The following is a 110,635-nucleotide window of genomic DNA, read 5'->3' as shown; positions in this document are numbered from 1 at the left end:
CCAGCCGCGCCAGCAGGCTCTCGAAATCGCGCGCATGACGCTCGGCCATGCCGGCCATGCGCCCGAACATCGGATTGCCGCCCATCGTCTGCGAGCGCAGCAGCATCCGCGTCAGGCTCTCGTCATAGCGGCGGTAGGAGCCGACCTGCTCGCCCCTGTAGAACACCGGCCGCTCGACCCCGTTCAAGGCGCGTTCGAGCGCGGCATGGGCGAGCACATCGAAGGAGTGGTGAAACGCCACCTCCCACGCGAGGTCAAACGGCTGGCCCTTCAACCGCGAGCGCAACCGATAGGCCGCCTGCCGCGACCGCCCCACCGACTGCGCGGCCTCGGCCACCGAATGCGTCGCCGAGAGCGCGCGCAGAAAGGCGACCTGCATATCGAGCGACCACCCATCGGCGCGCGGGCGGCGTTCGCGCGGGGCGGTGTCGGCGGGGGCGTCGGGGACAGCGCGGAGTTTCGCGCGGGTTGCGGAACGGGGCGAGCGGGGGGTTGGGGCGCGGGTCATCGCGGGAGGATGACTTAGGCGTGGGGGTGTAGGAAAGGGGGTTAGTCTTCAGTCACGCATTTGGGAGTGATGCCTATCGCGAGAACAGGACAGCCACCATTGCGCCCGGCATCCAAACGATACAGCAATTTTCCCATCCAAGTGGTAGAGGCGCCATATTTCTTGAAGACGTCCTGTGTTCCTTCGCTCCCATCCTTCGTTAGAACCTTACCAAGACTTTTAAAGAATTCATTATTCATCGATGAGCCTCTAGTGATCAACACACCCACGTCAATCGCTCCAGCATCGTAGAATGCCGAGAAGGCGTAAAGATCACGGTCGTAGGTCTGATCTTTGCTGTTCCACTCGAGGTCAAGTGCCACGCGACCATTCAAAAAGTCGATGCGATGGCCGTCAAGAAAGCCTTCACGCACATACTGGCCGACGACTTGATGGGTTTTTTGGGCGTCAAGTAGCTTCACGTGGAGGTCAGCAGAGATCCGTGTCTCTCGCCAACCATCAGCTTCGGCAAAGAGTGTATCGACATACTTGGCGATCAGCCCCTTGCTCCCACCCGGCGTGCGGATCATCGTCTGCGAGATACTGAACCGACTCAAGGCGCTTAGAATTTGGTCAAACTGAGCGGGAAAACTAGTCGCAAGAATCGACGCCGCATTACGATAACTAAATACTTCAAACTTGCTCAGCAGCTCGTTCGGAAAATGCGGCTCGACTATAGCGCGGTTATCGGCCCCACGACCGTTAGAAACGTCGTCAAACCTCTCAGGGAGGCTCGAGTCCTCGTCTTCCGATCCGCTCATTCAGCCGCGATACTCAAGGAGCTATTGTAGGAATATGTTTGCCAATCAGGACGATATTCATCATCGGCCTGATTACCCCAAACCGTCCACTTGGGCCGAGTGCCGCGACTGAAGAGTTCAATACGCGGGCCCCAGCTACATTCCTCTATGATCTTGTATTGTTCATCGGGCTTACGGCTATGTTCGCGCTTGCGCGACTGGATCATATTCACCTGTGTCCTGCCCGGCTTGAGGGTACGGGCATTCTTACCTCGAACACCGAAAAGAAGAATCTCAGTCACGTTGCGAAAATAAAAGCCAACGCCGCGCCCGTCAGAGCCGCCGTCCTTCCGAACCTTGTGCCAGACGATGTTGGAAATGTACCGAAAGCCCCATGCGTCCATCACTTGCAGGCCTTCCGGCAACAAAGCGTTGGGAACCCACATATACAAATGGGCCGGATCATCTGCGATACGTTCCACCGGAAGGTTGCAAATATCCTCAAGCGTCATGGTGCCATAGCGCGAGAGCCGCTTATGCTCCGGTGCAACCTTGCCTGTACGGTTCTGAAATTGCCAAGGTGGATCGGCTAGGATGGTCGCGAATTTCCGATCGCCCGCCGTAGCGAGAAGACTCTCTCCAGGGGTTTCGCCATCTTGGAACATAAGGAGACCGTGCCGGATGCACCATGAACTGTCAAGCATCTCCAACTGTCTTTCCCAAGCCGATTTGGAGCATCCTTGAGCTCCACTTCCTTGTCTCCCTCTCCCCTGCGGTCCCTGCGTGAAGCCCCTTCGGGCTTGAGGCCATCGCCCCTTCGGATCAGCCGCGCCTGCCCCTCCACCACCCTGCGGATGGCCCCTCCCCTTGCAGGGGAGAGCGCGCCCCCCTCACCCCGGCTTGCGCAGCGTCAGCCTGATCTCCGTCACCGCGGTCGGCTCGTAGAGTTCGGTCACGCCCACTGCGGTCCAGGCCGGGAACGGGGCCTTGATGTAGCGGCTCCTCACCGCCACCAGATCGTCGAGCTGCGCGCTCATTTTTCCGGCGTGGAAGGTGTCGAACACCAGCACGTCGTCCCAGCTTGCGCCCAGCCGCTTCAGCGTCGCGTCCATCCGGGCGAAGGCGCGTTCGTAGGCGGGGATGAGGCCTGTCTCGCCCGGCAGCGGCGCTGCGACCACGCCCGAGAGGTAGATGGTGTCGCCGTGCACCACCGCGTCGGAGAAGCCCACCGCCTCCTGAAAGGCGCGGGCCTCGGGGTCTTCGGGCATGATGGTCTGTTTGGGCGGCGCCTCTGCGTGGGCGGCGGTGGCGGCGAGCGACAGCGCCAGCGCGGCGGCGGCGGCGCGGGTCAGGTGTGTGCGGTGCATGGTGTCCTCCCCCTGTGAGGGGGCCATGATGCGCTCGCCCGGCAGGGGCGGTCAAGCGGGGGCACCGTGCACCGCCCCTCCCCGCCAGAAGGGCAACAAGCGCCGCGGCCTCAAGGGGCGGTGTGGCGGATCTCTTCGCGCAACACCGCCACGGTCATGCCGAGCTGGCTGACCCGCATCACATTGTCGGCGCGCGATCCGTCGGGCGACAGGGTCAGCGTCTGGTGGACCTTGAAGCCGTCCTTGATGGTGAAGATGATGGTCAGCCGGTTGCCCTCGCTTTGCGCGGTGACGGGGCTGGTCGCGTCGGACAGCGTGCCCTCGTAGCGGCCCGGGGCGATCTCGGTCAGCCGCCACTGGCGTTCGCGCGGGGGCTTGTCGCCTTCGTGCACGGTCTGGTCGAGCACCAGAACGCGCCGGGCCGGGGCGGCCCATGCGGACTGGCGGGTGACGACCGTCTCGATCCGCCCGCGGCTCTCGACCCTCACCGGCACCGGATCGGCCATCACCTTGGCGAGCGTGCCCTGGCCCTCGCTCGTGCCGAGGAAGAAGGTGAAGGGGTCGAAGCGCGGCGCCTCGGCCTGCGGCGGGATGGGCGCAGCGGCGGGGGGCGCGGCAACGCAGCCGGTCAGCAGCAGCGTGGCTGCGACGATGTAGCGCATCCTCGCCCCCGTGGCCCCGCCTCAGTCGTGCTCGCGGTCGCCCGCGCCGACGTAGAGCTGGTTGCCGACTTCGCGGAACTTCTCGCTCATTTCGGCCATGCCCTTCTCGGCTTCCTCCTCGGATGCGACGAAGGTTTCGATCCCCGCGTTCTGCTTGGCGGCGAAGTCGCGCACTTCCTGCGTGATCTTCATCGAGCAGAATTTCGGCCCGCACATCGAGCAGAAATGCGCCGACTTCGCGCCCTCGGCGGGGAGGGTCTGGTCGTGGTATTGCTCGGCGGTTTCGGGGTCCAGCGACAGGTTGAACTGGTCGCGCCAGCGGAACTCGAAGCGGGCTTTGCTCAGCGCATCATCGCGCACCTGGGCGGCCGGATGGCCCTTGGCGAGGTCGGCGGCGTGAGCGGCGAGTTTGTAGGTGACGACGCCGACCTTCACATCGTCGCGGTCGGGGAGGCCGAGGTGCTCCTTGGGGGTGACGTAGCAGAGCATCGCGGTGCCATACCAGCCGATCTGCGCCGCGCCGATGCCGCTGGTGATGTGGTCGTAGCCCGGCGCGATGTCGGTGACGAGCGGGCCCAAGGTGTAGAACGGCGCCTCGCCGCAGGCCTCGAGCTGCTTTTCCATGTTCTGCTTGATCTTGTGCATCGGCACGTGGCCGGGGCCTTCGATCATCACCTGCACGTCCTGCTCCCAGGCGCGCTTGGTGAGTTCGCCGAGGGTGTAGAGCTCGGCGAACTGCGCTTCATCGTTGGCGTCGCGGATCGATCCGGGGCGCAGGCCATCGCCCAGCGAATAGGCGATGTCATAGGCCTTCATGATCTCGGTGATCTCGTCGAAGTGCTCGTAGAGGAAGCTCTCCTTGTGGTGGGCGAGGCACCACTTGGCCATGATCGAGCCGCCGCGGCTGACGATCCCGGTGACGCGCTTGGCGGTGAGCGGGATGTAGGGCAGGCGGACCCCTGCGTGGATGGTGAAGTAGTCGACGCCCTGTTCGGCCTGTTCGATCAGCGTGTCGCGGAAGATGTCCCAGGTGAGTTCTTCCGCGATGCCGCCGACCTTCTCCAAGGCCTGATAGATGGGCACGGTGCCGATGGGGACGGGCGAGTTGCGGATGATCCATTCGCGGGTGTCGTGAATGTTGCGACCGGTGCTGAGGTCCATGATCGTGTCCGCGCCCCAGCGGGTCGCCCAGACCATCTTGTCGACCTCGCTCGCCACGTCCGAGGCGACGGCGGAGTTGCCGATATTGGCGTTGATCTTGACGAGGAAGTTGCGCCCGATCGCCATCGGCTCGGATTCAGGGTGGTTGATGTTGGAGGGGATGATGGCGCGGCCGCGCGCGACTTCGCTGCGGACGAATTCGGGGGTGATCACATCGGGGATCTCCGCGCCCCAGCTTTCGCCGTCGCGGATGAGGTCGGCAGCGATCTCGCGCCCGAGGTTCTCGCGCTCGGCGACATATTCCATCTCGGGGGTGATGATGCCGCGCCGGGCATAGTGCATCTGGCTGACGTTCATGCCCGGCTTGGCGCGCAGGGGGCGCTTTACCGTGTTGGGGAATTGCGGAACGCCGCCCGAGCGGTCGGGGCCAAGGCGGCCATTGTCCTCGGGCTTGACCTCGCGGCCCTCGTAATCCTCGACATCGCCGCGCGCCATGATCCAGTCGCGGCGCAGCGGGGCAAGCCCGGCGCTGATGTCGATGCGCGCCTCGGGGTCGGTGTAGGGGCCCGAGGTATCATAGACCCGCACGCTCGGCTCGCCGCCCTCAAGGTCGATCTCGCGCATGGCAACGCGGATGCCCGAGCCGGTGCGCGCGCCGACATAAACCTTGCGGCTGCCGCGAATGGGCCCGGTGGTGACGCCGATTTCGACGGGTGAGTTGATGTCGGCCATGATGCGCTCTCTCCTCGAAGGCGGATGGAGCGCGGGATCATGGTTCAAGCGACCAGCCCACTCCCTCCGCCTGTGTTAACAGGTTCAGGTTCGACGGGTCGGGCAGAGCTTACCTGCCCCTCTCAGCCATCAAGCAGGCTCCCCGGGGATGATTGCTGGATAGGCCGCGCAAGGTTATGAGTCCAGCGGGGACGCGACAGGGGGAGTGACATGGGAGCACGATTTTCCGCTTGGGTGGCCTGCGGCCTCGCTCTGGGGGCCGCCGCCCCGCCGCCAGCGGCCGTGATAGACGGCCGCGTCGCCGATCTCAACGCTGCGACCTACGCGGCGTTTCAGGCGATCAAGCAGCGCAATCCCAGCTCGCTCACCGAAAAGGACGCCAAGGAACTGGCCGCTGCCATCCTGTCCGATGGCAAGGTCGATGCCGCAGAGGCCGATCTGCTCACCGAAATGACCCAGAGCCAGTTCCGCAACATCCGGGTCTTCGCGGTCGGCTCGGCTCCGACCTCGGATCAGTTCGTGCAGACCTTCCCCACCGTCGGCAACGCCAAGAAGGTGCTGCTCAATGTCCTCAACCCCGCCCCCGATCTTCCCGTCGAATGGGCCAAGCCCGACCATGGCTGGAACACGCTCGTTGCGGATTACAAGAGCAGCCCGGCCCGCGAGGCGGCGGTGCTCGGCTTCGTCGCAGGCGAGATGGCGAAGAAGTGGGAGGCGAGCAACATGGGCAACGGCTACAAGCCGCTGCGCGATGAGATCGCGAATATCTACGGCCTCAGCAACCGGCCGGGCAGCGATACCGCAACCGGCAAGATGCTGCTCTACCGCGCGGTGCACAAGGTTGATGACGACGCGCAGGGACAGGTGCCGGATCTGCTGTACAACTGGATCAGGCCCGGTGGGGCACTGTAAAGGTGCCGCCGAAGAGGGGCTCAGGACGATGACGAGAAGGATTGGCGCGATCGCCTTCATGGCCGCACTGGCCGCCACGGCTGCCCCGGCTGCGGCCGCAAAGCCCATCTGGTCGTGCCAGTTCGCGAAAGACCGCGTGCTGATGGCCGCCAGTTTCGAGCCCGATCCGGCCGCACCGGCGCAGCCGCCGGGCAAGCAGCTGACGCTCAAGGGCAATCTCCAGCTGGTGCTGAGCCAGACCTTCTACGCGCCCGGCCAGCCACTCAAGGACACCCGCGACGGCACCTACAGCTTCAAGGGCTATATCGTCGACAATGGCGCTGCACTGGCGTTTGGCCCCGAGCGCGCCATTCCGAGTACCGAATGGCTGGCCGACCGGCGCGAGGCGAGCGGGCGGTGGGCGGGGATGTTCCTGAACCGCCCGGTGAGCGACGGGATCGGCCGCCCGCTGAGTACGGACTTCAGCGATCTGACCAGTGCGGCCCCGCCCGATTATCTCAATTTCCGCTTTGGCCTGCCGCCGAGCTTTTACGAGACCGCGCGCTTCTTTGGCCGGGTGCCGACCGACGGGTTCAAGGCGCTCCACGCCAAGGGTCTGGCACGGGCCGCGGCCACCCAATCGGCCGCGCTGGCGAAGTGCTGAACGCGCGCACCTGTCGTTACGCAAACCGCGCCGGGATCTCCGGATCATCCGTATCAAGCAGCGGGATGCTGCCCTCAGGCAGGCCCGCATACGCGCTTGCCCAATGCGCCACCCATGCGGGATCGCGCACCTTGAAGGGGTGATAGCCGGGCAGCAAGGATCGCAGCATCGCGGGCGAGGAATGGACGAGGAAGCGCGACACCATTGCCCATAGCTGCAAGCGGCTGGACAGGCTGCGCCACCGCCCGTCACGCTTGAGCATCGCGACATAGCCCTTGCGGCTCGCCAGCGCGACATGAACCGTTCCGCACAGCAAGCCCCATGCCCGCCCGCGCCAGTCGCCATAGAGGTGGTTGTAGAGATCCCAGGCGACGTTCTTGTGCTCGGTCTCCTCGACCATGTGCCACAGGATCAGCGAGGCAATCGCGCTGTCGGCGCCGGCGAACAACGGGGCGCGGCTGCGGATCAGCCACTCGGTGATGCCCATGGTCATCGTCTCGAACCCGGCGGTGTAGGCCAGCCGCCACTTGAGACTGCGCTTCTGGAATCGACGGTAATCGGCCTCCATCCCGGCCTCGACCTCGGCCAGTTCGGGATAGTGGCGCTTCAATATCTCGTTGTAGCGGCGGTGGCTCTGGAAGTGGATGCCCTCCTGCCCGATGAAGCCGTGGACATCGGCCTTTAGCGCCGGGTCGCTGACCTGCTTCAGCGCCTCGGTCACGGTCTTGATCAGGAAGGGTTCGAGATAGGGCATGGCGAGCGAGGCGCCGTTGACCATGTGGCTCCATTCGGGGCGCGTCGGGTGCCAGACGGGGTCGATCGCCTCGTCGAAGGCGAAGGGGATGCGGCGCACGATGATGGGGGCGTTCATTGCCCGGCTCCGTGGCGGTGATGCTGCCATGCGCCCCACAGCAGCAGGGCGACCGCGAGATGCACCCCGATCATCGCGGGCCATCCGGCAAGGAAGATGATGTTGTTGATGGTGACATCGCCCGGAAACGGCCCGCCGCCGAACTCCAGCCCGCGCGTGCCGAACAGGGCGTTGGCGATGGCGGGCAGGGTGAACAGCCAGCCGAACGCGAGCGCCGCCCAGAACAGCACCCCTTGAGCGCGCTCGCCCAGCCTCAGGTAGCCGCCCGCTGCGCCGATGGCGATCAGCATCGTGCCGTTGGTGATGCCTTCCAAATGCGCCATGTTCCACGCGCGCCGGTCGCCGGGGATATGCGCGGGCACATCGGTGACGAAGGGCCACAGGTCGATCGCCCCCAGCGTGAAGAAGAAATAGAGCCAGCCCGACAGCACGGCGCTGGCAATCAGCCCGATCCCGTTGAAGACCAGCAGGCCCCGCCTGCGCTCGGTCAGCATAAGCCCCTCTCCCCCCGGCCCGGTCGGCGCTGCGCCGGGCTCTTGGCGGGGGAGCATAGGTCAGAAGCGCCCGCTATGCCAGCGCGGGCGTATCAGGCCACCCCGCCCGATGCCTGCCACTCGGCAATCGCGTCCACCGGCATCAGCAGCATGATGACATTCAGCGTCAGATTGTCGCGCACGACATAGCCTGCCACCAGCTCGCCGATCACCGCCAGCGCCACCGTCACGCGCACCGGCAGGCGCAGGGCGAGCCAGAAGCCGAAGCTCATCCACATGATGTCCGCGCCCGAATTGAGCACGGAATCGCCCGAATAGCCGAAATTGGCGGTCACCGCGCGGAAGCGATTGATCACCATCGGGGTGTTTTCCAGCACCTCCCACGCGGCCTCCAGCAGCACCGCGAGCGGGAAGCCCCAGCGGTAGCCTTGCGCCCCGCCCCAACCGCGCTTGACGAACAGCCACCAGCCCAGCGCGTAGAAGATCATCCCGTGGATGATGTGGCTGGGGGTGTACCAGTCGGTGATGTGCTGGCTGTTGCCCGCGTCATTGATCTGCCCGTGCCACAGGCTGACATAGCCGCATTCGCAAATCGGCGTGCGGCCCATGGCGAGCAGGATCGCGATGGTGACAAGCGTGATACCGAGCGCAACGAGGATCGTTCGGCGGTCGGGGATCAGAGCGCCTGCGCTCATTCAATCACACGCCCGCGCACCATCACGAAGTCGACCTCTTCCAGCACGGTGACATCGGCGAGCGGGTTGCCGTCGACCGCGATGATGTCAGCCGAATAGCCGGGGGCGAGCTTGCCGATCTGGCTCTCCATCCCCAGCACCTTCGCCGCCACGGTGGTGGCGCTGGCGAGCACTTCGCGGTCGGTCATGCCCTGCTTCTTCATCAGCCCCAGCTCCTCGGCATTGCGGCCATGCTGGTACACGCCCGCATCGGTGCCGAAGGCGACCGTCACGCCATATTGCCGCGCGCGGCTGACGAGGCTCGCCATCAGCGGCTGGACGGCGCGGATCTTGGTTTCGACCGTGGGGGTATAGACGCCCTTGCCGAGCCCCTCGGAGACGCCCTCCAGCGCCATCAGGGTCGGCACCAGCACGGTGCCATTGGCCTTCATCGCCTTGGCCGCGGCTTCATCGAGATAGGTGCCGTGCTCGATCGAATCGATCCCCGCCTCGGCGGCCTGCTGGATGCCGCGCGCGCCGTGGGCGTGGGCCATGACCTTGAGGCCGAGCGAATGGGCGGTGTCGGCAATCGCCTTCATTTCCTCGGGCGTGAAATGCGCCTCCAGCCCCCGGCCCTGCTGGCTGAGCACGCCGCCGGTGGCGGTGATCTTGATCACGTCCGCGCCGTTCTGGCTGGCGAGCCGCACTTTGGCGGCACATTCGACCGGGCCGGTGCAGGTGAAGCCGGAATCGAGCAGCTCGTTGACCTCCGAGCGGAAGCCGTTGACGTCGCCATGCCCGCCGATGATCGACAGCGCCGGGCCGGCGGCGACAATGCGCGGCCCCGGCACCAGCCCTTCGGCGGTGCCGCGCCGGAGCGAGAAGGCGGTGTCCTTGCCGCTGCCTGCCTCGCGCACGGTGGTGAAGCCCGCGAGCGCGGTGAGGCGGGCGTTCTTGGCCCCCACGACCACGCCCCATTCGTCAGGCTCGGTCGCTTCCTTCCAGAAATCGCCGCCGGGATCGCCGGTGAGGTGGGTGTGCAAGTCGATCAGTCCGGGCAGCACGGTCTTGGCTGCAAGGTCGATCTCGCGGTCGGCGGTCACGGCACCGTGGCCGGGGGTGATGCTGACGATCCTGCCGTCCTCGACCATGATCGTCGCCGGGCCGGTGGGGTCGCTCGCCGCGTCGGTGATGACGCTGCCGGCGCGGATCGCGATGGTTTCTGCCGCGAGCGGGCCTGCCAGCGCGGTGCTTGCCAGCGCGCTGGCCGCCAGCGCGAGTGTGCGGATGGTGTGCATCATGTGTCTCCCCTCAGCCATGTGGCACGGGTGATGGCGCGGGCCGAGGATGATGGCAAGCCTTGCGCAAAAACCGTCATGCAAACAGACAATTCGCTTGGGGCCCCGCAAAGGTGCGATTATCTTGCGGAGAATCCAAGACCGTTATGGGGGCCGCCTGATGATCCGTTTTCCCGCTCTGCGCCAATCGGGGCGCCGCGCTGCGATGCTGAGCCTGCTGATGCTCGCCGCGCCTTTCGCCGCCGCGCAAGCGCAGACCCAGCCGCCCCCGATGGCGCCGCCGCCGTCGCCGGTCGCCACGGTGCGGGCACCGACCATCGCCAACCCCCAGCCCGATCACCCGGCCTATGACGATCTGATGCGCGCGATCGAAAGCACGGTCGACAACAAGGTGCTGATCGACAACGGTCTGGCTGCGATCAAGAAGATGATGGCGCAGGATGCCTCTATCGCTGCCGCCGAGGCAGCCAGCCCCGGACTGCTCGACGAGATGATGGCCGGGATGCGTCCGGTGCTGGAAAGCCAGTCGCTGCGGGTGACCGCGCTCTATCGGCCGAAGATGCTGGCGGTCATGGCCGATTATCTCACCCCCGAAGAAGCGACCCAGGTCGCCGGGTTCTACCGCTCCGATGTCGGGCGCCGGATGATGGGCAGCGTGGTCGCCAATTACAGCTTCGACAAAACGCTCGCCACGGTCGCCGCCGAAAAGGATGTGAGCGCGGCGGAAGTGAAGTCCGACATCGACAATGCGGTGGCGGCAGGCATGGCGGCGATGGACGAGAAAGACCTCATCGAGGCCGGACGCCAGGCGCTTTCCAATCCGGCGCTGCTCAAGATGCAGAGAGCCAACCCGGCGATCCAGCAAGTGCGCGCGCAGATGGAGAACGAGCCGCTGACCGCAGAAGAGGAAGCCACCATGGCCGCCGCGTTCGAAGCGGTGTTCAAGCGGCGCTTCCCGGAATAGCCGGGCCAGCGCCGCCCGCGCCCATCAGCATCAGAAGGTGTAGGCCACCCCGAGCCCGGTGATGAACTGGTTCGCATCGCCCCGCACAGCGGTGTAGGGCGTATCGGCACTGTCACCGATCAGGCGCGAATAGCCGCCGATCCCGGTGAGGCTCCACCCGCCGTTCAGCGGATTGCGATCAAGGTCGTAGCTCAGCAGCGCAATCGTGCCGATCCGGTTCAGCCCGCCATCGGCGCGGAACGGCGCCAGACCCGTCGCGGCTGCCTGCGTGGGCGACACCGTGAAATAGTAATCCGCGAAATTGTCGTCGATGAACTCGGCGCTGGCCTGCACCTGCAACACAAAGGCGCGGCCCATCGGCGCGCGGTAGGTGATCTGCGGCTCGACGATCATCCCCTCATGCGCGCCCAGCACATCCCAGCGCGCCTGCACGCCGACATTGAGCTGGTCGAACGGCTTGAATACGCCGGGGAAGCTGACCGCGACATTGCCGCCCACTTCGAGCGCCGCATCGAGCTTTCCCGCGCGCGCCACGACCGCGTCGGAAATGCGGTTGTTGCGATCATTGCGGAACCGGAACGCCGGGCCAAAGGCGATGCGCGCGCCCTTGCGCGGGGCAAGGCCGGGCTTGGGCGGGTTGAAATCGAGCACGAAACCCGGCCCGTTGGGGCTGATCCCCACCCCGCCCACCCGGCCCACGATCAGCGGCAAGGGGAAGGCGATGTAATCATCCGAGCCAGCATAGCTTGGCACCATGCCGAGGCCGAGACCGATAGTCGCCCAGGTCTCGTCGAACACCGGCTTGGCAAAGGCAAAGGCGGGCGGCGCAGCCGGGGTCTGCGCATCAGCCGGGGCGGGAGCGGGTGCGGGTGTGGTGGCCGCAGGCGGCGGGGCGGCTTGGGGCCCGGCCTCGGCGGCACTTTCGCTCGTCTCGGCGGTGCCTTCGCTCTCGGCAGCATGGGCCGGACTGGCCGCCAGCGCGCCAAGCACGGCAGCGCCAGTCAGGCGGGCAAGAGGTCTGCGGGCGAGAGACAGGCGGAGAGACATGGTGCGATCCTTTGGCGGTTATCCTTGGCCGGCCCGGCGCTGCGCGCGAGGCCGCGCTGCCACAAACGGCGCGGGGCGCTTAGGTTCCCGCAGGTGATGTTGCAACATCGTGTTTTTGCGAGCGCGATTGCCCATCGCGCGAGGCTGGCCTAGGGCAGTGGCTCGATGGTCGAATCCGCACAGAACCCGGTGCCTGCAACGGTGCCCCCCCGCGTTGCCGCGCACCCTTACGATGTGGTGATCGTTGGCGGCGGGCTGGCAGGCGGGCTGATCGCGCTCGCGCTCCATCGCCATGCGCCGGGATGCCGTTTTGTCGTGGTCGAGGCCGGGCGCACCTTCGGCGGGCACCATCGCTGGAGCTGGTTCGAAACCGACATCCCCGAACGCGAGCGCGCGCTGATGGCGGGCTTCCAGCTCAATGGCTGGGACGAGGGCTATGACATCACCTTCCCCGCCTATGGCCGCACCCTGCCCACCGCCTATCGCTCGCTCGCCAGTGCCGAATTCCACCGCGCGCTGATGGCGGAACTGCCTGCCGAGCGCATGATGTTGCAGACCAAAGCCGCCAGCCTTGATGCAGGCGGCGTGACGCTGGCCGATGGCACCCGGCTGACGGCCAAGCGCGTGATCGATTGCCGCCCGTTCAAATCCTCACCGGCGCTCAGCGGCGGATGGCAGGTGTTCCTCGGCCAGCACTTCAAGTGCGATCGTCCCCACGGCCTCACCCGCCCCGTCATCATGGATGCGAGCGTCGATCAGGTCGCACCCCACGGCAATGGCGAGGCCTACCGCTTCGTCTATGTCCTCCCCCTGTCGCCCGACGAGGTGTTCATCGAGGACACCTATTATGCCGACCAGCCGAAGATGGACGCCGAGGTGCTCAAGGGCCGGGTCGCCGAATATGCCCATCGCCACGGCTGGAAGGGCGAGGTGATCGATCAGGAAGCGGGCATCCTGCCGGTGGTCTCGGGCGGGAGTTTCGCAGCCGCCACCGCCGAAGTCACGATCCCCGGCGTCGCGCTGGCAGGTGCAAGGGGCGGGTTCTCGCACCCCTTGACCAGCTACACGATCCCCTTCGCAGCCAGCAACGCGCTCGCCATTGCGCAGCTCATCGCGCGCCGCCCCGACCTGTCGGGCGCAGAGCTCGCCGCCTTCTGCCGCCGCCGGGCCAAGCGTCACTGGCGCGCGACCGCCTATTACCGGATGCTCAGCCGGATGCTGTTCGAGGCCGCCGATCCCGGCAAGCGGGTGGTGGTGTTCGAGCATTTCTACGCGCTCAAGGGCAATCTGGTGGAGCGGTTCTACGCGGGCCGTTCGACCTGGCCTGATCGGCTGCGCATCCTGACGGGCAAGCCGCCCGTAGCTATTCCGCGCGCGATCCGGGCGCTGTTTTCGTCCGGAACGCCGTTAGACACCAAGCCTCACACCATGGAGAACCCGGCATGAACGCCGATGCGAAGCTCAACCTGTCTGGTGCCAAGGGCGTGAACCCCGCGCTCGCCCAGCGCTATGAAGGCCGCACGGCCTGCGTGATCGGATCGGGCTTTGGCGGCCTGGCACTCGCAATCCGGCTGCAATCGGCAGGTATCGCCACCACCGTGATCGAAAGCCGCGACAAGCCGGGCGGGCGCGCCTATTTCTGGGAGAAGGACGGCTTCACCTTCGATGCCGGGCCGACTGTCATCACCGATCCCGATTGCCTCAAGGAGCTGTGGGGTCTCACGGGCCACGACCTCGCCGATGATGTCGAGCTGATGAAGGTCATGCCCTTCTACCGCCTCAACTGGCCCGACGGCACCAATTTCGACTATTCGAACGACGAGGCCCACCTCAACGCCGAGATCGCCAAGCTGAACCCGGCCGATGTCGCAGGCTATGCGCGCTTCCTCGAATATTCCGAGCGCGTGTACAAGGAAGGCTACCTGAAGCTTGGTACCGTGCCGTTCCTCGACTTCAAGTCGATGCTGAAGGCCGCCCCGGCGCTCATCAAGGAACAGGCGTGGCGCTCGGTCTACGGGATGGTGTCGAGCTACGTCCAGAACGAGAAGCTGCGCGAGGCGCTGTCGTTCCACACGCTGCTGGTCGGCGGCAATCCGATGAACACTTCGTCGATCTACGCCCTGATCCACAAGCTGGAAAAGGACGGCGGCGTGTGGTGGGCGCGCGGCGGCACCAACCGGCTGATTGCGGGGATGGTGCGCCATTTCGAGCGGCTGGGCGGCACGATGCGGGTCGGCGATCCGGTGGTGCAGGTGCATACGCTGGGCACCAAGGCCACCGAGGTGGAAAGCAAGTCCGGCTTCCGCCAGCGCTTCGATGCGGTCGCCAGCAATGCCGACATCATGCATTCCTACAAGGATCTGCTCTCGGGCAGCGAACGCGGGCGCAAGATGGCCAAGTCCTTGGGCCGCAAGAGCTACAGCCCCTCGCTGTTCGTGGTGCATTTCGGGCTGGAGGGCACCTGGCCCGGCATCCCGCACCACATGATCCTGTTCGCCAAGCGCTACAAAGGCCTGCTCGACGATATCTACAAGAACGGCGTGGTGCCGGAGGATTTCGCGATCTACCTCCACCACCCGACCGTCAGCGACCCATCAATGGCCCCGGCGGGCAAGAGCACTTTCTATGCGCTCGTCCCCGTCAGCCACATGGGCAAGATGCCATTGGATTGGGATGCGGTCGGGCCGCGGCTGGAAAAGATGATCCTTGATGAATTGGGCCGCCGGTTGATCCCTGACATCCATTCGCGGATCGTCACCAAGTTCAGCTATGCCCCCAAGGACTTCAAGGCCGATCTCAACGCTCACATGGGCAGTGCCTTCAGCCTTGAACCGGTGTTGTGGCAGAGCGCCTGGCTGCGCGGCCACAACCGCGATGATGTGATCGACAATTACTACCTCGTCGGCGCGGGCACGCACCCGGGCGCGGGGATCCCCGGCGTGGTCGGCAGTGCCAAGGCGACCGCTGGGCTCATGCTCGAAGACTTGGCCAGGGTGAACGCCTGATGATTGCATCGCTGCTTCTGCTCGCCGCCTCGGCGCTCGACCTCGGCACCTCGCCGCTGGCGGCCCCCGGCCATGCCCACAACTGGACCGAATTCGAAAACAACGAAGAAGGCATCGGCTGGGTCGATGAGGCGTGGCGTTCGGAGACGGTGGTCGATGGCCGCCGGCTCAAGCTGGTCTTGCTGCGCGCCGACATTCGCGGCGAGGATGCGATGGTGGTCGACATGATCATGGCGGTCGATTGCGAGCGCAACCTGCTGGGGGTGAAGGAAGGCTGGATCCACACCTCGGAATTCGCCGAGAATATGCGCCTGCCCATGGAGGGGCTGACGATGGATTTCGCCGACTCCCCTCCGAGCGAGGACGACCGCGAAATGATCGATTTTGCGTGCAAGGCGGATCGCTGAGGCATTGATGAAACGTCTGGCTGTCTATTGCGGTTCGGCCTCGCCCGAGGATCCGCGTTACCTCCAACTCGCCCATGATGTCGGTGCCGAACTCGCCCGTCGCGGGATCGGCCTCGTCTATGGCGGGGGCAAGCTCGGCCTGATGGGCGCGGTCGCCAAGGGCGCGAAGGACGCGGGCGGCGAGGTCATCGGGATCATCCCGGAGCATCTGGTGAAGGCCGAAGTCGCCAACCACGATTGCGACGAACTTGTCACCGTCGGCGGGATGCATGAGAGGAAGCAGCGCTTCACCGACCTGTCGGATGGCTTCGTCACCATCCCCGGCGGGGTCGGCACGATGGACGAGCTGTGGGAGGCGATGAGCTGGTCGCAGCTCGGCTATCATTCCAAGCCCGTCGGCCTGCTCAATGCTTTCGGCTTCTACGACCACCTGCTCGCCTTCAACGCCAGGATGGCCGAAGTCGGCTTCGTCCGGCCCGCGCATCAGAACATCCTGATCGCCGCCGACACGATTGCCGAACTGCTCGCCAAGATGGAGGCCTATCAGCCCCACACCCCGATCTTCCGGATGAAGGCCGAGGAACTGTAGGCTCGCGCGATGGCCGTCGATGCCACCACCCGCGCGGCGCTGGTCGAACACGCCCGGCTGTCGATCAAGAAGGGCTCGCAGAGCTTTTCCGCCGCCTCGCAGCTGTTCGACAACCAGACCCGCGAGCGCGCCTGGCTGCTCTACGCCTGGTGCCGCCGGGCGGACGACATTGCCGACAATCAGGACATGGGCGGCGTGCTGGGCGACCAGAGCGATTTGGCAGACCGCCTCGCCCATATCCGCCGCCTGACCGCGCTGGCGTTCGAGGGCAAGCCGACCGGCGATCCGGCCTTCGACGCGCTGGGCGTGGTTGCCGCTGAAGTCGGCCTCACCGAGCAGATGGCCGAGGACGTGATCGCAGGCTTCCAATTGGACGCCGAGGACTGGCGCCCGCGCACCGAGGCCGACATGATGCGCTATTGCTATCATGTCGCGGGCGCGGTGGGTGTGATGATGGCGGTGGTGATGGGGGTATCGCCGGACGATCAGGAAACGCTCGACCGGGCGAATGATCTGGGCCTCGCCTTCCAGCTTTCCAACATCGCCCGCGACATCGTCGAGGATGATGCCGCGGGGCGGTGTTATCTGCCGATCGAATGGCTGGTCGAACAGGACATCGAGCCCGGCCAGCACACCAAGCCGCACCACCGCAAGGAACTCGCCGAAATGGCCGCGAGGCTGGTGGCCCTGGTGGAAAAGCACGAGGCGGCAGCCCGCGTGGGCGCGGCCAAGCTCCCCTTCCGCAGCCGGTGGGCGGTGCTTTCGGCGGCGCGGATCTATGGCGCAATCGGCCGCAAGGTGCGCGCACGGGGCGCCGAGGCGTGGAACTCCCGCACCTATGTCCCGCGCGGCGAAAAGGCGCTCTACGGCGTGCGCGCGTTCCTTTCAGCGGTGCTCAACCGCGAGAAGATGCCGGCGGGCGGGATCGACTGGGGGATCGCGGATTACCGGCCCAAACAGGCCCAACCGTCTCCCCGGACTTGATCCGGGGCCCCGCTTTTCTTGCGCCGGGTGACAAGGAAGCGGGATCCCGGCTCGGAGGCCGGGAAGACGAGGGTGGGAGACAGTTTCCTTTGCAACCAAGCCGCGCTAATCCCGCTGGCATGAAAGCCCTACTCCTCGCCACCGCGCTGCTCGCCGCCGCGCCGCTCGCCGCGAATTCTCCAACCAGCGAGCAGATCGCGGTCATGGACGGCGTCAGCGATTTCTTCGATGCGCTCTCCGACGACGACAAGACCGCGCTTGCCCGCCAGATGGTGCCCGAGGGCATGATCTTCGTCCACGACCGCCGCACCCCCGATGCCCCGCGCCTCGCTATGGTGCCGGTCGCGAGGCACCTCGAAAACTGGCTCAAGTCCCCCGCCGATGTCGCCGAGATCATGCATATCGAAGCGGTGCTGGTCGATGGTGACATGGCGCAGGCCTGGGGGCCGTACTATTTCACCGTCGCGGGCGAACTCAGCCATTGCGGGGTCAATTCGCTGAGCATGGTGAAGCGCGAGGGCCGCTGGCTGGTCGCCAACACCAGCTTCACCATGGAAGCGCCCGAAGCCTGCGCGGCCAAGGTCGCCGATGTGAACAGCCATTTCGAGGTCGAGCCATGATCACCAAGCTCCTGATCGCCAACCGCGGCGAGATCGCCTGCCGGATCATGCGCACCGCGAAGGCGATGGGTGTGGCGACGGTTGCGGTCTATTCGGATGCCGATGCCAAGGCGCTCCATGTGCGGAGCGCCGACGAGGCGGTGCATATCGGCCCCTCGCCCGCGGCCGAGAGCTATCTGGTGGGCGCGAAGATCATCGCGGCAGCCAAGCAGACCGGGGCGGATGCGATCCATCCCGGCTACGGCTTCCTCTCGGAGAATGCCGACTTCGCGCAGGCGGTGCTGGATGCGGGGCTGATCTGGGTCGGCCCCAAGCCTGCCAGCATCCGCGCGATGGGCCTCAAGGACGCGGCCAAGCAGCTGATGCGCTCGGCTGGCGTGCCGGTGACGCCGGGCTATGACGGGTCCGACCAGTCGGTCGAGCGGCTGACCAAGGAGGCCGAGGCCATCGGCTACCCCGTCCTCATCAAGGCGGTCGCAGGCGGCGGCGGCAAGGGGATGCGCAAGGTCGATGCCCCCGCCGACTTCGCCGCCGCGCTGGAAAGCTGCCGCCGCGAGGCCAAGGCGAGCTTCGGCAATGACGAGGTTCTGCTCGAAAAGTGGATCACCTCGCCCCGCCATATCGAGGTGCAGGTGTTCGGCGACAGCCACGGCAACGTCGTCCACCTATTCGAGCGCGACTGCTCGCTTCAGCGCCGCCACCAGAAGGTGATCGAGGAAGCCCCCGCCCCCGGCATGGACGCGGCCACCCGCGAAGCCATCTGCGCCGCCGCCGTGCGCGCCGCCAAGGCGGTCGATTACGAGGGCGCCGGCACGATCGAATTCATCGCCGACGCCAGCGAGGGGCTCCGTGCGAACCGCATCTTCTTCATGGAGATGAACACCCGGCTACAAGTCGAACATCCGGTGACCGAGGAGATTACCGGGGTCGATCTGGTCGAATGGCAGCTGCGCGTGGCGAGCGGGGAGCCGCTGCCCAAGCGGCAGGAGGAACTCTCGATCAACGGCCATGCCATCGAGGCGCGGCTTTATGCAGAGGATCCAGCGAAGGGGTTCTTGCCTAGCACGGGGCGATTGGAGTGCTTTACCCGTCGCGCTGCTAGCGCTCGGGTAGATACAGGCGTTGCGGAAGGAGACACAGTATCTCCGTTTTATGATCCGATGATCGCGAAACTCGTTGTGCACGAAGCAGATCGCAGCGCTGCCATCGACTCACTTCTTGAAACACTCGCCGACATCAATGTGTGGCCCATCCGTTCGAACGCAGGTTTTCTGTATCGTGCTGCGAACGATGGTGACTTCCGGTCGGGTAGCATCGAAACGAGCTTCATTGAGCGCAAGGGCACAGACCTGATCCCACCTGCCATACCTTCACAAGAGGCATTGGCTGAAGCGCTCCATGTGCTCCAATGGAACAGCAACAATTGGGAAGACGAACCGTGGAACGGTGGATTGCACGGATTTAGGCCAAACGCCGATAAGCGACAAAGCGCGCATGTGATGGTCGATGGCCAGCTCACAACTGCGCCTTTGGAATATGATGTCCCGTCAGGCAGACGCACGGATGAGCCATTGCGCCAACTCGCCCTCGTCAACGAGTTTGGACAAACATACGCGGTGACTCTTCCGCGCCACGACGGCACCGGCCAAGCCTCCGCCGCAGACGGCGCGATCATCGCGCCGATGCCGGGCAAGGTCATCGCGGTCGATGTGAGCGAAGGCCAGACCGTCACCGCCGGGCAGCGGCTCATGGTGCTGGAAGCGATGAAGATGGAACACGCCCTCGCCGCGCCCTTCGACGGGGTGGTCGAGGGGCTCAGCGTCAGCGCGGGCGGGCAGGTGCAGGTCGAGGCGGTGCTCTGCCGGGTGGTGCCGGCTAGCAAAGAATAGACTTGCCCACCCCCGGCCCCTCCCGCAAGCGGGAGGGGAGAAGCGGGCGCGACCAATCCCCCTCCCGCTTGCGGGAGGGGTTAGGGGTGGGCCTCCCTCGTCACCCACTTTTCGTCATTGCGAGCGCAAGCGAAGCAATCCATCACCTGACGTCGAAACCGGCGCAAGGCCGGTCCATGGATTGCCGCGTCGGCCCGGATCAAGTCCGGGCCTCCTCGCAATGACGAGGGTTGGGGAGAGGGAATGACCTGGGCCAAGGAACTCGAAGAACTGCGCCAACGCGAGGCGCTGGCCGAGCAGATGGGCGGCGCGGACAAGGTCGCGCGGCAGCACGGGCGCGGGAAGATGGATGCCCGCGCGCGGCTCGCGGCGCTGGTGGACGAAGGTTCCTTCCGCGAGATCGGCAAGATCGCGGGCTCGGCGAAGTATGACGCCAATGGCGACCTCGCTTCGGTCACCCCCGCGCCCTTCCTGTTCGGCAAGGCGCTGATCAATGGCCGCCCGGTCGTGGCCACCGCCGACGACTTCACCATTCGCGGCGGCGCTGCGGATGCGGGGATCGCGCGCAAGATGGTGCAGGCCGAGATGATGGCGCACCAGCTCAAGATGCCCATCATCCGCATGATCGACGGCACGGGCGGCGGCGGCAGCGTCAAGACGCTCGAACAGATTGGCGCGACCTATATCCCCGCGGTGCCCGGCTGGGGCGATGTGGTGACCAATCTCGATACCGTGCCGGTGGTGGCGCTCGCGCTGGGGCCGACCGCGGGCCTTGGCGCGGCGCGGACGGTGGCGAGCCACTATTCGATCATGGTGAAGGGTCTGAGCCAAATCTTTGCCGCTGGCCCTGCCGTGGTTGACGGCTTGGGCGACGCCTACAAGGGCGGCGCGGCCAATCACGAGGAGGCCAAGGAAGCGCTCGGCGGCAGCGCGATCCACACCCGCAACGGGGTGGTGGATGACGAGGTGGCCAGCGAGGCCGAGGCCTTCGCCCGCGCGCGGCATTTCCTGTCCTTCATGCCCGAATATGTCGGCCAGCCCGCGCGCCGGGTGGAGACGGGCGACCCCGCCGACCGGCGCGAGGAGGCTCTGCTCTCCCTGGTCCCGCGCGAGGATAAGCAGGTCTATTCGATGCGCCGCTGCCTCGATCATGTCTTCGATGCTGGCACCGTGTTCGAGATCGGCCGGCACTGGGGCCGCGCGGCGATCACGGCATTGGCGCGGCTCGATGGCTGGCCGGTATGCGTCATCGCCTCCGATCCCAGTTATCTCGGCGGATCGTGGGAGGCCAAGACCAGCGAGAAGGTCGAGCGCTTTGTGCGCCTTGCCGACCAGTTCCGACTCCCCATCGTCCACCTCGTCGACAACCCCGGTTTCATGATCGGGCGCGAGGCGGAGATGGCGGGGACGATCCGTTACGGCGTCAATGCGATGAACGCGATCTACCGGGCGACGGTGCCGCTGGCTTCGGTGGTTCTCAGGCGCGCCTACGGGATTGCGGGGAGCGCGATGAGCAATGCCGAGCGGTATCAATACCGCTATTGCTGGCCGTCGGGCGACTGGGGGAGCCTCCCCATCGCGGGCGGGCTGGAGGTCGCCTACAAATCCGAGCTGGAAGCTGCGGATGACCCGGAGGCGCTGCTGGAAGAGATCCGCGCGCGGCTGGCGAAAGTCACCTCGCCCTTCCGCTCCGCCGAGCGCTTCAATGTCGAAGACATCATCGACCCGCGCGACACGCGGCCCCTGCTGTGCGAGTTTGCGGGGCTGGCGTGGAGAAGGCTCGAAAGCGAGCGCTAGGCCCAGCCCCAACCCCTCCCGCAAGCGGGAGGGGAGCGAGACTTAGCGAGCCGCAGGCGAGGTTAATCGCAGCGGGGTGGGCCTGCTCAGCCCCCCATCTCCGCGTCACTCGGCCCGAACAGCTTGCCCTTCTCGCTCAGCAGCACCAGCACCAGACAGGCAAGGCCGCTCGCCAGCAGCGCCAGCGCCAGCGGGCGGGCGGTGCCGTCGAAGGCATAGCCGATTGCCCCGCCCAGCAGCGAGGCCATCGTCATGCGCACGAAGCCGTGGGCAGAGCTTGCCGCGCCAGCCGTGTCGAAGAACGGGTTCATCGCAATCGCGCCGAAATTGCTGCCGATAAAGCCCAGGAGCGCCATGTTGATCGCCATCAGCGGCACGAACTGCCACAGGCTTTCGTCCGGCTGGAAGGCGAACATCACCTGCGCCGCACTTACCACGATGAAGGCAAACAGCGCCGTGTGGCTCACCCGGCGCGCGCCGAAGCGTTCGACGATCCGCGAGTTCGACCAGCTGGCGAGCGCCATCGACCCGGCACAGATCGCGAAGATCATCGGGAAGATGTCACCCGCGCCGAAGGTCTGGCTGATCAGCTGCTGCGAGGAATTGATGAAGCCGAACAAGGCGCCGAACACCAGCGCCGAACCGATCACATAGCCGAAGGTGCTCGGCAGGGTGAGCGCGCGGCCCATGTTTCTGGCGATGCTGCGCACCTCGATCGGCTGACGATTCGCTTCGGTCAGGCTCTCGGGCAGACGGATGAAGACCCACGTCGCCATCACCACGCCCAGCACCACCATTGCGCCAAAGATCGCGCGCCAGTTGCCGAATTGCAGGATGCCCTCGCCGATGGTCGGCGCGACCGCGGGCACCATCAGGAAGATCACGAAGATCAGGCTCATCATCCGCGCCATCTTGTCGCCGCCAACCCGGTCACGAATGATCGCGGGCGGCAGGGCGACGATCCCGGCTGCAAAGAAGCCCTGCACAGCACGGATCGCGATCAGCGCGTCATAGGACGGCGCCAGCGCGCACAGTGCCGACAGGACGATGTAGATGGCGACCGAACCCAGCAGGATCGGGCGCCGCCCGAACCGATCGGCCAGCGCGCCGGGCACCAGCGAGCCGAGCCCGCCGGTCAGTAGATAGACCCCGATCACGAATTGCCGGTCGTTCCCCGGCACGGCCAGATCGCTTGCCAGCGCATCAAGGGCCGGCAGGATCGCGTCGATCCCGAAGGCGTTCAAGGCCATCAGCATCGCCATCATCCACATCAGCTCGCGCTCGCCCAGGCTCTTGGCGGCGGGCGTGGAGGTGGGCGCAGAGGAGGCGAGCGAGGTGGCCATCGCCGGGCCTTTGCCCACGGGTTCGCCAGAAGACCACTGTTCATTTCGCATCTGCACAAAATGGCCGCTTGGGTGAATTGTTCCAGCAACAGTTCCTTCCTGCGGGCCAAGCAACTATTTAGCAGGCCATGAGCGCGCGGCCCCACCCCGATGACAGCGCCGATGCGCAGGGCCATGAGCTGGGCCTGCGCAAGATCATCCATGTCGACATGGACGCCTTCTTCGCCAGCGTCGAACAGCGCGACGACCCGGCGCTCAAGGGCAGGCCGGTCGCTGTCGGCTTTGCCGGTGGGCGCGGGGTGGTGGCAGCGGCCTCCTATGAAGCCCGCAAGTTCGGGGTCAGGAGCGCCATGCCTTCGGTCACCGCGCTGCGGCTGTGCCCCGACCTCGTCTTCGTGCGCCCGCGCTTTGATGCCTACAAGGAAGCCAGCCGCCAGATCCGCCGGGTGTTCGAGCATTACACCCCCGTGATCGAGCCATTGAGCCTTGATGAAGCTTATCTCGATGTCACCGATGACCGCCTCGGCATCGGCAGCGCCACCCGCATTGCCGAGCTGATCCGGCAGGAGATCCGCGCCAAGACCAAGCTGACGGCGAGCGCCGGCGTTTCCTACAACAAGTTCCTCGCCAAGCTGGCGAGCGATCAGAACAAGCCCGATGGCCTGTGCGTGATCCGCCCCGGCGAGGGCGCGCAGTTCGTGGCGGGCTTGCCGATCCGGCGCTTCCACGGGGTCGGCCCCAAGGCGGAAGCGAAGATGCAGAAACTCGGCATCCTGACCGGCGCCGATCTTGCGGCGAAGGACATCGCCTTCCTGCGCGCGGCGTTCGGCAGCATGGGGGATTATCTGTTCCGGGCGGCGCGCGGCATTGATCTGCGCCCCGTGGCGGCGCACCGGATCAGGAAATCGATCGGGGGCGAGCGCACTTTCTCCGAAGACATCGGCAGCGGCGCAGCGCTGCGCGACACGCTGGAGACGATCATCGACATCGTGTGGGAGCGGATCGAGGCGGCGGGCGCCAAGGGCCGCACGGTGACGCTCAAGCTCAAGTTCACCGATTTCCAGATCATGACCCGCGCGGCTTCGCGGCCCGATCCGGTCAGCGGCAAGGCCGAATTCGCCGAGACCGCCCGTGCGCTGCTGGAGGCTGAGCTGCCCCTGCGCGGGCCGATCCGCTTGATGGGGCTGACGCTCTCCGCGCTGGAGGGCGCGGCAGGCGAAGCGCAACAACCGCGTGACACGGCGCAATTGCAGCTTCTATGATGGTCTCATCACACGGGGGGACAATCGACATGAAGGCCTTTACCTGCGGCGCGGCCGCGCTTGCGCTGATCGCGGCGCCGCTTTCTGCCCAGTCCGACAAGGCCGTCGGGGAGATGGCCGAGGAGATTGACGAGGCAATCCGTTGCGCCGCGGTGCAGACTTTCGTGGCCGCCATCGTGGTGCAGGCCGAGGACGCCGATCCGGAGCTTGAGTCAAACCTCCAGAACTCCACTGTCCGCTGGCTCGAATATGCAAGCTCTCTGGCGCCCGGCGGGGACAGCGAGGTGATGGCGCGCTATTCGGCGGAATCCGATGCGCTGATGGCCCAATTGGGGGCGGAAGGCTTCGATGAAGTCGCCTTCACCGACAAGGTCACCACCGACGCGATCGCTTGCATCGAGTCCGAACGCCAGACCTTCGGCGATTCGGCTATGGGGCAGTAGTCCCCCGCGCCCGCCACGCGGCAATACGCGTGCGGGTGGTCTCGCCCAGCGGTTCGGGCAGCGAGTGCGAAGGGAAGAAGCGCGCCTCTGTCACCTCGCGCAGGTCAGGCTCGGGTCGCCGGTCGCAGACGGCGGTGTAGATATGCGCGGTATGGGGGGAGCCTGACAGCACCTCTTCCAGAATGCCGACCGGCTCGATCCGAACAAGCTCGACGCCCAGTTCCTCGCGCACTTCGCGCCGCGCCGCGTCTGCCGGGTCTTCGCCCTTGCCGAGCCCGCCGCCAGGCAGGCTCCACACCGCCGGGCCATAGGAGTGCTTGAGCAGCAGCACATCGCCGCCGAGGTTGGTGACAATCACGCTGACCCCCGCGATCGGTGTCTTGCGCCAGCGCCGCCAGCGATGCCGGACGAGATGCGCCAACGGCAGCAGCGCGCGGTGGAGCGGGGCGGGAAGCCAGTTTATCATGGGCCTAGGCAAACACCGTGACCGGGATACCGCGCGCCTGCGCCGCGCCAAGCAACCGGGCGACCGGCAGATCGTGTTCGCCGCGCACCGCCGCCTCGAACACCGCCCGCTTGTCCGCTGCCCCCCCAAGTGTGAAGACCAGTGCGTCGGTGGCCAGCAGCGCCGGAATGGTCAGCGTGATGCGGTCGAAGGGCGCGTGAGCGGGAAGCGGGTCGGGGGTCAGGCGGCGCACCATCAGCGGATCATCCGCCTTGGGATCGGTGTTGGGAAACAGCGAGGCGATGTGACCGTCCGGCCCCATGCCGAGCCAGGTGAGCGCGAAATGCGGCGGGGTGCAGTCTTCGGACAACGGCGTGATGGCGGCACCGGCCGGTTCCAGCAGCGCGCGTATCTTGCCGGTGTTCGACGCCTCGTGATCTTCGGGCACGATGCGGTCGTCATTGGGCCACACCTGCCAGCCTGCCCAGTCAACCGCGCCCTGTTCAATCAGCGCGGCAAGGATGGGGAAAGGCGTTGATCCGCCGGGAATGGTGATCGCCCCAGCCTCACCCAGCCGTGCCGCCAGCCATGCGGCAATCGCACCGGCATCGGCGCCTTCGATCATCGTGATGTTGCCCATGCCCGCCACCTTACCAAAAGGGCCGCCCCCGGCAATGGGGACGGCCCGCGATGGATAGCTATGCGCCAGAAGGCACAAGCGCCGGCGCGTGTCAGGCCAGCAGCGAGCGCAGGAACCACGCGCGCTGTTCGGCCATGTCGGTCCAGTCGTCGAGCAGACCGTCGGTCGCATTGTCGCCCGCCTGTTCGGCGAGATCCTTCATGCCCTTGAGCCGCGCGATCACGGTTTCGTTGTCGGCCAGCAGCTCGGCGATCATGTCCTCGGCGGCCAGCGTCGCGCTGTCCTGATCCTTAATCTTGGTCGCCTTGCCGACGGTGCCGAGCGAGGTCAGCGTCTCGGCATCGAGCTTGCGCACACGCTCGGCGATCAGATCGATCTGGTCACGCACTTCCAGCGCCTGCTCGTCGAACAGCAGGTGCAGGTCGCGGAAGCGCGGCCCCTTGACGTGCCAATGGAAGTTCTTGGTCTTGATGAACAGCGCGAAGTGATCGGCCAGAAGCCCGTTGAGCTCTGCGACCAGCGCGGCGGTCGAATTGGTCTTGGTGTCAGCCATGGTGTCCTCCGTTGGTTTGGGCGGTTCCCGGACGGGGTCGGCCCTCGGACAGGGCCGATGTAGTGATCATCCAACGCCCGAACAGGCATTGGGTTGCCGCAAAACCGTGGCCGCTGTGATCGCTTGCGGCGATCAGAATGCGGCGAAACGCGCGTCGAGACCGATGAAAAGAGCCGCAATTGCGCACGCGGCGGCGAGCGTCAGCCGAACTGGGCGCAGCGGCCAGCGGGCCAGGGTTTCGGCCCCAAGGCTCCACCCCATCCCCACCGCCGCCGCGCCGCCGAGCGCGCCGCCCAGCCCTGCGGCAAGGGGCAGGCTCGCCCATGCGGCCAGCGCGAAGACGGCAAATCGCGCGCCGTCTCCGATCTGCCGGGCGAGCAGCACGATCCCCACCGCCCCGAGGGATCGGGTCGGCTCAGCCGCGGGCCTGTGCCTGACCGGCAGGGCCAGTTCCAGCGCGGCAAAGCCAAAGGCGAAGGCGACGAGCATCTGCGCCGCTGCGCCCGGCAGCATGGCGGCAAAGCCCGCCCCTGCCCACGCCATCACGGCCGCTGCCAGCACCGAGGTGAGGATCGCCGTGGCCAGCAGCGCGCTGCTCTGTCCCAGCCGGTCAGCCCACGCGCCCACCATCACCTGATCGCGCCCACCCAGCGCGAGCGCAAAGACCAGCAGGCTGGCGAGGAGAAAGCCGTCCAATCGCGATCAGGCCGCCCAGGGGCCGGTGATCGCCAGCGTCGCGGTGGGATCGTAGGCGTTGACGAACAGCACCTTGCCATCGGGCGAGAAACACGCGCCGGCCAGCTCGGTCTGGGCGGTCAGACGGGCGATGTCATAGGCGCGGCCATCGGGGGTGATCCCGCGAATGTGGTTGTCGACGACGGGGGTATACTGATCCTCGCACACGATCAGATGCCCGCTGGCCGCCACGGTGAGATTGTCGCCGAAGTTGAACTGATCGGTGCTCTCGCTTTCGAAGAACAGCTCGACCATGTCCGCCTGCCCCGCCTGGCCAACCGTCAGCTTGAGGATCTGGCCGAGTTGCTTGGCCCCGCCGCTGGTGCAGCAGGCGAAAACCTCGCTGACCCCGCGCCTCACCCCCATGTGCAGCCCCTCGCCGCGTGCGACCAGCGCCGCGCCCTTGGCTGCGGCGCGCAGGCGCAGGTCATCCTTGGGGGCCTCGACCTCATCCAGATCGACCCACGACACCTTGAACGGCTTGCCCACCGGCATGGCGGGCGTATTCCAGTTGCGGGTATCGGTCAGCCCCTCGACCACCATCGCCTGCAACCGCCCGCCCTCGGCGAGCTTGCCGGGGGTCTTGGGCAGGAAGCGGTAAAGCACGCCCTCGTCGCGGTCTTCGGTCATGTAGACGATGCCGGTCGCCGGATCGACCGCTGCGGCCTCGTGGTTGAAGCGGCCCATCGCGGTGAGCGGCACCGGATCGACCAGCCCGCGCGCCGAGGCGGGGACTTCGAACACCCAGCCGTGGCTGCGCTCCAGCCCGTCGCCATAGGGCTGGCCGGGGCCGGTCGGCGCTTCCTCGCAGGTCAGCCAGCTGCCCCACGGCGTCACCCCGCCCGAACAGTTGCGGATCGTGCCGCCAAGGCTGCGGAACTGGCGCTTCACCTGCAAGCTCTTGGCGTCGAGCACGATGGTGGTCGTCCCGCCGGGCACGAATTCACCATTGCGCTTGCCAAAGCCCTTGGCGATCGGCCCGCCCGCATCGTGGCGCGGTTGCAGCTCGTGATTGCGGACGAGGGCGATTTCGCCGTTACCGAGGTCGAAGCACCCCATCCCGTCGGCGCGGTCAGGCACGGTGCCGCCATCGTCCATCGCATCGCCAAGGCGCGAGATGACGCGGTAGGAGAAGCCTTCGGGCAGATCGAGCAGGCCTTGCGGATCGGGCTGCAACGGCCCGTATCCGTCAAAGCCGCTCGCCCGCGCCGGGGTGGCGGCGGGGGCGGCGCTGGCCGTGCGGCTCATGCATCCGCTCGCGGCGAGCGCGGCGAAAGCGGTGGCGGTGGCGCCGAGGAAGCGGCGGCGATCGGCCGCGAGGGGCGCGGCGGTTTCGGGGGTCTGAGTCACGCCCGGCGGTTTACTGGCCCGCCCCCAGCGCGGCAAGCACTTCGTCCCAGCGCACGAACTTGAAGTTCTGCGCCTTGGGGGCGTTCTGACCATCCTGCGCGATCAGGATGCCACGCGGGAAATCCGGGCCGAAATCGCGGTTGTCGACCTCGATCCCGTCGGTTTCCTCGACACTGCCAAAGGTGCCTTGCGCGATCCGCACCCGGCCCAGCGGGGTCATGTCCGGCAGGCGGAAAATGGCATAGGCATTGTCGCCCTGCGAGGAGGCGATGAGGTAACCGCCGTTCGGCCCCTCGGGCGCGATGGCGAGGCCTTCGACATCGGCGACCAGCATGGTGTTGTCGATGGCGGCGACCATGCGCTTGGCCCCGGTGTTCATGTCGATCGCCCAGATCCCGGCGTCTTCCTCGCCGATGTAGAGCGTATTGCTGCGCGGATCGGCGATACAGCCTTCGGTCTGGGTCGGCACCTGCGCCAGCGTGGAAGTGGTGCCGGTGAAGGCCCCGCCCGCAGCAGGCGTGATGACGGTGCGGTAGATCGTCCCGCCCTTGGGCGCGGAAAAGGCGATCACCTCGCCCCCGCGCGCGGGCTTGACCATGCAGATGCCATAGCCCTCACCCGGCCCCACCGCGATCTTGCCCGCCGGGGCAAGCTTGCCGGTGCTTGTATCGAGCAGCGCAAGGAACAGCTGCACCTGCGCCAGATCGCTGCGGTCGCTCGCGGCGACCAGCACGCGGCCGTCGGGCAGGTCGATCAGATCGACATTGTTGAGCCCCGGGGCAGGCAGAAAGTGCTTCTGCGCGCCTTTCAGGTCATAGACGTAGAGGCCGCCCTTCTTGTCGGTGCCCACCACAAGGCTCGCCGCCGGGTTGGCCGGGTTGCGCCAGATCGCCGGGTCATCGGCCGCATCCTCGCGCGCGGTGCCGACCGGCGGGGTTTCTGCCCGCGCGGTGACATTGGCTGCCGGGCCGCCGGTGATCGGCGGGGTGGTGGCGCAGGCCGAAACGGCAAGGGCCACCAGCACAAGGCCATGAACAGGACGCAGCATCAGAACGCATACCTCGCTACCACCTGGAACACCGGCCCGGCGCGCTCGCTTTCGAGTTCGTATTCGTCGAAATCGCGGCTCACCTGATCGCCGGTGGTGGCGAACTTGTTGAACACCTCATCCTTGGTGCCGTCCAGCAGGTTCGAGCCCACCGCGCGGATGGTGAAGCTGTCGCCGAAGCGCTTTTCGATGAAGACTTCAAGATCGGCGCCATAACGCGTGGTGATTTCCTCGCCCACCACGCGCCCGAAGGCCGCGCCCTGCTTGCGATAGGTCGCCCCGAAAGCCGCGCCATATTCCGGAATGTTCTGGATCGCGCCGAAGTTGTAGACATATTTCGACTGGTCGTTGAACCGCCGCTCGCCGAATTCGTCGGTGATGTTGCTGTCGAGGATCGCGAGGTTCCCGAACACGCCGGTGTCCGGCAGGCCGAGGAAGGCGAGGCTGAACGAGGCGTCGAATTCGATCCCGTAGACCTCGCCATTGCCGGTGTTGCGCGGCGTGTAGATGAAGGTGCCCGCCCCTTCCGAACCTTCGACCGGCGCGCCGGTGGCATCGAGCAGGGTGGCAAGTTCGGTGAGGTTGCTGACATCGCGGTAGAACACGTTGACGCCGACGATCCCGGTCTTGCCGATCTTGTGCTCATAGCCAAGGTCGCCGCCCCACGCGGTTTCGGGCTGGAGCAGCGGGTTGCCAAGGAAGTCGTTGTCGCCGAATTCCGCTTCGAGCAGGCCCGGCGTGATGAAGTCGAAGCGCGGACGGCGCAGCGTGCGCGCGGCCGAGGCGGTGATCCGCCCGTCGCCGACCTCGATCTTGACCGACGCCGAGGGCAGGAATTCGTCGTAATCATTGGTGATGACACCCGCCCCGCCGACCTGAAGATCGGTAATGGTGACGTCGGTGCTCTCCCAGCGGATCCCGGCCTCGAAGGTGAGGTTGCCGCTCTCGCCCTCGATCAGGGCGTAAAGATCGCGGCGGTCTTCTTCGATGGTGTTGTTCGACGAGATGCCGAGCGCGGGGAAGGGGTTGGGGACGAATTCGGCCGGGGTGCGGCTGAACTGGTCGTAGCCCTGCCGGTTGGCGGCGGTCAGGTTGAAGCGGCTGCGCACTTCCTGCAGCAGGAAGTCGCGATCCTTGTTCTGAAGGAAGCCGCCGATCGCGAATTCGAGGTCTTCGCCGAGGTCGAATTCCTGTTCGAGATTGACGAAGAATTCCTCGTCGGTGGTGTCCTGCAGGATCAGGTCGCCGGTGAAGCGCGGCAGGGTGCGGTCGAAATCGACCTCGTATTCGAACTCGTCCTGAAGGTCGGTAAAGCGCGAGAAGCCGACGCGCAGCTTGGTGTCGGTAAAGCCCCAATCCTGATCGAGCTTGCCGACCAGCGCCCAGCTTTCGGTGGTGATGTCATTGACGTTCACGTTGTCGGTCAACAGGTTGCCCGCAGGCGTGGCGCGCACGGGGCCGTTGATCGCGGCGGGATCGTTGTATTCGAACGAGCGCTCGCTCTCGGTGCGCTCGGTGCGCACGAAATTGCCGAGGATTTCGAACTCGGTGCTGTCGGTCTCGATCCCCCAGCTCGCGTTGAAGGCATAGTCGGTGCCGTCGCGCACGTCGGTCTGGTCTTCGCGGTTGTCGAAACCGTCGGTGGCGAAGTTGGGGTTGTTCTCGGGGCTGTCGCCGTAACGCAGGCTCGACTTTTCCTTGGGGTTGTAACGGCCCTGAATGTTGGCCCCCACCAGCACGCGGCCGCCTGCCAGCGCGCCGCCATAATAGAAGCCGCCCGAGGGCTTCACTTCGCCATCGTCGAAGAACAGCCCGCCTGCGCGCAGGTAGCCGCCGTCGAGCGCGAAGCCGTCACGCAGCTTGATGTTGAGCGATCCGGCCACCGCATCGCCGGTGCGGCGGGCGGAGGAGGAGCGGACGATCTCGACCTGCTCGATCAGTTCGGCCGGGATGCGGTCGAGGAAAAACGAACGGTCGGCCTGCCCGCCGGGGACGCGCTCGCCGTTAATGAGCACCTGGGTGTAGCCCGGATCGAGACCGCGCAGGCGTGCGCCGTCGCTTTCGATCACGTCGGAGAGGAAGGTGACGCCGGGAACGCGCTTCAGGGCGTCGCCCGCGGTTAGCGGTTCGAAACGCTGGAAGTATTCCTCATCATAGACCAGCACGGGTTCGGCAGTATCGGAGCGGTTGCGGAAGCCGATGCTCCCTTGCACCACGATTTCCTTGGCGGACTGGACCTTGTCGTCCTCGCTCTCGTCCGTCTCGGCAATGGCACCGCCCGACTGGACGGCGGCCGTGGTGGCGGCGGCAGCCTGCGGATCGGCGGTTTCGGTGGCGAAGGCAGGTGCGGTGGCGAGTGCGGCAAGCGCGCTGCCGATGAACAGCTGGGTGCGGAGCATGAGACTTTCCCCTGTCGGCCTCTCCGGGAATCGGGGCCGTGTTGACCGCGCCCCTAATTGCGCGCCGTGACGGCTGCGCGACCGAACGGTGACGGTTCGGTGAAACGTGCACCCCGCGCAACATTCGCCCGACCTGTGGCGCAAATGTCGCGAATTGAAGAGGTGGCGCGGGGGCCGGGAAACGCCTAGCCTTGCGCAAAACACGTCAGGAGAGGACAGCAATGAAGATCGAGGCGGGCATGGCCGCGGTGGTAACCGGCGGCGCGAGCGGCTTGGGCAAGGCGAGCGCGGCGGCCTTTGCCGCAGCGGGCATGAAGGTCGCCATCTTCGACATCAATGACGAGGCGGGCGAGGCTCATGCCGCAGCGATCGGCGGCACCTTCCACCATGTCGACATCATGGACGAGGCCAGCGTCGAGGCTGGCTTTGCCGCCGCCCGCGCCGCCCACGGGCAGGAGCGCGTGACGCTTCACTGCGCGATGGCGAGCCGCCGCGGCAAGACGCTGGGCTGGGACAAGGAGAGTGGCCAGTACAAGCGTCTTTCCACCGAGGACTATGCCTTCGGCGCAGAAGGCATCCTCGTCGCCAGCTACCGCGTCGCCAGCATTTCGGCGCTGGGGATGGCCAATGCCGACCCGCTCAATGACGATGGCGAGCGCGGCGCGATCATCCTCACCGCCAGCGTTGCCGCGCAGGACGGGCAGATCGGGCAGGTGATCTATGGCAGCTGCAAGGCCGGGGTGAACGGCCTCGTCCTGCCGATGGCGCGCGATCTGATGGACTTAGGGATTCGCGTGAATTCGGTCATGCCGGGCATCTTCGCGACCCCGCTGATGCTCGGGATGAAGGACCGCAACCCCCCGATGTGGGCGCAATTGAACGCCTCCGTCCCCTTCCCCAAGCGCCTCGGCGAGCCGGAGGAATTCGCTTCGCTGGTGCTGGAGATCGCGCGCAACAGCTACATCAACGGCCACCAGTTCCGCCTCGACGGCGCGATCCGGATGCCGCCGAAGTAAAGCGCTTTTTTGCGCGTCGTCATTGCGAGGAGCCGCAGGCGACGCGGCAATCCATGGCTGAACATCGCCGCCTGCGGAAACGTCAGTCCATGGATCGCGTCGCTCCGCTCGCGATGACGAGGAGAGGTTGAATGGCTACGCAGACCAACGAATACCCCACCCGGGCCTATGGCGCGACCGCGCCCGACAGCGGGGTCGGGCCAATGCAGATCACCCGTCGGGGCTTGCGCCATGATGACGTGCTGATCGAGATCACCCACTGCGGCATCTGCCATTCCGATCTGCACAGCGCCCGCAACGACTGGGGCGGGACGGTCTATCCGATCGTGCCGGGCCACGAGATCGTCGGCATCGTCAGCGCGGTCGGCGAGGGTGTCACTCGCCACAAGGTCGGCGACCGGGTGGCGATCGGCTGCATGGTCGATTCGTGCATGGAATGCCGCCACTGCGAGGCCGATCTCGAACAATATTGCCTGTCAGGCGGGATGACCGGCACCTATAACGGCAAGGATCGGCGCGACGGCACGCCCACCTATGGCGGCTATTCCGAAAGGATCGTCGCGCGCGAGGAATTCGTGCTCAAGGTGCCTGACAGCCTGCCGCTGGCCGAGGCCGCGCCGCTGCTGTGCGCAGGCATCACCACCTACTCGCCGCTTCGCACCTGGAAGGTCGGCCCGGGCAGCAAGGTCGCGGTCGCAGGGCTCGGCGGCCTCGGGCACATGGGGGTCAAGCTGGCCGCCGCCATGGGCGCGGACGTGACCGTGCTCTCGCGCAGTGAAAGCAAGCGGGCCGACGCCGAAAAGCTCGGCGCCCACGCCTTCCTCAACACCTCCGACAAGGACGCGATGCGCGCGGCGCGCGGCAACTTCGACATGGTGCTCAACACCATTCCGGTGCGCCACGATGTCACGCCCTATCTGCACCTGCTCAGGATCGACGGGGTGCAGGTGCTGGTCGGCATGATCGACATGATGCCCGAGATGCACAGCGGCGTGCTGCTGGGCCGCAAGGTGCTGACCGGCAGCGGGATCGGCGGGCTCGCGGAGACGCAGGAAATGCTCGATTTCTGCGCCGAGCACGGGATCCTGCCCGACATCGAGATGATCGCGATGCAGGATATCGCGGCTGCCTATGACCGCATGGAAGCGAGCGACATCAAATATCGCTTCGTGATCGACATGGCGAGCCTGCGTGAGAGCTGATCGAATACACGCTAGATTATGTTATTTGAATATTCGAAGGCATGATAAGTAAAATATTGTAAAAGCTTAATTTGTCACCCTTCTGCAACATGACAATTTGATCTTGATGTGACAACATCAATAGTAATTGTGCAGAACGTGCTGCTCGCTATTTCACCTTCTTGCTGAGAACGCGGCCCGTTCGTCAGAAAAGAAGGCCACGGCGCAGCACGCAGGCGGAACGATCCCACCTCTCAATCAGGAGCGTTCCTTATGACAGTTCGTTTTGCTTGCGCCGTCTCGGCGCTGGGCCTGACCTGTGCCATGTCGGCCCCGGCGGTTGCGCAAGGGCCGGAAGCTGCTGCGGTCGAATCCGCCGCGAGCGCGATCATCGTCACCGGCGCCGATCAGGCCGGCACGCCAGGCAGTGCCGACTTCGATCTGGCCCGCGCAGCCGCACCCGCGGCGCCGATCAGCATTGGCGCGGGCGAAGGCGTTGTCTCCAGCGTCGCGATCAGCGCCGCCGCTGCGACCACCGCCGCACAAGACACCCCCGCCCCGCGTGACGAGCGCTTCAGCGTGGTGCTGAACCAGGACGCCTTCTTCGGCTTCTACCCGACCTTCAACGGGTTGATCCCGGTCAGCGAGAATGTCGATCTCAGCTTCTACGGCATCATGTGGACCACCGACGCCTTCGGCACCGGCCTTGGCAGCGACCTGTGGACCGAGTTCGGCATCGGCGCCAACTTCATCCTCAATGACGGCAAGCTCCAGATCAAGCCGCAGGTCGGCCTCACCAACGGTGCGCTGTTGTCGGGCGGGGTGGTCAACAATGCCGGCAATCCGACCGGCACCGGCGGCAACTTTGCCGACGGCATCGTGCCGAGCCTGACGATCAACTATGCCGACGACAGCTTCGAGGCCGAATATTACGGCGGCTATTACGCCGCGCTGCGCAACCGCAACGAGAACGCCGCGCTCGACTTCCTGCACACCTGGGTCAATGCCGGGTACAAGTTTTCAAGCAACTTCTCGGCAGGGGCGCATTACGAATTGCTGAGCAACACCCGCAACACCTTCCCCGGTGGCGGCACCGCGGTCGTGTACCAGTGGCTTGGCCCCTATGTGCAGTTCTCGCTGAAGAAGGGCTTCTTCGCCCGCTTCACCGCCGGGGCCGACATCGAGGAAGGCGGCGACGGCGATTTCTACAAGCTGGCGGTCGGGATGTCGTTCTGATCCGACGCCATCCGACGCCAATCAGGGGGCTGCGACCGGCACGGGTCGCAGCCCCTTTTTCGTGCCCGCGCGCGCCTGCCCATCCGCGCGCGCCGCAATGCCCGCATGACGTATCGACGCAGGTCTGCATCGCCAAATATATGACACTGCAAACTGTTGCAGGAATGACACGCAAGAAAGTTATATGGAGCGCTACACAAACATAACCTTTGTGCGCCGCAGCACGTTGCCCGATTATGACGGTGACGCGACGGGAACCCGATTCTTCGGATAAAAAATCCTGCGCGGCACGCAGGTGGAACGATCCAAACCTCTCTATGGAGCGTTCCTTATGTTCATTCGTTTCGCATCGGCTGCCTCGGCTGTCGCTTTTGCCGCTTGTGTTGCAACGCCCGCCTTCGCGGCAGAGGCTGACGCAGTCACCACCAGCGCGGCTGATGAAACCGAAATCACCGTCACCACCGAAGAACCCGCCGCCGGGACGCGCGCGATCGCGCCGATCGATCTTGCCACCGCCAATGGTCAGGAAGAAGAAGAGACCCCGGCGATCACCGTTTCGGGCTCGGCCACGCTGACCTCGGACTACCGCTTCCGCGGCGTGTCGCAGTCGGATGAAGGCATGGCGGTGCAGGGCGGCTTCACGCTGTCGCATTCGAGCGGCTTCTATGTCGGCACCTGGGGTTCGAACCTCGCCGGCTGGGGCACCTTCGGCGGCGCCAACATGGAGCTCGACATCTACGCCGGCTACAAGCTGCCGGTGGGCGAAGGCACGCTCGATCTGGGCGGCACCTGGTTCATGTATCCGAGCGGCGCCGACACCACCGACTTCGTCGAGCTTTACGCCAAGCTTTCGGGCACGGCCGGCCCGATCGGCCTGACCGCGACGGTCGCCTATGCGCCCTCGCAGGAAGCGCTGGGCAATGCCTTCCCGGTCGGCCGTCCGCCCAATCCGGGCGACAAGGAAGACAACCTCTACCTCGCCGGTGACGCGGTCTATGCCATCGCCGATTCGCCGATCACGCTGAAGGCCCACATCGGCTATTCGGACGGCAACCCCGGCCTTGGCCCCAACGGCACCAGCATTGCGCCGACCGGCACCTATCTCGACTGGTCGCTGGGCGCGGACATCGTGCCGATTTCGGGCCTGACCCTCTCGGTCGCCTATGTCGACACCGACATCTCGGAAGCCGAAGCCAACCGCATCCGCCCGAACTTCGCCACGCTGGCGGGCGATTCGATCTCGGATGCGACCGTGGTGTTCTCGATCACTGCCTCGTTCTGATAGGCGCTGTCTGACACGAAGGGGGCGCTCTGCCGCAGCGGCAGAGCGCCCCTTTTCTTTTGCCGCCCGCCCCGATAGGTTTCGCCCCGCAACCCGATAACGGGTGACGGGAGAGAGATAATCATGCGCAAGGCAATCTGGGCGGCGGCGGCAGCCGGGATGGTGCTGGCTCCGGCAAGCGCGGCCATGGCGGGCAAGCGCTATGAAGCGACCATCACCCGCACCACTTACGGCATCCCCCATATCGAAGCGCGCACCTGGCGCGGGGTGGGTTACGGGGTCGCCTATGCCTATGCCGAGGACAACCTGTGCCTTCTGGCCGAGGAATTCGCGACCGTGGCGGGCGAGCGTTCGCTCCATTTCGGCCCTGAGGCCAAGGCGGTGCTGGGCTTCGAGGAGGTCGACAACCTGTCGTCGGATGTGTTCTTCCGCGGCGTGATCGATCTGCCGGCCCTGCGCGAAGGGGCCAAGGCCTTGCCCCAGCGCGTGCGCGATCTGATGGATGGCTATGCGGCAGGCTACAACCGCTTCCTCAAGGATGCAGGCGCCGAGGGCATCCCCGCCGAATGTCGCGGCAAGGCCTGGGTTCGCCCGATCACCGGCGATGATATGCTGCGGCTCAACGAAAAGCAGATGCTGCTGGCAAGCTCGCTCAATCTCGCCGCCGCGATCGCCAACGCCGCCCCTCCCGGCTCGCCCGCGCCCAAGGTCGCGATCAGCCTGCCGCAACGCGGCGAGCTTGGCATTGGCAGCAATGGCTGGGCCTTCGGCAGCGAGGCGACCGCTGACGGGGGCGGCATGGTGATCGGCAATCCGCACTTCCCGTGGAAGGGGCCGAGCCGGTTCTGGCAGATGCACGTGAAAGGCCCGGACGGTTATGAAGTGATGGGCGTGGGCCTGGCCGGCACGCCGATGCCGACGCTCGGCTTCAACCGGGATGTCGCATGGACGCACACTGTCACCGATGCGCAGCACTTCACGCTCTACCAGCTGACGCTCGATCCGGCCGATCCCACCCGCTACATGGTCGACGGCACCTCCGAGGCGATGAAAGCCCAGACCGTCACCGTGCCGATGCCCGATGGCGCGCCTGCCGTGACCCGGCAGCTGTTTGCGACCCGCTGGGGGCCGGTGTTCGTCATTCCGGGGCGCGGGATTACCTGGAACACCGCCAATGCCTTCACCCTCAAGGATGCCAACCGCGGCAACCAGCGCGGGATCGATACCTGGCTGCGCATCGGTGCGGCGAAGAATGTCGGCGAGGTCAAGGCCGCCGTCAGCGAGACGCTCGGCATTCCGTGGGTCAACACCATCGCCGCTGACCGCTACGGCGACGCGCTCCACGCCGATGTGACCGCGGTGCCCAATGTCACTGCCGAGAAGGTCAAGGCCTGCGCGACGCCGATCTCCGGCCTGTTCGCCGAGTTTGCGATCCTGCTCGATGGCAGCAAGGCGGCCTGCGATTGGGATGTGGCCGCAGGCACCCCGGTGCCGGGGCTGATGCCCGCGAGCGATCAGGCAGCGACCGTGGTGAAGAGCTGGCTCACCAATTCGAACGATAGCTACTGGATCAGCAACCCCGCCCTGCCCCATCGCCAGCTGTCCCCGATCCTCGGCGATTATGGCACCGCGCGATCCTTGCGCACCCGGTCGAACTTCATCGAGACCACCGCGCTGCTGGCGGGCGGCAAGGTCGATCACGCCCGCGCCAAGGCCCATGCCTTCGCCAACAAGAGCCTTGCCGCCGATCTGGCCGTGGAGCCGGTCCTCAAGCTGTGCGCCAGTGCGGTGATCCTGCCGCAGACGACCGGGCTGGGCTGTTCGGTGCTGGACCGCTGGGACCGCCGCTTCGAGGCGGACAGCCGCGGCGCGGCGCTGTTCCGCGCCTTCTGGCCCAAGGTCGCGCGCCTGCCCGGCCTGTGGGCGGTGCCCTTCGATCCGGCCGATCCGGTGAACACCCCGCGCGGTCTCGTCACCGAAGGGGACAAGGGCGACAAGCTGCTCGCAGCCCTCGGCGAAGCTTTCGAGGAGCTCGAAAAGGCCGGCATCGCGCCCGATGCCCCGTGGGGTGAGGTGCAGCGGGTGATGGCGGGCAACGAAGCAATCCCGATCCACGGCGGCCCCGGCACGCTCGGCATTCTCAATATGCAGGAATCCGTGCCCAGCGGCAGCGGCCTCACCCCGCGCCACGGGACGAGCTATATCCAGATCGTCAGCTTCGATGAGGCCGGGCCGGTGGCGGACGCGATCCTGAGCTACAGCCAGTCCACCAACCCCGCCTCGCCCCATGCCGCCGATCAGACCCGGGCCTATGCGGCCAAGCAGTGGCACCGCCTGCCCTGGCACCGCGCCGCCATCACGGCTGCGGCGATCGGCAAACCGAAGCGGATCTGGGAGTAAGCCACAGGGCCGCTCGCCGCGCGGCGGCTTGCCGAGACTAGAACTGATCCGTGATCGTGAACTTCACGAACTCGCCGCGATCCCGCACAAGCGCTTTGGTGCCGATCAAGGCGCCGCTGCGGTCAGGCGCAAACAGCAGGCGGTCGCGCGGGAAACGGGTATGACCGATGTTGCGCACCTCGATCTGCATCTTCACGTCCAAAAACCGCGTGGTTTCGACAAAGGCGGTCAAGCGCCGTCCGCGCCGGTCGATGATTTCCTCGTTGGCAAAGAAGCTCGTGGTGCGCGATTCCGGCTCGTAGCGCGCCCCCCAGGCGAAGCGCGCTTCGGTCAGATCCTGCCGGAAATCGATGCTGATTTCGGGATTGGTGAGATCGGTCACGACACGGGATTGCCCGGTGATCGGATCGGCAAAGGCGGCATCGCGGAAATCGGCTGAAATCTCGAGCAAGCCGCCCTTGAGAAAGCGCGAGAGCGGCAGCGCGGCCTCGCTCTCGACACCCCAGACCCGTGCGCTGCCCGCATTGGCAAGGCCGGGCACCCCGCTGGGCAGGACAACCTGTTCGAGCACATCCGTGCGCCACTCGTGGAAGGCCTGCACGTTGAGGGCATAGCCGCCGGGCAGCCGCACATCGCCGGTCAGGCTCGCCCGCCAGACCTGGTCGGGGCCGAGATCGGGATTGCCGGCCAGAAAGCGATCATCCTCGGCATTGGCTGACGCGGCGAAATCGTTGAAGTCGAGCTGGCCCACCGTGCGGCGCAGCGCGGCACGCAGTTGCAACGCGTCGGAGGCCTGAAACGTCAGCGCGAGGGAAGGCTTGAGGAAGAAAAAGTCATTTCGCCCGGACGCATCGCCGGTCACGGTGATCTGCGACAACTCGGCCGCGATGCCCGCTTCGAGCGTCCAGCGCGGGGCAAGCGCCCAGACGAGATTGCCGAAAGCCTCACCGCGCCATTCGGCGACCGTCACGTCCGATGCCGGCAGAATGACCGGCCTGACGCCGAGCGCGTCCTCGACTTCCAATGCGATGCGCGAGTCGAGCCGGTTATAGGCGGCCTCAAACCCAAACTCCGGACGGATCCTGCCCTCCAGCTTGCCGATCGTGGCGCGGGTGAGAACTTCGATCGGCAGGCTGTCCGAAGCGAAACGGTTGATCACCGGCACGCTGCCGGGCGGCTGGGCAACGACATTGGCAGAGCCGACCTCGCTGTCCTGAAACGAGCCGAGCGCCAGCAGCTTCATCACCCAGCCTTGCGAAACCCCGCCCGTCCAGTCGGCGCTGAGTTCGCCCTGCCAGAACTCGGAATCGAAGCGGATGTCGGTGCGGCGATCGGCCGCGCCGCCATCGGGCGCGCGCCCGAGAAAGCCGTCGCGTCCCGTTTCCTGATAGTAGCGGCTGTTGCCGAACCGGGCGTTGAGGGTCAGCGTTCCTCCGGCGAGCAAGCGCTTGGCCTCGGTGGCAAAAAAGGCATCGCGCAGGGTGGAAGGCAGGGTCTCCTCCTCGAACACCAGCAACGCGCCGCCCGCATCGCGGCGGATGCGGTCGATATTGTCGAAGGTGAACTGTTCCCAGAAGGCATTGAGCTTGGTGGTGGTCGTCCAGGCGCCCAGCGGCATGGTGAAGGACACCTCGCCGCGCGGATAGACGAGACCAGCGGGATTGCGTTCGAGCTCGCCCGACCATGTGCCTGCAAAACTCTGCGGCTTGCGGATGATATTGGCGACGAGACCCTGCCCTGCGGTCTCTCCGGCGCGCTGGGCGCCGCGGGTGACCTCGATCCGATCGACCGCATTGGCGGGAATGCGGCGCAGGAAATCCTCCAGCCCGCCCGATTTGATCGTGGGCCGTTCGCCATCGACCAGCACATTGCCCGCCGCGCCGGCAAAGCCGCGCAATTCGGCTCCCGCATCGAGGCTGAAGCCGGGCACACGCTGGAGCAATTCGAGCGCTGTCTGGGGGTAGAAGCGGTCAAAGAAGGCGCGCGGGTAGGTCTCGGTCGACGCGGGCGGCGTGGGTGGGGGCGCGTCAGCCTCCTGCGCGGCCAGCGGGACGGCCAGCGCGAAGGTGGCAGCCCCCAAAAGTGTCAAGCGAAGCAGAGTCAAGCGCGCGGGACTCAGGCCGGTTCAAGCGCGACCTGCGCTTCGCCCCAGGCGGGGAAGGGATCGTTGAGCCGCTCCCACTTATCGGGCGTGAAGGCGTCGGTGGGCACAAGGCACGCGTCGAGCGCCTTGGTGATCGCTGCCTTGTCCAGCCCGATGCCGATGAACACCAGCTCCTGCCGCCGGTCGCCCCAGACCGGGTCCCAGTGGCGGATCACGAATTCCTCGAAGGTGCCGTCATCGGGCCAGCGGTTCTTGGGCACCGCCGCCCACCAGCGGCCCATGCGGCTCACCGTCTTCTGGTGCCCGGCAATCGCCAGCTCGCCGAGGAACTCGCTACGGGTGGCGAGCCAGAAATGGCCCTTGGCGCGGATCACCTTGTCGAGCGCGTCGCCGGTCAGGAAGCGGTAGAACATCGCCGGATGGAAGGGCTGCCGGGCGCGGTAGACGAAGCTTTCGACCCCGTATTCCTCGCTTTCGGGGCGGTGGCTGGCGTAGTCGTAAAGCTCCTTCATCCACAGCGGGTGCTGTTCGGAACGCTCCTCGTCATAGAGCCCGGTGTCGAGGATCGTATCGAGCGCGACCTTGCCGAAATCGGCGGTGATGATCTGCGCATCGGCGTTCAATGAAGCGACCACCTGCTTGACCGTGGCGAGCTGTTCGGGGCTCACGGCGCTCGCCTTGTTGACGATCACCACGTCGGCGAATTCGATCTGCTCGACCAGCAGTCCGACGAGACTGCGATCATCGCCCTCGTCCGCCGTCTCGCCGCGCGCCGAGAGCAGATCCGTGCTCGAATAGTCGGCCAGCAGGTTCAGCGCGTCGACCACCGTCACCATCGTGTCGAGCCGCGCGACATCGCCGAGGCATTCGTCATATTCGTCGCGGAACGAGAAGGTCGCGGCGACCGGCAGGGGTTCGGAAATCCCGGTGCTTTCGATCACGAGGTAATCGAAGCGGCCTTCCTCGGCGAGCTTGCGCACCTCCTTCAGCAGATCATCGCGCAGGGTGCAGCAGATGCAGCCATTGGTCATCTCGACCAGCGTCTCCTCGGCGCGGGACAGCGCCGCCTCGCCGCCGCGCACCAGATCGGCGTCGATATTGACCTCGCTCATGTCGTTGACGATCACCGCCACCCGCTTGCCTTCGCGGTTGGCGAGGATGTGGTTGAGCAGCGTGGTCTTGCCCGCACCGAGAAAGCCGGAGAGCACGGTTACGGGCAGGCGGCGGTCAGATGTGGCGGTCATGGGGTGAAATCCTGTCGCGGGCTCTTGCAATATGATCGCGCCCAATTAAGTGATGTTGTAACATTACGCAATAGGGGCATGGCATGACAACTTCGGTCTCGGCAGCACGATCCGAGGCACCTTGGCACAGGTTCGGCATGGGCCTTTCGGTGCTTTGCCTGCTGCATTGCCTCGCCCTGCCATGGCTGCTGGCGAGCCTGCCCGCGGTGGCGCTTGCCGCCCTGCCCGAAGCGCTGCGCGACAACGAATGGCTCCACGCTGCCCTGATCGCACCGGTGTTGCTGGTGAGCGGCCCTGCTCTCCTGCGTGGCCGCCCCGGCACGGCGCGCACGGCGCTCGTCATCAGCGCCTTTGCCGCGCTGGTCGGTGCGCTGTTCATGGAGAGCGAGTTGGCCGAACGCGCCCTGACAGTGACCGGCGCAGCGCTGCTGATGGCCGCCCACTGGCAGCGATTGCGGCAGGCGCACCGGCACTGACAATGGAGCTGGCGGCGCACAATCTCGTCAAGGCCTATGACGGTCGAAGGGTGCTCTCGGAGGTATCCCTGACCCTTGCGGCGGGCGAACGTGCCCTGCTGCTTGGCCCATCGGGATCGGGCAAGTCGACCTTGCTCAATTGTCTGTGCGGATTGCAGCAGCCCGATGCCGGGGCCGTGACCTTCGGGCAGGAGGTGCTGGCCGCCGCCAGCCGACCGTCCGCCGGCGATGCCATTCGCCGTCGCCATTTCGGGATTGTGTTCCAGACCCTCCGGCTCGTGTCGGCCCTGAGCGTGCGCGCCAATCTCGCGCTGGCGCAGAAGCTCCAGATGGGCCGGGCCGATCCCGCGCTGGCCGATCGCACGCTCGAACGGCTCGCCCTCACCCACCGGTTCGATGCGCGCCCGCACGAACTCAGTCAGGGCGAGGCCCAGCGGGCCGCGATCGCCCGTGCGGTTGTGGTGCGCCCGGCGATCCTTGTCGCCGACGAGCCGACCTCGGCGCTCGACCACGCCAATGCCGCGCGGGTTGCCACCTTGCTGCTCGACTTGGCCCAGGAGACGGGTGCAAGCCTGCTGATCGCCACCCATGATGAGCGGCTGCGCGCCCATTTCCCGCGCACCTTGACGCTCGCCGAGGGACGGCTCGCGCCATGATCACACTGGCATTGGCCTATCTGCGCGACCGGCCCCTGACGACCGCGCTCAACTTGCTGCTGCTGGCCATCGCGGTGGCGATGATGGTGCTGCTGGCGCAGGTCAGCACGCAGGCCAGCGCGCGGTTCGACCGCGATGCGCAAGGCGTGGATCTGGTCGTCGGCGCCAAGGGATCACCGCTGCAGCTGATCCTCTCAAGCATCTTTCACGTCGACCAGCCAACCGGCAACATCCCGCGCGAGGCGCGCGCCCTGCTGGCGCGCGATCCGAGCGTTGCCGGGGTGGTTCCGCTGGCGCTGGGCGACAATTTCCGCGGCTATCGGATTGTCGGGACTGATGCGGGCTTCATGGCGCTCTACCGCCTCAAGATCGCCGAGGGCCGCACCTTCGCTGCCCCGATGGAGGCCGTGATCGGGGCCGAAGTTGCCCGGGCGACAGGCGCGCGCCTCGGCCAGAAATTCGTCGGCAGTCACGGGTTGTCGCAGGAGGAAGGGCAGGAACAGGGCCATGACCATGCGCCCTTCCAGACCGTCGGCATCCTCGCGCCCACCGGCGGGGTCGCTGACCGGCTGATCCTCACCAAGGTCGAAAGCGTGTGGCAGGTGCACGGGATCGCGGAGGATCACGACCACCATCACGGCGAGGCGGCCGATGCCGGTGACGCGCATGAGCATGACGACGCCGCCGCTACCGGCCCGCAATCGCTCGAGCCGGAATACACCGCGCTGCTGGTCACCTATCGCAATGCCGCAGGCGCCATGCGGGTGCCAGCGATGATCAACCGCCAAAGCGCGCTTCAGGCTGCCGTCCCGGCAACCGAGACGGCACGGCTGCTCGATCTGCTTGGCGCGAGCTTTGAGGGATTGCGGGTGTTTGCATGGCTGCTCGCCGCGACCGGGGGTCTTTCGATCCTGGTCGCGCTGATCGGGATGGTGCGCAGCCGCGAGGGCGACCTTGCGCTGCTGAGGGTGATGGGCGCGAGCCGGGGGCAGGTGTTCGGCACGGTGATGCTCGAAGGGATGATCACCGCCTCGATTGGGGCGGTGCTCGGCTGGATCGCGGCCCATCTGCTGATCATGGCCGCGCGCGCCAACGTCCCGGCGCTGGCGGAGCTCGGCCTTGCCGCCTGGCGGCCGCTCTGGTCCGAGCTTGCCCTCGCGCTCGGTGTTGTCGTTATCGGGGCGCTGGCCGCGCTCGTGCCAGCGCTGGCTGTCTATCGCCTCGACCCTGCCCGCGTGCTGGCGCGCGCGGGCTGATGGTGCCCCAGGAGGAGTTTGCCCAGATGCGTTGGAAGGCAATAGTGCTGGTTCTTGCCGCCGCCGTGAGCCTGAGCCTTGGCCCGGCAATCGCCGCTGCGGTCGAGGGCGCGAGGCCCAGAAGCGCGGCACCGGCGACCGCCGCGCAAACCTATGCCGCCAAGCAAGCCCCCGACTACAAGTCGGGCCGGGTGGTCGAGGACGTCTGGAAACCGGCCGCGACCCCCAAGGGCGGGGTCTCGTGGAAAGTGCTCGAAAGCACCGGGGAGACCACCCGCACCGATGCGCAGGGCTTTATCGTCTCGAAGCCCAGATTCACCCCGCAGGTCAAGGCACTGGCTGGCAAGCGGATCACGGTTGCAGGCTGGATGATGCCGCTCACGGCGGGGCGCACGCAGAAGCACTTCGTCCTGCTCGCCTACCCCCCCGGCTGCCCGTTCCACTTCCACGCCGCGCCCAACCAGTTCATCGAGGTCTATGCCGATGTGGCCTTCCCGACCAGCGAGACGCGGGTCTACACCGTGAGCGGGGTGCTGGAGCTGACGGGATATGACGAAAGCGGGATCTTCTATCGGATGAGGCTGGCGCGGCCCGGCTGACGCTGACGCTGCTGGCGCTTGCGCTGGCTTTCATTCTGCTGATCGGGATTGCCCCCGTTCCCGGCGCTGCGGGAAGGGCTTACCTCAGGCGCCATACTGCACAAACAGAATACAGCCGCGCCGGGTGCGGGTTTCACCGTGAGGGCTGCCTTCGGGCGACATATGATAATCGCCCGATGCAAGGATGCGTCCGCCCACCTCCAGATCGCCCATCACAACCAGCAGGTTCTCTATCGGGCCATGGACGTGCTCGGGGATGATCGCGCCGGGTTGGCAGCGCAGCATGACAGTCAGCGGGGACCACAGGCGCTTGATCTCGACCCCGGGCAGGCATGGCTGCCACTCCCCTTCGCTCAGCGGCAAGACCAGCTTGTTGCCGAGTTCGGCCTCCTCCTCCCGGATCTGTTCGACGATTACGTCAAACAGATAGGCGGGCGGGCGCACGGCGCCGGCCGCAGCAGCCAGCGGCGCGAGCTTGTCCTCCAGCGCCGTGATCGCCGCGTCGAGCGCGTGATTGACCGCCCGCTCCAGCTGCACCGCTTCCCGCTCAAGCGGGCTGAGCGCGCCCAGCACATAGTCCGTGGCAGTCTGCGACATCGTCATTGGTTCATGCATTCCTGAAGTTTGGCCATGCCGCGGCGGACCCAGCTCTTTACGGTTCCAAGCGGTAGCCCCAGCTTTTCTGCCAGTTCGGAGTGACTGAGGCCATAGGTGTACATCGTGACAATGGCGCGCGCCTGATCGGGCGGCAACCGCCCGAGGCACTGACCGAGCTTGGCATCGGGCGGATCGACGGTGACGTCGGCAAATTCGATGGTGTCGGCCGCTTCCAGCGTTTCCGGTGCGGCACGGCGCGGCACCAGATCAAGTGCGGCGTTGCGGGCAATCACGCTCATCCATGCGAGCGCTGTTCCGCGGCTGGCATCGAACTTGGCGGCATTGCGCCAGATGCGCACGAACGCCTCTTGCGCCGCGTCCTCTGCTGTCTGGGTGTCGCGCAGAATGCGGGAGGTCACGCCCAACACGGAGCCGCCCGTCTCATCATAAAGCTGCCGGAACGCCGCCATGTCGCCGTGGGCGACCTTTTGCAGCAGCAAGGCCAGTCTCTCGCGCTTGTCCACCTGCACCAGCATTCAAGGCTCCACGGTCGGCCGGGCGCATCATGGCTCAAGATGCGACCAAGCCAAGCGCCCGATGTGTCGCTGCCTGAAGGGCCGAGGAGCTTGAGGCGCCACGGCAGCGATCACCCTAAGCATACCACCACGGCGCAGAAATCGGATGCACCCGCCTTGCTGTTTTTCATCCGGGGTGGACAGCTTCGTACTGCGTGAAGATCAGGCAGCCAGAACGGGTGTGCATCGCACCGTGCGTGGTGCCGGCCGGGATGCGCAGATAGTCCCCGACCGAAAGGCTGCGCCCGCCGATCACCAGGTCACCGGCGATCACGATGATGTGTTCGTGCTCATCGTCGGGCTGGGCGTGATCGTCTTCGAAGGCGCCGGGCTCGCAGCGGATCAGCAGCGCGCCCTCAGACCACAGCGTCTTGGCGGCGATGCCCGGGCCGTGGTGCTCCCAGACTCCGCCAAGGCAGGCAAAGGAGCCGCACCCCCCGGCGCATTGTTCCTGCGTCACGGCATCGCAGACCCGCTGCCAGAGGTGTTCGCCGGAGCCAGCGGGATGGATGATATCGGCCAGCGCGGCAGGCGCCATCGCTGACAGCAGCATTTCAAGCGCGCAAACCTGCGTATCGAGCTTGCGGTCATACAGGCGTTGTCGCGCGATGACTTCGCGCTGACGGGCGCGGCACGCACCCAGCACAAAGTCGGCAGCGGTCTCATGGGTCGGCATGGTCAAGGGCTCCTGTTTCGTACGGTCCCTCCGCTTGTTCCGCAGTTGCGCGCTCCCGATGGGCCGGCGCAGCCGCATCACGGCTGCGCCGACGTGCGCCAATTTGCGCTCAGCTCACCACGAAGGGAGCAGCCCCAAGCTTATCGCCGAGCACCTGCGAGAGCAGCGCCCAATGCGCGGTTTCATCCGAAGCGAGCTTGGCCGACACCTGTGCCAGATCCTTGCTTGCGAAAGCCGGGATGACACCGAGATAGGCATTGGCCGCACCGCGCTCCAGCCGCTGGGCGAGGCGCAGAATATCAGTCTGGCCGGTGATCTTCGCCGCTTCGAGACTGGCGAGGTAATGCGCGCGGGTTTCGGGCGCGACCGGTTTGCCGCCAAGCGTCTTGATCGCCCCGACCAGTGCGTCGCGGTGAGCCTTGTGATGGCCCTGGAACAGCACCGCCACATCGAGCACCGGCTTCTGCAGCAGACCGCTTTCGGCACCGATCTGATAGGCCTCGATCGCCTCATGCTCGAGCGCAAGCGCAACATTGAGAATATCGACATCGCCCGCGCTGGCGGTCCCGCCCTTCATCTTGGATTGCGCGATCGAGGGTTCGGCCAGCACGCCGACGGCAGCCGCCGACAGCAGAACCTTGCCCCCGATACCAAATAGGTTCCGGCGCGACGTCGCAATCTGGTCACTCATGTTCCGCTCTCCTGCTGGGGTCGTATGTCGGCGGGGCTAACGCAGCATCGCCGTCAATCCCGACTACCGGCAGCGCGCGCCAACTGGATGCACTCCGGGCGCGAGAAAAAGATTCCTCTGGCTGCATCTGTTTCGGAAGCCAGCGATGTATTCCTCACATCTCGAACAAATATGATCGCAGGATCAAGCAACTAATTTGTCAAAACTCAAAATTTCCGATCCGCCAGTTTTTCATCCTGGCGGGAGCGCGGCCCTTTGGCCCCCTCCCTTACTGCCCCCTCCAGAGGGTCGCGCTCAATATTATTGAAGAGAGTACTCGAATTCTTCGGATCACGTTTGGGTATCTCCCAATCACAACTTTGCAAACAATCCAAAGAGGATGAACATCTCAATGCCGATTGCCCAATTGACCCGGTCTTTGCTCGCCGCGACCACCTTTGCCAGCCTGGCAGCGCCAGCGCTGGCGGATGATGCGCCAGATGCTACGGCTGACGCCACGCCCGTGATGGTCGTGACGGCCACCGAAAGCGCGGACAGCCGGGTCACGGTCGCTGCCCGCGATGGTGAGGACGACACGATCGAGATCGCGGATGGCGACGAGGGATCGGGCCGCTCGTTCCTGCGCGGTGGCGGGCGTCTGCTGCTGACCGGCGGGGTCACCCAGGTCGAAGGCGCAGCAGGCGGCGGGCTCGCGCCGTGGGCGCTGATCGGCAGCTATGGCTCGCGCGATGAATTCGGGGCCAACGCCTTCTTCACCGGGGTGAACACGCAAGACTTCTCGCTGACCTCGTTCGGCGGGATGATCACCGCCAAGAACCGCGTCGAGCTGTCGATCGCGCGCCAGAGCTTCAACCTCAACGCGCTCGGCGCGGCGCTCGGGCTGGGACGCGAATTTTCGATCCGGCAGACGGTGGTGGGCGCCAAGGTCAGGCTGATCGGCGACGCCGTGCTCGATCAGGACAGCCTGCTGCCGCAGATTTCGGTCGGCCTGCAATACAAGAAGAACGATGAGGGCGCGATCGTGCGTTCGCTCGGCGCGCAGCATGATGAAGGCGTCGACTTCTATGCCAGCGCGACCAAGATCATCCTGTCGCAGAGCCTGCTGCTCAACGGGACTGCGCGGCTGACCAAGGCCAACCAGTTCGGGATCCTCGGCTTCGGCGGCCCGAATGATGACAGCTACAAGCTCCAGTTCGAAGGATCGGCCGCGCTGCTCCTGACCCGCAAGCTGGCGATCGGCGGCGAGTTCCGCACCAAGCCCGACTTTCTTGGCCTCGGCGAGGAAGACGCGCTCGACCTGTTCGTCGCCTATGCCCCGGTTCGCAACGCCTCGCTGACGCTCGCCTATGCGGATCTCGGCAACATCGTCGTTGGCAGCCAGCGCGGCGTCTACGCCTCGCTGCAGATCGGCTTCTGAAGTGCCGCGCGGCAATTGCCGGGGAGGTCTGCCATTCGACGGGGTCTTGCTCTGGCCGCCGGTCTCGGTCTGGCGGTGCTCATTCTCACTTGGCCCGATCTCTCAAGCCTCGCAGCCCGCTGCGCGGCTGGCGGGATCTGGCGCTGGGCCGAAACCGATCTTCCGCGCAACCAACATCAATGAAAGGCTGAAAACCATCATGAATCTGCGTATCCTGTCATGCGCGCTCGCGCTGATCGCAGCGCCGCTGCCCGCTTTCGCTCAGGTCGGGCCGGGCGCCGAGCCGCCGGTGAGCGATCCCGACATCACCCCGCGTGCGCCGACGCTGCCGGTCATCACCGATGACGAGAACCTCTACGAAGCCTTCGGCGGGCGTGAGGGGCTGGTGCGGATCATGGACGACTTCATGGAACGGCTGGTGGCCAACCCTGCCACCCGCCCGTTCTTTGAAGGATCGGACAAGGAGCGGATCAAGCTCCAGCTGGTCGAACAGTTCTGCGTCATCATGAAGGGGCCGTGCACCTATTCGGGTCGCAGCATGGCCGAGGCGCATCGCGGACAGAACATTCCCGAGACCGCCTTCTACGCGCTGGTCGAGGAGTTCCAGAAATCGGCCAACAAGTTCGATGTGCCCTTTCGCGCGCAGAACCGGCTGATCGCCGCGCTTGCGCCGATGCACCGCGACATCATCGACCGGTAAGGAGCAAGCGCAATGAAGTGGAACGACACCCTGGTCGCTATCGCTCTGGCGGGCGGTCTGGCCGTGCCGACCGGCGTGCTGCTGCAGCCGGTGACGGCCACGGCGCAGGCCAAGCCCGATGGCGCGGCGCTCTACCAGTCCAAGTGCGGCGGCTGCCACAGCATCGCCACCAACCGCATTGGCCCCGCGCACAAGGGGGTGTTCGGGCGCAAGGCGGGTATGGCGCCGGGCTACAAGTACTCGCCCGCGCTCAAAGCCTCGGGGATCGTGTGGAACGACCAGACCCTCGACAAGTGGCTGCAGGGCCCGCCCAAGGTGGTGAAGGGCACGAAGATGTTCTTCACGGTGAACGACCCTGCGCAGCGGGCGGCGATCATCGCCTACCTCAAATCCCCCGCCGCCAAATAGGCGCGCCGGACCGGGCAGCTGCCGGCAGCCAGAGGGCGATTGCGCCTTCAGTCATGGCCGGACGCTGCCCCATTTTCTTTGCCACTCACCATGCCTGACATGGTGCCTCCGTGCCGAAGGCTAGCATACATGACAGGCAAGAACCGGATCCCGGCCGCCCCGGACCAGCCGCTCGTGCTGGCGCGTCTGTGGGTCAATTCGCTCCGTTCATTTGTGGCTTTGGCAGCGCCGCTGGTCGATTTGGCCGCGCGCGCATTGCTGTCCGGAGCGCTGATCGCGGCGGCGCTCTCACAGCGCGATCTCGGAGGGGCGGGGGTGCTCATCGTGGGCCCGGTGCTCGGTCTCGTGGCGCTGATGCTCGTCACCGGTTTCATGACCCGGACAATCGCACTGGTCGCGCTGATCGCGCTGACCACGCTGCAAGTCGGGAGCGGCGCCGATGACAGTCGGCTGTTTCAGATCATGCTCTACGCCTGGCTTGTGGTGCACGGGGCCGGGCTCCTTTCGCTCGATGCGCTGTTCCGCGCAGGAATCGCCCGCAGCGCACTCAGCCCTGCCGCTTTGGCAGTCCGCCTTTCGCAATGGCTGACAGACCGCGGCGCGCCGGTGCTGCTGGTGTTGCTGCGCCTGTGGCTGGCGATGACCTGGCTGGTGATCGCGCTGGCGGAGCAATCAAGCCAGCAATGGGACGCGGTCTTGCCGGTCAACACCTTCGCCATCGTCCCGCCGGGGCTGGCGCTCGTTGCGGGCGGTCTTGCCATGATCGGCGCGGCGATGCCGTTGCAGCTGGGAATCCTTGTGGTGTCCATGCTTGGCTATGCGGCAGGCAATCTGATGCAAGGCCTTGAAGTTACCGGCATCGATCCGCTGGCACTGGTAGTTTGCGCCTTGCCCTTGGTATTCGGCAGCGGCGGCCAGTCGGTCGATGGCTGGCTTGAAGGCTGGTTGCAGCGCCATGTTCTCTACGAAAGGGATGGCTATGAAGTCCCGGAAACATGGCAGCACGTGGTCGTCGTCGGAGCCGGCTTCGGTGGCCTTGCCGCCACGGCAAGGCTGGCGCGCCTGCCCGTCCGCGTCACGCTGATCGATCGCCAGAACTACCACCTGTTCCAGCCCCTGCTCTACCAGATCGCCACGGCCTCACTGTCGCCTTCCGACATCGCCCTGTCGATCCGCAGCCTTTTCCGTCGTGACCGCAATGTGACGGTGCTGCTTGGCGAGGTGACCGGGATCGACAAGGCGCACCGCTGCGTCATGATGGGCGAGCGCCGCATCGGTTATGACCGGCTGGTGCTCGCCACCGGAGCGCGCCATTCCTATTTCGGACGCGACGATTGGGCACCCTGGGCACCCGGCCTCAAGCGTGTGGAAGATGGCGTGCGGATCAGAGGCCGTGTGCTGCGTGCCTTTGAACAGGCCGAAGCAAGCTTGTGCCCTGAAGAACGCCAGAAAATGCTGACCTTCGTGGTGGTTGGCGGTGGGCCGACCGGGGTGGAGCTCGCCGGAGCAATCGCCGAGATGGCAGCCTTTGGTCTCGCCGGGGAATTCCGCGCGATCGATCCGCGCACGGCGCAGGTGGTGCTGCTCCATGCAGGAGGGCGCGTGTTGCCATCCTTCCCCGAAGCCCTCTCGCGCGAGGCAATGGTGGCGCTCAAGTCGCTGGGCGTCGATGTGCGAACCGATGCGCTGGTCACCGGGATCGGTTCGGATCATGTGCTGGTCGGCGACCAGCGGATACCGGCCGGCACGGTGATCTGGGCAGCCGGAGTGGCGGCCTCCCCTGCAGGAAGCTGGCTCGGGGCGCGGTGCGATCCGGCTGGCCGGGTGATCGTGGGAGAGGATCTCTCGGTGCCGGGCCATCCCGAGATCTTCGTCATCGGCGACACTGCCGCCAGCAAGGCATGGAATGGCGCGATGGTACCCGGGATTGCGCCTGCGGCCAAGCAGGCGGGGCAGTATGTTGCAGATGTCATCCGGGCCGAACTGTCGGGCGATCCGCCGCCCCCGCCCTTCGCCTATCGTCACCGCGGCGATCTGGCGACCATCGGCCGCAAGCACGCGGTTGCTCAATTGGGCACGATCCGCTTTGCTGGCGCGCCCGCCTGGTGGTTGTGGGGTGCGGTTCATGTCGGCTTTCTGGCAGGCGCGCGCAATCGCACCGCGGTCTTGCTCAACTGGGTGTGGAGCTATTTCACCTTGCGCTCGAACGTGACCCTGATCACCGATGGTGATGTGGACACGCGTTCCGATTGATGGTCGGCTGCGCCAGGCTGCCTTGGCGCTCAGCGTCCGCGACACCCAAAAAGGCGACCTCGGGCGTCCGGCAGGATGAGAACCGGACACCCGAGGTCTGTCATGCCCGGCCTGAACGCGCAGCCAGTTGGTGCGCGGCGGCGGGCACAATCTGAGGACAGGGCAGGCGCCCTGCCCGCCCGGCGCTAGAACCGGTAGGCGAAGGTCGCGCGCACCGCCTGATAACGGAACCGCGTGTCGCTGCGGGCGAAGTCAGTGCCCATCGCATTGCCGAGGATGAAGGCATTGGTCGGCGGGGTATTGGCCGCAGGCCCAGCCCGGACGCGGAACTCGTCATCCTTGAGGTCGGTGTAGAGATATTCGACCCCGAGCGAGATGTTCGGGGCCAGCTTGTATTCGGCACCGCCGCCCACGTTGAACCCGGTCGCAGTGGAATTGCCGTTGTCGGTGAAGGCATTGACGACATTGGTGGTGTCGAACCGGTTCTTGACCCGGGCAAAGGAAAAGCCGCCGGTGCCGTAAACCAGCAGCTTGTCCATCGCGATCCCGCCACGCGCCGCAAGCCGGCCGTTCTGATTGATCGAGCGGGTGAAGGTGTAGCTCGCCGGGGTCGAGGTGAAGCCGGAAACGCTGTCGACGATGTCGGCCCGGCCAAACTCGGCCAGCGCGCCGAACACGAAGTTGCCGATCTGCTTATCATAGCCGATGCGGCCCGAGAAATCGACCCCGTCATCGTCCCCGGCGCACCCACCGCTCGCCATGCCGGTCAGCGCGCGGCCACCGCAAAAGCCCGGAGCAAAGGCATTGGCGCCGCTGGCGAGCACCACCGTGTCGCCAAATGTGCCGTCGAGATTGCGATCGAACAGCAAGGTCGCATCGGCATCATCCCCCTGAAACGCGCCGCCGATGGTGGCGCCGATGTAGAACCCGTCGAACTCGGCGTCCTGTGCACTGGCTTGCGCAGGCATTGCGGCCGCAAGCAGCAATCCGATGCTTATGAGCGACTGATTTCGAGATGTCATGAAGTGTACCCTTTTGCTGGAGGTACAATCCATACTTTCGCCCCGCACCAAGCAGATGCAGCCATCGGGTCTGCGGCATCGGCTCGCTGAAGACCAATCTGCACTTTCATCATGGATGATTGTGCAATGGAGGGCAAAACCTTCAGATCAATCCGCGCGCTGCAAGCGGATCGGCATCGTCCGGAGCCTCGCCTGTATCAAGCGCCAGTGCGGCAAAGGCGCTGTCCTGCGACAGGAACACCTTGCCCGAAAGGTCGTGCAGCAGATGGCTGCGCTTCAGGCGGTCCATCACCGGGCCTTTCACTTCGGACAGATGCAGCCGGATGCCGCCATCGGCGAGACGGTGGTTGATCGCTTCGAGGCTTTCGAGCCCCGAGGCGTCGATCGCGTTTACCGCGCTCGCCATCAGCACCACGTGGCGCAGGGCCGGGCGTTCTGCGACCTGTTCAAGGACATATTCCTCCAGCCAGCGGGCGTTGAGGTAGGTCAGGCTCTCGTCGACCCGGATGGTCAGCAGGTGCGGCAGCGTGAGCACTGTGTGGCGTTCGACATTGCGGAAATGCTCGGTGCCCGGCACGCGGCCGACGATGGCGGCATGGGGGCGGCTGGCGCGCCACAGATAGAGCAGCAGGCCAACGCCGACCCCCGCGATCACGCCCATCTCCACCCCGGCCACCAGCGTGACCGCGATGGTCGCGGCATGAGCGGCAAAGTCCGCCTTGGAATAGGCCCACAGATGGCGCGGGGTCTTGAAATCGACGAGGCTGAGCACGGCAACGATGATGGTCGCGGCGAGAGTCGCGTTGGGCAGATTATAGAGCAGCGGGGTGAGGAACAGGCTCGCGAGCGCAATTCCCACGGCGGTAAAGGCACCCGCCGCCGGGGTCTGCGCGCCTGCATCGAAATTGACCACCGAACGTGCAAAGCCGCCGGTCACCGGATAGCCGCCAGACAGGGCCGAGGCGATGTTCGACGCGCCCAGCCCGATCAACTCCTGATCCGGCACGATCCGCTGGCGGCGCTTGGCGGCGAGCGTCTGCGCGACCGAGACGCTCTCGACGAACCCGATCACCGAAATCAGCAGCGCGGGCACCCACAGCGCCTCGATCAGCACGAGGTCAGCCGAGGGGAGCATGAAGGGCGGCAGGCCTTGCGGAATGGCGCCGACAACCGAAACGCCGCGCGCTTGCAGCCCGAAACCGACCACCGCAAGGATCGACAGCGCCACCGCCACCACCGGCCCGGCCTTCGCCGTCATGTCGGCAGCGCGGGGGGAAAGGCCGAGCGTCTGGAGGGCAGGCTTCAAACCCTTCCTCACCCAGAATAGGAACAGCGTTGCCGGAATACCAATGGCCAGCGTCGCCGGGTTGATCTGGCCCGCCGCGCCCGTCAGCCCGGCCAGCATTGCCGGCCAGGTCTCGCCGCCCGCCTTGACGCCGAGGATGTGCTTCAGCTGACTGGTCGCGATCAGCACCCCGCTCGCGGAAATGAACCCGCTGATGACCGGGTGCGAGAGCAGATTGGCGAGGAACCCCAGCCGCAGCAGCCCCAGCACCACCAGCATCACGCCCGACAGCGCCGCCAGTGTGATTGCCGCCTGCCAGTATTCCGCAGTCCCCGGCGCCGCCACCGCGCCCGCCGCGCTCGCCGTCATCAGCGACACCACCGCTACCGGGCCGACCGCCAGCGTCCGGCTTGTCCCGAACACGGCATAGGCGATGAGCGGGAGGATCGAGGCGTAAAGACCCACCACCGGCGGCAATCCCGCCAGCATCGCATAGGCAAGGCTCTGCGGGATCAGCATGATGGTGACGATCACCGCCGCCATCAGGTCGCTGGTCAGCGCGGGGCGATCATAGCTGCGCCCCCATTCGAGGATCGGAAGATAGCGGGCCAGCATGGTCTATTGCGCGATCAGCCCGCCCGGCCCTGCGAGCCATTCGCGGCCCTTGAGCATCCCGTTCCAGTAGATCCACGGCAGGGCATCGGCCTTGAGCATCCATGACAGGCGCGCAGGGCGCGTGCCGTCGACCAGCCATGTCGGAAAACTCGGCGCAAGCTTGCCGCCATAAGCGAACTCGGCGAGCACGATCTTGCCGCGCTCGACCGTCAGCGGACATGATCCATAGCCGTCATAGCCCGCCGTCGGCCCCTTGCCGCCCAGCTGCCGCAGAGCGTTGACCGCCACCACCGGCGCTTGCTTGCGCGCAGCGGCGGCGGTCTTGGCATTGGGCATCGACCCGGCATCCCCAAGGCCAAACACATTCGGGTAGCGCACGTGCTGGAGCGTGTGCTGATCCACATCGGTAAAGCCGCTCTCGGCAGCCAGCGGGCTATCGGCGAGGAACTGCGGTGCGACCTGCGGGGGGACGACGTGGAGCAGGTCGAAGCCGACCGTCTCCTCCCCGGCCGCCGTCTTGAACGTCGCCTGCCGCGCCGGGCCATCGACCGCGATCAGATTGCTGCCAAGCGCCAGATGGATGCCGTATTTGGCGACATATTCCTGCAAGGCCGGGACATAGTCGGCGACGCCGAACAGCACCGCGCCAGCATTGCGGAACTCGACCGCGATATTCCCGAGCACCCCCGAACGGCGCCAGTGGTCGCAGGCGAGATACATCGCCTTTTGCGGCGCGCCTGCGCATTTGATCGGCATGGGTGGTTGGCTGAAGATCGCCCGCCCTGTGCGTGTCGCCTTGACCAGTTCCCAGGTGTAGGGCGCAAGATCGGGGCGGTAGTTGGAGGTGACGCCGTTCTGGCCAAGCGCGGCCTCAAGCCCGGCGATCCTGTCCCATGCAAGGCGGATACCGGGGGCAACGATCAGGACATCATAGGTGAGCGTGTTGCCGTCGGCGAGGGTCACCTGATTGTCCTCAGGCTGGAAGCTGGCGCAGGCCTGCCTCACCCATGTGACCCCCTTGGGCATCACGCTCGCCATCGGGCGGGTGGTGGTGGCGACATCGAACACGCCCCCGCCGACCATCGTCCATCCCGGCTGATAGGCGTGGGTATCCGACGGCTCGACAATCGCGATGTCGAGCCCATGGCGGCGCCGCAGCATCGACGCAGCAGTGGCGATCCCCGCCGCGCCGCCGCCAATGACGACGACGCTGTGCCTGGTGTTGCTCATGTCCGATCCCTCCCGTGCGCGGCCCTATCCGTCCGCTTCCATGCGGCCGGCCAAGGCCGAAAGGTCGTATCCCGCAGCGCCAGCCCGGCTGAGCCGCTCGGCGACACTCAGGCCATGCACATTGGCAAGCGCATCGAGCGTCGCGGCGCGGGTGCCGGTGCGGCAATAGGCCAGCACCCGGCCCGGCGTGCCGCGCCGGACGGCGCCAAAGGCAGCCACGGCCGCGGGCGGGAACAGGCCGCCGCTCACCGGGAGATGGTGGAAGGCAAGCCCCGCCTCCTGCGCGGCTGCGCGCATCGCATCGAGCGGCGGCTGTCCCGGCTCCTCGCCATCGGGGCGGTTGCAGATCACCGCGAGGAAGCCCTGCTCGGCCAGAGCGGCAAGGTCATCAGGCTGCGGCTGCGCGGCAATGGCAAGTGTCTCGTCGATCACGTGGAGTTCCATCATCCCCGTCCTTCCATCAGCCGCACCGCCAGCATCCCTGCGAGCATCGCGGCCACGAAGATCGCCGCCGATCCCGGCGCAATCGCCAGCGCGGCAAAGCCCGGCCCGGGACACAGGCCCGCGATCCCCCAGCCGATCCCGAACAGCGCCGAGCCGCCGACAAGGCGCAGCGTCACATCGCTCCGGTCGGGCAGCGAAAAGCCTTCTGCAAAGGCCGGGCGCTGCATCTTGCGCTGGATCACCCACGCCAGCGCCATCACCAGCACGGCCCCGCCCATGACAAAGGCAAGCGTCGGGTCCCAATCCCCGAACAGGTCAAGAAAGCCGCGCACCCGCGCCGGATCGGTCATCCCGCCGATGGTGAGGCCCGCACCGAAGATCGTGCCCGAGACGAGCGGAACAAGAATGTCACGCATCATCCCAGCACCTCGATCCCCAGTGCGTTCATCGCCGCAACGGTGGCAAAGCCGGTCACCATGAAGGTCGCCACCGCGACGAGCGAACGCTGCGAGAGGCGGCTCATGCCGCACACGCCGTGCCCGCTGGTGCAGCCCGAGCCAAGCCGCGTGCCGATCCCGACGATCAGCCCCGCGATCACCAGCAGCACAGGCGAGGCGAAGTCTGGCGCGGTCGATCCGGTCTGGCCCGTCACCACCCAAGCGCCAAGCGGAAGGCCGATAACGAAAGCCCAGGCTCCGGCGCGGGGCAGGGAACTGTCGGCGAGACCGAAAGCGCGCGCGGCGATACCGGACACCCCGGCAATCCGTCCCGCCCCCAGCAGCATCACCGCCGCCGCCAGCCCAATCAGCACACCGCCGATCAAGCCCGGCAGCGGCGCAGCATCAGGAAATCCCGGCAAGGTCATACCGCGTTGACCGGAATCTTGAGGTAGGTGACGCCGTTGTCATCGGGCGGCGGCAAGTGGCCGGCGCGCATATTGACCTGCACCGAAGGCAGGATCAGGCGCGGCATATCGAGCGTGGCATCGCGCGCCTCGCGCATCGCCACGAATTCATCCTCGCCGATGCCGTCATGGGCGTGGATGTTGCCCTCGCGCTCGGCGGCGACGGTGGTTTCCCAGACATACTGGCTCCGCCCCTTGGGCAGATAGTCGTGGCACATGAACAGCCGCGTTTCAGGCGGAAGCGACAGGATGCGGCGCAGCGAGCGGAACAGGGTGCGCGCGTCTCCTCCGGGGAAGTCGGCGCGCGCAGTGCCGTAATCGGGCATGAACATGGTATCGCCCACGAAAACCGCCTCGCCCACGACATAGGCGATGCAGGCCGGGGTGTGACCGGGGACGTGCATCACCGTGACCGGCAGATTGCCGATGGCAAAGGTATCGCCATCCTTGAACAGGGCGTCGAACTGCGAGCCGTCACGCTCGAACTCGGTGCCGGCGTTGAACAGCTTGCCGAACACGGCCTGCACCGTGGTAATGTCCGCACCGATGGCGATCTTTCCGCCCAGCTTCTCCTGAAGATAGGGCGCGGCCGAGAAATGATCGGCGTGAGCGTGGGTCTCCAGCAGCCATTTCACTTTCAGATTATGAGAAGTGACATAGTCAATGACCTTGTCAGCCGACAGGGTCGAGGTGCGCCCGGAATTCGGATCGAAGTCGAGTACCGAGTCGACAATGGCCGCCTCCATCGTCGCCGGATCATGGACGACGTAGGTGGCCGTATAGGTGGCAGGGTCGAAAAAGCTGGCAATTTCCGGGCGCAGAGCAGCGTCAGACGCGGCCCGCAATACCTGTTCGGTCGCCACCTGAAGCACAACATCGACCTGAGTCATGACATCACTCCAATTCATTTTCATAAATCGTGTATATGTCTTGCAATCCCGATGTCAAGTGGTATGAGGCAGTGATGAGCCAGCCCGACCCTGCCGCCCCTCACAGCGCCCCCCCCTGCGCAGGCCTGCGCATCGGCGACCTTGCGCCCGATTTCGAAGCCCGTAGCACGGTCGGCCCCGTCCGGCTTTCGGCCTTCAGGGGGCGCTGGCTGGTGCTGTTCTCGCACCCGGCTGATTTCACACCGGTCTGCACGACCGAGTTCGTGGCCCTCGCCAGAGAAGCCGCAGCCTTCGAGAAGCGCGACTGCGCGCTGATGGCATTGTCGGTCGACAGTCTGTTCTCGCATTTCGCCTGGCTGCGGATGATCCGTGACCGGTTCGACGTCGAGGTGCGCTTCCCCATCGTCGAAGACCCGACGCTGGTGATCGGACGCGCTTTCGGCATGGTCTCTGCGCAGGACAGCAACAGCGCCACGGTGCGCACCACCTTCTTCATCGACCCCAAGGGCGTGATCCGGGCGATGACCTGTTATCCGGCCAACCTCGGCCGTTCGATCCCCGAGATGCTGCGCATCCTCGATGGCCTGCAGGCGATCGACGCCCAAGGCGGCCTTGCGCCGGCCAACTGGCAGACGGGCGAGACGCTGCTAACCCCTCCGACGCATGATCTGGACGAGGTTTTTGGCGCGGAAGAGGCCACCGGCTGGTTCCTGCGCGCGACAGGAGATGCAAGCTGATGAGCGAGGATGATCTGATCGAGACGCTGAAGGCTCTCGCCCACCCGCTGCGCTGGCGCCTGCTCTCGGCGCTGGTCGCTGGCGAGCGCAATGTCGGCGAGATCGAGACTGCAACCGGCATCGGCCAGCCCGGCCTCTCGCAACAATTGGGCGTGCTGCGCAAGGCGGGGCTCGTCGAAACCCGCAAGGAAGCCAAGCTGGTGTTCTACTCTCTTGCCAATACCCAGATCGAAAGCGCGCTTGCACGCATTGCCGCGCTTGTGCCGGGGACGAATGCGCCCGCCGGACGGGCGACACCCAAGGACACTCCAGCCCCCGGCGTCGCAAACTTCGCCCGGATGTTCTGACCTCCGGCGGCACGGCAACGGAACCATCGCGGCGCCGGTGAGCGTCCCGACCAATGCATTCCATCTCGTCTGAACCAAATCGCCCCCGCGACATCCGTGGGTCGCCTCGGCACGCGATGCGCTGATCGCCACCCCCATAATGACCAAGCGTCCTATATTAAACGCGGATTGCTTGAAAAACGGCAGGCGGTCGCCCGCTACACACCCCTCTATTGACTAATTGTCCATTAAATGGCATTCGGCCTCCATAACGAGGGGAGGATACCAATGAAAAAGCTGTTCCCGGCCATCTCGGCCCTGCCGCTTGCGGCGCTGTGCAGCCAACCGGTGCTTGCGCAAGACGCGGAGGAGTCGGCTGAGCAAAGCGAAAACGTCATCATCGTGACCGCGCAGCTGCGCGAGGAAAACGTCCAGGACGTTCCCATCGCGATCACCGCTCTCACCGGCGAGAACATCCGCAATGCCCGTATCGAGGACGCGCTGGATCTTCAGTTCAATTCACCCAACGTCATCCTCTCGGCCAACCGCAACCTGACGATCCGCGGGGTCGGGTCCCAGTCATTCGGCGGCTCAAACGACACCAACATCGGCGTTCTGATCAACGGCGTCTTTCTGCAGCAGGGCAGCACCTTTGGTGAATTCTTCGACCTCGAACGGGTCGAGGTGCTGCGCGGTCCGCAAGGCACGCTGTTCGGCCGCAACACCACGGGCGGCCTGATCAATTTCGTCACGCGCAAGCCCAGCGATGACTTCGAAGGCTATCTGAGTGCGCAGGTCGAGAACTTTGACGGCCGCCGCATCGAAGGTGCGGTGAACGTGCCGGTCACCGAAGGCTTCGGCTTGCGGTTTGCCGGGCACTATCTCAAGCGCGACGGCTATACCCGCAATCTTGAGGATGGTTCGCGCATCGACGGCCGAGACCAGTTCACGCTGCGCGGCAGTGCACGGCTCGACACCGGATCGGGCACGACGGTCGACTTCGTGGTCACCTACTTCGAGGAAGACAGTAACCGCGCCAATGCGGTGAAGACGCTGTGCACGCCCGATCCGACTTTGGGCTGCTCGCCCGACTCGGTCACCAATGATTTCCCTGCTGTGAACTTCCCGATCGACCGCTTCCTGCTTCCCGGGATCGTGCGCGCCGATACCTTCAGCGCCAATCCGGCCGATCTGCGTGAAGTTCGCATCGACGTTTTGCCCGAACAGCGGGCCAAGGACCTGCTTGCCACCTTCGAGATCAATCAGGACATCGGAGACTCGCTGCGCCTGACTTCGGTCACCGGTTTCCGGGACGGCAGCAATGATTCCGTCCGTGACTTCGATCAGGGCACGCGGCCCAATGCCTTCAATCCCAGCGCGATTTCGCCCGCAAATGGCGCGGGCAATGGTGTCCTGACCTACCTGCTTGGTCCGGGTGAGGTGATTTCGTCGCCCGATTGGCGTTCGGCCCAATATGGTTCGGGAGAGCGCGATCAAGTCAGTCAGGAACTGCGTCTGGCTTCGGACTTTTCCGGGCCGTTCAATTTCCTGATCGGTGGCTATTACCTGAAGGCCAACAGCGCCGGCGATGTGATCACCTATATGCCTGCCAATCGCACGGCCGGTTTCATCGCAGCCGGCGTGACCACCGATGCCAGCGTTACATCGCACGCGGTGTTCGGTGAGATCTATATCGACATCACGCCCGAACTGAGCGTGCTGGGCGGCATCCGCTACACCAAGGATGACAAGTCGATCCGCACCGCCAGCGGCACCTTCGCGCTTGGCCCGTTCTTCGAAGGCGAGGCCAGCTTCGATGCATGGACCGGACGCGGCAGCGTGACGTGGCAGCCAACGCCGGACAACAATCTCTATCTGACCTTCTCGCGCGGGTTCAAATCGGGCGGATTCAATCCCGGCAACGTGGGCACGCCCACCTTCGATTCCGAATTCATAAACGCGTGGGAGCTCGGTTCGAAGAACACGCTGCTTGATTCCAAGCTGACCCTCAACGGAGCGCTGTTCCAGTACGATTACAGCAATCTGATCGTCGGCAACATCGTCGGCACCTTGGCCACGAACGTCAACATCCCCGAAACCCGCGTGCGAGGCTTCGAACTCGAGACCGTCTTCACCCCGCTCGAGGGATTGCGTCTGGAAGGCGCGCTGGGCCTGCTGAAGACCGATATCCGCAGCGATTTCCTGTCGTCCGATCCGTCCCGCGGGGGAGCATTCTTCCAGATCCAGGGCAACGAACTGCCCAACGCGCCGCGTCGCACCCTGAAGCTGGCAGCGGAATACAACATCCCGGTTGCGGGAAGCTGGTCACTCAAGCCGCGTGTCGATTACTATTCACAGACCGGCTTCTGGGCGCGGGAATTCAATGTAGCGGCAGACCGTGTGGGCAGCTGGGAACAGCTCGACCTGCAGCTGCAGGTTGCGCATGACGAACGCGATCTGGCGCTGATCTTCTTTGTGAAGAACGTGCAGAATAACGACGACATCACGTTCCTCGAAGTGAACTCCAACCTCGTCGGCAGCTTCCGCAGCGCCTTCCTGCTCGATCCCCGTGTGTATGGCGTCAACCTGCGGGCGGGTTTCTGATGGACACGACCACCCACAGCCCAGTTGCCGCCATGCCGCAGCTGTTCGATCTGACGGGCCATGTCGCACTTGTCACTGGCGGCAATGGCGGCCTCGGCATCGGGATGGCACGAGGGCTTGCGAGTGCGGGGGCGAGCGTTGCGATCTGGGGGCGCAACGCCGATCGCAACCGGGCGGCGAGCGAGGCGCTGAAGGCCACGGGGGCAGACGTAGCAGACTTCGCCTGTGACGTTACCGACCCGGACCAGGTCTCGGCGGCAATGGAAATGACGATCGCTCGCTTTGGCCGGCTTGACAGCTGCTTTGCCAATGCGGGTGGGTCGGGCGTGCGAAAGCCGTTCACCCAGCTCTCTCCCGGGGACTGGCAAAGCACGCTCGACCTCAACCTCAACAGCGTGGTCTACACCTTTCAGGCGGCGACCCGGCAGTTCATCGCGCAAGGGAGCGGCGGCAGTCTTGTCGTCACATCGTCGGTCGCGGCGTTGCTGGGCGTGCCGGGGGGCGGCTATTCCGCCACCAAGGCTGCCGTGTCGGGGCTCGTGCGTTCGCTCGCGGTCGAGCTGGCCCCTGCCGGTATCCGCGCCAACGCGATCCTGCCGGGGTTCATTGCAACCGAAATGAGCCTCAACACACCCAAGGCGTTTCAGGATGCGTGCTTGCGGCGAACTCCCTCCGGCAAGCTCGGGACAGTCGATGATATGGCCGGCGCGGCCATATTCCTCGCTGGGCCTGCCAGCCGCTATATGACCGGTCACTCGTTGGTGATCGATGGAGGACAGTCGATCTTCCCGATGTAGGCCGTGGCGCCGGCTAACCTGCTGGTCGCCCGTCCCACAAGGGTTTGCGGCGCGCGGCAAAATCGGTCTTGAGCGACGTCACCGATCCCAGGATCATGGAGACGGTGATGTCCTCAAGCTGCTGACGGTCCATTCCGGTGCGCAGCAGGTAAGCTCCAGCCGAGGCAGGGAGGCCGAAGCTGATGTCAGTCGCCGCCCGCGCAACGTCCGGCGGCAGGTCAAAATGCCGCTCGATGATGGCGGCGAGATATTCCACCGCTGTATCGCGGCCATATTCGGTCGGATCGTGAAAATCGCTGATCGAGGGTTCCTGCTGGAGCCGCTCGATGATCAGCCCTCGCTCCTCGATATAGGTGAGGTAGACGTGGGTGGTGGCGCGCACCATGCCCTCGAATGTCTCTGCGCCATTGACCGCCTCGCTCTGGAGCCGCCGCAGCCGTTTGAGCTCACGTTCGAGCAGTTCGCTCAGTAACATCTGGAGGTTGGGGAAGTAGTTGTAGACCAGCGATTTGCTCACCCCTGCCGCGCGCCCTATGGCCTCCATCGACAGCTCGGCGATCCCTTCGCGCGCAATCATGTCGGCTGCGTGATCAAGGATCAGCGAACGCCGCTCTTCCGGGGCGAGCCGGGTCCTGCGCTTGGTGGCGACAACAGTCATGGGCCAAGCCTAGCAGACTGGCCGCACCAATCCAGATGGCAACTTACTGCGGCGCCCGGTCCTTCAGCCACAGCATATCGTCAATCGAACGGGCCGCACCCGCGCCGATGTTCTGCTGGAAAGCGATGAGATTGCCTTCCGGGTCGCGGGCATAGCGCACCCGCCAGCCATCCCGTTCGAACGTCTTGCCGGCAAAACGCACGCCCACGCGTTCCAGCCGCTCGAGCGTGGCGGCAAGATCGTCGGTCTCGAAGACGATGGCATTGTAACCGATCGCGTCGATCATTTGCGCCGCTGTGCCCTTGGGTGTGCGCGGTTCGACATATTGCCAGAACTCCAGCTCGAAATTGCCGACGTCGAACCAGCTCGCAGCGGCAACAATGCCGTCGATATCGGCAATCTCGTCGAAGGTCTGGCGCCGGGTCGGCGGCAGCTCGCGGCGGGGGCCATGGCCGAGGATCTTGGCGTAGAACGCCACCATCTGCTCCTTGTCGCCGGTGACGTTGCCGATATGCGTTGCCCATGCAGGAAAGCGCATCCGCTTGGTTCCAAGCTCGCCGTGCGCAGCGATGACCTCGGGCGTCAGCTGCTCCATCTCGATCATGATGCCGTCAGGATCGAAGCCATAGGCATAGGTCACCCCGTATCCGCCCAGATCAACCGGCCCGTCTCCGCGTGACAGCATGGCAAGGCCATTGGCCTTGAACACGTCGTATTTCGGCGCAGTCGAAGGCGACTGGAAGCAGATATGGGTATAGCCCGGCCCGATCACCGGGCGACGCACGGGCGCGGCCTTGGCAGCAGGATCGATATCGATCAGCTGCAGGAAGACGGTCGGCGTGCGCACCAGCGCGACCTCGATCTTGCCTCGGCGCTTGCCCAGCACTTCGGACGGAAAAACCGAAGCATCGACCATGCGCCGCTCGACCAGCTCGTAAGGCACAGACCGACTGTAAAACGCCAGTGTGTCGTCAATGTCGCTGACGGTGATCCCGATGTGATGAACGCCCTTGATCGGCCCTGCAATCACCGGGACAGTTGCGGCTGCCGCGGCACCCGGCGCGGCAGTGCCGGTGGTCGCTGCGCAGCTTGCAAGCAAACCGCAGGCCAGTGCGGTCAAGACAGGTCGCATCATCACTTGGCTCCCTTGAGGCGATAGACCAGCAACACATTGCCCGCGATCTCGCCGAACTTGTCGTATCCCGAATTCACAATCACCATGCCCCCGGCCACCACCGGGCCTTGACCGTCGATCGTGCCGCCCTTGGCCTCGACCCCGTTGACGGTCGCAAAGGCGCGGTTGGTGTCTGTCTGCCACAGCACCGCGCCATCCTTGGCGGCGTAGGCGACCAACCGCCCGTCATGCCCTCCCGCAAACACCACACCGGGGATCAGTGTAACGGGAGCGGACAGCGCGGTAATGCAGGCGAAGGAAAATTCCGGGCAGCGCAGCTTTTCGATCCGCGACCACAGCGGGCGCCCCGTTGCGACATCGAAGGCATGGATGCCGGGACGCGGGCCGCCCTTGGCGAAACGGCTGCCGGGGGTGTCGGCAATCGGCACGAACAGCACTTTGCCATCGCTTGCCATTCCCCAGTGGATCCCCCCGTTGAACCCGCCACGCCCGACCCGCTGGCGCCAAAGCACGCTTCCCTTGTCCGGATCGATCGCGAAGATCTCGCCGGATTTCTGCCCGGCGAGCAGGATGTCGCGGGCGCCCGCTTTCACCAGCATCGGGGGCGCACCAAAGTCGAAGTCCGGCCCATCCTCGGCCGGGCAATTGGCGCTTTGCTTTGTGCCGCAAGCCGCATTCCACGCGTCTCCGGCGGTAGCCTGCATCACCCACTTGCGCCGACCGGTGGCAAGTTCGATCGCGACGATCGCATCGCTTTGGTCATTGGCGGGGGAGGAGTAGTTTTCGCCCGTGCCGACATACAGCAGCCCGCGGGCCGGATCGACCGTGGGGGTTCCCCAGACCGGCGCGCCGCTTGGCGCCATCTCGCCGCCCTTGTGCTGGACGGGCTTGTCGACCGAATACCAGCGCCACACCCGGCTGCCGTCCGACGCATCGAGCGCTGTCACACCGCCGCGGAAGGTGCAGCATTCATAGTCCTCGTTGAAAGCGCTCAGGACTTCGGTCGAGGACATCGGCACGAACAACCGACCGCCGTGCAGAGCGAGGCTGCCCGTGATCGTGCCGTCCGGATGATCGCGCACGCTTGTGCTCCAGCGCAGTATGCCGGTTTCGGCATCGACCGCATAGACGCGCGCGTCGAAGTCCCCGAAATACAGCGTCGGGCCAGCGGCGGCATCGGCGTCGAGGACGGGCGCATTGCGCACTTCGGCCTTGGCGTCGAACGTCCACCAGATGCACCCCGTCATCCGGTCAAGCGCATAGACCCGGCCGGATTGGCTGCCGGTGAATACCGCCCTTTCGGTTACCGCAGGTTGCGAACGGGCGCGCTGCGCTTCGGGAAAGCCGAAGGCCCAGGCAAGTTCCAGCCGCCCGACATTGGCAGGCGTGATCGCAGTCTGGCTCTGATAGCGCGCGTTGGACAGGCCGTTGCCCCAGCGGTTCCAGAGCGGTGCGCCGGACACCGTCAGGCGACCTTCGCAGCGTTTTCCAGCCACCTCCTGCGGCGGGGCATCAGTCCCGAGATGCTCCGCAAGGATCGCGATTTCATAGGGATTGAGCGCAGAGCCCTGCGCTTTCATCACCCCGGTCGTGAGAGCCTGCTTGATATAGGCCGCACTGCGTTTTGCGATGGCTGCCCGGACAGGGGCGCCGCCCGTGGCATTGTCATGACAGCTGCTGCAATGGGTGCGATAAAGGCCTTCGCCAAGCTCGGCCTGCCCGCTGATTGACGATGCGGCATCGGACTTGGCTTCGCGTTCCGACGGCGCGCAGCCGGCGATCAGGAGACTTGCAGCCAAAGCCCCTGCAAACCTTAGTGACATTGACCTCTCCCTCTGCTATTGACGAATATTCCAATAAACAGGGGGTGTCAATGCGGATCATTGCGCTGGCGCGGCATTTGATGGCCGCTTTAGTCGTAGGACTGTCAGCAGCGGCGGCTGCCACAGATCCGGCAGTCATTCATGCCAACCGTGTCGGCAGCCGCCCCTATACCGAAGGTTTCATCGGCACAGGCGATGACCGCATTCACTATGTCTCCACGGGTGAGGGGCCGCCCGTGATCCTCGTCCACGGCTTTCCCAGCTTCTGGTATGCATGGTTTGACCAGATGGAGGCCTTCGGCGGGTGCCGGAAAATGATCGCCATTGATGCGCCGGGGGCAGGCTTTTCGGGCCGACCGGCGCGCGATGGTGACTACCGGGTAGCACGCCTCGCGCGGCAGCTTGACCGCACGATTGCGGCGCTGGCACCGGGTCAGAAAGTCACGCTGGTGGGCCATGACTGGGGCGGCGCGCTGGCATGGTCTTACGCACAGTGGAGGCCGAAGCGGCTTGACCGGCTCGTAGTATTCAGCGCGCCGCCGTACGACCTGTTTCTCGAAATGCTGGCTGACGACCCGGCGCAGCGTGCCGCCTCGGCTTATGTGCCGCGCCTTCAGGCACTCAACCGTGAAAGCATCGAGCGGCTGAACGTGCCGTCGACCCTGTTCGAGACTGCCTATGGCCGGGCAATATCGGAAGGCGTATTGACGGCCGAAGAAGGCGAACTGTTCCGCAGCGCGCTCTCAAATCCGGCAGCAATTGACGCCGGTATTGCGTGGTATCGCGCCAATATCCCGCCCTTTGACGCCATAAGTCCCCGCAGCAGGTGGCCTCAGCGCGCCAGCACCATAACCATGCCGGTGCTGTTGATCGAGGGAAGCGAGGACAAGACCTTTGCCCCCACCCTCGCCAAGCGGGTCCGCGCCAAGGCAGAAAACCTCACCACAGCAATGCTGGAGGGGGTAGGCCATTGGACTCCCTTCGAGGACCCGCAGGCCGCAAATGCCCAGCTCGGCGCGTTCCTTGGCTTGCCGGATGGGCGCTGTCCGGGGCGTTGATCCCTCACCGAACGCCCCACGACCGGCTCCTTCCGCTGCGAACCGGACGCTCGCGGAGGATATGCCTCACGCCATGCGTCCGGTCTGGAACACTGGGAGCAGCGTGGGTGCAAAGCGTGTAATCAAGGCCGTTCCTCGCCCTCTGCTCGTTGGCAGTAAGCCGCGGCGACCAGCGCCCGGATTGCCAGAGTTACGCGGCGCCATTCCGCCGCATCGCGCAAAGGAAGACCCGCAAAACTCCCCGTCGCCGCGCCAGCAAGCACCATCTGTTGCACTGCCGCGATCAGCACGGCGTTGATGGCCGGAGCGTCGATGCCCGGGGGAGGAGCGATGTCGCCGCGCAGCCTTGCGATCCAGTCGGCAAGCGCGCGGCTGCGGGCCTGGGCGAAGGACTGGGTAAGCGCATTCGGCTCAGACAGCTCCCACGCGATGATGCGCTGCATCAGGGGATTGGCTCTGAGGACATCCACCAAGGTTTCAAGGAGCCCTGCGACCAGCTCGGCATAGTTTGTCGCCGAGGGCCCCGGTGCTGCCGAGAGCGCGTCCTCGATGGCGCGCGCGACGTCGGTGCCGAGCGCCTCGGCGAGGCCATCCAGTCCGCCGAAATAGCGGTAGATCAGCTGCTTGTCGCAACCGGCAGCCCGCGCGATCGCATTCACCCCCCAGGCGCCGAAGCCCTTTTCGACAAGCACATCGCGGGCGGCTGAGATGATCGCCTCCTCCGTTCGCGAGCGATCGCGCCCGCGGTCGGCGGCTGCTGGAGAAGAGGCGGACGAGGTTGTGGCGGGCACTGTCATTCTTTCTCCCTAAGCCCATCACCCCTCGGTTTCCAGAGCTAAATCACCGGTCGGTGACAAAAACGCTTGCGTATGTCACCGGCCGGTGATATTCGCCATGTCACCACTTGGAGACAAACCATGCAAGCCAATCTCTCACCCCGGCTTCCGACCGAGATTCGCAACCCCGTGACAGGCGACCAGATCGCCTTCCTCGCCTCGCCCCTGTCGGGTGACGGGGCCGAGCTGCGCTTCCGCTGCACGCTCCCGCCCCGCGGCGAGGGTGCTCCGCTCCACAAGCATGACAGCATGACCGAGGCCTTTGCGGTCGAGGCCGGAGTGCTCGAAGTGGATCTCGGCGCAGGACAAAAAATTCTGCTGACCGCGGGCGAGGCCATCGCCATCCCTCCGGGCACGCCGCATGGCTTCCGCAATCCCGGCGACGCGCCGGTCATCTTCCTCACCACCTCTGACGAGGGCGAGGGGCTCGAGACCTTTCTGCGCGGGATGTATGCGCTCGCTGCGGCGGGCGAGACCACGGCAACCGGGATGCCGCGCGATCCCCGCGCGCTCGGGCTGCTGCTCGATTACGGCAATCTGGTGATGGTCGGCCTGCCGCGGGGCGTGCAAAACGCGCTGCTGCGGCTGCTCGGCTGGGCTGCGCGCCTGACCGACGTGGACCGGCGGCTGGCCCATCTGGTGCGGCAGCCATGACCCCCGCCCGTCCCGCCCTTGGCACTGCCACCATCGCGCTCGCGATCCTGTTCAACCTCCCCTACGCGCTGCTCGCTGCCAGTTTCGATTACCCCGCGATCCTGCGCCATCCGCCCGCCGAGGTGCTTGCGCGGTTTGCCGCGGGCGGCGCGGCGCTGGTGCTGACCTGGTATGCCTTTGCGCTGGCTGCGCTGGCGCTGACGCCGCTCGCCATCGCCATTTCGGTCACACCGCGGCGGCTGGCCGAACAGCCGGCGCTGGCGGTCAGTGCGGCGCTGGTCGGCGCGCTTGCCGGCCTGACCCAGGCCATCGGGCTGATGCGCTGGGTGTTTGTCGTCCCCGATCTCGCGCGGACGGCGGCATCGGGTGGCCCGGCGGAGGCGTTGGCCGCCGGGCACGCCTTCGCCGTAATCCATGCCTATGGCGGGGTGGCAATCGGCGAGCATCTCGGCCAGCTCCTGACCGCCCTGTTCGTCGCCCTGATGGCGATTATTCAGTGGCGCGAGGGCCACCGCACCGTCGCCACCCTCGGCTTGCTGACCGCTCCGTTGCTCATGCTGGGGACAGGCGAAGGCCTGATGCTGGCGCTGGGGCGCAATGGCGACACCCTCGCGCTCCTGACCATCGCCGGATTTCTCGGGCTTACCGTCTGGCTGATCGCCACCGGCCTCGGGCTGCTGCGCCCCGGCTGACCGCCCGCATTCCACCTGAATTTTTGGAGTTTTTCACCCCGCCAAGGTGCGGCCGCGACGGCCCGCGCCCGGCTTCCTCTCGCCGTCGCACAGCACAAGGACAATGCCATGAAGACTGCATCTTTCTCCCGTTTCGCCCCCATACTCGTCCTCGCTCTGCCCTCGGCAGCTTTCGCCCAGGACGAGACGTCGGACAGCAATGACGTCTCCGGCTACGCCACCATCGGAATTGCCGCCGTGCCCGAATACGAGGGCGCGGATGACTACCAGATCCTTCCTCTTGTCGACGGCAGGGTCAATTTCGGGGAACGCTACGTCGCGATCCAGGGCACGACGATCCGCGCCAATGTGATCGCCGCCGAGGGTATCGAGTTCGGGCCTGTCGCCTCCTTCACCTTCGGGCGCGATGGGGACATCGCAAACGCCGCCGTCGCCGATCTCGGCCGCATCAAGGATGCCTATGAAGTCGGTGCCTTCGCCGCCAAGACCTTCGGCCTTGCGGGGAACGACAGCCTGCGGCTTGCGGTGCAGGGCGTGCATGATGTGAGCGACGTCCATGGCGGTTTCGTCGTCACCGCCAGCGCGACCTATGCCGCGCCCGTCGGCGAACGGCTCAACCTGCTGTTCGACCTCGGTGCCAGCTACGCCAGCGATGACTATGCCGAGACCTATTTTGCGGTCACCCCGGCAGGTGCTGCCGCCAGCGGGCTGCCGCAGTTCGCCGCTAAGGGCGGCCTCAAGGACGTGGGTGCGCAGGTCACCGCCAGCTACCGCATCGGCGACAACTGGGGCATCGCAGCGACCGCCGGCTATCGCCGCCTGCTGGGCGACTTTGCCGACAGCCCGGTGGTGACCTCGGGCGGCAGCGCCGATCAGCTGAGCGGCGGAGTGGGGGTGTTCTTCACCTTCTGAGGCTCAACCGCCGTCCTGAGGGGAGCGGAGCGATGCTGCAAAGCTATCGGCAATGGCCGAATAGACCGCATCGCTCCGGCTCGCCCTTGCGAGGGTGCGCGCACCTTCGAGGGCGGCGATGAACGCTTCGGCCAACGGTCGAGGCGCCGCAACACCGCAAGCCGCGAAGTGGGTGGCCACGCCTTCGATCCATGCCTCCAGCCCGGCATGGACCAGCGCGGTCAGATGCGGATCGCCCGGCGCTCTTTCGGTGGCGATGTTCTGCAAGGCGCAGCCCAGGGCGTAGCCGCTCGCACGCATTTCCTGCGCGAAGCCCGCGCACAGGAGCCGGACGAACCCTGTCGCATCGCCCGGTGTCGCTGCCGCCGCAGCAGCGATCGCCGCCACCCCGCGCGCGGCGAAGCGCTCCGCGATCTCTGCCGCGAGCTGGTCCTTCCCGCCCTTAAAGTGAAAGTAGAACGAACCCTTGGGCGACCCGCTTTCCTCGATGATCTGGGCAAGCCCCGTGGCGGCAAAACCCTGGCGGCGGAACAGGTCTTCGGCGGTTGCGAGCGCCTTGTCGCGGGCATCGGAGGTGCGGGGCATGGCCGAGGCCTAGCACAGGGTGCTTGACGAATCTATGGCGATCATCATAGTATGGTGATTGCCATAGTATTGTGGCTCCCCACAGGAAGGATCACGTCCATGCCACTCGTCCAGATTTCCATCCCCGCCGGTTCGTTGTCGCAGGAACAGAAGGCACTGATGGTCGCCAAGGTCACCGATGCCTGCGTCGAGGCCGAGGGTGTTCCCGCCGTTCGCCAGTTCACCTGGGTGCACATCAACGAAGTGCCCGATGGCGGCTGGGGCATGGCCGGGCGGGCGCTGACGCTCGAGCAGATGAAGGCCGCGCTGGCGCCGCGCGGATGAGCGCGGCCGTGCCTGAGACCGGGGTGTCCCGCCGTGCCGTCCTCGCGGGCAGCGCGGCGGCCACCGCCGCGCTGGCGCTTCCCGCGGCGGCGCTGGCGGGAGGGCCGCCCCCTTCCCCGGCGCTCGTGACGGTATCCTCCGTCACGACGGAGGACCCCGCCTCGCTGCCCCGCCTGATCGGTGCCATCGCCGCCGCCGCTGCCGAATGCGGCGCGGATCCCGCGCGGACATGGGTGCTGGCCGGTGCGTGAGCTCGTGTTCCTCGCGCCAAGGCAGCTCGACTGGCGCGAGCGGGCCGAACCGCGCATCACTTCCCCCAAGGACGCGCTGGTTCGGCCCATTGCCGCGACCACTTGCGATCTCGACCGATTGATCATCCGCGGCGAGACCCCGTTCCGCGGCCCCTTCGCCATCGGCCACGAATGTGTCGCCGAGGTGGTCGCGGTGGGCGAAGCGGTTACCGGCTTTCGCGCGGGCGACCGGGTGGTGGTGAACTGGCACATCTCCTGCGGCCATTGCCCCCACTGCACCACCCGCCGCCCCAACGCCTGCCTCACGCATCAGCCGGGCGCGATGTATGGGCTGCCGGGCCTTGGCGACTGGGGCGGGATGTTCAGCGATCTGCTGCGCGTCGTCGAAGCCGACACTGCGCTCACCATGCTGCCGGCGAGCGTCGCCCCGGCCATTGTCGCCAGTGCGGGAGACAATCTTCCCTTCGCCTGGGAGTTCACCATCCCGCATCTCGCCGAGGCTCCGGGTGCGGAAGTGCTGGTGATGGGCGGTTGCGGTTCGATTGCGCTCTATGCTGTGATGTTCGCGCTGGCGGGCGGTGCCGCGCGGGTCGAATACCGGGACACCGACCATACCCGGCTCGAAATCGCATCGCATTACGGCGCCGATGTCGTCGAAGGCCCGCCGCCGCGCCGCGCCGGAGCCTTCCCGATCGTGGTCGATGCCAGCGCCGATCAGGCATCCCTGCTGTGCGCCCTGCGCTCGGTTGCGCCCGAGGGCATCGTTTCCTCAGTCGGTGGCCATTTCGGCGATGTCTCCATGCCGCTGTTCGAAATGTATCAGCGCGGCGTGCGTTTCTACACCGGCCGGGGGCGCGGCGGTCCGAATGTTGCCGAAGCACTGGAATGGGTGGCGCAAGGCCTGGTCGATCCGGCTCCGGTCATATCCTGCATTGCCCCGTTCGACGAAGCACCGGCAGTGCTCGCCGGGGGATTGATGAAGCCGGTGCTGATCCGAAGCTGACCGGATGGCGCCTGAGGCGCCGGAACTTGCCCAGCCCGTCCGGACTAAGGCTCAGGCTATCCGCGCTGCAATCCACCCCACCACGCGTGCGAGCGCGTGGTGGGCCTGCTCCAAGTGGGGGAAGTAGGCCTGGAACACGTGGATCATGTCCGGCCACACTTCGAGTGTCACCTCGACCCGGTCAATCCCAGCACGTTCGGCGAAGGTCAGGCTGTCTGACAAAAGCAGCTCCTCGCTGCCGACCTGGATCAGCACCGGCGGCAGGCCTCGCAGGTCTGCCAAAGCCGGGGAGGCGTGGCGCGAGGCGGGATCAGCCCCGCGCAGATAGCTCTCGCGCATCATCGTCATGGAATGGACGCAGACCACCGGATCGCGCGGGCCGCACTCACGGTGCGAGGCACCCGAGAAAGTCAGGTCGAGCCAAGGGGAGAACAGCACCAGCCCTCCCGGCGCTGGCACGCCTCGGTCCAGCGCCAGCAGCGCCATAGCCGCAGCCGCACCGCCGCCGGCGCTGTCACCGATCACGAAGATGCTGCCGGGAGCATACCCCGCAGACACCAAAGCCTCGAACGCCGCAAGCGCATCCTCGATCGCCGCCGGAAAGGGCCGTGACGTCGAAAGCGTATAGTCGATGCTCCACACCGGCATCGCGCAGACCTGCGCGATCAGCGCGGTGAGAGCGCGGTGCGACCGTGCGCTGCCGATCCCGTAGCCGCCGCCGTGGAGATAGAGGATGCAGCCCTGCCTGGCGTCGCTTCCCTCCGGCGCGAACCACAGTCCGTCTATCCCGCCGAGGCTCCGGGGGGTTTCCACCACGCCCTCGGGCATGGGCAGGCTCGCGCCCAGTTCCTCCATATCGGCGGCCATCTCCGCGATCGTCGGCGCGGGCTTGCGCGCGGCCATCAACATGGCCGCCAATTCCTGGGGGGTCATCGCCGCTGCTCCTGCGCTGGGTTCAGTTGAATTCTTTGGTCAGGGTGAGCCCGAAAGTCCGGGGCGCACCATAAACCCGGAAGCCGTTGCCGAACACCAGCTGGTTCAGACCCTGCGTGACATAACGGGCATCGGCGAGGTTCCTGACCCACGCCGCAACCTGCCAGTTGCCCTTGTCGAACAGCGCGGCATTGGCATCGACCACCCAGTAGCTGTCCGAAAACAGCAGCGGATCGTTAAGCGCCGAGGTGAAGGCGTCAGACTGGTAGCGCGCACTGGTGCCGAGGCGGAAGCCGATCCGCTCGCTCACCTCGCCTTCATAGCCGGCGGCAAGGTTCATGCTGAAGCGCGGGGCATCCGGCAGGCGGTTGCCCTTGGGGACAACGCCGGAGCCCGAGACGAACTGACCGAACTCGGTCGACAGCAGGCCGAACCCGGCCGACAGCGACAGACCCTCGGCCGCAGGTGGATTGTAGGTCAGGGCGATGTCCGCGCCATAGACCTCGGCCTCCTCCACATTGCCGAGCCGCTGCACCGGGATCGCGCCGATGGTGTCCTGGATGAAGGTCTGGACGTCGGAATAGTCGTAGTAGAACGCGGCCAGATCATAGCCCAGCCCGGTGTCGCCGAAGCGTCCCTTGGCCCCGATCTCGTAGGCGCGCAGACTCTCGGGATCGTAGGGGATCAGCTGCGCATCGCTGGTCGCAACGCCGGTGAAGAACCCGCCGCTCTTCTCGCTTTCGGAAACGCTGGCATAGACCAGCGTGCCGGCAGCGGGCTTCCAGTTGATGCCGAGCTTCCATGACACGCGCCCGATGCCGATCTCGTCGTCCACGCTCGCCAGCGTGATCGGCGCGGTGCCGAAAGGCGCGCCGGTGAGCAGGCTGCCGCCGGGCCGCGAGACCAGATCGCGGGTGAAGCCCACGTTGGCGCGGGTCTCGTCGGTGTAGCGCAGACCCGTGATCACGCTGAGAGTGGGTGTCAGCTTCCACTCGGCATTGCCGAACACCGCGAAGGTCTCCGCTTCCTGATTGGCGAAGGTGAAGGTGGTGGTGTTGAACAGGTCCTGCAGCGATCCATCATAGGTCGTCAGCACCTCGTCGCGGGCATAGAACACGCCGGCCTGCCACACCACGAGGTCGTTTTCGCCCGACAGGCGCACTTCCTGCGAGAACTGCTGGACCGCGTCGGTGTTGGCGAAATCGGTCAGGCGCAGCGGCGAGGCATCGACATCGGCGGAATAGAGCCGGTCGAAGTCGATATAGCCGGTGATCGAGGTAAGCTCGGCAAAGCCAAGATCGATGCCGATCCGCGCGGTCAGCATGGTCTGGTCGAAATTGTAGGCGGGATCGACCGACCAGTCGCCCTTGAAGGGGTCGCCGTCGGTGTCACGGTAGCCAAAGAAGTTGGTGCAGGTCGGACGGCCGGGGCAGGCGGTCTCGGTCGCGGTCGGCAACAGGCCGAAGAATTCAGGCGAGCCGAGCTCCGAACGGCCGTGCTGCACCTCGGCCTTGAGCAGCACCTCGACCGTGTCGGCGGGCTCCCACAAAAGCTGCGCGCGGCCCAGCCATACCTCGCGCCGCCCGACATCGCGCCCAAGACTGCGATCGGTGAAGAAGCCCTCGTCCTGAAAGGTGGTCTTGCCCGACAGGCGCAGGGCGAGCGTTTCGGACAGGGGCAGGTTGGCCATTGCCTCGACCTGCTTGGTTTCGAAATTGCCGATCCCCGCGCTCACCCGTGCGCTGGTGCGCGACAGGTTGGGGCGAGCGGAAATGATGTTGAGCGCGCCTGCGGTGGAGTTGCGCCCGTAAAGCGTGCCTTGCGGCCCCTTGAGCACCTCCATGCGCTCCAGATCGTAGAGTTCCGCCCCCAGCAGTGCGAGCGAACTGAGCGAGACTTCGTCGATATAGACCCCGGTCGCGGGGTTATTGGTCGCGCTGAAATCGTTGAGGCCGATGCCGCGAATGGTGACGATCGGGATAAGGCCCGGGACTTGCTCCTTGACCGAGACGTTGGGGGTAAAGGCAACGAGGTCGGTTGCCGCTTCGAGCCGCCGGTCGCGGATAGTCTGCGCGTCGACCACGCTGAGCGCGATACCGACATCGCTCGCGGCCTGGGCGCGCTTCTGCGCGGTGACGATGATGGTGTTGCCCTCTTCCGTCGCCGCACCATCGGCTGCCGGAGCATCCTGCGCGGTCGCCAGACTTGCCGTCGAAGCCAGCATCCCCGCTGTCACAAGGCGCAGCATCGCGCTCGTGTTCGTGTTCTTCATCGCCCTCTCCCCTATTTTTACACTTGGGTATGTCGCGCAGAGAACACAGCTGCACGCGCGATGCAAGTGTTTTCGACACTTGAGTATGTCGGTAATCCGCGCCAAGCCTCGCGCAATGGCCACGCTCGCCCCTTCCAAGTTGCGCAACGAACGCGGCCCGCAAGCCGCGCGCAAGCGGGCGACGCGGCTTGACCGGATCCTCGGGATCGGGGCGCGGATGATGAACGAGCTCGGCCCCGGCGGCGTTCGTCTGGGCTTGATCGCGGAGGAACTGGGGTGCAGCCGCAATGCGCTCTACTACTATGTTCGCGATCGCCGCGATCTGGTCGCGCTATGCTATCAGCAGACCTGCGATCTGGTCGCTGCCGCCATCGCCGAGTCCCAGGATCGCGATCCCGCTGAAGGGATCGTGCAGATCGTCGACACATTGCTGGGCCGTCATGCCGATGGTCAGCCCTTCGCGGTCATCAGCGATGCCGCCATGCTCGCCGATTCCGATCGCGTGCGGATCGAGGCGCAGGTCGCAGCCAATGCCGCTGCGCTCGCCCGTCTGGTCGAGGGCGGGATCGCATCGGGCGATTTCCATCGCTGCGACGCCGATCTGTGCGCGCAGATGATCCTGGGCATGGTGTACTGGGCAATCCTCTGGAACAAGTGGATCATGCCCGCGCAGGAGGTTCCGCCGGAGATCTACCGGAAGGCGGCCGAGACCATTTCGGATATCGTGCTCCGCGGCATTACCATGCCCGGCGGCGCGGCGTTCCGCTGCCCGGATGGCCTGCCCCAACGTGTCGCGGCATTGGTGGGAACGACCGCCGGGCAAGGCCGCTCGGGTGCAGCGCCGGGTCTGCTCGAGACCGCTTCGCTGCTGTTCAATCGTTATGGCCCGGAATCCGTCTCGCTCGATCAGATCGCTGCGCATATCGGGCTGACCAAGGGTGCGATCTATCACCACTTTGCCGACAAGCAGGCGCTGCTTGTCGCCGCGCATGAACGCGCCTTCGATCTGCAACACGGATTTGTCGACCTTGCCGACGCCGAGCCCGTTTCGGACCGCGAGCGGATGCTTTGCGTGTTCTATTCCAACTGCCTTGCCCACGCGACCGATGCCCCGCCTGTCGCGCTGCATCCGGGCCTGCACGCACTGCCGGTCTCGATCCTCGAACGCGCGTCGCAAAGCGCCAAGCGGATGCGCAGGATGCACGCGCGCGCCCTGCGCGAGCCACTGATGCGCCCGACTGATGCCGCGATTGTCGAGCTGACGGCGGGCGCGTTCTTCTGGCTTCAGACATGGCGAAGCCAGCGCGATGACCTCAGCCCCGAAGGGATCGCTGCCGAAATGGCGAGCATCGTGGCGACGGGTCTGATGGCAACCTCGCGGTCATCACAGCGGCCATCGCGCGATCCCGAAAACTGAACGCCAGCTTCGAGAAAATCCGGAGGTTAGCCACGGTTCCAGTGAACAACGCAGCTTGAGGCGACAGCGGCCGGACGGTCTTGGGACTTTGCGGAGATCCGCGCGTATGACCTTGGCGGCAGCTCTCCTGCCGCAAACAGCCGCGAGGCTTCGCTCGGCCTCACTTGAACACAAGGGTCCCCACGCCGACTCCTATTTCGCCATCCACCGATCTTTCGACCCAAGCGCAGCCGGGTGGTCGAGGATGTTCGGGGTCGGCGTTGGATCCAGCATTGCCTTCCAGAACGCGACGCTGACCTCGGTGACGACACGCTCGATCCGCGTGTCGTTGGAGGTCGCGGGACGGCGTTGCTCGCCGCCGCTGAAGACCATGTGGTCGGCTCCGTCGAGCACCAGCAGGTATTTCTGTCCGGCGGGCATCGCATGAAAGGGGCGGGTGCGATCCTTCGGGCTGACATCGGAAATGCCGGGAACCTCGTCCCTCGTCCCCGTCACCGACAGAAACGGCATCGTGATCTTGCCGAAGGCGCTCTCGTCCGGCTCGGCCCGGGCGGGCGCGGGGCTGAAGGCGATCGCGGCCCGGATCCGGGGATCGCCCACACTGATCAATCCGCTCGGCGTTCGGAATTGCTGACCGGCCAAGGCCTGCACCGTCTGTGCCCCGAAGCTATGGCCCGCGATCCCGATTCTGGCACTGTCGAGCTGTGACAGGGGGCATTCGCCGATCGCAACCGGGGTGGCGACCGCATCGAGCACAAGCTTCACATCCTCGACCCGGGCGATGAACTGCTTGGCGTCCATGCCTTTGCGCAGGGCGGCGAGCGCCTCCTGTCCCCTGAGCCCGCGCCAGAGCGATACATCGGAACCGGGGTGCTGGAGATGGATCACGGCAAAGCCCGCCTCGCTCCATGCCGTCGCCCAGCGCGTGCCGGCCTCGACCGATCCGCCGAGGCCGTGACTGAACAGGATGACGGGGTGAGGCCCAGGGCCCGAAGGCAGCCTGACGCGCACCGGAACCGGTCGTTCAGGATTGTCGGGATCAGGCAGAGCGCCATCGCAGACCCGCGGCGAGGTGCCGCCTCCCGGCACGGGCGGCGGAGCGGGAGGCGCCGTCACCGCGAGCAGCACGGCCAGTATTTGCGCAATCATGGTTGGACGACCCTTTCATCGGCGATGCGTTGCAGCCCCTTCCCGTCACGCATTCCGGCGAGCCATGCTTTCACCAGCGCTGAAACCGCGACGGGCTGTTCGGGCAGGATCGCGTGGCTCGCATGATCGAGCTGCACCATCACCGCCTGCCCCTGATAGCTGCCGACCAGCGCAGTGCCGTTGGCAAGCGGGGCCACGGGGTCGCGCATCGGCTGGATCACCAGCAGGGGCACGCCCCCTGCCGCCACCCACGCGCGGCTGCGGGTTGCCCTGACGGCGCTGGCCTGCAAGCGGGCGGCGTCAGGGTCCCAGCCCGTCAGCCAGAGCGCCGCGTCCTGTCCGGGGGCGAAGAAGGCGAGTTGGAGCGCGGTCAGGCGCTGTTCGTCGGGCAGTTCGCCTTGTGCGGCCGAGATGCCGATCGCCTCTTCCACTTCCCGAGGTATCGGCACCTGCCCGCCCGCTGCCAGCAGGATGATCGAGGCGATCCGGTCCGGGTCTGCAGCGGCCATCGCGCGGGCGATCCGGTTGCCCAGCGCATGGCCGATCACCGTCACCTTCTCCCCCGGACAGGCCGCTGCCGCCACCGCGCGCGCATCGCCTGCAAGGTCATCGAGCGTCGCCTCGGCGGGGCCGGTCGAGGCCCCGAACCAGCGCGGATCATAGCGGATGACGGTGTTGCCGCCCGCCACCAGATCGCGCGCGATCACATCGAAATCCGCAAGGCCCCGTCCGAGCGAGGGGATCATCAGCACCGGCGGCCCACTGCCGTCGACCACGACCGACAGCCGCGCTTCGCCATGCGGCACTTGCGCTGGCGGCTGCTGGCACGCGGGCGCGGCCAGCACCGGTGCTGCAAGACTGGCAAAGATCGGGAGCAGCCAGAGGCGCATCAGAACCGCACCCTTGCCTCCACCCCATAATGCCGCGGCTCGCCGACATAGGCGTTGAAGGTTCCGGGCTGGAGCACGCCGGCGAAGATGATCGTCCGGTAGAAGGTGTTGGTGAGGTTCTGCGCGAACAGGGAGACGTCGAAGCTGTCGTCGGGGCTGCGCAGGCCGATCCTTCCGCCGAGGAGGAAATAGCCGTCTTCCTCCGCTTCGGGCTGGAGCGCCACGCTGGTGTTGACGTCCGAAATCATCCGCATGTTCGCAGCCCATTGCGTCGTCCAGCCTCCCTTGCCGACCGGGCGCTCGATCATGAACTGGCTCTGCCATGTCCATTTCGGCGCGTTGACGATCTGCCGCCCGCGCAGCGCTGCGTTCGCGGTGGCCTCGCCATAGGTCGCCTCGTTGTAGATCACCGAGTTGGCGAAGGACAGCCACGGCACCGGCCGAAGGGTGGTCTCGAACTCGACGCCCCTGCTGCGCACCTCAGCGGCATTGGAGATGGTGAAGGCGGTGCCCGTGAAGGCGTTCTGCTGGAAATTGGTGATGTCCGAGGTGAACAGCGTCAGCGCGACCCGCGCCTTGCCGCCGAGCAGCCGTGCCTTCGCACCGACTTCATAGGAGTCGATTTCCTCGGGCAGGAAGGTCGCGCCCGCCGCCCCGGCCAGCCCGCCGGTGCGATCGAGGTTGAGCCCGCCCGCCTTGTAGCCGCGCGAGAAGTTCGCATAGAGCAGTGCGCCCGGTGCGGGCTCCCAAGACAGGCCCGCCGTGCCGATCACCTGCTCGTCCTCGAACCGGCTGTCGAAGTCCGGCGTCGGGCAGAGCAATTGCGCGCCGACCGGCACCCCGACCCGTCCGCAGGCCGGGCTGTTGAAGGCAAAGCGGCCGCTGCCCTCCTTGTCTTCCTTGAGATAGCGCAGTCCGAGTGTGGCCTTCACGTCGGGAATGATCGTGACGATGTTATGGGTGAACAGGCTCCACCCGAAGGCGCTCTGCGTGAAGTTGCGCTGGGTGTCGCCGCCGCCCTGCGGATAGAGGCCGACAAGGCGCGTTGCGGCCGCCGGGAAGCTGAGTTGCAGGAAGCGTTCGAGATCGCGGCCGAACAGGATTGCGCTCGACTGGTCGGTCTGCTGGTCGAACAGGAACCCGCCGACCAGCCAGTCGACTGGCCCAGCGGTGCCCTTCAGCGTGGTTTCAGCGGTGAAGAACCGGTCGCTGGTGTCCTCGAACGGCGTGTTCAGCAGATCCGCGCTGGTGAAGTCGCTGTCGGTGTTGCGCGCCGAGGTGAAATCGCGCCACGACAGCAGCGTGGTCCACTGCGCCTTGTCGAAGCGGACATCGATCTGCGACGACAGACCCCATTCGCGCGTGTCGGCCTGATAGCGGCGATTGCTGGCGACCACATATTCGTCGAACGCGGTCGGGACGAAGCCGCCCAGCGCAGCGATCGCCGGAGCCCGCCCGCCGTTCTGCGTGACGATCGCGGCGCAGCATTGCTCCTGCTTGCGGCTGTAGTCCGCGATCAGGCGGATCGAAACGCGGTCGGTCGGGTCGAGCAACAGCTGGCCGCGCAAGGCGAAGCGGTCCCGGTCGTTGACTTGCAGGCCGGTGCCCCGGTCTTCGAGAAAGCCGTCTCGCCTCGTGACTACGCCCGAGACCCGGAAGGCGACCTTGTCCTCGACGATCACCCCGCCCAGCGCCCCCATCAGACGCAGGCTGTCGCGATTGCCGTAAGCGGCCTGAACCTCGCCGTTCCAGTCATAGGTCGGGGCCCGTGTCTGGACCAGCAGTGCGCCGGCCGTCGTGTTCTTCCCGAACAAGGTGCCCTGCGGCCCGCGCAGGACTTCCACCTGCGCGACATCGAACAGGTCGCCCAGCGCGATTCCCGAACGCGCGCGGTAGATGTTGTCGACGAAGACCCCGACAGAGCCCTCCAGCCCCAGGTTGGTCCCGCTGGTGCCGATCCCGCGCAGCCTGATCGTGGCGGCGGTCGCCTCGGAGGTCGCGGTGGTGATCACCAGTCCCGGTGCGAGCTGGGTTAGATCCTGTGTGTCGCGGATGATCGCCTGTTCGAGCATTTCGGCGGAAAGGGCGGTGACGGCTGCCGCAACTGAAAGGTCGGACTGGTCACGCCGGTTGGCGGTGACGATGATGTCCGGCGCCTGTTGCTGTTCGGACGCTCCGGCGTCCTCCTGCGTTGTCTGGGCCAAGGCGGGCGAAGCCAGCCCGGCCAGAGCAGTGCCCACGACAAGCGCGCGTTTCCAGCAGATCAAATGTGTCACAATCCCGTCCCCGCCTATTGTTACTAGGACGTGACGTTACTGATGAGTTACGTTTAACGCAAGGGGGTCTGTTCAGGCCCTGCGACGGGGGATCTGCCACTTCTGTTCGGTGTTCCAGCGCCAGTCGCGAATCATGTCGCCGATCCAGCTGGCGAAGATGGTGTCCTCGTCGGGCGTACCGGTGGTCAGCCAGTTGGCCAGCGCCTCGAACAGGAACCCGGTGAGGTTGAGCACCGCCATTTCCGCGCGCAGCGCACGGTGCGAGCCGGTGCCGCGCTCATGCTCGAAATAGCCCATCAGCCAGTCGACATAGAGCGCCTGCAACCGCTCGAAATGGTGGCGATACAGCGGATCGCTACGGCAATCGCGATAGAGCAGCAGGAAGGCATCGGGCTGCTGACGTGCCGCTGCGATGGTCCCGATCGTGCCCCCGGCATAACCGCTCCAGGGCTCGTTCTTGAGCGCTCCGAGTGCCTCGAGCACATCCTCGAAGATCGCTGCAATCAGCGCGTCTTTCGAAGCGAATTCGCGGTAGATGACGACCTTGGAGATCCCCATCCGCAGGGCGATCTCGTCCATCGTGCCGCCGCGCAGGCCGCGCTCGACGAACAGGGCCGCGCCGGTTCGCAGGATCGCAGCGCGGCGCTCGGCGTGATCGACGCGGGCGCGCCTTTTTCCCGACTTCGGCGCGCCGGTCGCTGTGGCAGGTTGATCATTGCTCATGGCTTATTGTAACTGATCGGTAACGCCCTGCAAGCCGCGTTGGCTTGTTTGCCGACAAAGGCAGGCGCAACCACGAATGAACCGGGGAGATTCTGGATGACTGGTGTGATTTGGGCAGCTGTGCTGCTGGCTGCCGGAACCCCCGCGCCTGCCGCTGTGCCGGACGGTTCGCGGCTGGTGGCCGGCGAGCAATGCTTCGCCATCGAGCGCGAAGGCCAGCGGATTGGCGACGCCACGCAATCCGTTGTGGCGCAGGAGCTGGACGGTCAGCTGGTCTGGCGGATCGTCATTCACCAGACCTTGCGCAATGGCCGCTTTTCCCTGCGCGATGAATTCGTTGTCGCCCGCGACAGCCTGCGCCCGCTCATGCTCACCAGCGTCAGGGGCAACGATCCTGCCAGCCCGGGCTGGCAGCGGATCGAGCTGCGCTATTCGCCTGAGGGTGTGACAGGCACGCGCACCACCGCGCAGAGCAGCGCGCCGATTGCTGTCGCCCATGATGGTCCGGTCTGGGACGGCAACCTGTGGGGCCTGACCTTCGCCGCCTTGCCGCTAGCGGCCGGAGCCGAATTCAGCCTGCCGAACTGGCAATACGACAAGGGGCCGGGCACGTTCACCGTGCGGGTCGTGGGCGAGGCGATCATCGAGACGCCCGCAGGGCCCGTCGCGGCCTGGGCGCTGGATGCGGGCACCGATCCGGCGCAGCTCGTGCGCTACCACATCGCCAAGGGCGCTGGGATCGAGCTTGGCTATGCAGGCGGCGGCATGGCGCAGCGGCTGGCGACGGACTGCCCGGCGCGCTGACGCTTAGCCGATCGAAACGGGCCAGTCGGCGTTCATCAGCGCCTCGATGGCGAGACCGCGGGCGTGTTCGACGTGGCGGCGCGCAGCCTCGCGGGCGGCTTCGGGATGGCCCGAGGCAAGTGCCGCGATCAGATCCTCGTGCTGACGGTCGGCGGCGCGGCGCTCGACCTCCTTCGACGCCCCGCCGAACAGCCCGAGATGGACGAGCCGCTGCATCTCGTCGCCGATGTCTTCGAGCAGCGCGAACAGGCGGCGATTGCCGGTTGCGGCCGCGATCGTGCGGTGAAAGGCGCGGTTGCTGTCGACAAAAGCGAGCTGCTCGCTCTCGCTGACAGCCTGCTGGGGGGCGCTGTTGATCGCGCGCAAGCGGGCAATATCGACTTTGCCGGTCGCGAGCGCGGCGGCTGCCGGTTCGAGGATCAGGCGCAGTTCGAACAGCTCGCGGATCGACGCCATGGTGATCGGCGTGACGACATAGCCATGGCGCGGGATCGGCTGGATCAGACCGGTATCGCCCAGCCGCGTCAGCGCCGCCCGCGTCGCCGCTCGCCCGAGCCCGAGCATCGCCGAAAGCTCAGCCTCGGAGAAACGGGTGCCGGGCGCAAGGCGGCACAGGATGATCCCGCGCTTGATCTGCTCGAAGGCCTGATCGCTCTGCCGTTCCGTGGATGCCGAAAGCTCAGTAGCCTGGGTCGCTTGCGCTCTTGCCATGTTCATCCTGCCTTGGTTCGCGGCTGCTTGCTTAGCATATCGCAGTAACATCTTATTGACATGTTACAACGCAGGAAGCTAGTCCTTCGCCGCGAGGAGGGTCGCGCATGGCCGAAACACGATTGCTTGCCGGATTGCTGGTTCTGGGCGCGGGGGCGGCCGGTTGGGGAGCGGCCTACCCTACGCCGGCCCATGCCGAGGCCGAGGCGGCGCAAAACCTCCCGGCGGCCGTCGAACGCTATGCGCTCGCCTGGGCAAGCCGCGATGCGGCGCGGATCGCGGCCCTGCACACGGACGATTCGGTGTTTCATCTGGTCATCGAGGGCGAGCCGCCGGTGGTCGGGCGCGCTGCCATCGCGGCGCGGTTTGCGCGCATCCTCGCCGACAATCCCGCTTACAGCTCGACCCCGCGGACGGTGAATTTCGGCGCCGATTTCGTGGTGATCGAGTATGATTTCGTCATGGCGCCGCCCCGCGCCTTCGTGATGGGCGAGCGGCGCTATGAACCGCGCGGGACGACGTATAGCGTTCCCGCGATCGACATCATCACCTTCCGCGACGGGCTGGTGTCGCGCAAGGCGACCTACCTCGACACGGCAGTGATCGCCGCCAACAGCGACGCGGTGCAATGATCCGTGCAGCGCTGATCGCCCTGGCGCTGGCGTGGGGCCTGACCGGCCTGTTCATCCTTGCGCTGCCCGAAACTTTCTACGCTCTCGTCCCCGGCCTTGCGGCGATGGGGCCGTTCAACAGCCATTTCGTCCGCGACGTGGGCCTCGCCTTTCTGGCGAGTGGCGCCTTGCTGGGATGGGGAGCCCGCACAGGCGTGGCCGCCATTGCCCTGGCAGGCGCGTTGTGGCCGCTGCTCCACGCGATCTTCCATGTGCAGGTCTGGAGCCATCGCGGCTTTCCTTCCGACGGCATCTTCGCCTTCGATCTGGCGGCGGTGATTGTGCCGCCCTTCGTCGCGCTGATTGCTGTCCGGGCAATGGCTGGGAGCGAAGGCAAAGGGCAGCACGCATGATCGAGCGGATCTGCTGGCTCGCCCTGATGCTGCTGCACGTGCTCCCGGCGCTGGCGCTGGTCCGCCCGGCGCAGCTGACTGCGATGTATGGCGTGGACCCGGCATCCGGCATCTTCGCCCTGATGCAGCACCGCGCGGCGCTGTTTTGCGTGGTGGTGGTGATATGCGGCTGGGCGGCGCTGCGCCCGGAAGTCCGCCCCCTCGCGAGCGTGACGGTGGGCATCAGCATGATCTCGTTCCTGACGATCTGGTGGGCCGCCGGAATGCCAGCGCAACTTCGGGTCATCGCTTTGGCCGATCTGGCCGGCGTGCCGGTACTGCTTCTGGCCGCGTGGATTGCCTTGCGGGGGCAGAGCGCGTGACCGGGGCCGGGATCATTGCCGCCGCGCTGTTCTATGCGCTGATCGGGCTAGCTGCGCTGCTGCGACCCGAACGCCTGCTGGAGGGCTTCGGCATCCTCGCCGAGAGCCCCGACAGCCGTAACGAGATCCGCGCGGTCTATGGCGGCTTTCCGCTGGCGGTGGCGGGGCTGCTGGCCTTCTGCCTGACCGGGACGCCGCTGTCGGGCGGCATCCTCTTCGCCCTCGCGCTGGCATCGGCAGGCATGGCGGCCGGGCGGCTGGTCTCGGCGGTGATCGACCGGAAACTGGGCCGCTATCCGGCGATCTTCACGGCGCTTGAACTGATCGTCGCCGGATTGATTGCGGGAGGTATCTGAGCCATGGCGCCTCGCACAGACCGGCAGGCCAGCTCAGGCCATGCCCTGGTCCACGACCGCATAGGTCACATCCTCGCGCGGCACCGCCTGCCCTTCGGGCGTCACCAGCGCGACCCGCAAGGGCGCGCCGCTCGCCTTGCTGAGAATCTGCAAGGGCGAAGGCGCGTCCTGCAAATGACGGTCGCCCCACTCCATCAGCGCGATCAGCGGCAGGGCGAGCTCCTGCCCGCGCGGGGTGAGACGGTATTCGTGCCGCACCCGCGCCTTGCCCTCGCGATAGGGTTGCCGCTCGAGCACGCCCGCCGTCACCAGCGCCTTGAGTCGCGCGCTCAGAATGCCGCGCGGGGCGCCGAGATCGCTGCGCAGATCATCGAACCGCGTGACGCCGTAGAAGGCCTCGCGGATCACCAACATCGTCCAGCGGTCGCCGAGCATCTCGCAGGCGAGCGCCATCCCGCAACGGTCGCGCGGGACGGGAGCGGCGCGGATGACGTCGGACGGCGTGTCTGAGTTTGACATGTGAACCCAGATAGAGCATCCACAGCTAGGTTCCAAATTAGGACTTAGATTCGTGACGCAACGCCCGCTTCCCCCGCTTCCCGATCCCGACCGCTTCGGTGGCTCCGGCTGGCTGGCCCGCACCGGCGGGGTGATGACCGGCAGCGAATGCGCGCGCGGCCTTGCGGTCGCCTCGCGCCAACAGGTGCAGAACCTGTGGCAGCGTGTCTTTCCCTTCCTCCAGCGCCCCGGCCGGGTAGACGATCTGCCGCCCGTGCCGGACAGCAGGCTGGTGCAACTGGCCGAGGAAGCCGCGCTCGCGCAGAGCCCGGCGCTGCTGGGCCACGGCTACCGCGCCGCGATCTTTGCCCGGGCGTTGGCACATATCGACGGGCACAGGCCCGATCCGGAGTTGCTCCACATCTGCGGCCTGCTGCATGATGTCGGCCTGATGAAGGATATCGCCGGCGAGGACTTTACCCTGCGCAGCGCCGCTGCCGCGCGCCAGTGCGCCTGCGATGCGCATCAGCCCGAAGCGGTGGGCGATCACCTCGCCGATGCGATCATCGTCCACACCACCATCGGTGTCACGCCAGAGCGCGACGGGGTGCTGGGAGCCTATACGCAATACGGCGCGATGGTCGATCTGACCGGCCTCCGACTCGCCCATTTGCCCAAGGACTTCGTTGCCGGCGTGCTGCGCCAGCATCCGCGCGGGCCGTTCAAGGCCGAATTGATCCGCCGCCTCGAGAAAGAGGCGCGCGCCGTGCCGGGCGGTCGTTTCGCTTTCGCCACGCGCGTGGGCTTCGGCCTCGCCGTGAAACAGGCACCTTTCCCGTCATGACCGAGCCACACATCATCATCGACGGCGCAGCCAGCCAGCGCCCCCGGGCGGTGGAGACGCTGGCGCTGGCGTTCCAGGACGATCCCGCGCTCGCATGGATTTTCCCCGATGCCGCAGTCCGTCGACGCCGTCTTCCGGGCTTCTTCGATTGGCGTTTCACCGATCATGTGCGCCACGGCATGATCCTCGCCTCACCGGAGCGCGAGGTGGTGACGCTGTGGCGGCGGCCGGGCAAGGTGCATCACCACGATCCGCTCACCCCGGCCGAACTGTGGCGGATGGTGCGGATTTTCGGGACCGCGCTCGGGCGCGCGGACACGGTCGGCAAGCACCTTTCCCGCCATGTGCCGGCGGGCGAGGACTATCTCTATCTGCGCTATGCCGCCGTCCGGCCCGAGGCGCAGGGCAAGGGCTGGGGCGGCCGCGCGATCCGTGCCGGGATTGCCGAGGCGAACCGGATCGGGGTCGACACCTGTCTCGAGACCGCCAAGGAAGGCAACGTCGCCATCTACCAGAGGCTCGGCTTCGTCATCGTCGACGAATGGCAGGTGCCGGGCGGCCCGCGTTTCTGGACGATGGTCCGGCCGAAGGACTGACAACGGGGATCACCAGCCAATGAGCGCCATCGACACCGCTGAGGCCGCCTTCGTCCATCCGACCGCCTTGCTCTATGGCCGCATCACGCTCGGGCCCGATGTGTCGGTGTTCCCCTATGTCGTGATGCGCTCGGAAGCCTACGAGATCCGGATCGGTGCGCGCACCAATATCCAGGACTTCGTGATGATCCATATCGGCAACACCACGCCGACCATCGTCGGCGAGGATTGCTCGATCACCCACCGCGTGACGCTCCACGGCTGCACCATCGGCGACCGCTGCCTGATCGGTATCGGTTCGACCATCATGGACGGCGCGGTGATCGGCGACAATTCGATCGTCGCCGAACACAGCCTCGTGCGCGCGGGGCAGGAGTTTCCGCCCAACTCGGTCATCGCCGGCAGCCCCGCCCGCCTGATCCGCGAGCGCGACTGTTCCGAGGCTAACCTGATGAACGCGCGCATGTATCAGGCCATCGCCCGCGGCTATGCCGAGGGGCGCGAGCGGCTTTAAGGCGGCGGGCCCCGCACCGGCCGCGCGAAGCTCGGGCCTATGCGGCATGCTCTGCGGGTCTCGCCGTGCTTTCCGCCTGTTCGCGGCGGCCTCCCGGCAGGTTTTCGAAAAGATAGCGGATCACGTTTCCGCCCATAACCTGCGCAATCACGTCCTCGTCATGGCCAGAGCGCATCAGCGCCTCGGTGATGCGCGGCAGGTGGTGGACGGGGACCGGCTGGGCGAGCGCGCAGAAGCCCGACCCGAGTGCCACTGCTTGCGGGCCGAGGGCGGCGATCATGTGATCGAGCACGCGGGAAATGGCGTCCAGTTCCCCCTCGCCAACATAGTCCGGCACGAAACCCAGGCCGATGATGCCGCCGCGCGCGGCGATCTCGCGCAGCAATTCGTCGGGCAGGCACTTGGGATCGTGATGGCAGGTCGCGCTGCCGGTGTGGGTGACAAGCGGCGCGCGCGGGCTGAGTGCGAGAACGTCCGACACCGTGCGCGGGGAGGCGTGGGCCAGGTCGGTCATCATGCCGAGGGCATCCAGCTCTTGCACCGCCTCGCGCCCGAGCGCGGTGAGGCCGCCGCCCGATATGCCCGAAGACGATCCGGCAAAGGCCGTGTCGGTGTAGTGGCACAGCTCCGTCATGCAGAAACCGGCGGCGAACAGGCGCTCGAGGTTGGCGATGCGGTAGCCGGTTCCGTCCGCGCCCTCGAGCCCGAGATAGGCACCGCGAACGGAAGGATCGGTGCGGCGGGCGGCGAGCATCGCGTCCAGATCTTCCGCCGTGTGGATCAGACGCACCGTCCCGCCCGAACGTGCAGCAAAGCGGTGCAGCTTGCCCCCGAGATAAAGCGCGCGCTCGGTCTGATCGAGGATCGCACGCAGCGGCCACTGGTCGACAATGCCGAGCGCGGTGAGCTGGTCGCTCTTGTCGGAAATGCCGCCGCCGGTGATGACCTTCGGACTCTCGGTCACCACCAGAAAGCCCTGCACCGCGCCGCCGCCTTCGGCCATGCGCGGGAAATCGAAATGGCCAAGGTCGCTGCGATGGAGCAGATCGCGCCGCCAGATCAGCGAATCCGCGTGCAGATCGGCGACGATCAGCGTGTCGTGCAGCGCCAGCGCGTCGGCTGAAACAGGTGGTCGCGGGGTGCTGCGGGTTCCGAAGATGCGCTCTGCCGTGAAGGTCTCGGTGCGCACCAGCACGGTCCACACTAGCGCGAGCCCCACAACTGCGCCTAGCACGATCCAAGCCGTCATGCGGTTTCTCCTGTCGGGATTGACCGGCCTATGCTAACAGCCGTTCAGGTAATTGCGAGTCTTTTGTGAACACTAGTTCAGATAAAATCCAGCGACCCGCGCCCCGTACGCCCGTGCGCCGCAACGGGGTGGCGACCAAGGGCCGGATCATCGAGGCCGCGATTGCCATGATCGCCGAGGATGGCGAGGCCCTGGCGATGCGCCCGCTCGCCCGGCGTGCGGGCTGTTCGCCGGCGGCGATCTATCAGTTCTTCGCCGATCTCGATGATCTGGGCGCAGCCATCGTCGAACAGGTGACACAGGATGCCGTGGCCGAGCTCGCACCCCGGCTGTCGCCCGATCTGGCGCGCGAGAACCCTGTGGGCTTCTTCGCTGCACTGATGGAAGGTGTCGTGGCGCTTCAGGCCGCGCGGCCCGAGACCCTGTGCCTCGTCCGCCCACAACCGGACGGGCCGCGTGCGGCGCTCGCCGGCGCGCTGCGCGAGATGATCCGGGGAATGGTCTCGGATGCCTTCGCGCAGGGCTGCCCGGAAACCGACGCCGGTCGTCGTGAGGAAGTGCTGACGATCGCCCAGCACGCGCTGATCGGAGCGATGGCCGGAGTCCCGCCGCGCGATGCCGCCAATCGCGCGCGTTATCTGGCCGATGTGTCCGATCTGGTCGGCAACTTCGTCGCCCGCACGCTTGGCCCGCAGCCCGGTTAGCCGATCCGGCCCCTGAGCCAGAGGACGAGGCGGGAAGCGACGAGTTCGGGTGCCTCGAACTGGCTGGCATGCCCGACACCGTCCAGCGGATGGATCCGCGCCTGCGGGACGAGCCGGGCGAAGGCCCTGCTGTTGGCGAAAGGGGTCGCCCTGTCGGCCCGCGCCCACACGGCGTCGACCCGCAGGCCCGATGCGCCGAGCGCGGCATAGCCCTCGCGGAAATCGTCCATGTTCATGCACCGTAGCGTCGAGAGCATGGCACGGGCAAAGCCTTTGAAGGATGCCTGCCTGTCATAGCAGTCGAGGAACGCCGCCGGCGCCCGCCCATCGACGAAGAAATTCGCCTGCGCGGCCCGCAGCGAAGCACTCCCGATCATCGCGAAGCCGAGATCGCCCAGCACCGGCACGAACGCCGTCCGCCCCAGCATCCCGATCCGGATCGGCAGGCCCGAGGGCGAGACAAAGAACAGCGAGCCGACGCGATCCTTGTGCCGCATGGCAAATTCGCTCGCGACCATCGCGCCCATCGACCAGCCGACAAGATGCAGCCGGGCGTCCGGTGCCAGAGTTGCGATCAGCGCGGCAAGGTGCTCGCGGAACAGGTCGCGGGTGTAATCGAGCCTCGGCCGGTCGGAAAAGCCATGCCCCGGCATGTCGTAGGACAGCGTTGCAAACCCCTGCGCCACCAGCAGCCGTTCCAACGGTTCCCAGACGAAGGATCCCACCGAATAGCCGTGTATCAGCACAACGAGATCGCCGTCGGTCCGCCCCTGCAAGCGATAATGGGTGATGCCCTGCGGCAGCTCGGCAAAGGTGCCGCCGAGGGCGCGGCGGGCGGCAGGATCGAGTGCGCGGGATTCGGCGCGGGGTCTGGTCATGGGCAAGGGTTCCTGAGCATCAGCCGACAAAATCGCGCGCCGCCTTCTCCAGCGAGAAGCGGGCCAGCCAGCGCACCAGATGGCGGGCGAAGCGGTTCTCGAACCGGCGCAGCTCGACCCGGATCGCGCTGTCGAGGTCGCTGGCGAGCAGGCACGCCCCGCCGCAGATCGTCGCCTTGATCATGTCGGGCGACCAGTCGGGCGAAAGGGGCGAACGCTGGGTGACGATCAGATCGGCGCGCTGCCCGACCGCGATGCGGCCCGCATCCTCGACACCAAGTTTCCTCGATGCGTCCGGCCCTGCCATCCGCCACACCTGCTCGCGTGCCACACCTGCCGCTTCGAAGGCGCGCATCTCGTCGTGCAGCGCGATGCCGGGGATGATGAAAGGCTGCTGGGTGTCGGTGCCAAGCCGCAGGTCGACACCGGCCTTCGCTGCCGCGCCCACCACTTCAAGCTTGCGCGCAAAGGCATCGCGGGCGCGGTCAAAATCCTCGGGCGTGATGCCGCGATAGACCGGCAGGCCGTGGTCAGGGTGCCAGACGATGTCGGTGTAGAAGCCGGGCAGCAGCCTCGTATCAGGGGCTCTGCGCTGCTGCTCCCAGTCCGCCATCCGCAGCAGCCCACGCGTGGTGACGAGGGTTGGCGTCATGGCGAGGCCGTGGGCCAGACAGCCTTCGATCACCTGTTCGATTCGCGTGCGGTCGACCGTCTGCCAGTCGATGTTGCGATTGAGGATGTGGTCGCGCCGCAGCGATGCGGGATCGGGGATGCCAAAGCCGTGCTGGGCATCGGGCAGGCGCGCATCCTCGAGCCGGAGCTGAGTGGGGACATGACCCATGACCTGCATCCCCGCAGCCTCGGCAGCGCGGCACAGAGCGGCAATGCGGGGTGCGTCGAGGTTCTCGTAAGCCTTGATCCAGCTTGCCCCCGCGAATTGGAGGCGCGCGACAATCCCCTCGGCCTCGTCTGGATGGGTCATCGCGATGGTGTTGCCCCAGCGCGCGCGGCCATCGCCGACGAAGGCATAGGCATAGTGGATCTGCGGCCCGGGCAAGGCGCCCGATTGCACCAGCGAAAGGGCCGCCGGGGTCGAAGAGCCGTCAGGATCGCCCGCATCGCGCGCCCGCACCACCCCGAAGCGCAGGTTCAGAAGCATGAACAGCGGGGTCAGCCGCAGGATGTTGTCGGGCGGCATGTGGATGTGCATGTCGGTCAGCGCGGTGGTGACGACGTGGCGGCGAAGTGCCTCGACCACCCGCACCGCGCCGCCGATGGTCCCGGGCGGGTTAATCCCGGCAACGCGACCCTCGGCAATCAGCAGGTCGACCGGCCCTTCCGGCGCGCGGCCAGCCTCGTGCAGCGTAACGCCGGGCAAGACGAAAGGCCCGCGCTCCATTGGGACTCTCGGTCGGGCGGCACGCACGCCCTCGCGCCAGGCGGCAATTCCCTGGTCAAGCAGGATCGGCGGTCTTGCGGCCGCCCCTGCCACCGGCACGCTCCCCCCGCCGCCTCCGCCGCAGCACGAGGCGTTGGTCATCTGGTGTGCAGCATCAAGGAAGGCAGGCCAGTCGTCGCCCGGCGTTGACGCGGCGTGGTGATGGTGAAGCGAGGCAGACATGGCAATATCTGACCACACGTTCACATAAGAGTCCAGCCAATATGCGAACGACCGTTTAGATTGTGTGTCCAGGCGGTATCAGCCTGTCGCCTCGGCTGGATGCAGCCCGGACGCAGGAATCTGCGTCACTTGTGACAGACCGTCCAATCGCTTTGACAAATTCCGTGACAGGTTTCATTGAGAGACCGAAACGGGAGAGTCGCATGAAGCAGACCGTTCTCAATGCCTTGCACAAGGTCGCGACCGGGTTGGCGCCCGCGGTTCTGACAGTGGCATGGGCTGCACCTGCCCTTTCCCAGCCACAGGAAACCGCCACAACGGATACCGAAATTCCCTTCACGCAAGCCGACCGGATGATGATCGCCGCGCAGATCAATCATGTCGTCAAACGCTACTTCGCGCATTGGGAAGGGCTCCCGCCCGACTACGATTGGGACGCGCGCTTTGCCGATTACCTCAAGGAAGCGCTCGCCGCGCCCGACCGGCGCAGCTTCAGCATCGCCACCATGAAGCTGATCGCCAGCCTCGAAAACGGCCACAGTTCGTTCTCGGACGAGTTACTCGACGACGAGCCGACCCTTCCGTTCCATGCGCGCCCCATCGAGGGCAAGTGGATGGTGACCAGCAGCTTTATCGCCGAAGTCTCTCCCGGCGATGTCATCACCACCGTGGATGGCGTGCCGATCGATCGCTGGCTGGAGCCGAGCCGCGCCATCGTTGCTCAGTCGGATGCCCGCGCGAAAAACCGGCTGCTGCTGCTTCAGGGTCGCGCGCTGTGGCCGCAGACCTTCACGCTCGGGCTCGCCTCGGGCAAGACCCTCACCATCGACCGCGCAGCACCACGCGGCGAGCGGCGTCCGGCGCGTAAGCCGTTCGAGGTCGAAACCACCGTCCGCCCCGACGGCGTTGTTGTGATCCGCATTCCGAGCTTCGACGACATGAAGTTCGAAGCCGCAGCCATTGCCGCGGTCAAGACCTATGCCGGAGCGCCGCTGATCCTGTTCGATGTCCGTGGCAATGGCGGAGGCACGACACCCGAAACGCTGCTGCGGGTGATCATGGACCGGCCCTATGCCGGCACGATCGTCAACACCCCGATGACGATAGCCGAACAGGACGCCCATGCCTCGTTCAGCAGCGCGGCTCCGATCTGGCAGATGATCCGCTACGGCCCCGACCGCACTCAGCCCGCTGCCGATGCGATCAAGGGGCCGATGGCGGTGCTGATGGACGGCGGTTGCGGTTCGGCCTGCGAGGATTTCGTGATCCGCTTCCAGTCGGGCAAACGCGGGCCGCTGATCGGCGAGCCGACCTTCGGGTCGACCGGTCAGCCCTATTTCGTCCAGTGGCCGCAATGGAAGATGTCCTTCCGCATTTCGACCAAGCGTGAATTCCTCCCCGATGGTCGCCCGTTCGAAGGCGTGGGCGTGGCGCCCGACATTGCCGTGCCGCAGCGGGTCGCGGATCTGACCGCGAGCGGCGATCCCCAGCTTGACCGCGCCATTGCAGCCTGGCGCGCCGCCAAGCCATGACCGACCCTGCCGATCCCAGCCAAGGCGAGCCTGCCATGATCGAAGCGCCCGAAACCCCGCACACCCACCACAGCCACAGTCACGGTGGGGGCGGCTCCGGCCGCTGGTTCGACATCGCGATGGCGGTGGCGGTGCTGCTGGTCTCGGCCGGATCGCTCTATGTCGCGCTCCACACCGGGCACACGATGGAGGCGCTGGTCCATGCCAATGAGCGGCTGGTGCGCGCGCAATCGACCCCGGTGCTGCAATATGATCACGGCAACATCAGCGATGACAGCAAGGAGCAACTCACTTTCACCATCACCAATGTCGGCAGTGGCCCGGCCCGGATCGTGTGGTTCGAGGTCGCGCCCGGAGACAAGCGCTACACCAGTATCGGCCACTGGGTGATCTCGACCGGCGACAGCCCGATCAGCTTCACCTCGGCATCGATCAACCGTATGGTGCTCGCTCCCGGGGTGGAGCGCAACATGGTGACATGGAAGCGCCCGGCCGACGAGGCGGGGCGCAAGCGCTGGGCACTGCTTGATCGCGCGCGGTTCGAGACGCCCGTTCGCGCCTGCTATTGCTCGGTGTTCGATCAGTGCTGGGAATCAAACCTTGAAGCCGACATCCCCAAGGAGGTGCCGAGCTGCGAACGCAAGGATGGCCCGCCCAGGGGAGAGGCGCTGGCCTCGTGACGCGTGGCCTCGCGCAAGGCGGGGCGTCGGGCGTGATCGCCAGGGCCGCAGCGACTTTTCTTCGCATCGTCGCGGCAGCAGGGAATGGAGCCTGACACAGACTACCCGGCTTCTTGCTTGTCATCCTGATTAGCCGCTCCGGACCCATCGCGGATCATGAGCGCCGCAGATCCTCGACGCCGATCGCCGTACGTCAGAACGTGGCGCAGCCAGAGCTAGATCCTGACGGCTGTGAACGACTGAGATGAGGTCGGGAGCCTTCTACGCAAAGATCGCGAGGCAAATGGCGGCTTCGCTTCTCTCCTGGAAAATTGCTGCCATTCAGCAAACGACCCCCTAGCTGCTGGTCAGCATTACTGCTTTGCTGCCTCGATCTTCCCGATCTGTGAGAGCAGCGCGTTCAGCTTGGACAGGACCGAATGCGCCTGTTGAAGCTCGCTGTCTCCGATGCCATCCATAACAGCATCCACTATCCCGCTTTCGCGCAGCACGATTCCTTCTACCGCCGATTGGCCTTGTGGTGTCAGGCCAAGTTTCGCGGATTTGCGGTGAGCCGCATTCGGCATTGCCTCAATCACGCCTTTGTCGAGCAATGCCGACGCCAGACGCTGAATGAGTTGCCGCGATACAGCCCGGTCGCGGGCAATTTCGGACATGGTCATCGGACCCTCCCGATCGAGCAGGAGCAAGATCGAGCGTGCTCCGGCCGAGAACCCGTGGCCGGCATGGAGCTGCTCTGAAACCGCGTCCAGCACGTGATAGGTGCGCGTGAGGGTCGCCAGGAAATGGGCGTGATTTGCGTTGCTCACCCCTCATGAATGACAACCAAATTGACATTCTTCAACCGGCAATTATGTCAACTATGTTGTCAATTTCTTGTGGGCGACATGATGTCAATGTTCGAGGGTGTTTCGGGCCGGATCGCGGCCAAGGTGATGGAACGGATGAACGCGGAGGCGGAACGCGAAGCCGTCCGCCGCCTCGATCCACGCAAAGGGGACAGGGTGCTGGTGATCGGGTTCGGGCCCGGCATTGGCCTCGAAAGCTTGCTCGAACATCCGGTTGGCCATGTGGTCGGGATCGATCCTTCGCAGGTCATGCAAGATGCAGCCGCAGCCCGGAACAGGACAGCGATCAAAGCCGGGCGATTGCGGCTGATCAAGGGCACCGCCGCCGACCTCGATCCAGAAATTGAGCCGTTCGACGCGGCTATAGCGGTTCACACGTTGCAGATTTGCCGCCCCTTTGCTCCGACCGCCGCGAAGCTAGCCGAAGTTCTGCGCCCGGGTGCACGCCTGATCGGCATCACCCACGCGTGGGCGGCTCGGAAGGACTATGGCGAGGAAGCTCTGTTCATCGACGCTGTAGTGCGTGGGCTGCACGAGGCTGGCTTCGCGCAGGTAAGCCATGGCCGAGCGGACGCTGATGGCGGATCAGCTGTGTTGCACGACGCGACCCGATGAAACTGGCAGCACAAGATCACCAACCCGAAGTCCGTTGACCCCAAGCCCCCGAAATGGCCCCCAGCAACGCCGGATGCAACGGGAAGGATAAGGACATTCCCGGACGACCCAGGGGCTAAATCCCTCGGATTTCCAAGGGTTTTGTCGACATTATGAGGTTGATTGGGAAGGGAAGGCTGGAGCGGGTGAAGGGATTCCAATCCTCATTTCAACCCACCTGAAAACCGCAGAAAACCTAGGGTTTTTGATGCCTGAGAGAGGGTATGTATCCTGCTGTGTGAGAAGGTCAAGGACCAGCTCTTGGCACCCGGTTCGATTCCCGTTTTTTCGTTTCGCAGCACGATCAAGCCGCCGCCGACCTGTCCCCCGGCGTATCGAATATGAAGCCATCCGATAAAGAGAGCCGGCTGACCTACAAGAGCCCCACTGAGGCGCACTACCTCGGGGTGATGCATGGGCAAATAGGCGCGTGGTGGGACCGAGCTACCGTTTCCTTGCGATAAGGCGAATGGCAGGTTTTGCCGAAAGTCGACTTTATGCGTCCGCGAATGTCAGCTTGAAGTTAAGCGAGATCGGCGACCTGAAGATAAGAGCACCTTGAAAGCCTTGATGCCTCTCAGGTTTTTGGCTCGTGCAAATCAGGCATAGAACTTTTCACGGGGTGTCGCAGGCTGCTCAAAAAATTTTGCGAGAGCAGGGCCGTAACTGGCGAAATGCGCAGATGCTAAGGGCGGGAGCTCGGCCTGAGCACGGTCAAAGTCATCAAGCTTGATCGTGGCGGCTTCATCCGAAGGCTCGATCCGGAGCAGATTGTCCGGGCCGAGCAAGAGCATGGCCTGGGCCGTCGCATTGTCAGTCGTGAGGAACATGGCGGCCATGATGACCTCCCGCCAGGCCAATAAACCGGCGAAGACCCTGTTGCGTGATAACTCGAAGGGAGGATTCCCCGTGCCGATGCTCAGGACCTCAATCTGATCCAGCGTGATGTCGTAGCATGTCAGCGCATCGACAATGGCGACCATGACAGGGTTGTTGGCCCAGACACCCCCATCGATGAAAATCTGTCCGCTTTCGGCGTGCTCATGGCCCTTGAGATAAGTGGGCGCGGCGGATGTCGCGCGCGCCACCTTCCATGCCGGGGTCGCGTGGTCATTGCGAAAGTCCGGGTGGTGGTCAGTCTTGAACACAGCGATTTCGGTCTTGGGCATCATGAAGGCAGGGACGACGATGCGAGGGCCTGCCTGTCCAAGTGTGTCATCAGAAAAGCGGCGCTTGAGGGCTACCTCAAGCTCTTCGTGGTTGAGTATGGGTCGGAAAAACGAAGAGACCAAGCGCCAAGCTTTACCGAGCGCGGTCGCGGGGTAGGGCGGAAAAATCCGCCGTCCGTCGGTTTCATAGAAGCTGACGATCTCTTCCGTCGTGCGCCCGAGCCCAAGGCCGAGCGCAATAATGCCGCCCGTCGACGTGCCAGCGATCATGTCAAAGTAGTCCGCAAGCGGCTTGCCTTTGGCGAGGTTCTGCTCGCAATGGCGCAGCAGGTGCGCGGTGAAGAGCCCTTTTATCCCGCCCCCGTCGAGCGCGAGAATCTTGAAGGGACGCCGTGCGGGCCAAGGCTGGCGTTCGCGCTTGGTTGTCCGGGTGTTGACCCTGCGATCAGTGAACATGGGCTGCTGCCTCTTCGATGGCTCGCGCTTCGCCATGCGATAGAGATGCAGCACACTCCGGCCCAACGCCAGGTGCCAGCCACTCGCCGGTAACATGCCAGAGCTCGTAATAGTGCAGCCATTCGGCGGCCCAAGGAACCGTTGTGTCAGCGATCAGGTCGGCGGGAGTCCATTCTTTGCCCGCCGGATCAAACAGGCAGAGGCCCGACAGCACGGGGTCTTCTGCATTGAACATCAGGTGCGGAATGTCAGTGTAGGTCAGCCCATCGCGCGGGCGGATTTCCGGGTCTGCGACCATGACGTAGGGACGGTCGATGTGGCCCGGCCACCAGAATACGCGCAGCCTGTAGACCATGCCGCGAGGCCTGATTGCGCCTTGCCAGATCACGAGCCCGTCTCCCCGCTTTGTCGCAGCAAAGTCGGGCCACGTAGCGCGCATGGCCCTCAGCTGTGCGTGGGTGGACCGGGCAACGTCATTCGTCATCCTGACCTCGCAGCGGCCACAACGCGGGGTGGAAGCGGTGCTGGGGCACGGGCCGCAGTTCCGGCTGTGTCTTGACTAGTGCTGGGGCAAAGATGCCGCCGGAGCCTGGCTTGATGAGAATCCCCGAGTTGCGCTCGCGCCGGTCATACCGCTTTTTGAGGATTTCGCGTTCGGCTGCGCCGAAGGTCTCGCCGAACATCCGGTCGATTTCCTTGAGAATGTCCTCCTGGGTGGCGAAGAGCATCTTGTTCAAGGCCGCCTTCAATGCGTCGAGATGATCGACCAGGCACTCCATGTCCGTGCGGCCAGCGGGCAGGGGGCGCGGCCAGCGGTCGTTGATCCGATCAGGCTCGTAGCGCGGGTTCAATTCGTTCGGCAAAGTGCCGTTGACCAGATGCATCCGAAGGTTGGCGGAGATGCCGCTAGCGAGGGTGAAGAGCTGGTGGGACAAGCCTCGGGGATCGTAACCGATATCGGCGGTCAGCTTGGTGATCCAAACCGAGGGCGGGCGCTTGAGCGCCGAATTGGTGTAGCGCAGATTGAGATAGCGCTTGAGAAGCTTGAGGGCGACGACCTCCTGAGCGTCGATCCTCGTCGGGATAGCCGGAGGCAGGGGCACCTGCTCGGCGTTGGCAAGGATTTGGCGCTCGCGGTCGTCGATAAACTTGAGGCGGCGAATGCTTGCAGCATCGCGCGCAGCCCGCATCTTTTCGGCGAAGGCCGCCTCGCCAACGCCGACTTGGCTCCGGAACCAGTCGGTAAAACCCCACGGGTTAGAATCGACACGGTAAGACGCGCCGGTGTCCGGCGAGTGGAAGATGTGACCCGGCCTAGCCCCCGCGATGCGCGCCCGCCGATCCATGATCGTGACATCCATGTGCATGAAGGCAAACTGCATCTGCACGCACCGGGTGCAGCGGGTGATTTTCTCGACGCCGGGGAAACCCTGCAATGTCACGAAAAGCTCGTCGAGGGCACGATCGTCACTCCAATCGAGGGGGACATCGATCTCAACGATGGCGTCGATGTCGAAGCGATCATCCTGGTCGCCGCTCAGGACCGTGGTGCTGGTGGCGACCGATCCCTGAGCATAGATCAGGCTTTCTCCGTCGATCAGGTAGGACCGAAGGGTGCTTGAAGGCCGCTCGATGTGTTCCTTGAGACGGCGATAGCGGCTTTCTGCGACGCGCCGGTCATAAGGGCTGAGTTCAATGAGCGCGGCGAGATCCAGCAGAATCTCGTCGAGGGTCGAAGTGTCAGGATGAGAGGAGGGGGAAGTGGCCATTGCCTATCCTTTGGGAGGGAAGGGATCTCGGCCGTAGGTATTTCGTTCGCGGATGCGCCCATCCCGGCCATGGATGAACACTTCCGACCCGGTGCGGATCGCGGATCGCCGCGCCGCAGATTCTGCGGCACTCTGGGTTGAGTGGACAGAGGAAGCTTTTACATTGCCTTCGCCCTTGACCGCCCAACCGCCCGAATGCGGCACAACATGCTGATTTTTCTTGGACACCACGCTCCCTTCTCAAAGTTTAGCTTGACCTTTTGTCGCGCTTGTGTTTACAAATTACAAGAACAACGGCGGAACGTCAACCGCCTCACCAACATTCGGAAAGGTCGGCAATATGCTGGGAGGACGTCTAAAATTGGCGCGCGCGAAGGCTGGCCTGTCGCTGCGCGATCTCGCGGCACAAATGGACCCGCCGGTCTCGGCGCAAGCGCTCAGCAAATACGAAAATGACGCTATGATGCCGAGTTCGCGAGTGCTGCTCGGGCTCTCACGGGCGCTGTCCGTGTCCATGGATTTTCTCATGGGTGCACAGGTCGCGGCGTTATCGGGCGTCGAGTTTCGCAAGGGTGCGGGCACCTCCGCGGCTGATCGTGCGCGCGTCGAGGCTACCGTAATCGAGCGCCTAGAAAACTATCTCGCGATCGAAGAGATTGTCGAGATCGAAGCCGACGGCCCGGTGCTTGCTGGCGTTGGCGGCGCCCGTATCGACGCGCCCGAGCAAATCGACGCGCTGGCCGCGAAGGTTAGAGAGGAATGGGCCTTGGGGGAGGATGCCATTCCAAGCGTCACCCAGCTCCTCGAAGATCGGGGTGTGCGCGTGATCGAGGCCCCGCTCTCCGCCAAGGTGTCGGGCATGACCTGCTGGGTCGAGCGCAACGACGGTCGGCCGCCAGTAGCGGCTATCGTGGTCTCTACCGATATCAATCTGGAGCGCCGCCGTTTCACCTTGGCGCACGAACTGGCTCACCGCCTCATCCCAGCGGTGGGAGATATTGGCCTAACTCTCGAAAAGGCCATGGACCGCTTCGCGGGAGCCTTTCTCGTTCCCGAGGCACATTTGAAGCGCGAAGTCGGCGAGCGGCGAGCACAGGTCGCCTATCACGAGATTATGCGCCTAAAGCACATGTATGGCGTTTCGGCCGCAATGCTGCTGATGCGTCTCCAGCAGACCGGTATTCTCGACCAGGGGACTGTCGAATACGCGTTCCGAACTTACGCGCGGGGTTGGCGCTGGGCCGAACCGGACGAACTGCCCAGGAACGGCGATCTCGCCGAAATGGAGCGGCCTGCGCGCTATGAGAGCCTTGTTTACAGGGCGCTTGCGGAAGACATGATTTCTAGCATCCGCGCCGCGAAATTGTTGGGCACCTCGCTTCAAGCTGTCGAACACGGACTGCGGGGACCAATTGCCGCGTGAGCTGCGTCATCGTCAACGACGCCAGTGCGCTGATTGACCTCAAGAAGGGTGAATTGCTGCACGTCCTCGGCGCGCTGCCGTTTCGATGGATCGTGCCTCTGCCGATCCGCGAAGAGGAAATGCTGAGCTTTTCCGGTCAGGATTGGGCGACGCTCGAAGCGGCGGGCTTTGAGGTATTTGACCTCCCGCCCGACATGGTTGGCGAAGCCTTCGCAGTAAGGCGCGCCTTTCCGCGTTTATCGGCGAACGATTGTTTCTGTCTCGTAAGCGCCATCGGCCACGGAGATGCTGTCTTGCTCACGGGCGACGGGGAGTTGCGTTCGGTTGCAGAAGCCCAGCGCGTAGAAGTCCATGGCGTTTTGTGGATTTTCGATCATCTTTTCGCTTCAGAAGCGTGTGATGTGACAGTCTTGCGAAGAGCGCTTAGCATTTGGAGCACCGATCCAGCCGTCCGGTTGCCGCAACGCGAAATTACAATTCGTCAGGGTCGATTGGTTTGATCCCGAACCCGACATTATGGCTTCCAGCTAAAGCGGACATTTAATCTCAGGCTCGTTGCTGACAGCCTCCTTGCGGTGGGATGGCCGAGGATGCGCTGAAAGGCCTGACCGGTAGCGGCGTGCTGGTAACCCCCTCACCCTGCCCCCACTCCATGCCTCGCCCGCTGGAGCGCGCACCATGCGAGGTGTGCCGAGAACAATGCCCGCTGCTCCTTGGCGGAGCAGAAAGAAGCGGCATACATCACCCACATGGCCTGCGCATGGAGCGGCGCCCGGCGACGCCAGCGCAACGGCGTTGACCCTCGCCCGGGCATATCGAGGCCTATCAACATTCCGGCTTCGGCGAGCTCGTGCTCGTCGGCATCGAAGGCGATGACGGTGTTGGCGTCGAGCGCCCGAGCAAGAACGACGGCATCGGTCGGGTTGCCAGCGGTATCCGCCGGTGCCTCGCGGGCCTGCCTGATCAGCACGGTGGCATCAGCGGGAATGGAGCGAGCGGCCCCTTGAAGGATGTCAGCGGCGTCATCCTCGGGGTCGAAGAAATGATGCTCAAGCGCGAAGGCGACATCGAGGCGGGAACGCCGCTGAACGGTAAACAGCGCGAGCGAACTGATCGCCGAGCGCGGGTCGGTTTCAGGGCGGGTGCGGATGATTGAGAGGGAGATCAGGGCTTGGGGATGACGATCGGGCTTCATGTTGAGTGTGTTTCCTTGAGCCGCAAACGCAGACAGGCGGCGCCTCCGAGGAGACGCCGCCTGCTGATGCGGGGTGATTGATTATTATGCCGCCGGCGATGAAGACGACGGCGTTCGATGTGAGGGAAGAGGATGGTGCCGGAAGGGCTACACCCCCCTTCCCACCGGTCAGCCGAGATCGATCCTCTCGTCCGCAAATCGGAGCAGCAGCAGATGCTCGGTGAGTGCCCGCGATCCGCCGTCCGCCGCCATCTCGCCCCAGGCCTGCCAGCGGTCGATATGGTGGGCCAGCCAGCCAAACAGCCGGTCGCGGGCATAATCATCGGGGAACGACAACGCCCACAGCACCCGGGTGAGCGGGATGGCGTCACCCATTTCGTGCCCGATCAACTTGATCCCGGACTTGCCTGCGACCGGTTCGCGCACGAACCGATACCGCAGCGCCCTGCCGAGCGCCTCCTGTGCAGCCATGACCTGTTCGCGCTCTTTTCGGGTTGTGCCCCCATCGAGCCCGTTCATGCCGGCGAGCGTCGGAAAGTCGAGCGGCGCAAGATCGGGGGCATTTACCGACCGAGTTGCCGCGAGCATGCGCGCAGCCGCCCGCCCCTCGACGGTCACCTCCCGGTCCTTGATCATTCCCTGGCCTTGCAACCATGCCATGTAGTGGCGCTGGCTCTGCCAGCCCCCGCCGAACAGGTCGGCGACGGCGGCCTCGAAACCCGTCATGCGGTTCATCAAGGCGTGCAGAATGCTCAGCAGCAGCTCGCAGCCCTCGTCGACCTTATAGGAGCCGAGGCTTGGCATTCCGAGGCGGGCTTGCCAGAAGTAGTGGCGCAGACTGGGCCACACAGTGCCATCCTCGTCGATGAGACCATCGATCGCGGGATCCTGGCGAGCCCAATAGCCCCATGGAAGTTGCTCATTGCGCCGGGCAGCATAGCCGCAGGGATCGGGTGCAAAATCAGTCATGGCCGCCTCCTTTGCGCGGGAGGAGCGCCATGGGCTTGCCATCAAGGACGAGCGGCACACCCGCCCCGGCAGCTGCGTCACCACCAAGGCTGGCCGTTTCATCCTCCAGCGCCTTCAGCCGGGCCGCGAGGTCAACAACTTCTCCGGCGACGTAGGACAGGTCGCGGTAGACCTTCCTCCCTGCCTCCCTGTTGTGATCGTTGCGCGCGTAGCCGTGGGGCAGAAGATCCCCCGGCTTGTTCGTATCGAACCCGAACCACCATGCATCGCGGCCACCGCTGGCATCGCTGTCTGCCGTGGTAGGAGCGTTCTGGCGTGACCGCGCGTGGTGATGCACGTGGCATATCTTAAGCATCGGCGGCGCGTCCTGATCGCACAACGCCGAATAATCGAGCCCCCGGTGCGGCGAGATGCCAAGCTCAGCCGGAATCGCGTCCCGCTCATAGCACCACAGCGGGTGCGACGGGGTAACAGCGACATAGCCTGACAAGGTGCCATCGGCTTGCCGCAGGATCAGACAGGAATAGCCGGTCGCGGGATCGCGCCAGGCGATCCTGTCGGGCTCATCACGCCATGGCCCCTCACCATAAGGCCTGCGCTCAGGGATCTGCGTGATTTGCTCGGGGTCGATCGTGTGACCGACCAGGATCAGCTGTTCGGGCATGGCAATGGCCGTCGAGCGCGGTGCCACCGGCACAAGGCTGCGGCTTTTGCTCCCCGCACGGCGGCGGGGAGGCTTGGTTGACTTGGTCATCTATATGTTTCCTTGATACAAAAAAGCCGCAGCGTCCGGAATGGACCTGCGGCGGATATGCTTCTTGATGTCAGAAGCGATTGGACTGCGCGATGTGATGCGGCGCCGGGCGGTGCGCAGAGCGCCCGGGCAGTGATGGATGGTGATCAGGTCATAGGGCTCTCCTTGTTGCGAGTTGGATCGTAGGCGGCACTCTGCCGATGCAGCTCAGGCAGCCCGGTGCACCACGCCGCGCAAGTTCGAAGCGGCAAGCTGACCCCTTGCCCAAGGCGCAAAGCTGTTGCGCACGAAGGCGCTAGCGGGCGCCGTCCTTCCAGCTGCCTCCGCCAGCACCTCAAGGCTGCGTTGCGGATGACAGGCGATCACGCCTTGTGAATGCAGGTGGCGAAGAGCGACGACGCAAGCCGTCAGAACGTCGGCGAGGCACTGGTCGCGCACCTCGCACCACTTGCCCTGTTCAACCATCGGGCCGATGCATTTGCTCGGCGACGGTTTGGCGGGGATAGACGCACCCATCGCGTATTCGGGCAGATGCACTGGCTTTGCCTTGCCGGTCACTGCCTGGCACAGATCGAGCCGGGCATATGCATAGGGGTTGAGAACGCGCAGCTGGTCGGGAAGCAGCAAGCCGAACTCGCCTGCACATTTCCGCAGCACCGCCAGATCCTTGAACTCGCCGCCCCACGTGGTGAGCACCGCGTCGGGGTATCGCTGCAACGCGTCGAAAAAGCGGATGACGATTGCGCGCTCGTCCGATTCATCATTGGCGATGACGACGCATTCCTCGACCACCGGCACATCGCCATCCGGGTTAAATCGCAGCACAATCCACGACGCAGCTGCGACCCGGTGAAACGGCCAGCGCAGATCGGTGCGACCGCTTTTGCCTTCGCTGACGGCGTAACCGGCATAGGCACTGCGATCATAAAGATACTCGAAATCGCACACGATCAGGCGCAGCGATTTGCGTTGCTGACCGTCGCTGCTTTTTCCACGCGCAGTGAAAATTCTCGCATCGCGCTCGAGCGCAATTGCCAACGCTTCGTGGAGAAATTCCGCGTCATCATCCTCACGGCGAATGCGCGGAATTTGATTCACTGGATCCGCGAATTGCTCGCACGGCCGTTGGCAATTCTGCGCATCAGGCTGGTCGCGCATTTCAGCAAGTTCTGAAATCGCATTTGCGCGCATTTCCGATTCAGCATTGTCGTTCATATTGTTCATGTGTGTGTCCTTGAAATTGAAAAGGCCCGCGCATGGCGGGCCTGATTGGTGAGCTTGAATTTCGATCAGCGGTGACGCTGACGTGCGGTGATTGGCAAACAGCGCGGTGCGGGAATTGCGTTGCGGCGAAACCAGATTAATTCCGCTTCGACCTCGTCGGAATTGACCTCTCGCCACCAGAATTTCCGCTGCGCATCGGAATCCCATCGGTAGCCACGTTGCTGCAGCAGGTGGCGCGAATTGAACGGTGCGCCCACCGCCATGATTTTCACGCTGGGTCGCGCACTTGCTTCAAGCAGCCGCTGCAAATGCGTGCGCATTTTGGAATCGCGATGTTCGCCAAATTGATCTCGCGCTTCGTGCGGATCTGGACGAACCTGCTGCAATAAAGTGAACAGGGTCCACACGTCACCGGCTGCACGGTGCGGGATCGAAAACCAGCCATGTTGCTGCAGCAGGAATTGCAGGCTTCGTCCTTCGAAGCCTAGCGCGGGCCAATCAATCTCTGAGCAGGAACAGGCCCACGGCATTCCCGAAAGTTGCGGCCAGCGCTTCTCGATCCAGCGCAAATCGAATGCGCAATTATGCGCGACAATCAGATCCGCTCGGCCGAGCAAACGCACCACCGCTTCATCGTCAATTGCCTTCCCCGCCAGATCGCTATCCCGCAATCTGGTGATGCGGGAGATTTCCGGGTCCAGTGGGTGACCGGGATCTTCGAGCCACGAAAAGATGGGGAAATGGCCCAGCAATTCGCCAGTTTCGTCAAGCCACAGCAGTTTGACCGCGATCTCGATAATCTTGCCGTTTTCGGCATCAAGCGAGGTCGTTTCGGTATCAACCAGCGCCACGCACATGCCTTCGGGCGGGCCGCCTTCGCCAGTCATCTCGGAAAATGGTCGGGGCAGTTTTCGTAGGATCCGATAGTCGGGATCCTGTGCGAGCCGGTCCGCGAACGCTTCGCTGGCCGGGTCGAGATGGCTCGTATTCATCATATTTGTTCTCCAGTTTCGGTTACCGAAACCGGCGCGAGGCGAAGGCCGAGCTGCAATGCTCACAGCTTCCTTTTCCTTTCACCCTGCCGGTTTCACGGCAGGTCTCTTTCCCGTTCCTTCTGCTATGAGATTTCCGATTGGGCGGCGGTGCGCCGCCCCGCCCGATCACACCTGCCCGCATGGGCACTCCCCAAGCGAAGCGCCCCAGGACGACCGCGTCGTCCGCATCCGGCAGCAAGGCAGCTTTTCAAATCTGCCCAATCTGGTATAGCGCCAAGGCCGTGCTTGCTGCCGAAAGGAGCTGGCCTACCGGCCGGCGACGTGTGAGCGTAGCGAACTACCCTTGCAGGCTGGCAGAGCCGGAAAGGCGGAACAAAAAAGGGGTGAACCACAGGTGCGCCCCTTTTTGTGGTATTGCGCATCACAAATAGGTCTGCACGGGTGCGGACCTTTTTGAGGTATTTCGCCTCAAAATTTAGCTCTGGTTTTTGCCACGAACTGGGCGCGCAGACCGCTTATCCTTGAGCCGCTTTGCCACGAACCTCATCCGCAGACTGCGGCAAAAATCCTATATTTGCCACGAAACACTGCCGCGGACCGCCGCCTGAATGGCTTTTAGCGACTGCCGCGCAAATTTGCCCGCCCCTTGAATTTATCGTTCTTTATTAGCATATTGCCACGAACTAGTGGCGCGAACCATGAAGTTGGCGCGTGATGACGAGGGACGATGAGCATGCACTCTGACGATCAACCAGCTGGTGATTCCGAAGCCGGCGAAGCAGACAATCTGGCCGCTTCATCGGCTGGGACAAATGATGAAGACCGCAATGCCGACCGGCGAGACGGTCGGTCTCGCAAAGCGATCCTTGCGCGGCTCTTTGCTGAACTCGGTGTTGATTCATTGCTCGCCAAGCACATCACTGATGACCTCGCATCGCTCATGCCGCCGCGTCATCGGATGTCGAAAAATGATGATGTGACGGCTCGCCTTGTCGCTCTTTTGGAGCGTGATGCGAAAGCGCCCTTGCCGCTTCACATGAAGCCAACCAAGGTGCAATTGGATGTTCTCGGCGACAACGCAACCCGATCTGACGCGAAGTTGGCTGACCTTTATCAGAGCGATGAACGCCTGCTTGCGGCTTACGTTGCAAATGAACGTTTGCGGGGTTTGGTGGCGCTCCAGCTTGCGGAACATGACAATGCCCGACGCGCGTTAACGGCTGAGTTGGCCCGCCGGTATACGGTTGCAGAACAGTGGCGATACAAGTTGCCGAAGTTCCTGTTGCCCCTTGTAGCGGTGATGAACAGGGCCGGAGTCCAGCGCGACGATATGCGTTTAGGCAACACACTGCTGGCCAAAATCATCGATGTGGTCGCTGATCATTTCGCTCGGGACGGCGTCTCCCGCGAAGAATTGAGAGAGGCCGCCAGCATCACGGCCGAGCAATTTGACGAGCAGTTGCGGGAAGATTTGGGCGATCTAGGCTCGCCCTACCTGGAGGAAAGGCAGTTTGTAGAAACGCAGAAGCTGCAGACGAGATTGAAAGAAACCCTGCGCACTCTCGTGAAACCTGTGCAGCGATCGACGCCGGGCGAACGCCATGAGGCGCACAAGAAACTGTGGTGGTCGGCCAAGATGCTGGCACTCTCGGGCGCTGGAATCGATACCCATGGACGCCCCGTATTCAAGTCGATCGAGGACTTCAGGGAAGCGTTGGAGTATCTTATCGAACAAGGATTTTTGGCGCCTGGTGGGAGTTTCGAACCGCCAAAAAAGCCGCCGTATCTTTGATGCGGCGGATCTTCCGATTGTAGTTTTCGGCCGTCACATCGCTCGGTCGGCGCGTGAATGCAGCGCCATTACCAGACCGATTCCATCGCTGATCTCACGCTTTTATGGCGAACTCGAAGGCCCCTTCCCGGTCGATTGCGGGTGCCAGACCTCGGCTTTGCCGGAGTCTGCGCAGTGCTTGCGACGGGTTTCAGACCGCGTAGATGATTCCTGACTGGCGCCATAACTGCGGGCTTAGCGCCACGTCCTGCTCCGCAAAACTCTGATCGCCGAGGCCTCTCGAAACCCCATTCCACCCTTGCCCCTGCACGCTGGCTGCGGCACTAACTGCCTCACGCAAGGGGAATTTCGTGAACCACCAATCGCTTTCGGCATTCATCTGGTCCGTGGCAGATCTGCTGCGCGGGGATTACAAGCAATCGGAATACGGGCGCGTCATCCTGCCCTTCACGGTGCTCCGGCGCCTCGATTGTGTGCTTGCGCCCACCAAGCCAGCAGTGCTCGAAGCGGCAGGAAAGAACCTGCCCGACCCCATGCTCACACGCGCAGCGGGCAACACTTTCTTCAACCGCAGCCCGCTCGATCTGGTCAAGCTCATCGGCGATCAGGATAACATCGCCACCAATCTGCTGAGCTATATCCAAGGCTTCTCACCCGAAGTGCGCGACATCTTCGAGCAGTTCGAGTTCGCCGCCCAGATCGATCGCCTTGCCAAGAATGGCCTGCTCTACCAGGTCACCGAACGCTTCGCCGGCATCGATCTTCACCCCGATCGGGTGGACAACAACCAGATGGGCCTCGTCTTCGAGGAGCTGATCCGCAAGTTCGCGGAAATTTCGAATGAGACTGCCGGGGAGCATTTCACCCCTCGCGAAGTCATCCGGCTGATGGTGAACCTCATCTTCGCCGAGGATGATGATGTGCTGTCCAAACCCAGCGTCGTGCGCTCGATCTATGATCCAACAGCGGGCACCGGCGGGATGCTGTCGATCGCGGGTGAATACCTGCACGAGCACAATCCGCAGGCGCAGCTCACCATGTCTGGGCAGGAACTGAACCCGGAATCCTACGCGATCTGCAAGGCAGACATGCTGATCAAGGGGCAGGACATCGCCCGCATCGTGCAGGGCAACACCCTGTCAGATGACGGCCACCCGGCGCAGACCTTCGATTACATGCTCTCCAACCCGCCGTTCGGCGTGGAATGGAAGAAGGTGCAGAAGGATGTGCAGGACGAGCACCAGCGGCTTGGCTTCGCTGGTCGCTTCGGCCCAGGCCTGCCGCGGGTCTCGGATGGCTCGCTGCTGTTCCTGATGCACCTCCTGTCGAAGATGCGCCCTCATGCCGAGGGTGGCTGCCGCTTCGGCATCGTCCTCAACGGCTCGCCCCTGTTCACCGGCGGTGCGGGCAGCGGGGAGAGCGAGATCCGCCGCTATGTGCTGGAGAACGATCTGGTCGAGGCGATCATCGCCCTGCCCACCGACATGTTCTACAACACCGGCATCGCGACCTATGTCTGGGTGCTGTCGAACAAGAAGCCCGCTGCCCGCGCGGGCAAGGTGCAGCTGATCGACGCCAGCAGCTTCTGGCAGAAGATGCGCAAGTCTCTGGGCTCCAAGCGCAAGCAGATGAGCGATGACCAGATTGCCGAGGTCACCCAGCTGTTCGGCGCTTTCGTCGAGGCGGAGCTGGCGAGCGTGCTGGACGCCAACGGCAAGGAGATCGCCCGCCAGGTTGTGCGCACTGGCGAGACCCCGCCAGCAGCGCCGGCGGGCGGCAAGGTCAAGCTCGCCCCGCTCAGCCGCATCTTCGACAATGCCAGCTTCGGCTATCGCACCATCACGGTTGAGCGGCCCTTGCGCGACGAGGACGGCAAGATCGTGCTCGGCCAGCGCGGCAAGGCCAAGGGCAAGCCGCAGGCCGATAGCGCCTTGCGCGATACCGAAAACGTGCCGCTGTCCGAGGACGTGAACGCCTATTTCGAGCGGGAGGTGAAGCCTCACGCGCCCGACGCCTGGATCGATCACGACAAGACCAAGATCGGCTATGAAATCCCGTTCAACCGGCACTTCTACGTCTTCGAGCCGCCGCGACCGCTGGCGGAGATCGATGCCGATCTGGCCGAAGTCACCGCGCGCATTCAGGGTATGCTGCGGGAGCTGGCGGCGTGAGCTTTCCCGC

The 110,635-nt window shown here is 65.3% G+C and carries 113 protein-coding genes and 1 riboswitch (2 of these 114 only partly in view); of the genes, 55 read left to right on the top strand and 58 right to left on the bottom strand.

Annotation, left to right across the window (positions count from 1 at the left end):
* The 6 genes from PS060_RS09015 to thiC all read right to left on the bottom strand — a co-directional run.
* A protein-coding gene (locus tag PS060_RS09015; protein ID WP_273982580.1) for a hypothetical protein crosses the window boundary here: on the bottom strand, window positions 1-508 show its 5' portion. 155 nt of this gene lie to the left of the window's left edge; the window shows 508 of its 663 coding nt (coding positions 1-508); its start codon is at window positions 506-508; the stop codon falls past the left edge of the window.
* Between the two features lie 41 nt (window positions 509-549).
* Entirely contained in the window at window positions 550-1,308 is a 759-nt protein-coding gene (locus PS060_RS09010; RefSeq protein ID WP_273982578.1) for a BglII/BstYI family type II restriction endonuclease, read from the bottom strand.
* Window positions 1,305-1,952: an MT-A70 family methyltransferase gene (locus tag PS060_RS09005; protein WP_273982576.1), complete on the bottom strand. Its 648-nt coding sequence runs from the start codon at window positions 1,950-1,952 to the stop codon at window positions 1,305-1,307. Before PS060_RS09005 ends, PS060_RS09010 begins: the two co-directional genes overlap by 4 nt.
* Window positions 1,953-2,177: 225 nt before the next feature.
* Entirely contained in the window at window positions 2,178-2,654 is a 477-nt protein-coding gene (locus PS060_RS09000; RefSeq protein ID WP_273982574.1) for a Rid family hydrolase, read from the bottom strand.
* Between the two features lie 110 nt (window positions 2,655-2,764).
* Window positions 2,765-3,316, bottom strand: coding sequence for a DUF3833 family protein (locus PS060_RS08995; protein ID WP_273982573.1), 552 nt, complete (start codon window positions 3,314-3,316; stop codon window positions 2,765-2,767).
* A 21-nt stretch (window positions 3,317-3,337) separates the two neighbouring features.
* A complete protein-coding gene (thiC, locus tag PS060_RS08990; RefSeq protein ID WP_273982571.1) occupies window positions 3,338-5,209 on the bottom strand; it encodes a phosphomethylpyrimidine synthase ThiC in 1,872 nt (623 codons plus the stop codon).
* Between the two features lie 42 nt (window positions 5,210-5,251).
* Window positions 5,252-5,364: riboswitch (TPP riboswitch) on the bottom strand.
* Window positions 5,365-5,491: 127 nt separating this feature from the next.
* Between thiC and PS060_RS08985 the strand changes: the two genes are divergently transcribed.
* Complete coding sequence (locus tag PS060_RS08985) at window positions 5,492-6,121, top strand: hypothetical protein (RefSeq protein ID WP_273982569.1); 630 nt, start codon at window positions 5,492-5,494, stop codon at window positions 6,119-6,121.
* A 28-nt stretch (window positions 6,122-6,149) separates the two neighbouring features.
* On the top strand, window positions 6,150-6,764 hold the full coding sequence (locus PS060_RS08980) for a hypothetical protein (protein ID WP_273982566.1): 615 nt from the start codon (window positions 6,150-6,152) through the stop codon (window positions 6,762-6,764).
* Between the two features lie 16 nt (window positions 6,765-6,780).
* Here PS060_RS08980 and PS060_RS08975 read toward each other — a convergent pair whose 3' ends face one another.
* From PS060_RS08975 to PS060_RS08960, 4 genes are all read right to left on the bottom strand, one after another.
* Window positions 6,781-7,635 (bottom strand): metal-dependent hydrolase, encoded by an 855-nt coding sequence (locus tag PS060_RS08975; RefSeq protein ID WP_273982565.1) that lies wholly within the window; start codon window positions 7,633-7,635, stop codon window positions 6,781-6,783.
* Window positions 7,632-8,129, bottom strand: a complete 498-nt coding sequence (locus PS060_RS08970) for a hypothetical protein (RefSeq protein WP_273982563.1) — start codon at window positions 8,127-8,129, stop codon at window positions 7,632-7,634. The genes PS060_RS08975 and PS060_RS08970 overlap by 4 nt, the downstream gene beginning before the upstream one ends.
* A 92-nt stretch (window positions 8,130-8,221) precedes the next feature.
* On the bottom strand, window positions 8,222-8,824 hold the full coding sequence (locus tag PS060_RS08965; RefSeq protein ID WP_273982562.1) for a DUF2585 family protein: 603 nt from the start codon (window positions 8,822-8,824) through the stop codon (window positions 8,222-8,224).
* Entirely contained in the window at window positions 8,821-10,122 is a 1,302-nt protein-coding gene (locus tag PS060_RS08960) for a metal-dependent hydrolase family protein (RefSeq protein WP_273982561.1), read from the bottom strand. Before PS060_RS08960 ends, PS060_RS08965 begins: the two co-directional genes overlap by 4 nt.
* A 139-nt stretch (window positions 10,123-10,261) precedes the next feature.
* On the opposite strand from PS060_RS08960, the gene PS060_RS08955 reads away from it, so the two are divergent.
* Complete coding sequence (locus tag PS060_RS08955) at window positions 10,262-11,065, top strand: hypothetical protein (protein ID WP_273982560.1); 804 nt, start codon at window positions 10,262-10,264, stop codon at window positions 11,063-11,065.
* Window positions 11,066-11,095: 30 nt separating this feature from the next.
* Here PS060_RS08955 and PS060_RS08950 read toward each other — a convergent pair whose 3' ends face one another.
* Window positions 11,096-12,112, bottom strand: a complete 1,017-nt coding sequence (locus PS060_RS08950) for a MipA/OmpV family protein (protein ID WP_273982559.1) — start codon at window positions 12,110-12,112, stop codon at window positions 11,096-11,098.
* A gap of 165 nt (window positions 12,113-12,277) precedes the next feature.
* Between PS060_RS08950 and crtY the strand changes: the two genes are divergently transcribed.
* From crtY to PS060_RS08910, 8 genes are all read left to right on the top strand, one after another.
* Window positions 12,278-13,558: a lycopene beta-cyclase CrtY gene (gene crtY, locus PS060_RS08945; protein WP_273982557.1), complete on the top strand. Its 1,281-nt coding sequence runs from the start codon at window positions 12,278-12,280 to the stop codon at window positions 13,556-13,558.
* Window positions 13,555-15,117: a phytoene desaturase gene (locus PS060_RS08940; protein WP_273982555.1), complete on the top strand. Its 1,563-nt coding sequence runs from the start codon at window positions 13,555-13,557 to the stop codon at window positions 15,115-15,117. The genes crtY and PS060_RS08940 overlap by 4 nt, the downstream gene beginning before the upstream one ends.
* A complete protein-coding gene (locus tag PS060_RS08935) occupies window positions 15,117-15,524 on the top strand; it encodes a hypothetical protein (protein ID WP_273982553.1) in 408 nt (135 codons plus the stop codon). Before PS060_RS08940 ends, PS060_RS08935 begins: the two co-directional genes overlap by 1 nt.
* A 7-nt stretch (window positions 15,525-15,531) precedes the next feature.
* Window positions 15,532-16,113, top strand: coding sequence for a TIGR00730 family Rossman fold protein (locus PS060_RS08930; RefSeq protein WP_273982551.1), 582 nt, complete (start codon window positions 15,532-15,534; stop codon window positions 16,111-16,113).
* A gap of 9 nt (window positions 16,114-16,122) precedes the next feature.
* Window positions 16,123-17,097, top strand: a complete 975-nt coding sequence (locus PS060_RS08925; RefSeq protein ID WP_273982548.1) for a phytoene/squalene synthase family protein — start codon at window positions 16,123-16,125, stop codon at window positions 17,095-17,097.
* 119 nt (window positions 17,098-17,216) lie between these two features.
* Window positions 17,217-17,717, top strand: a complete 501-nt coding sequence (locus tag PS060_RS08920; RefSeq protein WP_273982545.1) for a hypothetical protein — start codon at window positions 17,217-17,219, stop codon at window positions 17,715-17,717.
* Complete coding sequence (locus tag PS060_RS08915; RefSeq protein WP_273982542.1) at window positions 17,714-19,606, top strand: acetyl/propionyl/methylcrotonyl-CoA carboxylase subunit alpha; 1,893 nt, start codon at window positions 17,714-17,716, stop codon at window positions 19,604-19,606. Before PS060_RS08920 ends, PS060_RS08915 begins: the two co-directional genes overlap by 4 nt.
* 243 nt (window positions 19,607-19,849) lie before the next feature.
* Complete coding sequence (locus PS060_RS08910) at window positions 19,850-21,403, top strand: acyl-CoA carboxylase subunit beta (RefSeq protein ID WP_273982541.1); 1,554 nt, start codon at window positions 19,850-19,852, stop codon at window positions 21,401-21,403.
* Between the two features lie 86 nt (window positions 21,404-21,489).
* Here the strand turns inward: PS060_RS08910 and PS060_RS08905 are convergent, their stop codons facing one another.
* Entirely contained in the window at window positions 21,490-22,746 is a 1,257-nt protein-coding gene (locus PS060_RS08905; RefSeq protein WP_273982538.1) for a multidrug effflux MFS transporter, read from the bottom strand.
* A gap of 128 nt (window positions 22,747-22,874) precedes the next feature.
* Between PS060_RS08905 and dinB the strand changes: the two genes are divergently transcribed.
* Both dinB and PS060_RS08895 read left to right on the top strand, forming a co-directional pair.
* Window positions 22,875-24,008 (top strand): DNA polymerase IV, encoded by a 1,134-nt coding sequence (gene dinB / locus PS060_RS08900; protein WP_273982536.1) that lies wholly within the window; start codon window positions 22,875-22,877, stop codon window positions 24,006-24,008.
* 29 nt (window positions 24,009-24,037) lie between these two features.
* Window positions 24,038-24,451: a hypothetical protein gene (locus tag PS060_RS08895; RefSeq protein ID WP_273982533.1), complete on the top strand. Its 414-nt coding sequence runs from the start codon at window positions 24,038-24,040 to the stop codon at window positions 24,449-24,451.
* Here the strand turns inward: PS060_RS08895 and PS060_RS08890 are convergent.
* From PS060_RS08890 to PS060_RS08860, 7 genes are all read right to left on the bottom strand, one after another.
* Window positions 24,438-24,917, bottom strand: a complete 480-nt coding sequence (locus PS060_RS08890; protein ID WP_273982532.1) for an NUDIX domain-containing protein — start codon at window positions 24,915-24,917, stop codon at window positions 24,438-24,440. The genes PS060_RS08895 and PS060_RS08890 overlap by 14 nt on opposite strands.
* Window positions 24,918-24,921: 4 nt before the next feature.
* Window positions 24,922-25,536 carry a 6-phosphogluconolactonase gene (locus PS060_RS08885; RefSeq protein WP_273982531.1) on the bottom strand — a complete coding sequence of 205 codons (615 nt, stop codon included), beginning with the start codon at window positions 25,534-25,536 and terminating at the stop codon, window positions 24,922-24,924.
* 91 nt (window positions 25,537-25,627) lie between these two features.
* A complete protein-coding gene (locus PS060_RS08880) occupies window positions 25,628-26,089 on the bottom strand; it encodes a Dps family protein (RefSeq protein WP_273982528.1) in 462 nt (153 codons plus the stop codon).
* Window positions 26,090-26,221: 132 nt separating this feature from the next.
* On the bottom strand, window positions 26,222-26,785 hold the full coding sequence (locus tag PS060_RS08875) for a hypothetical protein (protein WP_273982527.1): 564 nt from the start codon (window positions 26,783-26,785) through the stop codon (window positions 26,222-26,224).
* A gap of 6 nt (window positions 26,786-26,791) precedes the next feature.
* Window positions 26,792-28,174 carry an alkaline phosphatase PhoX gene (locus PS060_RS08870; RefSeq protein ID WP_273982525.1) on the bottom strand — a complete coding sequence of 461 codons (1,383 nt, stop codon included), beginning with the start codon at window positions 28,172-28,174 and terminating at the stop codon, window positions 26,792-26,794.
* A 10-nt stretch (window positions 28,175-28,184) separates the two neighbouring features.
* Window positions 28,185-29,222 (bottom strand): phytase, encoded by a 1,038-nt coding sequence (locus tag PS060_RS08865; RefSeq protein ID WP_273982523.1) that lies wholly within the window; start codon window positions 29,220-29,222, stop codon window positions 28,185-28,187.
* Entirely contained in the window at window positions 29,222-31,621 is a 2,400-nt protein-coding gene (locus PS060_RS08860; protein WP_273982522.1) for a TonB-dependent receptor plug domain-containing protein, read from the bottom strand. Before PS060_RS08860 ends, PS060_RS08865 begins: the two co-directional genes overlap by 1 nt.
* 221 nt (window positions 31,622-31,842) lie before the next feature.
* Between PS060_RS08860 and PS060_RS08855 the strand changes: the two genes are divergently transcribed.
* From PS060_RS08855 to PS060_RS08835, 5 genes are all read left to right on the top strand, one after another.
* A complete protein-coding gene (locus tag PS060_RS08855; RefSeq protein WP_273982521.1) occupies window positions 31,843-32,637 on the top strand; it encodes an SDR family oxidoreductase in 795 nt (264 codons plus the stop codon).
* 131 nt (window positions 32,638-32,768) lie between these two features.
* Complete coding sequence (locus PS060_RS08850; RefSeq protein WP_273982520.1) at window positions 32,769-33,839, top strand: NAD(P)-dependent alcohol dehydrogenase; 1,071 nt, start codon at window positions 32,769-32,771, stop codon at window positions 33,837-33,839.
* 252 nt (window positions 33,840-34,091) lie between these two features.
* Window positions 34,092-35,054 carry a DUF6733 family protein gene (locus PS060_RS08845; RefSeq protein ID WP_273982519.1) on the top strand — a complete coding sequence of 321 codons (963 nt, stop codon included), beginning with the start codon at window positions 34,092-34,094 and terminating at the stop codon, window positions 35,052-35,054.
* A 331-nt stretch (window positions 35,055-35,385) separates the two neighbouring features.
* Entirely contained in the window at window positions 35,386-36,336 is a 951-nt protein-coding gene (locus PS060_RS08840) for a TorF family putative porin (protein ID WP_273982518.1), read from the top strand.
* Window positions 36,337-36,459: 123 nt separating this feature from the next.
* A complete protein-coding gene (locus PS060_RS08835; RefSeq protein ID WP_273982516.1) occupies window positions 36,460-38,736 on the top strand; it encodes a penicillin acylase family protein in 2,277 nt (758 codons plus the stop codon).
* A gap of 37 nt (window positions 38,737-38,773) precedes the next feature.
* On the opposite strand, the gene PS060_RS08830 is transcribed toward PS060_RS08835, so the two are convergent.
* Complete coding sequence (locus PS060_RS08830) at window positions 38,774-40,825, bottom strand: TonB-dependent receptor domain-containing protein (RefSeq protein ID WP_273982515.1); 2,052 nt, start codon at window positions 40,823-40,825, stop codon at window positions 38,774-38,776.
* A 26-nt stretch (window positions 40,826-40,851) separates the two neighbouring features.
* Complete coding sequence (locus PS060_RS08825; protein ID WP_273982513.1) at window positions 40,852-42,084, bottom strand: GTP-binding protein; 1,233 nt, start codon at window positions 42,082-42,084, stop codon at window positions 40,852-40,854.
* A gap of 83 nt (window positions 42,085-42,167) precedes the next feature.
* On the opposite strand from PS060_RS08825, the gene PS060_RS08820 reads away from it, so the two are divergent.
* Genes PS060_RS08820 through PS060_RS08805 form a run of 4 tightly spaced genes read left to right on the top strand, consistent with a single transcriptional unit; the run spans window position 42,168 to window position 45,071 of the window.
* On the top strand, window positions 42,168-42,560 hold the full coding sequence (locus PS060_RS08820; RefSeq protein ID WP_273982512.1) for a MerC domain-containing protein: 393 nt from the start codon (window positions 42,168-42,170) through the stop codon (window positions 42,558-42,560).
* A gap of 2 nt (window positions 42,561-42,562) precedes the next feature.
* On the top strand, window positions 42,563-43,216 hold the full coding sequence (locus tag PS060_RS08815) for an ABC transporter ATP-binding protein (RefSeq protein WP_273982511.1): 654 nt from the start codon (window positions 42,563-42,565) through the stop codon (window positions 43,214-43,216).
* The gene (locus PS060_RS08810; protein ID WP_273982509.1) at window positions 43,213-44,472 is read left to right on the top strand and encodes an ABC transporter permease; all 1,260 of its coding nucleotides are present in this window, start codon (window positions 43,213-43,215) and stop codon (window positions 44,470-44,472) included. The genes PS060_RS08815 and PS060_RS08810 overlap by 4 nt, the downstream gene beginning before the upstream one ends.
* A 26-nt stretch (window positions 44,473-44,498) precedes the next feature.
* Window positions 44,499-45,071: a DUF3299 domain-containing protein gene (locus PS060_RS08805; protein WP_273982508.1), complete on the top strand. Its 573-nt coding sequence runs from the start codon at window positions 44,499-44,501 to the stop codon at window positions 45,069-45,071.
* Between the two features lie 84 nt (window positions 45,072-45,155).
* Here PS060_RS08805 and PS060_RS08800 read toward each other — a convergent pair whose 3' ends face one another.
* From PS060_RS08800 to PS060_RS08785, 4 genes are all read right to left on the bottom strand, one after another.
* Window positions 45,156-45,674 (bottom strand): cupin domain-containing protein, encoded by a 519-nt coding sequence (locus tag PS060_RS08800; RefSeq protein ID WP_273982506.1) that lies wholly within the window; start codon window positions 45,672-45,674, stop codon window positions 45,156-45,158.
* On the bottom strand, window positions 45,671-46,204 hold the full coding sequence (locus tag PS060_RS08795) for a sigma-70 family RNA polymerase sigma factor (RefSeq protein ID WP_273982504.1): 534 nt from the start codon (window positions 46,202-46,204) through the stop codon (window positions 45,671-45,673). The genes PS060_RS08800 and PS060_RS08795 overlap by 4 nt, the downstream gene beginning before the upstream one ends.
* A gap of 166 nt (window positions 46,205-46,370) precedes the next feature.
* Complete coding sequence (locus PS060_RS08790) at window positions 46,371-46,919, bottom strand: cupin domain-containing protein (protein ID WP_273982502.1); 549 nt, start codon at window positions 46,917-46,919, stop codon at window positions 46,371-46,373.
* Window positions 46,920-47,028: 109 nt separating this feature from the next.
* Window positions 47,029-47,610, bottom strand: coding sequence for a ferritin-like domain-containing protein (locus PS060_RS08785; RefSeq protein ID WP_273982500.1), 582 nt, complete (start codon window positions 47,608-47,610; stop codon window positions 47,029-47,031).
* 379 nt (window positions 47,611-47,989) lie between these two features.
* On the opposite strand from PS060_RS08785, the gene PS060_RS08780 reads away from it, so the two are divergent.
* The 4 genes from PS060_RS08780 to PS060_RS08765 all read left to right on the top strand — a co-directional run bounded on the left by PS060_RS08780 (window position 47,990) and on the right by PS060_RS08765 (window position 52,388).
* A complete protein-coding gene (locus tag PS060_RS08780) occupies window positions 47,990-49,027 on the top strand; it encodes a DUF3034 family protein (protein ID WP_273982499.1) in 1,038 nt (345 codons plus the stop codon).
* A 199-nt stretch (window positions 49,028-49,226) separates the two neighbouring features.
* Window positions 49,227-49,727 carry a group I truncated hemoglobin gene (locus PS060_RS08775; protein ID WP_273982498.1) on the top strand — a complete coding sequence of 167 codons (501 nt, stop codon included), beginning with the start codon at window positions 49,227-49,229 and terminating at the stop codon, window positions 49,725-49,727.
* Between the two features lie 12 nt (window positions 49,728-49,739).
* Window positions 49,740-50,135 carry a c-type cytochrome gene (locus tag PS060_RS08770; RefSeq protein WP_273982496.1) on the top strand — a complete coding sequence of 132 codons (396 nt, stop codon included), beginning with the start codon at window positions 49,740-49,742 and terminating at the stop codon, window positions 50,133-50,135.
* Between the two features lie 129 nt (window positions 50,136-50,264).
* Window positions 50,265-52,388 (top strand): NAD(P)/FAD-dependent oxidoreductase, encoded by a 2,124-nt coding sequence (locus PS060_RS08765; RefSeq protein WP_273982495.1) that lies wholly within the window; start codon window positions 50,265-50,267, stop codon window positions 52,386-52,388.
* A gap of 185 nt (window positions 52,389-52,573) precedes the next feature.
* On the opposite strand, the gene PS060_RS08760 is transcribed toward PS060_RS08765, so the two are convergent.
* The 7 genes from PS060_RS08760 to PS060_RS08735 all read right to left on the bottom strand — a co-directional run bounded on the left by PS060_RS08760 (window position 52,574) and on the right by PS060_RS08735 (window position 58,778).
* Window positions 52,574-53,410 carry an outer membrane protein gene (locus PS060_RS08760; RefSeq protein ID WP_273982493.1) on the bottom strand — a complete coding sequence of 279 codons (837 nt, stop codon included), beginning with the start codon at window positions 53,408-53,410 and terminating at the stop codon, window positions 52,574-52,576.
* Between the two features lie 142 nt (window positions 53,411-53,552).
* Complete coding sequence (locus tag PS060_RS08755) at window positions 53,553-55,310, bottom strand: SulP family inorganic anion transporter (protein ID WP_273982491.1); 1,758 nt, start codon at window positions 55,308-55,310, stop codon at window positions 53,553-53,555.
* Window positions 55,311-55,313: 3 nt separating this feature from the next.
* Window positions 55,314-56,540, bottom strand: coding sequence for an NAD(P)/FAD-dependent oxidoreductase (locus PS060_RS08750; protein WP_337960218.1), 1,227 nt, complete (start codon window positions 56,538-56,540; stop codon window positions 55,314-55,316).
* A gap of 24 nt (window positions 56,541-56,564) precedes the next feature.
* Window positions 56,565-56,987, bottom strand: coding sequence for a TIGR01244 family sulfur transferase (locus tag PS060_RS17015; protein ID WP_337960217.1), 423 nt, complete (start codon window positions 56,985-56,987; stop codon window positions 56,565-56,567).
* On the bottom strand, window positions 56,984-57,403 hold the full coding sequence (locus PS060_RS08745) for a DUF6691 family protein (protein WP_273982489.1): 420 nt from the start codon (window positions 57,401-57,403) through the stop codon (window positions 56,984-56,986). Before PS060_RS08745 ends, PS060_RS17015 begins: the two co-directional genes overlap by 4 nt.
* A complete protein-coding gene (locus tag PS060_RS08740; protein WP_273982488.1) occupies window positions 57,400-57,849 on the bottom strand; it encodes a YeeE/YedE family protein in 450 nt (149 codons plus the stop codon). Before PS060_RS08740 ends, PS060_RS08745 begins: the two co-directional genes overlap by 4 nt.
* Window positions 57,846-58,778, bottom strand: coding sequence for an MBL fold metallo-hydrolase (locus tag PS060_RS08735; protein ID WP_273982486.1), 933 nt, complete (start codon window positions 58,776-58,778; stop codon window positions 57,846-57,848). Before PS060_RS08735 ends, PS060_RS08740 begins: the two co-directional genes overlap by 4 nt.
* Before the next feature lie 74 nt (window positions 58,779-58,852).
* Between PS060_RS08735 and PS060_RS08730 the strand changes: the two genes are divergently transcribed.
* The 4 genes from PS060_RS08730 (at window position 58,853) to PS060_RS08715 (ending at window position 63,242) form a co-directional block, all read left to right on the top strand.
* The gene (locus PS060_RS08730) at window positions 58,853-59,515 is read left to right on the top strand and encodes a peroxiredoxin (protein ID WP_273982484.1); all 663 of its coding nucleotides are present in this window, start codon (window positions 58,853-58,855) and stop codon (window positions 59,513-59,515) included.
* Window positions 59,515-59,862 carry an ArsR/SmtB family transcription factor gene (locus tag PS060_RS08725; RefSeq protein ID WP_273982483.1) on the top strand — a complete coding sequence of 116 codons (348 nt, stop codon included), beginning with the start codon at window positions 59,515-59,517 and terminating at the stop codon, window positions 59,860-59,862. The genes PS060_RS08730 and PS060_RS08725 overlap by 1 nt, the downstream gene beginning before the upstream one ends.
* Before the next feature lie 267 nt (window positions 59,863-60,129).
* Window positions 60,130-62,445: a TonB-dependent receptor gene (locus tag PS060_RS08720; protein ID WP_273982481.1), complete on the top strand. Its 2,316-nt coding sequence runs from the start codon at window positions 60,130-60,132 to the stop codon at window positions 62,443-62,445.
* Window positions 62,445-63,242 carry an SDR family NAD(P)-dependent oxidoreductase gene (locus tag PS060_RS08715; protein ID WP_273982479.1) on the top strand — a complete coding sequence of 266 codons (798 nt, stop codon included), beginning with the start codon at window positions 62,445-62,447 and terminating at the stop codon, window positions 63,240-63,242. Before PS060_RS08720 ends, PS060_RS08715 begins: the two co-directional genes overlap by 1 nt.
* A 13-nt stretch (window positions 63,243-63,255) precedes the next feature.
* On the opposite strand, the gene PS060_RS08710 is transcribed toward PS060_RS08715, so the two are convergent.
* The 3 genes from PS060_RS08710 to PS060_RS08700 are packed head-to-tail and all read right to left on the bottom strand — an operon-like array spanning window position 63,256 to window position 66,858.
* Window positions 63,256-63,900: a TetR/AcrR family transcriptional regulator gene (locus tag PS060_RS08710; protein WP_273982478.1), complete on the bottom strand. Its 645-nt coding sequence runs from the start codon at window positions 63,898-63,900 to the stop codon at window positions 63,256-63,258.
* Between the two features lie 43 nt (window positions 63,901-63,943).
* Window positions 63,944-65,035: a VOC family protein gene (locus PS060_RS08705; protein ID WP_273982476.1), complete on the bottom strand. Its 1,092-nt coding sequence runs from the start codon at window positions 65,033-65,035 to the stop codon at window positions 63,944-63,946.
* A complete protein-coding gene (locus tag PS060_RS08700) occupies window positions 65,035-66,858 on the bottom strand; it encodes an outer membrane protein assembly factor BamB family protein (protein WP_273982474.1) in 1,824 nt (607 codons plus the stop codon). Before PS060_RS08700 ends, PS060_RS08705 begins: the two co-directional genes overlap by 1 nt.
* On the opposite strand from PS060_RS08700, the gene PS060_RS08695 reads away from it, so the two are divergent.
* On the top strand, window positions 66,852-67,916 hold the full coding sequence (locus PS060_RS08695) for an alpha/beta fold hydrolase (protein ID WP_273982472.1): 1,065 nt from the start codon (window positions 66,852-66,854) through the stop codon (window positions 67,914-67,916). The genes PS060_RS08700 and PS060_RS08695 overlap by 7 nt on opposite strands.
* Before the next feature lie 122 nt (window positions 67,917-68,038).
* On the opposite strand, the gene PS060_RS08690 is transcribed toward PS060_RS08695, so the two are convergent.
* Window positions 68,039-68,713 (bottom strand): TetR/AcrR family transcriptional regulator, encoded by a 675-nt coding sequence (locus tag PS060_RS08690; protein ID WP_273982470.1) that lies wholly within the window; start codon window positions 68,711-68,713, stop codon window positions 68,039-68,041.
* 120 nt (window positions 68,714-68,833) lie between these two features.
* Between PS060_RS08690 and PS060_RS08685 the strand changes: the two genes are divergently transcribed.
* The 3 genes from PS060_RS08685 to PS060_RS08675 all read left to right on the top strand — a co-directional run bounded on the left by PS060_RS08685 (window position 68,834) and on the right by PS060_RS08675 (window position 71,010).
* Complete coding sequence (locus PS060_RS08685) at window positions 68,834-69,406, top strand: cupin domain-containing protein (protein WP_273982467.1); 573 nt, start codon at window positions 68,834-68,836, stop codon at window positions 69,404-69,406.
* The gene (locus PS060_RS08680; protein WP_273982465.1) at window positions 69,403-70,098 is read left to right on the top strand and encodes a DUF4386 family protein; all 696 of its coding nucleotides are present in this window, start codon (window positions 69,403-69,405) and stop codon (window positions 70,096-70,098) included. The genes PS060_RS08685 and PS060_RS08680 overlap by 4 nt, the downstream gene beginning before the upstream one ends.
* Window positions 70,099-70,206: 108 nt before the next feature.
* Complete coding sequence (locus tag PS060_RS08675) at window positions 70,207-71,010, top strand: MipA/OmpV family protein (protein WP_273982463.1); 804 nt, start codon at window positions 70,207-70,209, stop codon at window positions 71,008-71,010.
* A 3-nt stretch (window positions 71,011-71,013) separates the two neighbouring features.
* On the opposite strand, the gene PS060_RS08670 is transcribed toward PS060_RS08675, so the two are convergent.
* A complete protein-coding gene (locus PS060_RS08670; protein ID WP_273982462.1) occupies window positions 71,014-71,595 on the bottom strand; it encodes a TetR/AcrR family transcriptional regulator in 582 nt (193 codons plus the stop codon).
* Window positions 71,596-71,694: 99 nt separating this feature from the next.
* Here PS060_RS08670 and PS060_RS08665 point away from each other — a divergent pair, with 99 nt between their 5' ends.
* Genes PS060_RS08665 through PS060_RS08655 form a run of 3 tightly spaced genes read left to right on the top strand, consistent with a single transcriptional unit; the run spans window position 71,695 to window position 73,173 of the window.
* A complete protein-coding gene (locus PS060_RS08665; protein ID WP_273982460.1) occupies window positions 71,695-71,919 on the top strand; it encodes a tautomerase family protein in 225 nt (74 codons plus the stop codon).
* A gap of 8 nt (window positions 71,920-71,927) precedes the next feature.
* Entirely contained in the window at window positions 71,928-72,170 is a 243-nt protein-coding gene (locus tag PS060_RS08660) for a hypothetical protein (protein ID WP_273982458.1), read from the top strand.
* The gene (locus tag PS060_RS08655; RefSeq protein WP_273982456.1) at window positions 72,163-73,173 is read left to right on the top strand and encodes a zinc-dependent alcohol dehydrogenase; all 1,011 of its coding nucleotides are present in this window, start codon (window positions 72,163-72,165) and stop codon (window positions 73,171-73,173) included. The genes PS060_RS08660 and PS060_RS08655 overlap by 8 nt, the downstream gene beginning before the upstream one ends.
* Window positions 73,174-73,224: 51 nt before the next feature.
* Here PS060_RS08655 and PS060_RS08650 read toward each other — a convergent pair whose 3' ends face one another.
* Both PS060_RS08650 and PS060_RS08645 read right to left on the bottom strand, forming a co-directional pair.
* Window positions 73,225-74,106, bottom strand: coding sequence for an alpha/beta hydrolase fold domain-containing protein (locus PS060_RS08650; protein WP_273982453.1), 882 nt, complete (start codon window positions 74,104-74,106; stop codon window positions 73,225-73,227).
* A gap of 22 nt (window positions 74,107-74,128) precedes the next feature.
* Window positions 74,129-76,378, bottom strand: a complete 2,250-nt coding sequence (locus PS060_RS08645) for a TonB-dependent receptor (RefSeq protein WP_273982451.1) — start codon at window positions 76,376-76,378, stop codon at window positions 74,129-74,131.
* 115 nt (window positions 76,379-76,493) lie between these two features.
* On the opposite strand from PS060_RS08645, the gene PS060_RS08640 reads away from it, so the two are divergent.
* Window positions 76,494-77,795 (top strand): TetR/AcrR family transcriptional regulator, encoded by a 1,302-nt coding sequence (locus PS060_RS08640; protein WP_273982450.1) that lies wholly within the window; start codon window positions 76,494-76,496, stop codon window positions 77,793-77,795.
* A gap of 192 nt (window positions 77,796-77,987) precedes the next feature.
* On the opposite strand, the gene PS060_RS08635 is transcribed toward PS060_RS08640, so the two are convergent.
* The 4 genes from PS060_RS08635 to PS060_RS08620 all read right to left on the bottom strand — a co-directional run bounded on the left by PS060_RS08635 (window position 77,988) and on the right by PS060_RS08620 (window position 82,833).
* Entirely contained in the window at window positions 77,988-78,944 is a 957-nt protein-coding gene (locus PS060_RS08635) for an alpha/beta hydrolase family protein (RefSeq protein WP_273982449.1), read from the bottom strand.
* Window positions 78,941-79,834 carry an alpha/beta fold hydrolase gene (locus PS060_RS08630; RefSeq protein ID WP_273982447.1) on the bottom strand — a complete coding sequence of 298 codons (894 nt, stop codon included), beginning with the start codon at window positions 79,832-79,834 and terminating at the stop codon, window positions 78,941-78,943. The genes PS060_RS08635 and PS060_RS08630 overlap by 4 nt, the downstream gene beginning before the upstream one ends.
* Window positions 79,834-82,074 (bottom strand): TonB-dependent receptor, encoded by a 2,241-nt coding sequence (locus tag PS060_RS08625; RefSeq protein WP_273982445.1) that lies wholly within the window; start codon window positions 82,072-82,074, stop codon window positions 79,834-79,836. Before PS060_RS08625 ends, PS060_RS08630 begins: the two co-directional genes overlap by 1 nt.
* A gap of 108 nt (window positions 82,075-82,182) precedes the next feature.
* Window positions 82,183-82,833 carry a TetR/AcrR family transcriptional regulator gene (locus PS060_RS08620; RefSeq protein WP_273982444.1) on the bottom strand — a complete coding sequence of 217 codons (651 nt, stop codon included), beginning with the start codon at window positions 82,831-82,833 and terminating at the stop codon, window positions 82,183-82,185.
* Between the two features lie 96 nt (window positions 82,834-82,929).
* Between PS060_RS08620 and PS060_RS08615 the strand changes: the two genes are divergently transcribed.
* Complete coding sequence (locus PS060_RS08615; protein ID WP_273982443.1) at window positions 82,930-83,637, top strand: DUF3108 domain-containing protein; 708 nt, start codon at window positions 82,930-82,932, stop codon at window positions 83,635-83,637.
* 3 nt (window positions 83,638-83,640) lie between these two features.
* Here PS060_RS08615 and PS060_RS08610 read toward each other — a convergent pair whose 3' ends face one another.
* Complete coding sequence (locus tag PS060_RS08610) at window positions 83,641-84,348, bottom strand: GntR family transcriptional regulator (RefSeq protein WP_273982442.1); 708 nt, start codon at window positions 84,346-84,348, stop codon at window positions 83,641-83,643.
* A gap of 107 nt (window positions 84,349-84,455) precedes the next feature.
* Between PS060_RS08610 and PS060_RS08605 the strand changes: the two genes are divergently transcribed.
* Genes PS060_RS08605 through PS060_RS08590 form a run of 4 tightly spaced genes read left to right on the top strand, consistent with a single transcriptional unit; the run spans window position 84,456 to window position 86,090 of the window.
* A complete protein-coding gene (locus PS060_RS08605; protein WP_273982441.1) occupies window positions 84,456-84,980 on the top strand; it encodes a nuclear transport factor 2 family protein in 525 nt (174 codons plus the stop codon).
* On the top strand, window positions 84,977-85,372 hold the full coding sequence (locus PS060_RS08600) for a hypothetical protein (RefSeq protein WP_273982440.1): 396 nt from the start codon (window positions 84,977-84,979) through the stop codon (window positions 85,370-85,372). The genes PS060_RS08605 and PS060_RS08600 overlap by 4 nt, the downstream gene beginning before the upstream one ends.
* Window positions 85,369-85,734, top strand: coding sequence for a hypothetical protein (locus PS060_RS08595; RefSeq protein WP_273982439.1), 366 nt, complete (start codon window positions 85,369-85,371; stop codon window positions 85,732-85,734). The genes PS060_RS08600 and PS060_RS08595 overlap by 4 nt, the downstream gene beginning before the upstream one ends.
* Window positions 85,731-86,090 (top strand): DUF4345 family protein, encoded by a 360-nt coding sequence (locus PS060_RS08590; protein WP_273982436.1) that lies wholly within the window; start codon window positions 85,731-85,733, stop codon window positions 86,088-86,090. Before PS060_RS08595 ends, PS060_RS08590 begins: the two co-directional genes overlap by 4 nt.
* Before the next feature lie 33 nt (window positions 86,091-86,123).
* Here the strand turns inward: PS060_RS08590 and PS060_RS08585 are convergent, their stop codons facing one another.
* Window positions 86,124-86,609 (bottom strand): winged helix-turn-helix transcriptional regulator, encoded by a 486-nt coding sequence (locus PS060_RS08585; protein ID WP_273982434.1) that lies wholly within the window; start codon window positions 86,607-86,609, stop codon window positions 86,124-86,126.
* A gap of 52 nt (window positions 86,610-86,661) precedes the next feature.
* Here PS060_RS08585 and PS060_RS08580 point away from each other — a divergent pair, with 52 nt between their 5' ends.
* From PS060_RS08580 to PS060_RS08570, 3 genes are read left to right on the top strand one after another with little or no spacing between them, the layout of a single operon-like run.
* Window positions 86,662-87,432: a hypothetical protein gene (locus PS060_RS08580; RefSeq protein ID WP_273982433.1), complete on the top strand. Its 771-nt coding sequence runs from the start codon at window positions 86,662-86,664 to the stop codon at window positions 87,430-87,432.
* Entirely contained in the window at window positions 87,429-88,028 is a 600-nt protein-coding gene (locus tag PS060_RS08575) for a GNAT family N-acetyltransferase (RefSeq protein ID WP_273982432.1), read from the top strand. Before PS060_RS08580 ends, PS060_RS08575 begins: the two co-directional genes overlap by 4 nt.
* 19 nt (window positions 88,029-88,047) lie before the next feature.
* Window positions 88,048-88,542: a gamma carbonic anhydrase family protein gene (locus PS060_RS08570; protein WP_273982429.1), complete on the top strand. Its 495-nt coding sequence runs from the start codon at window positions 88,048-88,050 to the stop codon at window positions 88,540-88,542.
* Window positions 88,543-88,579: 37 nt separating this feature from the next.
* Here the strand turns inward: PS060_RS08570 and PS060_RS08565 are convergent, their stop codons facing one another.
* Entirely contained in the window at window positions 88,580-89,791 is a 1,212-nt protein-coding gene (locus tag PS060_RS08565) for a dipeptidase (RefSeq protein WP_273982427.1), read from the bottom strand.
* A gap of 113 nt (window positions 89,792-89,904) precedes the next feature.
* Between PS060_RS08565 and PS060_RS08560 the strand changes: the two genes are divergently transcribed.
* Window positions 89,905-90,495 (top strand): TetR/AcrR family transcriptional regulator, encoded by a 591-nt coding sequence (locus PS060_RS08560; protein ID WP_273982426.1) that lies wholly within the window; start codon window positions 89,905-89,907, stop codon window positions 90,493-90,495.
* Here PS060_RS08560 and PS060_RS08555 read toward each other — a convergent pair.
* Both PS060_RS08555 and PS060_RS08550 read right to left on the bottom strand, forming a co-directional pair.
* On the bottom strand, window positions 90,492-91,373 hold the full coding sequence (locus PS060_RS08555; RefSeq protein ID WP_273982424.1) for an alpha/beta fold hydrolase: 882 nt from the start codon (window positions 91,371-91,373) through the stop codon (window positions 90,492-90,494). The two genes, PS060_RS08560 and PS060_RS08555, sit on opposite strands and share 4 nt — an antisense overlap.
* A gap of 19 nt (window positions 91,374-91,392) precedes the next feature.
* Window positions 91,393-92,994 (bottom strand): amidohydrolase family protein, encoded by a 1,602-nt coding sequence (locus PS060_RS08550; RefSeq protein ID WP_273982423.1) that lies wholly within the window; start codon window positions 92,992-92,994, stop codon window positions 91,393-91,395.
* Between the two features lie 203 nt (window positions 92,995-93,197).
* Between PS060_RS08550 and PS060_RS08545 the strand changes: the two genes are divergently transcribed.
* Window positions 93,198-94,526: a S41 family peptidase gene (locus PS060_RS08545; RefSeq protein ID WP_273982421.1), complete on the top strand. Its 1,329-nt coding sequence runs from the start codon at window positions 93,198-93,200 to the stop codon at window positions 94,524-94,526.
* Window positions 94,523-95,206 (top strand): hypothetical protein, encoded by a 684-nt coding sequence (locus PS060_RS08540; RefSeq protein WP_273982420.1) that lies wholly within the window; start codon window positions 94,523-94,525, stop codon window positions 95,204-95,206. Before PS060_RS08545 ends, PS060_RS08540 begins: the two co-directional genes overlap by 4 nt.
* Window positions 95,207-95,559: 353 nt before the next feature.
* Here the strand turns inward: PS060_RS08540 and PS060_RS08535 are convergent, their stop codons facing one another.
* The gene (locus PS060_RS08535; protein WP_273982419.1) at window positions 95,560-96,015 is read right to left on the bottom strand and encodes a MarR family winged helix-turn-helix transcriptional regulator; all 456 of its coding nucleotides are present in this window, start codon (window positions 96,013-96,015) and stop codon (window positions 95,560-95,562) included.
* 9 nt (window positions 96,016-96,024) lie between these two features.
* Here PS060_RS08535 and PS060_RS08530 point away from each other — a divergent pair, with 9 nt between their 5' ends.
* Entirely contained in the window at window positions 96,025-96,669 is a 645-nt protein-coding gene (locus PS060_RS08530; RefSeq protein WP_273982418.1) for a class I SAM-dependent methyltransferase, read from the top strand.
* Between the two features lie 638 nt (window positions 96,670-97,307).
* Here PS060_RS08530 and PS060_RS08525 read toward each other — a convergent pair.
* From PS060_RS08525 to PS060_RS08510, 4 genes are all read right to left on the bottom strand, one after another.
* Complete coding sequence (locus PS060_RS08525) at window positions 97,308-98,333, bottom strand: CBASS cGAMP-activated phospholipase (RefSeq protein WP_273982417.1); 1,026 nt, start codon at window positions 98,331-98,333, stop codon at window positions 97,308-97,310.
* Window positions 98,323-98,688, bottom strand: a complete 366-nt coding sequence (locus PS060_RS08520) for a hypothetical protein (protein ID WP_273982416.1) — start codon at window positions 98,686-98,688, stop codon at window positions 98,323-98,325. Before PS060_RS08520 ends, PS060_RS08525 begins: the two co-directional genes overlap by 11 nt.
* A gap of 118 nt (window positions 98,689-98,806) precedes the next feature.
* Entirely contained in the window at window positions 98,807-100,102 is a 1,296-nt protein-coding gene (locus tag PS060_RS08515) for a nucleotidyltransferase domain-containing protein (protein WP_273982415.1), read from the bottom strand.
* 3 nt (window positions 100,103-100,105) lie between these two features.
* Window positions 100,106-100,306 carry a DUF2188 domain-containing protein gene (locus PS060_RS08510; RefSeq protein WP_273986894.1) on the bottom strand — a complete coding sequence of 67 codons (201 nt, stop codon included), beginning with the start codon at window positions 100,304-100,306 and terminating at the stop codon, window positions 100,106-100,108.
* A 136-nt stretch (window positions 100,307-100,442) separates the two neighbouring features.
* Here PS060_RS08510 and PS060_RS08505 point away from each other — a divergent pair, with 136 nt between their 5' ends.
* The gene (locus PS060_RS08505) at window positions 100,443-101,525 is read left to right on the top strand and encodes a helix-turn-helix domain-containing protein (protein WP_273986893.1); all 1,083 of its coding nucleotides are present in this window, start codon (window positions 100,443-100,445) and stop codon (window positions 101,523-101,525) included.
* Window positions 101,522-102,025 carry a PIN domain-containing protein gene (locus PS060_RS08500; RefSeq protein WP_273982414.1) on the top strand — a complete coding sequence of 168 codons (504 nt, stop codon included), beginning with the start codon at window positions 101,522-101,524 and terminating at the stop codon, window positions 102,023-102,025. Before PS060_RS08505 ends, PS060_RS08500 begins: the two co-directional genes overlap by 4 nt.
* Window positions 102,026-102,159: 134 nt before the next feature.
* On the opposite strand, the gene PS060_RS08495 is transcribed toward PS060_RS08500, so the two are convergent.
* The 5 genes from PS060_RS08495 to PS060_RS08475 form a co-directional block, all read right to left on the bottom strand.
* Window positions 102,160-102,720, bottom strand: a complete 561-nt coding sequence (locus tag PS060_RS08495; protein WP_273982412.1) for a hypothetical protein — start codon at window positions 102,718-102,720, stop codon at window positions 102,160-102,162.
* Between the two features lie 168 nt (window positions 102,721-102,888).
* Window positions 102,889-103,689: a hypothetical protein gene (locus PS060_RS08490; protein ID WP_273982411.1), complete on the bottom strand. Its 801-nt coding sequence runs from the start codon at window positions 103,687-103,689 to the stop codon at window positions 102,889-102,891.
* Window positions 103,682-104,443, bottom strand: coding sequence for a hypothetical protein (locus PS060_RS08485; RefSeq protein ID WP_273982410.1), 762 nt, complete (start codon window positions 104,441-104,443; stop codon window positions 103,682-103,684). Before PS060_RS08485 ends, PS060_RS08490 begins: the two co-directional genes overlap by 8 nt.
* A 207-nt stretch (window positions 104,444-104,650) precedes the next feature.
* Window positions 104,651-105,667, bottom strand: coding sequence for a hypothetical protein (locus tag PS060_RS08480; RefSeq protein WP_273982408.1), 1,017 nt, complete (start codon window positions 105,665-105,667; stop codon window positions 104,651-104,653).
* A gap of 65 nt (window positions 105,668-105,732) precedes the next feature.
* A complete protein-coding gene (locus PS060_RS08475; RefSeq protein ID WP_273982406.1) occupies window positions 105,733-106,662 on the bottom strand; it encodes a 3'-5' exonuclease in 930 nt (309 codons plus the stop codon).
* Window positions 106,663-107,395: 733 nt separating this feature from the next.
* Here PS060_RS08475 and PS060_RS08470 point away from each other — a divergent pair.
* The 3 genes from PS060_RS08470 to PS060_RS08460 all read left to right on the top strand — a co-directional run.
* Window positions 107,396-108,454: a hypothetical protein gene (locus PS060_RS08470; RefSeq protein ID WP_273982404.1), complete on the top strand. Its 1,059-nt coding sequence runs from the start codon at window positions 107,396-107,398 to the stop codon at window positions 108,452-108,454.
* Between the two features lie 350 nt (window positions 108,455-108,804).
* The gene (locus PS060_RS08465; RefSeq protein WP_273982403.1) at window positions 108,805-110,625 is read left to right on the top strand and encodes a type I restriction-modification system subunit M; all 1,821 of its coding nucleotides are present in this window, start codon (window positions 108,805-108,807) and stop codon (window positions 110,623-110,625) included.
* Window positions 110,622-110,635: the beginning of a restriction endonuclease subunit S gene (locus PS060_RS08460; protein WP_273982402.1), read on the top strand. Its footprint extends 1,360 nt past the window's final position; the window shows 14 of its 1,374 coding nt (coding positions 1-14); the start codon lies at window positions 110,622-110,624; its stop codon lies off the right edge, out of view. Before PS060_RS08465 ends, PS060_RS08460 begins: the two co-directional genes overlap by 4 nt.

Origin of the sequence: Erythrobacter sp. BLCC-B19 (genome assembly GCF_028621955.1) — a bacterium.
GTDB lineage: Bacteria > Pseudomonadota > Alphaproteobacteria > Sphingomonadales > Sphingomonadaceae > Erythrobacter.
This window is presented reverse-complemented; position numbering and strand designations above follow the sequence as displayed.

Bases quoted from the DNA above. Each gene is read 5' to 3' on its own strand.
- PS060_RS08910 (WP_273982541.1), top strand. From the start codon at position 19,850: ATGACCTGGGCCAAGGAACTCGAAGAACTGCGCCAACGCGAGGCGCTG.
- PS060_RS08770 (WP_273982496.1), top strand. From the start codon at position 49,740: ATGAAGTGGAACGACACCCTGGTCGCTATCGCTCTGGCGGGCGGTCTG.
- PS060_RS08800 (WP_273982506.1), bottom strand. From the start codon at position 45,674: ATGACGATGTCGCAGACTGCCACGGACTATGTGCTGGGCGCGCTCAGC.
- PS060_RS08980 (WP_273982566.1), top strand. From the start codon at position 6,150: ATGACGAGAAGGATTGGCGCGATCGCCTTCATGGCCGCACTGGCCGCC.
- PS060_RS08700 (WP_273982474.1), bottom strand. From the start codon at position 66,858: ATGTCACTAAGGTTTGCAGGGGCTTTGGCTGCAAGTCTCCTGATCGCC.
- PS060_RS08470 (WP_273982404.1), top strand. From the start codon at position 107,396: ATGCACTCTGACGATCAACCAGCTGGTGATTCCGAAGCCGGCGAAGCA.
- PS060_RS17015 (WP_337960217.1), bottom strand. From the start codon at position 56,987: ATGATGGAACTCCACGTGATCGACGAGACACTTGCCATTGCCGCGCAG.
- PS060_RS08805 (WP_273982508.1), top strand. From the start codon at position 44,499: ATGCGTTGGAAGGCAATAGTGCTGGTTCTTGCCGCCGCCGTGAGCCTG.
- PS060_RS08680 (WP_273982465.1), top strand. From the start codon at position 69,403: ATGACCCCCGCCCGTCCCGCCCTTGGCACTGCCACCATCGCGCTCGCG.
- PS060_RS08725 (WP_273982483.1), top strand. From the start codon at position 59,515: ATGAGCGAGGATGATCTGATCGAGACGCTGAAGGCTCTCGCCCACCCG.
- PS060_RS08965 (WP_273982562.1), bottom strand. From the start codon at position 8,824: ATGAGCGCAGGCGCTCTGATCCCCGACCGCCGAACGATCCTCGTTGCG.
- PS060_RS08840 (WP_273982518.1), top strand. From the start codon at position 35,386: ATGTTCATTCGTTTCGCATCGGCTGCCTCGGCTGTCGCTTTTGCCGCT.
- PS060_RS08570 (WP_273982429.1), top strand. From the start codon at position 88,048: ATGAGCGCCATCGACACCGCTGAGGCCGCCTTCGTCCATCCGACCGCC.
- PS060_RS08935 (WP_273982553.1), top strand. From the start codon at position 15,117: ATGATTGCATCGCTGCTTCTGCTCGCCGCCTCGGCGCTCGACCTCGGC.
- PS060_RS08490 (WP_273982411.1), bottom strand. From the start codon at position 103,689: ATGACTGATTTTGCACCCGATCCCTGCGGCTATGCTGCCCGGCGCAAT.
- PS060_RS08780 (WP_273982499.1), top strand. From the start codon at position 47,990: ATGAACATCTCAATGCCGATTGCCCAATTGACCCGGTCTTTGCTCGCC.
- PS060_RS08585 (WP_273982434.1), bottom strand. From the start codon at position 86,609: ATGTCAAACTCAGACACGCCGTCCGACGTCATCCGCGCCGCTCCCGTC.
- PS060_RS08505 (WP_273986893.1), top strand. From the start codon at position 100,443: ATGCTGGGAGGACGTCTAAAATTGGCGCGCGCGAAGGCTGGCCTGTCG.
- PS060_RS08555 (WP_273982424.1), bottom strand. From the start codon at position 91,373: ATGACCAGACCCCGCGCCGAATCCCGCGCACTCGATCCTGCCGCCCGC.
- PS060_RS08865 (WP_273982523.1), bottom strand. From the start codon at position 29,222: ATGCTGCGTCCTGTTCATGGCCTTGTGCTGGTGGCCCTTGCCGTTTCG.
- PS060_RS08820 (WP_273982512.1), top strand. From the start codon at position 42,168: ATGACAACTTCGGTCTCGGCAGCACGATCCGAGGCACCTTGGCACAGG.
- PS060_RS08995 (WP_273982573.1), bottom strand. From the start codon at position 3,316: ATGCGCTACATCGTCGCAGCCACGCTGCTGCTGACCGGCTGCGTTGCC.
- PS060_RS08650 (WP_273982453.1), bottom strand. From the start codon at position 74,106: ATGACCCCCCAGGAATTGGCGGCCATGTTGATGGCCGCGCGCAAGCCC.
- PS060_RS08835 (WP_273982516.1), top strand. From the start codon at position 36,460: ATGCGCAAGGCAATCTGGGCGGCGGCGGCAGCCGGGATGGTGCTGGCT.
- PS060_RS08890 (WP_273982532.1), bottom strand. From the start codon at position 24,917: ATGATAAACTGGCTTCCCGCCCCGCTCCACCGCGCGCTGCTGCCGTTG.
- PS060_RS08720 (WP_273982481.1), top strand. From the start codon at position 60,130: ATGAAAAAGCTGTTCCCGGCCATCTCGGCCCTGCCGCTTGCGGCGCTG.
- PS060_RS08615 (WP_273982443.1), top strand. From the start codon at position 82,930: ATGACTGGTGTGATTTGGGCAGCTGTGCTGCTGGCTGCCGGAACCCCC.
- PS060_RS08565 (WP_273982427.1), bottom strand. From the start codon at position 89,791: ATGACGGCTTGGATCGTGCTAGGCGCAGTTGTGGGGCTCGCGCTAGTG.
- PS060_RS08760 (WP_273982493.1), bottom strand. From the start codon at position 53,410: ATGACATCTCGAAATCAGTCGCTCATAAGCATCGGATTGCTGCTTGCG.
- crtY (WP_273982557.1), top strand. From the start codon at position 12,278: ATGGTCGAATCCGCACAGAACCCGGTGCCTGCAACGGTGCCCCCCCGC.
- PS060_RS08710 (WP_273982478.1), bottom strand. From the start codon at position 63,900: ATGACTGTTGTCGCCACCAAGCGCAGGACCCGGCTCGCCCCGGAAGAG.
- PS060_RS08775 (WP_273982498.1), top strand. From the start codon at position 49,227: ATGAATCTGCGTATCCTGTCATGCGCGCTCGCGCTGATCGCAGCGCCG.
- PS060_RS08520 (WP_273982416.1), bottom strand. From the start codon at position 98,688: ATGGTCTACAGGCTGCGCGTATTCTGGTGGCCGGGCCACATCGACCGT.
- PS060_RS08885 (WP_273982531.1), bottom strand. From the start codon at position 25,536: ATGGGCAACATCACGATGATCGAAGGCGCCGATGCCGGTGCGATTGCC.
- thiC (WP_273982571.1), bottom strand. From the start codon at position 5,209: ATGGCCGACATCAACTCACCCGTCGAAATCGGCGTCACCACCGGGCCC.
- PS060_RS08755 (WP_273982491.1), bottom strand. From the start codon at position 55,310: ATGCTGGCCCGCTATCTTCCGATCCTCGAATGGGGGCGCAGCTATGAT.
- PS060_RS08735 (WP_273982486.1), bottom strand. From the start codon at position 58,778: ATGACTCAGGTCGATGTTGTGCTTCAGGTGGCGACCGAACAGGTATTG.
- PS060_RS08790 (WP_273982502.1), bottom strand. From the start codon at position 46,919: ATGCCGACCCATGAGACCGCTGCCGACTTTGTGCTGGGTGCGTGCCGC.
- PS060_RS08595 (WP_273982439.1), top strand. From the start codon at position 85,369: ATGATCGAGCGGATCTGCTGGCTCGCCCTGATGCTGCTGCACGTGCTC.
- dinB (WP_273982536.1), top strand. From the start codon at position 22,875: ATGAGCGCGCGGCCCCACCCCGATGACAGCGCCGATGCGCAGGGCCAT.
- PS060_RS08530 (WP_273982418.1), top strand. From the start codon at position 96,025: ATGACAACCAAATTGACATTCTTCAACCGGCAATTATGTCAACTATGT.
- PS060_RS08860 (WP_273982522.1), bottom strand. From the start codon at position 31,621: ATGCTCCGCACCCAGCTGTTCATCGGCAGCGCGCTTGCCGCACTCGCC.
- PS060_RS08930 (WP_273982551.1), top strand. From the start codon at position 15,532: ATGAAACGTCTGGCTGTCTATTGCGGTTCGGCCTCGCCCGAGGATCCG.
- PS060_RS08475 (WP_273982406.1), bottom strand. From the start codon at position 106,662: ATGATGAATACGAGCCATCTCGACCCGGCCAGCGAAGCGTTCGCGGAC.
- PS060_RS08850 (WP_273982520.1), top strand. From the start codon at position 32,769: ATGGCTACGCAGACCAACGAATACCCCACCCGGGCCTATGGCGCGACC.
- PS060_RS08855 (WP_273982521.1), top strand. From the start codon at position 31,843: ATGAAGATCGAGGCGGGCATGGCCGCGGTGGTAACCGGCGGCGCGAGC.
- PS060_RS08685 (WP_273982467.1), top strand. From the start codon at position 68,834: ATGCAAGCCAATCTCTCACCCCGGCTTCCGACCGAGATTCGCAACCCC.
- PS060_RS08970 (WP_273982563.1), bottom strand. From the start codon at position 8,129: ATGCTGACCGAGCGCAGGCGGGGCCTGCTGGTCTTCAACGGGATCGGG.
- PS060_RS08915 (WP_273982542.1), top strand. From the start codon at position 17,714: ATGATCACCAAGCTCCTGATCGCCAACCGCGGCGAGATCGCCTGCCGG.
- PS060_RS08745 (WP_273982489.1), bottom strand. From the start codon at position 57,403: ATGATGCGTGACATTCTTGTTCCGCTCGTCTCGGGCACGATCTTCGGT.
- PS060_RS08795 (WP_273982504.1), bottom strand. From the start codon at position 46,204: ATGCTGGTGCAGGTGGACAAGCGCGAGAGACTGGCCTTGCTGCTGCAA.
- PS060_RS09010 (WP_273982578.1), bottom strand. From the start codon at position 1,308: ATGAGCGGATCGGAAGACGAGGACTCGAGCCTCCCTGAGAGGTTTGAC.
- PS060_RS08950 (WP_273982559.1), bottom strand. From the start codon at position 12,112: ATGTCTCTCCGCCTGTCTCTCGCCCGCAGACCTCTTGCCCGCCTGACT.
- PS060_RS08955 (WP_273982560.1), top strand. From the start codon at position 10,262: ATGATCCGTTTTCCCGCTCTGCGCCAATCGGGGCGCCGCGCTGCGATG.
- PS060_RS08515 (WP_273982415.1), bottom strand. From the start codon at position 100,102: ATGGCCACTTCCCCCTCCTCTCATCCTGACACTTCGACCCTCGACGAG.
- PS060_RS08690 (WP_273982470.1), bottom strand. From the start codon at position 68,713: ATGACAGTGCCCGCCACAACCTCGTCCGCCTCTTCTCCAGCAGCCGCC.
- PS060_RS08545 (WP_273982421.1), top strand. From the start codon at position 93,198: ATGAAGCAGACCGTTCTCAATGCCTTGCACAAGGTCGCGACCGGGTTG.
- PS060_RS08665 (WP_273982460.1), top strand. From the start codon at position 71,695: ATGCCACTCGTCCAGATTTCCATCCCCGCCGGTTCGTTGTCGCAGGAA.
- PS060_RS08640 (WP_273982450.1), top strand. From the start codon at position 76,494: ATGGCCACGCTCGCCCCTTCCAAGTTGCGCAACGAACGCGGCCCGCAA.
- PS060_RS08600 (WP_273982440.1), top strand. From the start codon at position 84,977: ATGATCCGTGCAGCGCTGATCGCCCTGGCGCTGGCGTGGGGCCTGACC.
- PS060_RS08765 (WP_273982495.1), top strand. From the start codon at position 50,265: ATGACAGGCAAGAACCGGATCCCGGCCGCCCCGGACCAGCCGCTCGTG.
- PS060_RS08575 (WP_273982432.1), top strand. From the start codon at position 87,429: ATGACCGAGCCACACATCATCATCGACGGCGCAGCCAGCCAGCGCCCC.
- PS060_RS08645 (WP_273982451.1), bottom strand. From the start codon at position 76,378: ATGAAGAACACGAACACGAGCGCGATGCTGCGCCTTGTGACAGCGGGG.
- PS060_RS08905 (WP_273982538.1), bottom strand. From the start codon at position 22,746: ATGGCCACCTCGCTCGCCTCCTCTGCGCCCACCTCCACGCCCGCCGCC.
- PS060_RS08670 (WP_273982462.1), bottom strand. From the start codon at position 71,595: ATGCCCCGCACCTCCGATGCCCGCGACAAGGCGCTCGCAACCGCCGAA.
- PS060_RS08705 (WP_273982476.1), bottom strand. From the start codon at position 65,035: ATGATGCGACCTGTCTTGACCGCACTGGCCTGCGGTTTGCTTGCAAGC.
- PS060_RS08920 (WP_273982545.1), top strand. From the start codon at position 17,217: ATGAAAGCCCTACTCCTCGCCACCGCGCTGCTCGCCGCCGCGCCGCTC.
- PS060_RS08960 (WP_273982561.1), bottom strand. From the start codon at position 10,122: ATGGCTGAGGGGAGACACATGATGCACACCATCCGCACACTCGCGCTG.
- PS060_RS08750 (WP_337960218.1), bottom strand. From the start codon at position 56,540: ATGAGCAACACCAGGCACAGCGTCGTCGTCATTGGCGGCGGCGCGGCG.
- PS060_RS08975 (WP_273982565.1), bottom strand. From the start codon at position 7,635: ATGAACGCCCCCATCATCGTGCGCCGCATCCCCTTCGCCTTCGACGAG.
- PS060_RS08815 (WP_273982511.1), top strand. From the start codon at position 42,563: ATGGAGCTGGCGGCGCACAATCTCGTCAAGGCCTATGACGGTCGAAGG.
- PS060_RS08730 (WP_273982484.1), top strand. From the start codon at position 58,853: ATGAGCCAGCCCGACCCTGCCGCCCCTCACAGCGCCCCCCCCTGCGCA.
- PS060_RS09000 (WP_273982574.1), bottom strand. From the start codon at position 2,654: ATGCACCGCACACACCTGACCCGCGCCGCCGCCGCCGCGCTGGCGCTG.
- PS060_RS08715 (WP_273982479.1), top strand. From the start codon at position 62,445: ATGGACACGACCACCCACAGCCCAGTTGCCGCCATGCCGCAGCTGTTC.
- PS060_RS08620 (WP_273982444.1), bottom strand. From the start codon at position 82,833: ATGAGCAATGATCAACCTGCCACAGCGACCGGCGCGCCGAAGTCGGGA.
- PS060_RS08635 (WP_273982449.1), bottom strand. From the start codon at position 78,944: ATGATTGCGCAAATACTGGCCGTGCTGCTCGCGGTGACGGCGCCTCCC.
- PS060_RS08605 (WP_273982441.1), top strand. From the start codon at position 84,456: ATGGCCGAAACACGATTGCTTGCCGGATTGCTGGTTCTGGGCGCGGGG.
- PS060_RS08925 (WP_273982548.1), top strand. From the start codon at position 16,123: ATGGCCGTCGATGCCACCACCCGCGCGGCGCTGGTCGAACACGCCCGG.
- PS060_RS08480 (WP_273982408.1), bottom strand. From the start codon at position 105,667: ATGAACAATATGAACGACAATGCTGAATCGGAAATGCGCGCAAATGCG.
- PS060_RS08845 (WP_273982519.1), top strand. From the start codon at position 34,092: ATGACAGTTCGTTTTGCTTGCGCCGTCTCGGCGCTGGGCCTGACCTGT.
- PS060_RS08810 (WP_273982509.1), top strand. From the start codon at position 43,213: ATGATCACACTGGCATTGGCCTATCTGCGCGACCGGCCCCTGACGACC.
- PS060_RS08895 (WP_273982533.1), top strand. From the start codon at position 24,038: ATGAAGGCCTTTACCTGCGGCGCGGCCGCGCTTGCGCTGATCGCGGCG.
- PS060_RS08940 (WP_273982555.1), top strand. From the start codon at position 13,555: ATGAACGCCGATGCGAAGCTCAACCTGTCTGGTGCCAAGGGCGTGAAC.
- PS060_RS08825 (WP_273982513.1), bottom strand. From the start codon at position 42,084: ATGACCGCCACATCTGACCGCCGCCTGCCCGTAACCGTGCTCTCCGGC.
- PS060_RS08540 (WP_273982420.1), top strand. From the start codon at position 94,523: ATGACCGACCCTGCCGATCCCAGCCAAGGCGAGCCTGCCATGATCGAA.
- PS060_RS08525 (WP_273982417.1), bottom strand. From the start codon at position 98,333: ATGTTCACTGATCGCAGGGTCAACACCCGGACAACCAAGCGCGAACGC.
- PS060_RS08495 (WP_273982412.1), bottom strand. From the start codon at position 102,720: ATGAAGCCCGATCGTCATCCCCAAGCCCTGATCTCCCTCTCAATCATC.
- PS060_RS08675 (WP_273982463.1), top strand. From the start codon at position 70,207: ATGAAGACTGCATCTTTCTCCCGTTTCGCCCCCATACTCGTCCTCGCT.
- PS060_RS09005 (WP_273982576.1), bottom strand. From the start codon at position 1,952: ATGTTCCAAGATGGCGAAACCCCTGGAGAGAGTCTTCTCGCTACGGCG.
- PS060_RS08630 (WP_273982447.1), bottom strand. From the start codon at position 79,834: ATGCGCCTCTGGCTGCTCCCGATCTTTGCCAGTCTTGCAGCACCGGTG.
- PS060_RS08740 (WP_273982488.1), bottom strand. From the start codon at position 57,849: ATGACCTTGCCGGGATTTCCTGATGCTGCGCCGCTGCCGGGCTTGATC.
- PS060_RS08610 (WP_273982442.1), bottom strand. From the start codon at position 84,348: ATGGCAAGAGCGCAAGCGACCCAGGCTACTGAGCTTTCGGCATCCACG.
- PS060_RS08785 (WP_273982500.1), bottom strand. From the start codon at position 47,610: ATGAGTGACCAGATTGCGACGTCGCGCCGGAACCTATTTGGTATCGGG.
- PS060_RS08485 (WP_273982410.1), bottom strand. From the start codon at position 104,443: ATGACCAAGTCAACCAAGCCTCCCCGCCGCCGTGCGGGGAGCAAAAGC.
- PS060_RS08880 (WP_273982528.1), bottom strand. From the start codon at position 26,089: ATGGCTGACACCAAGACCAATTCGACCGCCGCGCTGGTCGCAGAGCTC.
- PS060_RS08550 (WP_273982423.1), bottom strand. From the start codon at position 92,994: ATGTCTGCCTCGCTTCACCATCACCACGCCGCGTCAACGCCGGGCGAC.